Origin of the sequence: Buttiauxella massiliensis, from assembly GCF_902500225.1 — a bacterium.
GTDB classification, from domain to species: domain Bacteria; phylum Pseudomonadota; class Gammaproteobacteria; order Enterobacterales; family Enterobacteriaceae; genus Buttiauxella; species Buttiauxella massiliensis.
Map to the genome: position 1 here is coordinate 1 of NZ_LR722659.1, position 115,343 is coordinate 115,343.

General features: G+C 51.1%; 110 protein-coding genes, 1 tRNA gene and 4 pseudogenes (1 of these 115 running past the window's edge). 99 read left to right on the forward strand and 16 right to left on the reverse strand.

Features of this window, described 5'->3' with window-relative positions:
• From GC128_RS16635 to GC128_RS16790, 31 genes and pseudogenes are all read left to right on the forward strand, one after another.
• Nucleotides 1-111: pseudogene (locus GC128_RS16635) on the forward strand (integrase); the annotation flags it as partial.
• A 266-nt stretch (nucleotides 112-377) separates the two neighbouring features.
• Nucleotides 378-998 (forward strand): hypothetical protein, encoded by a 621-nt coding sequence (locus GC128_RS16640; RefSeq protein ID WP_151995250.1) that lies wholly within the window; start codon nucleotides 378-380, stop codon nucleotides 996-998.
• An 87-nt stretch (nucleotides 999-1,085) separates the two neighbouring features.
• On the forward strand, nucleotides 1,086-1,502 hold the full coding sequence (locus tag GC128_RS16645) for a hypothetical protein (RefSeq protein WP_151995251.1): 417 nt from the start codon (nucleotides 1,086-1,088) through the stop codon (nucleotides 1,500-1,502).
• 154 nt (nucleotides 1,503-1,656) lie between these two features.
• Nucleotides 1,657-1,965 carry a lysozyme inhibitor LprI family protein gene (locus GC128_RS16650; protein WP_226812159.1) on the forward strand — a complete coding sequence of 103 codons (309 nt, stop codon included), beginning with the start codon at nucleotides 1,657-1,659 and terminating at the stop codon, nucleotides 1,963-1,965.
• A gap of 75 nt (nucleotides 1,966-2,040) precedes the next feature.
• Complete coding sequence (locus GC128_RS16655) at nucleotides 2,041-2,304, forward strand: PAAR domain-containing protein (protein ID WP_115631975.1); 264 nt, start codon at nucleotides 2,041-2,043, stop codon at nucleotides 2,302-2,304.
• 2 nt (nucleotides 2,305-2,306) lie between these two features.
• Nucleotides 2,307-3,515 (forward strand): hypothetical protein, encoded by a 1,209-nt coding sequence (locus tag GC128_RS16660; RefSeq protein ID WP_151995252.1) that lies wholly within the window; start codon nucleotides 2,307-2,309, stop codon nucleotides 3,513-3,515.
• Nucleotides 3,508-6,879, forward strand: coding sequence for an ImcF-related family protein (locus GC128_RS16665; protein WP_151995253.1), 3,372 nt, complete (start codon nucleotides 3,508-3,510; stop codon nucleotides 6,877-6,879). The genes GC128_RS16660 and GC128_RS16665 overlap by 8 nt, the downstream gene beginning before the upstream one ends.
• Nucleotides 6,880-7,001: 122 nt before the next feature.
• Nucleotides 7,002-7,898 carry a hypothetical protein gene (locus GC128_RS23140; protein WP_151995254.1) on the forward strand — a complete coding sequence of 299 codons (897 nt, stop codon included), beginning with the start codon at nucleotides 7,002-7,004 and terminating at the stop codon, nucleotides 7,896-7,898.
• The gene (tssA, locus tag GC128_RS16675; RefSeq protein WP_151995255.1) at nucleotides 7,895-9,502 is read left to right on the forward strand and encodes a type VI secretion system protein TssA; all 1,608 of its coding nucleotides are present in this window, start codon (nucleotides 7,895-7,897) and stop codon (nucleotides 9,500-9,502) included. The genes GC128_RS23140 and tssA overlap by 4 nt, the downstream gene beginning before the upstream one ends.
• Nucleotides 9,503-9,536: 34 nt before the next feature.
• Nucleotides 9,537-11,306, forward strand: a complete 1,770-nt coding sequence (gene tssF, locus GC128_RS16680; protein WP_151995256.1) for a type VI secretion system baseplate subunit TssF — start codon at nucleotides 9,537-9,539, stop codon at nucleotides 11,304-11,306.
• Nucleotides 11,270-12,352 carry a type VI secretion system baseplate subunit TssG gene (tssG, locus tag GC128_RS16685; RefSeq protein WP_151995257.1) on the forward strand — a complete coding sequence of 361 codons (1,083 nt, stop codon included), beginning with the start codon at nucleotides 11,270-11,272 and terminating at the stop codon, nucleotides 12,350-12,352. Before tssF ends, tssG begins: the two co-directional genes overlap by 37 nt.
• A 155-nt stretch (nucleotides 12,353-12,507) precedes the next feature.
• The gene (gene tssJ / locus GC128_RS16690) at nucleotides 12,508-13,032 is read left to right on the forward strand and encodes a type VI secretion system lipoprotein TssJ (protein ID WP_151995258.1); all 525 of its coding nucleotides are present in this window, start codon (nucleotides 12,508-12,510) and stop codon (nucleotides 13,030-13,032) included.
• Nucleotides 13,033-13,036: 4 nt separating this feature from the next.
• Entirely contained in the window at nucleotides 13,037-15,358 is a 2,322-nt protein-coding gene (locus GC128_RS16695) for a type VI secretion system Vgr family protein (protein ID WP_151995259.1), read from the forward strand.
• Nucleotides 15,355-15,867, forward strand: a complete 513-nt coding sequence (locus GC128_RS16700) for a DUF4123 domain-containing protein (protein ID WP_226812160.1) — start codon at nucleotides 15,355-15,357, stop codon at nucleotides 15,865-15,867. Before GC128_RS16695 ends, GC128_RS16700 begins: the two co-directional genes overlap by 4 nt.
• A gap of 22 nt (nucleotides 15,868-15,889) precedes the next feature.
• On the forward strand, nucleotides 15,890-16,246 hold the full coding sequence (locus tag GC128_RS16705; protein WP_151995260.1) for a hypothetical protein: 357 nt from the start codon (nucleotides 15,890-15,892) through the stop codon (nucleotides 16,244-16,246).
• Nucleotides 16,239-16,913, forward strand: coding sequence for a restriction endonuclease fold toxin 5 domain-containing protein (locus tag GC128_RS16710; RefSeq protein WP_151995261.1), 675 nt, complete (start codon nucleotides 16,239-16,241; stop codon nucleotides 16,911-16,913). Before GC128_RS16705 ends, GC128_RS16710 begins: the two co-directional genes overlap by 8 nt.
• An 8-nt stretch (nucleotides 16,914-16,921) precedes the next feature.
• Nucleotides 16,922-17,614, forward strand: a complete 693-nt coding sequence (locus GC128_RS16715) for an Imm52 family immunity protein (protein WP_151995262.1) — start codon at nucleotides 16,922-16,924, stop codon at nucleotides 17,612-17,614.
• Between the two features lie 40 nt (nucleotides 17,615-17,654).
• Complete coding sequence (locus GC128_RS16720; RefSeq protein WP_407643522.1) at nucleotides 17,655-19,967, forward strand: type VI secretion system Vgr family protein; 2,313 nt, start codon at nucleotides 17,655-17,657, stop codon at nucleotides 19,965-19,967.
• A complete protein-coding gene (locus tag GC128_RS16725; RefSeq protein ID WP_151995264.1) occupies nucleotides 19,964-20,467 on the forward strand; it encodes a DUF4123 domain-containing protein in 504 nt (167 codons plus the stop codon). Before GC128_RS16720 ends, GC128_RS16725 begins: the two co-directional genes overlap by 4 nt.
• On the forward strand, nucleotides 20,461-20,805 hold the full coding sequence (locus tag GC128_RS16730; protein ID WP_151995265.1) for a hypothetical protein: 345 nt from the start codon (nucleotides 20,461-20,463) through the stop codon (nucleotides 20,803-20,805). Before GC128_RS16725 ends, GC128_RS16730 begins: the two co-directional genes overlap by 7 nt.
• Complete coding sequence (locus tag GC128_RS16735) at nucleotides 20,805-21,554, forward strand: Tox-REase-5 domain-containing protein (protein ID WP_151995266.1); 750 nt, start codon at nucleotides 20,805-20,807, stop codon at nucleotides 21,552-21,554. The genes GC128_RS16730 and GC128_RS16735 overlap by 1 nt, the downstream gene beginning before the upstream one ends.
• Before the next feature lie 2 nt (nucleotides 21,555-21,556).
• Entirely contained in the window at nucleotides 21,557-22,276 is a 720-nt protein-coding gene (locus GC128_RS16740; protein WP_151995267.1) for an Imm52 family immunity protein, read from the forward strand.
• 12 nt (nucleotides 22,277-22,288) lie between these two features.
• A pseudogene (locus GC128_RS16745) lies at nucleotides 22,289-24,154 on the forward strand (type VI secretion system Vgr family protein); the annotation flags it as partial.
• Nucleotides 24,151-24,654: a DUF4123 domain-containing protein gene (locus GC128_RS16750; RefSeq protein WP_151995268.1), complete on the forward strand. Its 504-nt coding sequence runs from the start codon at nucleotides 24,151-24,153 to the stop codon at nucleotides 24,652-24,654. The pseudogene GC128_RS16745 and the gene GC128_RS16750, both read left to right, overlap by 4 nt.
• The gene (locus GC128_RS16755; protein ID WP_151995269.1) at nucleotides 24,648-24,992 is read left to right on the forward strand and encodes a hypothetical protein; all 345 of its coding nucleotides are present in this window, start codon (nucleotides 24,648-24,650) and stop codon (nucleotides 24,990-24,992) included. The genes GC128_RS16750 and GC128_RS16755 overlap by 7 nt, the downstream gene beginning before the upstream one ends.
• Complete coding sequence (locus tag GC128_RS16760) at nucleotides 24,992-25,744, forward strand: Tox-REase-5 domain-containing protein (RefSeq protein ID WP_151995270.1); 753 nt, start codon at nucleotides 24,992-24,994, stop codon at nucleotides 25,742-25,744. The genes GC128_RS16755 and GC128_RS16760 overlap by 1 nt, the downstream gene beginning before the upstream one ends.
• Entirely contained in the window at nucleotides 25,744-26,514 is a 771-nt protein-coding gene (locus GC128_RS16765) for an Imm52 family immunity protein (RefSeq protein ID WP_226812162.1), read from the forward strand. The genes GC128_RS16760 and GC128_RS16765 overlap by 1 nt, the downstream gene beginning before the upstream one ends.
• A gap of 12 nt (nucleotides 26,515-26,526) precedes the next feature.
• Nucleotides 26,527-26,793, forward strand: a pseudogene (locus GC128_RS16770) (contractile injection system protein, VgrG/Pvc8 family); the annotation flags it as partial.
• Nucleotides 26,794-26,930: 137 nt separating this feature from the next.
• On the forward strand, nucleotides 26,931-27,485 hold the full coding sequence (locus GC128_RS16780) for a hypothetical protein (protein WP_151995271.1): 555 nt from the start codon (nucleotides 26,931-26,933) through the stop codon (nucleotides 27,483-27,485).
• A gap of 25 nt (nucleotides 27,486-27,510) precedes the next feature.
• Nucleotides 27,511-27,960 (forward strand): type VI secretion system baseplate subunit TssE, encoded by a 450-nt coding sequence (gene tssE, locus GC128_RS16785; RefSeq protein ID WP_115631965.1) that lies wholly within the window; start codon nucleotides 27,511-27,513, stop codon nucleotides 27,958-27,960.
• A 34-nt stretch (nucleotides 27,961-27,994) separates the two neighbouring features.
• Entirely contained in the window at nucleotides 27,995-29,356 is a 1,362-nt protein-coding gene (locus tag GC128_RS16790) for a VasL domain-containing protein (RefSeq protein ID WP_151995272.1), read from the forward strand.
• A 306-nt stretch (nucleotides 29,357-29,662) separates the two neighbouring features.
• Here the strand turns inward: GC128_RS16790 and GC128_RS16795 are convergent.
• From GC128_RS16795 to GC128_RS16805, 3 genes and pseudogenes are all read right to left on the reverse strand, one after another.
• Nucleotides 29,663-30,872: pseudogene (locus GC128_RS16795) on the reverse strand (tyrosine-type recombinase/integrase).
• Nucleotides 30,873-31,046: 174 nt separating this feature from the next.
• Nucleotides 31,047-31,121: transfer RNA gene (locus tag GC128_RS16800), tRNA-Arg, on the reverse strand.
• Between the two features lie 203 nt (nucleotides 31,122-31,324).
• On the reverse strand, nucleotides 31,325-32,290 hold the full coding sequence (locus tag GC128_RS16805; protein WP_407643524.1) for a formate/nitrite transporter family protein: 966 nt from the start codon (nucleotides 32,288-32,290) through the stop codon (nucleotides 31,325-31,327).
• A 206-nt stretch (nucleotides 32,291-32,496) separates the two neighbouring features.
• On the opposite strand from GC128_RS16805, the gene ccmA reads away from it, so the two are divergent.
• The 9 genes from ccmA to mlaA all read left to right on the forward strand — a co-directional run bounded on the left by ccmA (nucleotide 32,497) and on the right by mlaA (nucleotide 39,619).
• The gene (gene ccmA, locus GC128_RS16810; RefSeq protein ID WP_151995337.1) at nucleotides 32,497-33,105 is read left to right on the forward strand and encodes a cytochrome c biogenesis heme-transporting ATPase CcmA; all 609 of its coding nucleotides are present in this window, start codon (nucleotides 32,497-32,499) and stop codon (nucleotides 33,103-33,105) included.
• The gene (ccmB, locus tag GC128_RS16815; protein WP_151995273.1) at nucleotides 33,102-33,761 is read left to right on the forward strand and encodes a heme exporter protein CcmB; all 660 of its coding nucleotides are present in this window, start codon (nucleotides 33,102-33,104) and stop codon (nucleotides 33,759-33,761) included. Before ccmA ends, ccmB begins: the two co-directional genes overlap by 4 nt.
• Before the next feature lie 81 nt (nucleotides 33,762-33,842).
• The gene (locus GC128_RS16820) at nucleotides 33,843-34,580 is read left to right on the forward strand and encodes a heme ABC transporter permease (protein ID WP_151995274.1); all 738 of its coding nucleotides are present in this window, start codon (nucleotides 33,843-33,845) and stop codon (nucleotides 34,578-34,580) included.
• Entirely contained in the window at nucleotides 34,577-34,789 is a 213-nt protein-coding gene (gene ccmD, locus GC128_RS16825) for a heme exporter protein CcmD (protein WP_151995275.1), read from the forward strand. The genes GC128_RS16820 and ccmD overlap by 4 nt, the downstream gene beginning before the upstream one ends.
• Nucleotides 34,786-35,265, forward strand: coding sequence for a cytochrome c maturation protein CcmE (gene ccmE, locus GC128_RS16830; RefSeq protein WP_064512792.1), 480 nt, complete (start codon nucleotides 34,786-34,788; stop codon nucleotides 35,263-35,265). The genes ccmD and ccmE overlap by 4 nt, the downstream gene beginning before the upstream one ends.
• A complete protein-coding gene (locus GC128_RS16835) occupies nucleotides 35,262-37,214 on the forward strand; it encodes a heme lyase CcmF/NrfE family subunit (protein WP_151995276.1) in 1,953 nt (650 codons plus the stop codon). Before ccmE ends, GC128_RS16835 begins: the two co-directional genes overlap by 4 nt.
• Nucleotides 37,211-37,768, forward strand: coding sequence for a thiol:disulfide interchange protein DsbE (gene dsbE / locus GC128_RS16840; RefSeq protein ID WP_151995277.1), 558 nt, complete (start codon nucleotides 37,211-37,213; stop codon nucleotides 37,766-37,768). Before GC128_RS16835 ends, dsbE begins: the two co-directional genes overlap by 4 nt.
• Nucleotides 37,765-38,844, forward strand: coding sequence for a cytochrome c-type biogenesis protein CcmH (locus GC128_RS16845; protein ID WP_151995278.1), 1,080 nt, complete (start codon nucleotides 37,765-37,767; stop codon nucleotides 38,842-38,844). The genes dsbE and GC128_RS16845 overlap by 4 nt, the downstream gene beginning before the upstream one ends.
• Before the next feature lie 16 nt (nucleotides 38,845-38,860).
• Nucleotides 38,861-39,619 carry a phospholipid-binding lipoprotein MlaA gene (gene mlaA, locus GC128_RS16850; protein ID WP_151995279.1) on the forward strand — a complete coding sequence of 253 codons (759 nt, stop codon included), beginning with the start codon at nucleotides 38,861-38,863 and terminating at the stop codon, nucleotides 39,617-39,619.
• A gap of 68 nt (nucleotides 39,620-39,687) precedes the next feature.
• Here mlaA and fadL read toward each other — a convergent pair whose 3' ends face one another.
• Nucleotides 39,688-40,974: a long-chain fatty acid transporter FadL gene (fadL, locus tag GC128_RS16855; protein ID WP_151995280.1), complete on the reverse strand. Its 1,287-nt coding sequence runs from the start codon at nucleotides 40,972-40,974 to the stop codon at nucleotides 39,688-39,690.
• A 376-nt stretch (nucleotides 40,975-41,350) separates the two neighbouring features.
• Here fadL and GC128_RS16860 point away from each other — a divergent pair, with 376 nt between their 5' ends.
• The 4 genes from GC128_RS16860 (at nucleotide 41,351) to sixA (ending at nucleotide 46,002) form a co-directional block, all read left to right on the forward strand.
• Nucleotides 41,351-41,635 (forward strand): YfcZ/YiiS family protein, encoded by a 285-nt coding sequence (locus tag GC128_RS16860; protein WP_064512780.1) that lies wholly within the window; start codon nucleotides 41,351-41,353, stop codon nucleotides 41,633-41,635.
• A gap of 221 nt (nucleotides 41,636-41,856) precedes the next feature.
• Nucleotides 41,857-43,167 carry an acetyl-CoA C-acyltransferase FadI gene (gene fadI, locus GC128_RS16865; RefSeq protein ID WP_151995281.1) on the forward strand — a complete coding sequence of 437 codons (1,311 nt, stop codon included), beginning with the start codon at nucleotides 41,857-41,859 and terminating at the stop codon, nucleotides 43,165-43,167.
• A complete protein-coding gene (gene fadJ, locus GC128_RS16870; protein WP_151995282.1) occupies nucleotides 43,167-45,326 on the forward strand; it encodes a fatty acid oxidation complex subunit alpha FadJ in 2,160 nt (719 codons plus the stop codon). Before fadI ends, fadJ begins: the two co-directional genes overlap by 1 nt.
• 187 nt (nucleotides 45,327-45,513) lie before the next feature.
• Complete coding sequence (sixA, locus tag GC128_RS16875) at nucleotides 45,514-46,002, forward strand: phosphohistidine phosphatase SixA (protein WP_151995283.1); 489 nt, start codon at nucleotides 45,514-45,516, stop codon at nucleotides 46,000-46,002.
• Between the two features lie 77 nt (nucleotides 46,003-46,079).
• On the opposite strand, the gene smrB is transcribed toward sixA, so the two are convergent.
• Nucleotides 46,080-46,631, reverse strand: coding sequence for an endonuclease SmrB (gene smrB / locus GC128_RS16880; protein WP_151995284.1), 552 nt, complete (start codon nucleotides 46,629-46,631; stop codon nucleotides 46,080-46,082).
• Nucleotides 46,632-46,802: 171 nt separating this feature from the next.
• Between smrB and prmB the strand changes: the two genes are divergently transcribed.
• The 6 genes from prmB to GC128_RS16910 all read left to right on the forward strand — a co-directional run bounded on the left by prmB (nucleotide 46,803) and on the right by GC128_RS16910 (nucleotide 51,471).
• Nucleotides 46,803-47,735: a 50S ribosomal protein L3 N(5)-glutamine methyltransferase gene (prmB, locus tag GC128_RS16885; RefSeq protein ID WP_151995285.1), complete on the forward strand. Its 933-nt coding sequence runs from the start codon at nucleotides 46,803-46,805 to the stop codon at nucleotides 47,733-47,735.
• Between the two features lie 78 nt (nucleotides 47,736-47,813).
• Nucleotides 47,814-48,899, forward strand: a complete 1,086-nt coding sequence (gene aroC / locus GC128_RS16890) for a chorismate synthase (RefSeq protein WP_064512767.1) — start codon at nucleotides 47,814-47,816, stop codon at nucleotides 48,897-48,899.
• A 4-nt stretch (nucleotides 48,900-48,903) separates the two neighbouring features.
• Entirely contained in the window at nucleotides 48,904-49,728 is an 825-nt protein-coding gene (gene mepA, locus GC128_RS16895) for a penicillin-insensitive murein endopeptidase (protein WP_151995286.1), read from the forward strand.
• An 11-nt stretch (nucleotides 49,729-49,739) separates the two neighbouring features.
• Nucleotides 49,740-50,537, forward strand: coding sequence for a sulfite exporter TauE/SafE family protein (locus tag GC128_RS16900; protein WP_151995287.1), 798 nt, complete (start codon nucleotides 49,740-49,742; stop codon nucleotides 50,535-50,537).
• A 22-nt stretch (nucleotides 50,538-50,559) separates the two neighbouring features.
• On the forward strand, nucleotides 50,560-51,105 hold the full coding sequence (locus tag GC128_RS16905) for an elongation factor P hydroxylase (RefSeq protein WP_151995338.1): 546 nt from the start codon (nucleotides 50,560-50,562) through the stop codon (nucleotides 51,103-51,105).
• Between the two features lie 90 nt (nucleotides 51,106-51,195).
• A complete protein-coding gene (locus tag GC128_RS16910) occupies nucleotides 51,196-51,471 on the forward strand; it encodes a YfcL family protein (RefSeq protein WP_151995288.1) in 276 nt (91 codons plus the stop codon).
• 41 nt (nucleotides 51,472-51,512) lie between these two features.
• Here the strand turns inward: GC128_RS16910 and mnmC are convergent, their stop codons facing one another.
• Entirely contained in the window at nucleotides 51,513-53,513 is a 2,001-nt protein-coding gene (mnmC, locus tag GC128_RS16915; RefSeq protein WP_193216274.1) for a bifunctional tRNA (5-methylaminomethyl-2-thiouridine)(34)-methyltransferase MnmD/FAD-dependent 5-carboxymethylaminomethyl-2-thiouridine(34) oxidoreductase MnmC, read from the reverse strand.
• 156 nt (nucleotides 53,514-53,669) lie between these two features.
• Between mnmC and fabB the strand changes: the two genes are divergently transcribed.
• Both fabB and GC128_RS16925 read left to right on the forward strand, forming a co-directional pair.
• The gene (gene fabB / locus GC128_RS16920; RefSeq protein ID WP_151995290.1) at nucleotides 53,670-54,887 is read left to right on the forward strand and encodes a beta-ketoacyl-ACP synthase I; all 1,218 of its coding nucleotides are present in this window, start codon (nucleotides 53,670-53,672) and stop codon (nucleotides 54,885-54,887) included.
• Nucleotides 54,888-54,967: 80 nt separating this feature from the next.
• Complete coding sequence (locus GC128_RS16925; RefSeq protein WP_151995291.1) at nucleotides 54,968-56,146, forward strand: MFS transporter; 1,179 nt, start codon at nucleotides 54,968-54,970, stop codon at nucleotides 56,144-56,146.
• A gap of 31 nt (nucleotides 56,147-56,177) precedes the next feature.
• Here GC128_RS16925 and flk read toward each other — a convergent pair whose 3' ends face one another.
• Nucleotides 56,178-57,182: a flagella biosynthesis regulator Flk gene (gene flk / locus GC128_RS16930; protein WP_151995292.1), complete on the reverse strand. Its 1,005-nt coding sequence runs from the start codon at nucleotides 57,180-57,182 to the stop codon at nucleotides 56,178-56,180.
• Nucleotides 57,183-57,285: 103 nt separating this feature from the next.
• Here flk and pdxB point away from each other — a divergent pair, with 103 nt between their 5' ends.
• The 15 genes from pdxB to hisP all read left to right on the forward strand — a co-directional run bounded on the left by pdxB (nucleotide 57,286) and on the right by hisP (nucleotide 71,486).
• The gene (gene pdxB, locus GC128_RS16935; protein ID WP_151995339.1) at nucleotides 57,286-58,422 is read left to right on the forward strand and encodes a 4-phosphoerythronate dehydrogenase PdxB; all 1,137 of its coding nucleotides are present in this window, start codon (nucleotides 57,286-57,288) and stop codon (nucleotides 58,420-58,422) included.
• Nucleotides 58,423-58,490: 68 nt separating this feature from the next.
• Complete coding sequence (locus tag GC128_RS16940; RefSeq protein ID WP_151995293.1) at nucleotides 58,491-59,504, forward strand: aspartate-semialdehyde dehydrogenase; 1,014 nt, start codon at nucleotides 58,491-58,493, stop codon at nucleotides 59,502-59,504.
• Nucleotides 59,504-60,319: a tRNA pseudouridine(38-40) synthase TruA gene (truA, locus tag GC128_RS16945; RefSeq protein WP_151995294.1), complete on the forward strand. Its 816-nt coding sequence runs from the start codon at nucleotides 59,504-59,506 to the stop codon at nucleotides 60,317-60,319. Before GC128_RS16940 ends, truA begins: the two co-directional genes overlap by 1 nt.
• A 25-nt stretch (nucleotides 60,320-60,344) precedes the next feature.
• The gene (locus GC128_RS16950) at nucleotides 60,345-61,004 is read left to right on the forward strand and encodes a DedA family protein (protein WP_151995295.1); all 660 of its coding nucleotides are present in this window, start codon (nucleotides 60,345-60,347) and stop codon (nucleotides 61,002-61,004) included.
• Between the two features lie 138 nt (nucleotides 61,005-61,142).
• Nucleotides 61,143-62,063, forward strand: coding sequence for an acetyl-CoA carboxylase, carboxyltransferase subunit beta (gene accD, locus GC128_RS16955; protein WP_064512747.1), 921 nt, complete (start codon nucleotides 61,143-61,145; stop codon nucleotides 62,061-62,063).
• Nucleotides 62,064-62,140: 77 nt separating this feature from the next.
• Nucleotides 62,141-63,409 (forward strand): bifunctional tetrahydrofolate synthase/dihydrofolate synthase, encoded by a 1,269-nt coding sequence (folC, locus tag GC128_RS16960; RefSeq protein WP_151995296.1) that lies wholly within the window; start codon nucleotides 62,141-62,143, stop codon nucleotides 63,407-63,409.
• A complete protein-coding gene (dedD, locus tag GC128_RS16965) occupies nucleotides 63,399-64,127 on the forward strand; it encodes a cell division protein DedD (RefSeq protein ID WP_151995297.1) in 729 nt (242 codons plus the stop codon). The genes folC and dedD overlap by 11 nt, the downstream gene beginning before the upstream one ends.
• Nucleotides 64,128-64,292: 165 nt before the next feature.
• Nucleotides 64,293-64,781, forward strand: coding sequence for a colicin V production protein (gene cvpA, locus GC128_RS16970; protein WP_034458856.1), 489 nt, complete (start codon nucleotides 64,293-64,295; stop codon nucleotides 64,779-64,781).
• A 91-nt stretch (nucleotides 64,782-64,872) separates the two neighbouring features.
• Complete coding sequence (gene purF, locus GC128_RS16975) at nucleotides 64,873-66,390, forward strand: amidophosphoribosyltransferase (RefSeq protein ID WP_064512741.1); 1,518 nt, start codon at nucleotides 64,873-64,875, stop codon at nucleotides 66,388-66,390.
• Between the two features lie 110 nt (nucleotides 66,391-66,500).
• Entirely contained in the window at nucleotides 66,501-67,070 is a 570-nt protein-coding gene (locus GC128_RS16980; RefSeq protein WP_151995298.1) for a UbiX family flavin prenyltransferase, read from the forward strand.
• A gap of 295 nt (nucleotides 67,071-67,365) precedes the next feature.
• A complete protein-coding gene (gene argT, locus GC128_RS16985) occupies nucleotides 67,366-68,148 on the forward strand; it encodes a lysine/arginine/ornithine ABC transporter substrate-binding protein ArgT (protein WP_151995299.1) in 783 nt (260 codons plus the stop codon).
• A 297-nt stretch (nucleotides 68,149-68,445) separates the two neighbouring features.
• Nucleotides 68,446-69,228, forward strand: coding sequence for a histidine ABC transporter substrate-binding protein HisJ (gene hisJ / locus GC128_RS16990; protein ID WP_034458847.1), 783 nt, complete (start codon nucleotides 68,446-68,448; stop codon nucleotides 69,226-69,228).
• Between the two features lie 74 nt (nucleotides 69,229-69,302).
• On the forward strand, nucleotides 69,303-69,989 hold the full coding sequence (locus GC128_RS16995) for a histidine ABC transporter permease HisQ (RefSeq protein ID WP_134185133.1): 687 nt from the start codon (nucleotides 69,303-69,305) through the stop codon (nucleotides 69,987-69,989).
• Nucleotides 69,986-70,702, forward strand: coding sequence for an ABC transporter permease (locus GC128_RS17000; RefSeq protein ID WP_151995300.1), 717 nt, complete (start codon nucleotides 69,986-69,988; stop codon nucleotides 70,700-70,702). Before GC128_RS16995 ends, GC128_RS17000 begins: the two co-directional genes overlap by 4 nt.
• Nucleotides 70,703-70,712: 10 nt before the next feature.
• A complete protein-coding gene (gene hisP / locus GC128_RS17005; RefSeq protein WP_151995301.1) occupies nucleotides 70,713-71,486 on the forward strand; it encodes a histidine ABC transporter ATP-binding protein HisP in 774 nt (257 codons plus the stop codon).
• A gap of 36 nt (nucleotides 71,487-71,522) precedes the next feature.
• On the opposite strand, the gene GC128_RS17010 is transcribed toward hisP, so the two are convergent.
• The 3 genes from GC128_RS17010 to yfcG all read right to left on the reverse strand — a co-directional run bounded on the left by GC128_RS17010 (nucleotide 71,523) and on the right by yfcG (nucleotide 73,526).
• The gene (locus GC128_RS17010; RefSeq protein WP_151995302.1) at nucleotides 71,523-72,416 is read right to left on the reverse strand and encodes a TIGR01777 family oxidoreductase; all 894 of its coding nucleotides are present in this window, start codon (nucleotides 72,414-72,416) and stop codon (nucleotides 71,523-71,525) included.
• 22 nt (nucleotides 72,417-72,438) lie between these two features.
• Nucleotides 72,439-72,804: a dihydroneopterin triphosphate 2'-epimerase gene (folX, locus tag GC128_RS17015; protein ID WP_151995303.1), complete on the reverse strand. Its 366-nt coding sequence runs from the start codon at nucleotides 72,802-72,804 to the stop codon at nucleotides 72,439-72,441.
• A gap of 92 nt (nucleotides 72,805-72,896) precedes the next feature.
• Nucleotides 72,897-73,526, reverse strand: coding sequence for a GSH-dependent disulfide bond oxidoreductase (gene yfcG / locus GC128_RS17020; RefSeq protein WP_151995304.1), 630 nt, complete (start codon nucleotides 73,524-73,526; stop codon nucleotides 72,897-72,899).
• Between the two features lie 151 nt (nucleotides 73,527-73,677).
• Between yfcG and yfcF the strand changes: the two genes are divergently transcribed.
• The 3 genes from yfcF to yfcD all read left to right on the forward strand — a co-directional run bounded on the left by yfcF (nucleotide 73,678) and on the right by yfcD (nucleotide 75,659).
• Nucleotides 73,678-74,322: a glutathione transferase gene (gene yfcF, locus GC128_RS17025; protein WP_151995305.1), complete on the forward strand. Its 645-nt coding sequence runs from the start codon at nucleotides 73,678-73,680 to the stop codon at nucleotides 74,320-74,322.
• Between the two features lie 56 nt (nucleotides 74,323-74,378).
• Complete coding sequence (yfcE, locus tag GC128_RS17030; protein ID WP_151995306.1) at nucleotides 74,379-74,930, forward strand: phosphodiesterase; 552 nt, start codon at nucleotides 74,379-74,381, stop codon at nucleotides 74,928-74,930.
• 183 nt (nucleotides 74,931-75,113) lie between these two features.
• Nucleotides 75,114-75,659 (forward strand): NUDIX hydrolase YfcD, encoded by a 546-nt coding sequence (gene yfcD / locus GC128_RS17035; RefSeq protein WP_151995340.1) that lies wholly within the window; start codon nucleotides 75,114-75,116, stop codon nucleotides 75,657-75,659.
• A gap of 74 nt (nucleotides 75,660-75,733) precedes the next feature.
• Here yfcD and pta read toward each other — a convergent pair whose 3' ends face one another.
• Entirely contained in the window at nucleotides 75,734-77,875 is a 2,142-nt protein-coding gene (pta, locus tag GC128_RS17040; protein WP_151995307.1) for a phosphate acetyltransferase, read from the reverse strand.
• 132 nt (nucleotides 77,876-78,007) lie between these two features.
• Nucleotides 78,008-79,210: an acetate kinase gene (gene ackA / locus GC128_RS17045; protein WP_064512697.1), complete on the reverse strand. Its 1,203-nt coding sequence runs from the start codon at nucleotides 79,208-79,210 to the stop codon at nucleotides 78,008-78,010.
• 336 nt (nucleotides 79,211-79,546) lie between these two features.
• Here ackA and yfbV point away from each other — a divergent pair, with 336 nt between their 5' ends.
• The 4 genes from yfbV to GC128_RS17065 all read left to right on the forward strand — a co-directional run bounded on the left by yfbV (nucleotide 79,547) and on the right by GC128_RS17065 (nucleotide 83,155).
• Nucleotides 79,547-80,002 (forward strand): terminus macrodomain insulation protein YfbV, encoded by a 456-nt coding sequence (yfbV, locus tag GC128_RS17050; protein WP_151995308.1) that lies wholly within the window; start codon nucleotides 79,547-79,549, stop codon nucleotides 80,000-80,002.
• Between the two features lie 72 nt (nucleotides 80,003-80,074).
• Nucleotides 80,075-80,569 carry a YfbU family protein gene (locus GC128_RS17055; protein WP_034458818.1) on the forward strand — a complete coding sequence of 165 codons (495 nt, stop codon included), beginning with the start codon at nucleotides 80,075-80,077 and terminating at the stop codon, nucleotides 80,567-80,569.
• A complete protein-coding gene (locus tag GC128_RS17060) occupies nucleotides 80,562-81,242 on the forward strand; it encodes a sugar phosphatase (RefSeq protein WP_151995309.1) in 681 nt (226 codons plus the stop codon). The genes GC128_RS17055 and GC128_RS17060 overlap by 8 nt, the downstream gene beginning before the upstream one ends.
• Nucleotides 81,243-81,322: 80 nt before the next feature.
• Nucleotides 81,323-83,155 (forward strand): SLC13 family permease, encoded by a 1,833-nt coding sequence (locus GC128_RS17065; protein ID WP_151995310.1) that lies wholly within the window; start codon nucleotides 81,323-81,325, stop codon nucleotides 83,153-83,155.
• An 83-nt stretch (nucleotides 83,156-83,238) separates the two neighbouring features.
• Here GC128_RS17065 and yfbR read toward each other — a convergent pair whose 3' ends face one another.
• Nucleotides 83,239-83,838 (reverse strand): 5'-deoxynucleotidase, encoded by a 600-nt coding sequence (gene yfbR / locus GC128_RS17070; RefSeq protein WP_151995311.1) that lies wholly within the window; start codon nucleotides 83,836-83,838, stop codon nucleotides 83,239-83,241.
• A 78-nt stretch (nucleotides 83,839-83,916) separates the two neighbouring features.
• Complete coding sequence (gene alaA / locus GC128_RS17075) at nucleotides 83,917-85,131, reverse strand: alanine transaminase AlaA (protein WP_064554960.1); 1,215 nt, start codon at nucleotides 85,129-85,131, stop codon at nucleotides 83,917-83,919.
• A 1,012-nt stretch (nucleotides 85,132-86,143) separates the two neighbouring features.
• Here alaA and lrhA point away from each other — a divergent pair.
• The 20 genes from lrhA to GC128_RS17175 all read left to right on the forward strand — a co-directional run bounded on the left by lrhA (nucleotide 86,144) and on the right by GC128_RS17175 (nucleotide 108,409).
• Entirely contained in the window at nucleotides 86,144-87,079 is a 936-nt protein-coding gene (gene lrhA / locus GC128_RS17080; RefSeq protein WP_151995312.1) for a transcriptional regulator LrhA, read from the forward strand.
• Between the two features lie 628 nt (nucleotides 87,080-87,707).
• Nucleotides 87,708-88,196, forward strand: coding sequence for an NADH-quinone oxidoreductase subunit NuoA (gene nuoA, locus GC128_RS17085; protein ID WP_064559903.1), 489 nt, complete (start codon nucleotides 87,708-87,710; stop codon nucleotides 88,194-88,196).
• A 96-nt stretch (nucleotides 88,197-88,292) separates the two neighbouring features.
• Nucleotides 88,293-88,967 carry an NADH-quinone oxidoreductase subunit NuoB gene (nuoB, locus tag GC128_RS17090; RefSeq protein ID WP_034458804.1) on the forward strand — a complete coding sequence of 225 codons (675 nt, stop codon included), beginning with the start codon at nucleotides 88,293-88,295 and terminating at the stop codon, nucleotides 88,965-88,967.
• Between the two features lie 90 nt (nucleotides 88,968-89,057).
• Nucleotides 89,058-90,869, forward strand: a complete 1,812-nt coding sequence (nuoC, locus tag GC128_RS17095; RefSeq protein ID WP_151995313.1) for an NADH-quinone oxidoreductase subunit C/D — start codon at nucleotides 89,058-89,060, stop codon at nucleotides 90,867-90,869.
• A gap of 2 nt (nucleotides 90,870-90,871) precedes the next feature.
• Nucleotides 90,872-91,372, forward strand: coding sequence for an NADH-quinone oxidoreductase subunit NuoE (gene nuoE / locus GC128_RS17100; protein ID WP_151995314.1), 501 nt, complete (start codon nucleotides 90,872-90,874; stop codon nucleotides 91,370-91,372).
• Entirely contained in the window at nucleotides 91,369-92,709 is a 1,341-nt protein-coding gene (nuoF, locus tag GC128_RS17105) for an NADH-quinone oxidoreductase subunit NuoF (protein ID WP_120066225.1), read from the forward strand. Before nuoE ends, nuoF begins: the two co-directional genes overlap by 4 nt.
• Before the next feature lie 186 nt (nucleotides 92,710-92,895).
• Nucleotides 92,896-95,619, forward strand: coding sequence for an NADH-quinone oxidoreductase subunit NuoG (gene nuoG / locus GC128_RS17110; protein ID WP_151995315.1), 2,724 nt, complete (start codon nucleotides 92,896-92,898; stop codon nucleotides 95,617-95,619).
• A complete protein-coding gene (nuoH, locus tag GC128_RS17115; protein WP_151995316.1) occupies nucleotides 95,616-96,593 on the forward strand; it encodes an NADH-quinone oxidoreductase subunit NuoH in 978 nt (325 codons plus the stop codon). Before nuoG ends, nuoH begins: the two co-directional genes overlap by 4 nt.
• Before the next feature lie 14 nt (nucleotides 96,594-96,607).
• The gene (gene nuoI, locus GC128_RS17120; protein ID WP_034458795.1) at nucleotides 96,608-97,150 is read left to right on the forward strand and encodes an NADH-quinone oxidoreductase subunit NuoI; all 543 of its coding nucleotides are present in this window, start codon (nucleotides 96,608-96,610) and stop codon (nucleotides 97,148-97,150) included.
• 12 nt (nucleotides 97,151-97,162) lie between these two features.
• Complete coding sequence (gene nuoJ, locus GC128_RS17125; RefSeq protein WP_120066224.1) at nucleotides 97,163-97,720, forward strand: NADH-quinone oxidoreductase subunit J; 558 nt, start codon at nucleotides 97,163-97,165, stop codon at nucleotides 97,718-97,720.
• On the forward strand, nucleotides 97,717-98,019 hold the full coding sequence (gene nuoK / locus GC128_RS17130; RefSeq protein WP_034458791.1) for an NADH-quinone oxidoreductase subunit NuoK: 303 nt from the start codon (nucleotides 97,717-97,719) through the stop codon (nucleotides 98,017-98,019). The genes nuoJ and nuoK overlap by 4 nt, the downstream gene beginning before the upstream one ends.
• Complete coding sequence (gene nuoL, locus GC128_RS17135; protein WP_151995317.1) at nucleotides 98,016-99,857, forward strand: NADH-quinone oxidoreductase subunit L; 1,842 nt, start codon at nucleotides 98,016-98,018, stop codon at nucleotides 99,855-99,857. Before nuoK ends, nuoL begins: the two co-directional genes overlap by 4 nt.
• 78 nt (nucleotides 99,858-99,935) lie before the next feature.
• The gene (nuoM, locus tag GC128_RS17140; RefSeq protein WP_064512657.1) at nucleotides 99,936-101,465 is read left to right on the forward strand and encodes an NADH-quinone oxidoreductase subunit M; all 1,530 of its coding nucleotides are present in this window, start codon (nucleotides 99,936-99,938) and stop codon (nucleotides 101,463-101,465) included.
• A 6-nt stretch (nucleotides 101,466-101,471) separates the two neighbouring features.
• Nucleotides 101,472-102,929: an NADH-quinone oxidoreductase subunit NuoN gene (nuoN, locus tag GC128_RS17145; protein ID WP_064512655.1), complete on the forward strand. Its 1,458-nt coding sequence runs from the start codon at nucleotides 101,472-101,474 to the stop codon at nucleotides 102,927-102,929.
• Between the two features lie 110 nt (nucleotides 102,930-103,039).
• Complete coding sequence (phrB, locus tag GC128_RS17150; protein ID WP_151995318.1) at nucleotides 103,040-104,476, forward strand: deoxyribodipyrimidine photo-lyase; 1,437 nt, start codon at nucleotides 103,040-103,042, stop codon at nucleotides 104,474-104,476.
• On the forward strand, nucleotides 104,466-105,209 hold the full coding sequence (locus GC128_RS17155) for a type 2 GTP cyclohydrolase I (RefSeq protein ID WP_064554954.1): 744 nt from the start codon (nucleotides 104,466-104,468) through the stop codon (nucleotides 105,207-105,209). The genes phrB and GC128_RS17155 overlap by 11 nt, the downstream gene beginning before the upstream one ends.
• A 20-nt stretch (nucleotides 105,210-105,229) precedes the next feature.
• A complete protein-coding gene (gene pxpB, locus GC128_RS17160; RefSeq protein WP_151995319.1) occupies nucleotides 105,230-105,886 on the forward strand; it encodes a 5-oxoprolinase subunit PxpB in 657 nt (218 codons plus the stop codon).
• Nucleotides 105,880-106,812, forward strand: coding sequence for a 5-oxoprolinase subunit PxpC (pxpC, locus tag GC128_RS17165; RefSeq protein WP_151995320.1), 933 nt, complete (start codon nucleotides 105,880-105,882; stop codon nucleotides 106,810-106,812). The genes pxpB and pxpC overlap by 7 nt, the downstream gene beginning before the upstream one ends.
• A gap of 17 nt (nucleotides 106,813-106,829) precedes the next feature.
• A complete protein-coding gene (gene nei, locus GC128_RS17170) occupies nucleotides 106,830-107,621 on the forward strand; it encodes an endonuclease VIII (RefSeq protein ID WP_151995321.1) in 792 nt (263 codons plus the stop codon).
• Nucleotides 107,622-107,713: 92 nt separating this feature from the next.
• Nucleotides 107,714-108,409, forward strand: a complete 696-nt coding sequence (locus tag GC128_RS17175; protein WP_226812164.1) for a hypothetical protein — start codon at nucleotides 107,714-107,716, stop codon at nucleotides 108,407-108,409.
• A 55-nt stretch (nucleotides 108,410-108,464) separates the two neighbouring features.
• On the opposite strand, the gene GC128_RS17180 is transcribed toward GC128_RS17175, so the two are convergent.
• Together GC128_RS17180 and GC128_RS23385 are read right to left on the reverse strand one after the other, a co-directional pair.
• Nucleotides 108,465-109,751: a citrate synthase gene (locus tag GC128_RS17180; RefSeq protein ID WP_064512639.1), complete on the reverse strand. Its 1,287-nt coding sequence runs from the start codon at nucleotides 109,749-109,751 to the stop codon at nucleotides 108,465-108,467.
• A 337-nt stretch (nucleotides 109,752-110,088) separates the two neighbouring features.
• Entirely contained in the window at nucleotides 110,089-110,199 is a 111-nt protein-coding gene (locus GC128_RS23385) for a hypothetical protein (RefSeq protein WP_456061809.1), read from the reverse strand.
• 327 nt (nucleotides 110,200-110,526) lie between these two features.
• On the opposite strand from GC128_RS23385, the gene sdhC reads away from it, so the two are divergent.
• From sdhC to sucA, 5 genes are all read left to right on the forward strand, one after another.
• Entirely contained in the window at nucleotides 110,527-110,931 is a 405-nt protein-coding gene (gene sdhC / locus GC128_RS17185; RefSeq protein WP_193216275.1) for a succinate dehydrogenase cytochrome b556 subunit, read from the forward strand.
• Complete coding sequence (gene sdhD / locus GC128_RS17190) at nucleotides 110,925-111,272, forward strand: succinate dehydrogenase membrane anchor subunit (protein ID WP_034458774.1); 348 nt, start codon at nucleotides 110,925-110,927, stop codon at nucleotides 111,270-111,272. The genes sdhC and sdhD overlap by 7 nt, the downstream gene beginning before the upstream one ends.
• A complete protein-coding gene (gene sdhA, locus GC128_RS17195) occupies nucleotides 111,272-113,038 on the forward strand; it encodes a succinate dehydrogenase flavoprotein subunit (protein ID WP_120066214.1) in 1,767 nt (588 codons plus the stop codon). Before sdhD ends, sdhA begins: the two co-directional genes overlap by 1 nt.
• 15 nt (nucleotides 113,039-113,053) lie before the next feature.
• Nucleotides 113,054-113,770 carry a succinate dehydrogenase iron-sulfur subunit gene (locus tag GC128_RS17200; protein WP_034458770.1) on the forward strand — a complete coding sequence of 239 codons (717 nt, stop codon included), beginning with the start codon at nucleotides 113,054-113,056 and terminating at the stop codon, nucleotides 113,768-113,770.
• Nucleotides 113,771-113,984: 214 nt separating this feature from the next.
• Nucleotides 113,985-115,343, forward strand: the start of a protein-coding gene (gene sucA, locus GC128_RS17205) for a 2-oxoglutarate dehydrogenase E1 component (protein WP_151995323.1). Its footprint extends 1,449 nt past the window's final position; only the first 1,359 of its 2,808 coding nucleotides appear in the window; it begins with the start codon at nucleotides 113,985-113,987; the stop codon falls past the right edge of the window.

Below are 115,343 nucleotides of genomic sequence, written 5' to 3' on the forward strand. Positions count from 1 at the left end.
CTGAATGAATACAACAGTGAGCGGCCCCATGAATCCCTGAATAACCTGACGCCGGAAGAATACCGGCTGATGGCTGAGAAACCGGAAATCTCAAAAAGTGCGTGGAACTAAAGCTGGGATACTTACAGCATCATATATATGGCATGGAAAGGATTCTTTGATGTCAAAAAGAAAGCCTATATTTGGAAGGTAGAGCCGGATTTTATTGTTGCATCCGGTGGGAATGTAAATGTTGAAATGAAAAAATGTGATTTCTAATCAGCTGAATGGGTTGCGTACAAAAGGCCTACAAAAAAACGATATGCAACCAACCCTGACAACGCAAAAAACCTAATTGCAATAATGAAAGGTAGTTATATGAAAAGCAGAGGTTTAAAATGATAAAGATATCCCTAACTTTCGTTGCGTTGATTATATGTGCAAATGCGAGCGCGAACACGCAGTGTGAAATACTTAAAAATAAATCAGAGAAAGAACAAGCATATTTAGACAAATCCAAAAACATATTTGAGGTTGTGTCGAAAGGACGGTTGTATTTTAATAATGCACCAAGTAATGAATGTAAAGTTAAGAGCTTGTTTTTAGTTCCTGGCGACAAAGTAATTGGTTACTCAGAATATAATGGCTTCACGTCTGTTGCATATTTTAAAGAGAATGGTGACTCAGTTGATGGTTGGCTAGAAACATCTCAACTAAAAAATACAGGCTTATCTAATGGACCATCTGGTGAAGAACAAATGGTGTTTAACATGTTACCGGAGATTATAGCCAAAAATAAGTTAACTTCACTTCCGAATAAGTGTCTAAAGTTTAACCTAAACGATAAGGATGAGAAGTATTACACTACAGTTGTTTCAAGGGCCAACGGTAAAGAATGTATAAACAATGATGTACTTCCATTTACCATTCTGGTTAAAAGAAATACATTGGAAGTTTACTCGAACCAAGGTCATGCGAGTGATGAATTCCGTTCATTAGAACCCGCATCATCAAAATAAAAAAAAGATTGCAACTATTTCGACCTCGCATTTAAATGTGTTTAGAACTAATCACGACCAATGAAGTGGGGTAATATGGAGTTGTCATTGAAATATTATACGGCATTACTTTGTTTCTTAGTTATGTCAACCCCAGCATATTGTATCCAAAGCACGGGTGAATTAGTCAACGCTAAAAAACTCAAGAGTTCGGGTTTTATGGATGGACAGTCGGGCAGTGTAAATACTGATTTAAATGGCGATGGAAACCAGGACGTCATTGAATACACCTTTGCGAGTACAACACAGCCAGGGACATGCGACCAATCAGACTGCATGTCAAGTTTGGATAACTCTCCAATTCTAACATTCCAGATAAAAATGCATGATGGCAAGGCTATCGATGGTTCGTATATGTGTACATCCCTGGGTGTGACAAAAAACACTCACCATGGAATGAAAGATATATTATGCGGTCCTAAGTATATACTTCGCTGGAATGGTGAAGATTATGATACTGATTAACTAGTACTATTAGCACCTTCTATTCAGGAGGTGCTAACCTTCTACGTGGAAGACATTCTAAAATGCATTTATATAAAATAATTATAGCTTCACTCTTGATGCTGCCATTGTTTTCCCATGCAGCTCCGAAAGACTATTCGCGAATTGAATCAGATTGCCGCAAAGAAAACCTGGCATAAATAACTCCATCGTTATGGGATGTGCTGATTTAGCATCATCCGCTGCAAAAAAAGATATGAATATCATTTACCAGAAAATATACAAAATCATTGAATCTCGAGATATGCCGGATATTACTAAAAACTTTGAAGTGGCACAAAAAAGCTGGCTGTTGTCGCGTGAGAACTGGTGTGATGTTCAGGGTTTTATGATTGGCTCACCGATGTACAGCGTATGTCGAATGGATATGAATATTGCCAGAGTGCATGAGCTTAATGAAATGCTTGAGCAAATACAGGATTAATTACTCAAAGAGCTCATTTAACTTTGGCTTCTGTCTTAATGACAAATAATCAGGCAATTAAATCAGGGACAAAAAATGCTCCAGATTATCCGTAAAGGCGATAAAACCTCCCATGGTGGTTCGGTAATGACCGCGTCTGAAACAATGAAATTCGGCGGTATCGGTGTGGCCCGGAAAGGCGATGAAGTTTCCTGTCCGGTTGAAGGCCATGGCCCCACAACCATCGTTGAAGGTAATCCTGACTACCTCGACCATGGTATCCCGGTGGCGTTTCACGGACATAAATGCGGTTGTGGTTGCACCCTGATCAGTTCCTTTGCTCCGGCCGGGGTTGCCTGATTATGCCCGTTCTGCTTGATGCCATCCCCGAAAAGGCAACCAGGATAGTCCGGCCCAGCACGCGCCGCTGGCTGCTGTTCCTCGCATTTGTCATGCTGGGTGGCATTGCCCTCACACTCTGGGGATGGACAACGGAGCGCACCGGATTTGTGTTCTGGTTTACGGCTCTGGGTCTGCCGTTCTGCACCTGGGGTCTAATTTTTAGCTTGCGCCGGTCTGCCTATAAAGCCGAACAGGTGGGGGCTGAGTCCCGAAACGTAGAGCGTGAAAAACTCATCGAAAGTGAAATTCAGCGCGGCCAGCGTAGCGCCTGGATTCTGGGAAACCTTGTTCAGACATCATCCGGGAATAAAGCCAGTGACCTGCTGACGGCTATGACCCGTTCGGCACCGGCAGTCGACTTTTCTCAGCCCAGGGGATGCGCTAACCCCGTCCGTTATGCCGCGCTGACTGCATTCCAGCCAAATCTGGCATCAGGGCTTAAAGCGACAGTAACCAAACTGACCTCCCGTGTTGAAGAGGTTGTTGAACCACTCCCGGTGGGCCTTCCTTGCTGGCTGATGCTGGACTGTGACAGTGACCTTTCACCGCTGATAGAAGATCAGATTAAGGCTGAACTTTCACAGAAAACAGGCCGCGTTTTCCGCCTGATGTCGGGTAAAGGGCTGGCCGCACTGGATGCCTGGCTGGATAAGCGCTGGGACAACCCGGGCATTCTGGTCGCGATGACGCTGTCGCTACCCGCTGAACCCACGGAAGGGGATGCTGATGCTATCGCGATGCTGGTCCTCAGCAACCGTAGGGCACTCTCTTACCCGGATGCACTGCGGCTTCATCGCCCCGAAAAAGGCACCGCAAGCACGCTGACTAAAACACTCACACGGGCCCTGCTATGGGCCAACGTGCAGCCTGACCAGCTCCAGGGCAGTTGGTTTTCCGGCCCCGCACTGACACAGGGCAGTGGCTGGAATAATGCCTGCGAAGAAAACGCAGTCAAATTCAGTCTGTCAAAAGACAATTTCAGCATCGATCCGGTTCTGGGTTACACCGGCCATGCTGCGCCATGGCTTGCCATTGCGCTTGCCGACTCAGCCTTTGAACATCGTGGTATGCAGGTTATCGCTGCACAACCTGCTGCTGGCAAAGATGACATCTGGGTCGCCGTCATCACCAAAGAAGAAGTTTGCAAGGGAACGTCCAGGAATGTCTAAGGTAAAAGTTAAAACACTCATTGGCTCCGTTGTGGCTGTCGCGTTTTTTCTGACGGTCATCGCGGCATTTTTGTTTTATGCCTTTCCGGAAAAAGTAGCCTCTACTACCGGGTTCGGTCCATATGACGGACAGCGGATACTCTCTTTTTGTGCCGTCATTGTGGCCGTGCTGTTTTTCCTGGGCTGGCTGGTTGAAAAGGCATTCGACTTCGCAGGTAAATCAGGTTTGTACTTCCACTGGGGGCAGAACAAAAATCAGGTAGTGGCCCCGGTAACGCAAACTATTGTCGGTGAAGACGATGACGATGAGCCCGTTTTCAACGACGAAGCGGTAAAGGAACATCTCCAGCTCCGCTATGGCCGACGCTGGCAACGTAAAGTTCGTATCCTGCTGGTCATGGGCAATCAGGACGAGGTCCAGAAAGTGGCTCCGGGTTTGTGTCATGACCTCTGGCAGGAAGGCGACGGCAATGTGCTGGTCTATGGCGGTGACGCACAGTCTCTTCCGGATGACGTTTTCCTGTCAAAATTAAAACGCCTGCGTTCCGGTCATCCCATTGATGGCATTGTGCAGGTGATGAATACCGCCGCATTGCCAACGGATATTGAGCGTGATGCGTTTTTACGTTGCCGCCAGAAAGCCGATCACCTGCTGGGCTGGCAGGCTCCCGTCTGGTTATGGCTGACGGACAAAGAATCTGGCAATCAGGCAGGGCGAGAGTCCGTGGCAACCGGCGCGATATTCGGTCCGGGGGCCACGCCGCAGGACGCGGTTTCCACCCTGGATGCACTGGTTCCTCGCTTACGTCTGGCCGGGATGTCTCAGATCCTGAAAAACCCGCAACATGACTGGTTCCTGCAACTCTCTTCCCGTTTGCAGAGCGAACTGAAAGCGAGCCTGAATGTTTTGTTTACCGGACTGATGCAGGGCTCCGCCGCGTATCGCCTTCGGGGGGCGATGTTCAGCCCGGAACTGGCTGTCGCCGGTACAGTGCCAAACACCCGAATCGACACGCCGACCTGGACGGCCGTCCTGGATGACTGTGCCGCCGTGCGTTCCAGAAAACTCACTTTCGACTGGCTTAAGGGACTGCGTTTACTGCTGCTTGCCCTGATTGTGCTGTGGGGTGCCGGAACGCTGCTCTCACTTACCGTTAACCGTGCGCAGATTTACCAGGCGCAGAACACCGCTCGTCTTGCCGCCGATACAACACTGCCGCTGACTGAACGACTGCGTAACCAGCTTGTGCTTCAGCAGGCTATTGCCCGTCTGCAAAACCGTGAAGCGACCGGTGCGCCGTGGTACACCCGCTTCGGGCTTAATCAGGACCATGACACGCTGGCGGCACTCTGGCCGTTGTATGCCCGTAACAACGCACTGTTAATGCGTGATGCCACCGCCGATCATCTGAAGCAGCAACTGAACGCTTTTGTGCAGCTCCCCCCGGCCAGTGATGCCAGGGCGCAGGGCACACAACGCGCATACGATGTGTTGAAAAGTTATCTGATGATGACCCGACCGGAGAAAGCGGATGCGGGGTGGCTGGCGAAAAATGTCCTGGCGGTCTGGCCGACGCGTCAGGGCGTGGCGGACGGCACCTGGCAGGCGCTGGCTCCGAAATTGCTGGGCTTTTATGCACAAAACCTTCCGGCACACCCGGAGTGGAAAATTAAGCCTGACGCTGAATTAATCAGTACCGTACGCCAGATCCTGCTCAAACAGATAGGGCAGCGTAACGCCGAATCAGGGCTGTATCAGGACATGCTCAAACGCATTGCCAGCAACTGGCCTGATTTAACGCTGGCCGACCTGACCGGTGATACCGATGCCTCGACGGTATTCAGTACCGAAGAAGTGGTGCCGGGGATGTTCACCCGCCAGGCCTGGGAAGAACAGGTTCAGGATGCGATTGACGAGGTGGTCAAAACCCGCCGCGATGAAATTGACTGGGTACTGACGGATAAAACTCACCAGCCGGGAAGTGACATTGCCCCGGAAGCGCTGAAAGCCCGTCTGACCGAACGCTACTTTACTGATTTCGGGAATGCCTGGCTCAATATGGTCAACAGCATTCAGTGGCAGGAGGCGGGTTCGCTGTCAGAAGCCATTGCCCAGTTGAACCTGATTGGCGATGTCCGTCAGTCTCCTCTGGTGGCGCTGATGAACACGCTGGCCTGGCAGGGAAAAACCGGGCAGCAAGGCGAGGCTCTGGCCGATTCGATTGTGGACTCCGCGAAGAAACTGATCGGCAAAAAGAAGAATGCAAAACAGTTTATCGAACAGGCTCAGGGACCCAAAGGCCCACTTGAGGGCGTCTTTGGTCCACTGATGGGACTGATGGAAGGAAAAGAGGGGACCGGCAGCAACGGCAACCTGAGCTTCCAGTCCTGGCTGGCCCGTGTCACACAGGTCCGTCTGAAGTTGCAACAAGTCACGAGTGCCCCAGATCCGCAGGCGATGTCCCAGATGCTGGCCCAGACCGTGTTTCAGGGCAAAGCTATTGACCTGACCGATACACGTGATTACGGCAGTCTGGTGGCGGCAAGCCTGGGGCAGGAGTGGAGCGGCTTTGGTCAGTCTTTATTTGTGCAACCGCTGGATCTGGCCTGGCGGCAGGTGCTGGCACCGGCTGCGGGAAGCCTGAATACCCGCTGGCAGACAACGATTGTGGATCAGTGGAACAAAGCGTTTGCCGGTCGCTATCCATTCAAAGCAACAGGAAGTGATGCCTCACTACCGCTGCTGGCACAGTTCCTGCGAAGTGACTCCGGTCGTATTACCACATTCCTGAAAACCAACCTTGGCGGCATCCTCCACCAGGAGGGCAATCGCTGGGTGGTCGATGCCGCTGCAAGCCAGGGGATGGAAGTGAACCCCGTTTTCCTCCGGGCGATTAACCAGTTGGCCGAACTGTCAGACATTGTGTTTGCCCAGGGCGATGCGAGTGTTCACTTTGAACTGATGGCCCGTCCTTCCCGGGATGTGGCGCGTATACATCTCTCGCTCAATGAGCAAAAACTGGATTTCTTCAATCAGATGGAAAGCTGGCAAAGCTTCACCTGGCCGGGGAATACCTGGTACCCGGGCGTGAACCTCAGTTGGCGTAGCGTAAACAGTGGTATGCAGCTCTATACCAACAACCAGGGCAACTGGGGGTTCATTCGATTACTGGAGAGGGCGCAGGTCATCCCCCTTGATGGAAGCCGCACTCAACTGGTGTGGATTAGTCAGGATGGCAACCCACTGAAGTTTATCATGCGCAGCGAGCTTGGCGACGGTCCGCTGGCATTACTGAAGCTACAGGGTTTTAAACTGCCGGAGTCCATTTTTAATGTTGAACCGGTCGCTGAGGAGACTGAGTAGCGATGGGCGGGAATATTCACCCGGCACTGGCTTTTGCCCGACAGGTGGAGGGCTGGTCACCGGGCATATTCAGCAAGGTGGACAAGTGGCGGGAAACAGACCCACTTGCCCCCTGGCGGTTTATGCGATTTCGCGAGTGCAAAGCCTGGCTTGCGGACTGGCTGAGACACAACCCGACGCCGAAGGAGGGGTTTCTGTGCCCTGTGCTCATGCAGCGTTTCCCTCCGCACATCGTTTACATGACGCTGGCGGCATGGCGAACCGGCAAAACCTTGCTCCATTGCGATGAATCCCTTTTCCGGATGCTGGGTGAAACAAATCAGTCTGATGCACTCCCGGGTGACATGCTGCGCCGCCTCCCATTCTGGGGGTTCTGGCTCGATTTCCCCGCAGACACGGTCTTTGCGGAAGGTCAGGGGCCTTTGCTGGGAGCCTTTTTCACGCTCACCGATCATGACAACGGGACTGATGCGCTGCTGGCCCTGACGCTTGCCCAGGAGCCGTTGGTGGACGGGAACCTGCCGCTGGGAATGGAGTACCTCCCGTTGACCGCGCCGGTCTCTACCGCGATCAGCCTACAGGATGAAGGAGTGCGGGGATTCTGGCAGGCCGTATTGCCTGTACTGTTCTGGTTATGTTCAGAAAACAGTGAGTGGGGCACACAAGGTAAACCTGTTCGGCCACCACCAAGGCGAGTAGGAAAACATCAGCGATTCATTCCACCAAAGAAACCGGTGCAAATCTACGCCGGGGCTCGTGCAGGGGCTGCACTCCGTCAGCCATCTCGCCCGGAACGTGACAGTCCACTGAAGGAGCCTGGCGGCATGTCGAACCGCCGCCTGCGCCCCCACGTCAGAAAAGCCCACTGGCAAACCTACTGGAAAGGGAAACCCACACAGGGGGAGGAGAAAAGCATGTTACTGAAATGGAAACCACCCCAGATAGTGAACGGCCAGAACGACGATCTGGACGCTGTCGTGAGATTTATCAAAGAGAATAACAAACGGGAAAAAGAATGAGTTCATCGGAAGCCCTGTTATCCGCATGCACGACCCATCAGCAAGATCAGCAAAACCTCATTGCCCGGGCATCCGATGCTCTCCCTCTCTGGGATAACTGGTTGTTGCCACTCAGTCCTGAGCAGGAAACCGGAGATGATCCGGCATATGACGACAGCTTCCAGCTGATGCGCGAAGAGATTAATAAGCTCTCCGGCACAGATCCTGAGCGACTCTGTGAACTGGCGGAAAAGTGTCTTTGCGAAAGTGCCAAAGATATCCGCGTAGTAACCTGGTACATCCAGGCCCGACTGAGCCGCGACGGAGAGAAAGGACTGGCGGAAGGTTTGCTGCTGATGGTGGCGATGTTGTCACGCTACGGCAAACGTTGCCATCCTCAGCGCCCTGTTGCCCGGAAAGCCGCGATGGAGTGGCTCAGCAGTACAAAAATGCTGGATACGCTCTCACTCTGGCCGGAAGTAGACCGGGACGATGCCGCGCTCATTGCTGGAGCGATCAGTCTGCTGGCAAATGCAGTCGCTGACTGGCCTGAGAATGAAAAACCGTCTTTTGCCGGACTCTGCACGGCGCTTGAGAATCGTCTGGCGCGTTCCGGTGGGATGGACGCATTAATTCCCCAGAACAGCAGCGCCCCTGATTCCGGGTACGAATCTGTCCATTCTCAGTCCCCCCAGCTTACGCCCGTCAAGTCCGGTCGCGATTTGCTCGACCAGGCAAAGTTACTTTCCCGTTGGCTGGGTGAGCAACCACAGGGCTGGCTGGCCTCCCACCGGCTGATGAAAACCGTACGCTGGGATACCGTAGATCAAATCCCCCCGCTGGACAGCAGTGGCCGTTCCCGCCTGGTTCCGCCGAAACCAGAGTACCGGGCACAGCTGAAACGGCTGTACCTGCAAAAAAACTGGGCTGAGCTGGTGGAGCAGGCCAGTCAGATGTACTGCGAAGGGGTCAACCATTTCTGGCTCGATCTTCAGTGGTATCTCTGGCAGGGGCTCAGTCATGCGGGTCAACCGTGGGAGAGCTGGTCTGATTCCGTGCTGCTGGATCTGCGCCTGTTCCTGAAGCGTATGCCGGGGCTGGAGGGACTGGCCTGGAATGATGGTACTCCGTTTGCCGATGAGGTCACCACAGGCTGGATAGCCGAAAAGGTGAATGAAGAAACGCGGATGTTCGGAGATGAACCGGCAACGGTGACCAACGGACAGGGTGACGATGTGCTGTTACTCGAATCCGAAGCGATGGAGAAGGGAGACAGTGAAGGGCCCGAGTCAGCACTGGCCTGGCTTCAGTCCCGACCGGGGCTGGACACTCCCCGGCAGCGCTGGCTGGTGCGTCTGCTGATGGCCCGGGTTGCTGAGCAGTACGGCCGTAATGAAATGGCGCTGCATTTGCTGGGTGAACTGACCGCCAGCGCCCCACAACTGACGCTTGGCGACTGGGAGCCGTGCCTGTTATTTGAGGTGCAGGCTCGCCGTCTGAAGCTTCTGCGTATGAAAGCCGGTCGCAGTGAAAGTGATAAAGCCCGACTGATGCCTGAGATGGATACGCTACTGGCAGGTCTGATTGCTATCGACCCGGCCCGTGCCATGGTGCTCTGTGGCTAACTTTTTTGTTTGATTAATTTCAGGATACCCGTGCATGGATGACTTAACCCTGCGCTATTTTGAGGCCGAAATGCGCTACCTGCGTGAGGCCGGTAAAGAATTTGCCCGGGCGCACCCGGACCGGGCGGCAATGCTTAATCTGGATAAACCCGGCGCACGTGACCCTTACGTAGAACGTCTGTTTGAAGGCTTTGCCTTCCTGATGGGGCGACTGCGTGAAAAGCTTGATGATGATTTGCCGGAGCTGACCGAAGGGCTGGTAAGCCTGTTATGGCCGCACTACATGCGGACCATTCCATCCCTGGCAATCGTTGAGTTTTCTCCCGCGTGGCAAAGTCTTCGCCAGGCAGAAATGTTGGCTGAAGGCTTCTCGGTTCTCTCGCGTCCGGTGGGGCCGCATAAAACCGCCTGCCAGTACCGGACCACGCGGGAAGTGCCTTTACAACCACTGCACCTTGCAGATGCGCGTCTTCATACCGAAACCGATGGACGTTCCGCTATTCGTCTGCGCTTTGAATGCCCGGAGAAAGTGGACTGGAGCAAGGCCGGGATCGACAAAGTCGCCATTTTTCTCAATGCCGAAAGCCCTGTCAGCTCCGCCCTGCATCTGGCGATGACCCGTCGCGTTCATGCCATGCATGCCCGTCATGCCGGAACCCGCACCGAACGCCATCAGTTTGATGGCTGGTGCAAACCCATGGGCTTTGATGACCATGATGGCCTGTGGAAGAAAGCGGATTCTGCCTTCAGTGGTTATCAGTTGCTGCTGGAATACTTCAGCTTCCGGCCGAAGTTTATGTTTGTTGAGCTGCGGGGTCTTGAAACCATCGGGCTTAATGCGGCCAGCACCTGGTTTGAAATCGACATGGTGCTCAGTGAAGCCTGGTCATCCGATCTGCCGTTTGAGACCGAGAACTTCCGCCTGCATTGTGCGCCGGTTATCAACCTCTTCACGCTCGAAGCCGACCCGCTGACGCTTAACCCGCTGGATAACGAATACCTGCTGCGGCCGCTGCGTCTTCAGGACGGCCACACCGAGATTTACAGCGTCGATAACATCCACGGTGCGGTGAAACTCGGCAAACATCAGTATGTTCCGTTCACCAGTTTCCGGCACCGGGGCGGCATGATGCGCCACGATGCACCCGAGCGCTATTTCCATACCCGGGTCAAACGCGGGGCATCGGGCCTTTATGACACCTGGCTTATTCTCGGTGGCCGCTCCTTTGAACTGGATCAGCTGTCTGAGAAACCCGAATCACTCTCGATGCGGATCACCGGCACCAACGGCCAGCTCCCGCGTAAGGCACTGGAAAGCACATTGCTGGACAGGGTGGTCAAAGCAGGCAAAGTCCCGGTCCGGGTGCTGAATGTGTCTGCCCCGACAATGCCGCTATATCCACCTGCCAGTGACCGTTTCCACTGGCGGGTCATGAGTCATCTGGGCTCAAACTTCCTCAGCATGATGGACAATCCTGAAGTGCTGCGGGGGACGCTGGCCCTGTATGACTGGACCGACGATGAGATGAACCGCCGTCGCCTTGAAGCCATTGTCGCGGTGAAACATACCCTTATCCGACGCTTCGAGAAGGGCTTTATGCTGCGTGGCGTGGATATCGAGGTCACGCTGAACATGGATAATTTTGCAGGTGAGGGGGATGTGAACCTCTTTGGCGAAATGCTGCATCGCTTCTTCGCGCTGTATGCGGATATTCACCTCTTTAACCAGCTCACGCTGGTGCTGCAACCGACTGGGAAACGACTGAGATGGAAAGAATTTCACAGCCAGCACGTACCGGGCTGACATTCGCCCTCAATAAGGACATCTGGCGAGCCAATTTTTACCGTTTCTGCCAGCTGCTGGAGCAGGAAAGTCCTGACTCACCGAAGCTCGGGGCCACCAGCCACCCCGCCAACGATCCGGTGCGTTTTCGCCCCTGGCCGGGGATGGGATTTCCCGTCAGCACGCTAAAGGCGGTTGAGACTGATGAAGATCATCCCGAACGTCCCCCGACCGTGCGCACGACTTTTCTGGGAATGTACGGCGTGGACTCGCCCCTCCCGGGCATGTATCTGGATGATATCGCGCAGCGCCGGGAAGGGCATGAAGCGGTCACCTCGTTTCTGGATATCTTCAGCCACCGTATCACCACGCAGTATTACCGTATCTGGCGCAAGTACGCCTACCCGGCCACGTTTGAGGCTGGAGGACGAGACGCCACTTCCCAGTGTCTGCTGGGGCTGGTGGGTCTCGGCATTCCGGGTACGGCTGAACATGTGGCAACCCCGGTATCCCGATTCCTGGCGCTGCTGGGCACCATGCGCTTACCGACCCGCAATGCGGAAGGTATCCGGGCACTGGTCAGCCTGCTGGCCCCGCATACCCGGGCGACGATCACCGAACCTGATCCGGTCAAAGTGCATATCGATAACCGCAGTGGGTTAGGGGCTGGAAACCGTGTTCAACTTTCGCAGCGAGCGACACTGGGCAAAACCGGCAAAGAAGCATGCAGCCGGGTGCTGGTGACACTGGTCACGGACGATCCGGAGGAAGCCGAAGGCTGGTTACCTGGCGGTCACATCCATACCGACCTGCTGGTGCTGATGCGCGTGTATCTGGGCTACCGCAGTGATGCACGGTTACGCCTGACCGTACCGGTGCAACTCCTGCCAGAGCCCCGCCTGGGCAAAGGTCGGCGTATTCAACTGGGGCGCACCGGTCTGCTCGGACTGAGAGACGGCAAACTCAGCGATAACCGTGAAACCCTGACCGTCAGTCTGGGTTGCTATGCAGGGCTACAATGCCAGGTGCTGGCACCGGCAGAAGACGGCCACTACCGTTTCGATTAATCGTAACTCATCAACTTTCCCCAAAATAATTCTGGTTGCAGGAAGGCGGCAAACGAATAAGTCCCCGGGAGTATAGTTCACTATGTGACCGGGGCGAATGAGCGCAGCCAACGCATCTGCAACCAGAAGTATGAAGGGGAAAAAGGAACTTCTGAATGGCAACAACAACTCGCTGGTGGGCGCTGACGCTTGTCGCCTGCGGTCTGCTTTCAGGCTGCGGTCTGACCCAGACCGTCACGGATGGCACAGTCAGTCTGACGAAATCCATCTTCTATAAACACATTAAAACCCTTCATCTGGACTTCACGCCGCGTACTGCCGTCAATGCCGATGGCGCACAGACGCCACTGGCGACAATGGTCCGGGTCTATCAGCTCAAGGACCGTAAAGGTGTGGATGCTGCTGATTATCAGACGTTGCTGCGTAACGCCGATACGGTACTCAAAGAGGATGTGCTGGCGTCAAAAGAGCTGCTGGTGATGCCCAACGGCAGCGTGTCGCTCAATATGCCTATGGATGAAAATGCGCAGTTCGTGGCGGTGATTGCCCTGTTCAACCGACCGGATATGAAAGACAACCGCTGGCGGAAGGTCTTGACCCGTGATGACCTCGATCCGGACAAACCGCGCACCCTAGAGCTCGGTGATGGCTGGATCAACCTCGTGCCGGTAAAGGAGTGAAGTGATGGATAACTGGTTAGCTCTTTTTGACGGGCAGACGCGCTATTCTCTGGACATCAACGACAGCACCGTACTGCCGGATGTACTGAATTTTACCGGGCGCGAAGCGTTAAGCGAGACGTTTAGCTGGGACATTGAATTCACCACTCCGCAGGCAAACATTGCCCCGGAGCAGGTGCTGATGAAATATGCCTCCCTGCGGATGCGCAGCGGTAAAAATGTTCATGGCATCATCATCCGTCTCGAATGGTTGTCCACCACCCAGGACCAGTCGCATTACAAAGTGACGCTGAGCTCCCGCCTGGCGTTGCTCTCCTTTACCCGCCAGTGTGCCGTGTTCCAGAACCAGTCCGTGCCGGAAGTGGTGGAGCAGGTCTTGCGTCAGCACGGACTGGAAGGGCCTGATTTTGAGTTCCGCCTGGAGCGGACCTATCCACCGCGTGAACTCATTACCCAGTGGCGGGAAACCGACCTGGAGTTTGTGCAGCGCATTCTGTCGGAAGTGGGGATTTACTGGCGTACGGAGATGGACAGCACCCGGGAAATGGATGTCTGTATCTTTGCCGACAGCCAGCTCAACTATCAGTTTGATGTGCGCCTGCCGTACAGCGAGCCGTCCGGTCTGTACGATGGTGCGGCGGAGTCGGTGTGGGATGTGCGCACCCGGAATAAAGTGGTCACCGGTACGGTTGCCACGCGTGATTACAACTACCGCACCGCCAGTACACCCCTGGATACAGCAGTGAGTGTGCAAACTAACGCCAGCATGACCGGGGAACATTACCGCTACGCCGCCCCTTACCGCGAAGCCGGTGATGACACCGACCCGGAGCCGGAAACCGAGAGCGGGGCGTTTTATGCAAGAATTCATCACGAGCGCGAACTGAATAAATCAGCCCGTGTCAGTCTTGACAGTAATGCCTCGGGCCTGACCCCCGGCCAGGTGCTGGAGCCGCAGGGCGCGGTTATCAGCGCCTTGCAGGAAGGTGTGATTATCACCCTGGTCACTTACCGTGCAGCCCGTGATACCCGCCTGCATGTGTCTGTCGAAGGAATGCCCTACAGCGAGCGCTACAGTTTCCGTCCGGTGGAAATCCCGCGCCCGGAAATCCACGGCACCCTGCCAGCGCGAATTGAAAGCCGGGAAAAAAACGATATTTATGCCCACCTGGATGAACAGGGCCGCTACCGCGTAAAGCTGGACTTTGACCGGGAAGGGACGGAGCAAGGGTACGGCTATCTGTGGCTGCGTATGGCGAAACCCTATTCGGGTGACACCCTCGGCTGGCATACGCCGCTTATCGACGGGACCGAAGTGGCGATTGCGTACGGCAATGGTGATATCGACCTGCCGTATATCTCCCATGCAATGCACGACTCAGAGCACCCCGACCACGTTAACCGCGACAACCACACCCGCAATGTCCTCAGGACCCCGGCGAATAATAAGCTGCGGATGGAGGATAAGCGCGGCGAAGAGCATATCAAGCTCGCGACGGAATACGGCAAAACCCAGCTGAACACCGGCCACATGGTGGATGCGCAAGGCAAACCACGTGGCACCGGCACCGAGCTGCGCACCGACGAACGGGGCACAATACGCGCCGGTAAAGGGATGTTTATCAGTGCGGACGGGCAGGGTAAAGCCCAGGGCAAGGTGCTGGATATGGACGCCGCCTTGAAGGAAATCGACCAGCTGAACCAGCAACTGCAACAGCTGGAGATGGCCGCAGAGCAGGCACTGGCGCTGAAGGCGGATATCGACAGCCAGATACAGATGTTTGAGCAACGTCTGAAACCGCTCAATGAAGCGTTATTGTTCTCTGCACCTGAAGGAATCGCGTTCACCAGTGGCGAACACCTGCAACTGACGGCCACGAAAAACGTCGCCATCAATGCCGGGGGCGATATCAGTGCCGGTGTGATGGGCAATATGACCGCCCTTGCCGGGGAGAAGCTGGGGCTGTTTGCCCGCACCGGGCAACTGAGCCTGAAGGCAGGAGAAGGCCCGATAGACATGCAGGCGCAGAACGCCAGCATGCGGCTGTTTGCAGAGAAGAAACTGACGTTGACCTCAGAAAGTGACATCTCGTTTGCCGGGAAGAAGCGCATCACGCTGATTGGTGGTGGCAGTTACCTGAAGCTGGAGGCAGGGAAGGTGGAGTACGGCACGACTGCGTCGTATATCCGCAAGGTGAAACGGACGATGTTTGCAGGGGCGGCAAACATACCCATCCATGCTGTGACCGGGAGCGGAATTTGCCTCAGTTGCCTGATGAAAGCGGCGATGAATGGAAATGCATTCGTCATTCGGGGGGAGTCATGATTAACAGTCCGTTTGATTTCATTATGAGATCGTTAATGCATCATCCTGATTGTTCACTGTTTGCACTTGTTGATGGTTTGCAATACGAGCGCTATTTCGGGGCCGAGATTCAGATTGAGCAGGGGGTCGCTGAACCATTTTTAAATAGCTGGCCCGACTCACGGCTCGCTTTTGCAGGGCCCTGGTTATTTCGTCTGAATACATCCGTCAGACATCGTGATAACTTGAAAAAACTGGCAGAAGCTCTTCCGGCTGTTTCATGGATTATTTCCTCAGAATCCATTGAAAATTTAATTTTCCATTTCAAACCCTTTCTAAACTTACAGCTACCAGATGGACGGAGTGCTCTTTTCCGATTTTATGACCCAAGGGTTCTAGCTGAAATCGAATTTTTGCTGGACGAAACTCACTATGAACAGCTTGTTAATAGAACGAAGGAGTGGGTCTTTCTGGTTGATGGGGGAATGTGGAATATGAAAGACAAAGCTGACTATTACACTGGTCGATAATTTTAAAAAAATGGAGTAGTAAATGGTAATGAAATTATCGGAGCATCAGATTGAACAACTTTCCAAAAGAGAAAGTAATAATTACATTAAACGCCTACATGAGGTTATTGTCAGGAACTCCCCCTCACTTTACGGAGATGAAGAATTACTTACAAGACTAAAAGATGCTGATGAATTCGTGAATATTCACAACTTTCAGAACCAAAAGGTTAAAACTGATTTTTTGATAACGAATGCTTTTGAGCCTTATTTCTATAAAACCGAAGCAATGCAAGACTGGCTACTTAATGGTAAAGAAAGCACTGAGAGTGAATACATCAAGTATCAGCAAATCCGGGGGAATCTGGTAAAAAGAATGTTCGGAGGAATCAATGAGTGATATCGGAAGTACGCTTCCTGTACCATCTGGCAGGACTGGGACGTTTCCCCGGGCGGGGGGAGGCCGTTTAGGTGGAGTTATCGGGATTATTGAGGGGCTTGATGCAGCCAGGGAGGCGTACCTTGCCCGAATGGAGGAGATGGAGCGGGTTAAAAGTGAAGCTGCAACACTGACAAAAGAACTCAGTGAGGAAGGCTGTGATCAGTGTGTCTATACTCAAGGGCAGGTTACCCTACAGAATATAGAAGGTTGGTCCGATGTCAGTATTGCGTATCAGTTTTATATATGTCAGTTCCCTATACATTTCCCTGTGATGAAAATAATGGAATGGACTTATGGGGTGGCTTTTGATGGATTTGTTCCAAAAGAATGCATACTGAAAGAAAGTAAGGCGAACTATGATCAGTTTTTTAATACGAATGGAGCGCTGAAATTTTTTATTGCGCTAACTAAAGGTGATGATGGCCTTTTTTTGGAGCAAGCTAACAGACAAAATGAGTGTGCAATTAAAGGGATGCCTCCAGGTAAATTAGAGTGGTACTTTATGCAACCAGTGAGCGCAAATTATGCACAAGAGATGTTTGCGATGAGTGGGTTAAGGATTAATGTCATCCACAAACCAATGCCTGCTGAATATATTAAAAATATTTTCCCTGAAAATATGTGAGGTTCCATATGTTTTATAAGTTACAGCTTGTTTTTTATAAAAATAAACAAACTAAAGCGAGTTCAATTTTTGAAGAGCTAGCTGAGTTTATCAGACAATTACCAGATTGGAAGGAGAAACCTAGCACATGGTTTATCGCTCATCCAACAGAAATGATGGTAGCAATAGATAATAATCTTATAACAGAAAAAGCTAATGATTATGTTAGTTCTATGATTGCGAAAAAGAAAAATTTCAATGTAGTATTAGCAGATAAAAATAAAGATGATAGTGTTTTAACAGTATGGCTAATGAATACACCGGCAATTTCCGATAATAGATATTATCTGACATTAACAATTGCATCACTATCTGATGATAATAACAAAATAACATTTATCAATTTAATCAAAAGAATTGTGAAAAACACCCCTTGGGATGTTAGATATATCATGGTCGATACTGAACAATATAAAATGAAACAGAAATCAGTTTTTAACGATAGAGTGCCCGTTGGATGGATGTTATATCTCCCTAAGGTTATTGATGTTAACGATGCAATTAATGCATTTGAAATTATATATTGCAGTGACAATTCAGGTACGATTATTGTATCAAAAGAAATTTTTAATGGTAATAACCAAAATGATATTGCTATTTCTAATAATATTGAAATTGAATTAGCTGCAAATGGTCACTTACCGTTGATGACGGAGCTATAAGTCTACTTGGTACACGATCATTACCCCTAGTCTGAAATTGATGTTAGCCCTGTTTGACGGACAGACGCGCTATGTTCTTGACATCAACGACAGCACCGTACTACCGGATGTACTGAACTTTACCGGGCGCGAAGCATTAAGCGAGCCGTTTAGCTGGGACATTGAATTTACCACTCCGCAGGCAAACATTGCCCCGGAGCAGGTGCTGATGAAATATGCCTCCCTGCGGATGCGCAGCGGTAAAAACGTTCATGGCATCATCACCCGTCTGGAATGGTTGTCCACCACCCAGGACCAGTCGCATTACACAGTGACGCTGAGCTCACGCCTGGCGTTGCTCTCCTTCACCCGCCAGTGTGCGGTGTTCCGGGACCAGTCAGTGCCGGAAGTGGTGGAGCAGGTCTTGCGCCAGCACGGGCTGGAAGGGCCGGATTTTGAGTTTCGGCTGGAGCGGACCTATCCACCGCGTGAACTCATCACCCAGTGGAGGGAAACCGACCTGGAATTTGTGCAGCGCATTCTGTCGGAAGTGGGGATTTACTGGCGCACGGAGATGGACAGCACCCGGGAAATGGATGTCTTTATCCTGGCCGACAGCCAGCTCAACTACCAGTTTGATGTGCGCCTGCCGTACAGCGAGCCGTCCGGTCTTTACGATGGTGCGGCAGAGTCGGTGTGGGATGTGCGCACTAAAAACCAGGTGGTGACCGGCACGGTTGCCACGCGTGATTACAACTACCGCACCGCCAGTACCCCACTGGATACGGCAGTGAGTGTGCGGCAGGACGCCAGCATGACAGGCGAACATTATCGCTACGCTGCCCCTTACCGCGAAGCCGGGGATGACACCGACCCGGAGCCGGAAACCGGGAGCGGGGCGTTTTATGCCCGCATTCACCATGAGCGCGAACTGAATAAATCAGCCCGGGTCAGTCTTGACAGTAATGCCTCCGGCCTGACACCGGGCCAGGTGCTGGAGCCGCAGGGCGCGGTTATCAGCGCCCTGCAGGAAGGTGTGATTATCACCGTGGTCACTTACCGCGCGGCCCGTGATACCCGTCTGCATGTGTCGGTCGACGGGATGCCGTACAGCGAGCGCTACAGCTTCCGCCCGGTTGAAATCCCGCGCCCGGAAATTCACGGCACCCTGCCTGCGCGAATAGAAAGCCGGGAGAAGAACGATATTTATGCCCACCTGGATGACCAGGGCCGCTACCGGGTAAAACTCGATTTTGACCGGGAAGGGACGGAGCCGGGTTACGGCTATCTGTGGTTGCGGATGGCGAAACCGTATTCGGGTGACACGCTCGGCTGGCATACACCGCTGATTGACGGGACAGAAGTGGCGATTGCGTACAGCAACGGCGATATCGACCTGCCGTATATCTCCCACGCCATGCACGACTCCGAACATCCGGACCACGTGAACCGCGACAACCACACCCGCAACGTCCTCAGAACGCCTGCCAACAACAAACTGCGAATGGAGGACCAGCGCGGCGAGGAGCATATCAAGCTCGCGACGGAATACGGAAAAACCCAGCTGAACACCGGCCACCTGGTGGATGAGAAGGCGCGGCCCCGTGGCACCGGCACCGAGTTACGCACCGACGAACGGGGCACCATACGCGCCGGTAAAGGGCTGTTTGTCAGTGCGGACGGGCAGAGTAAAGCCCGGGGCGAGGTGCTGGATATGGACGCCGCACTGAAGGAAATCGACCAGCTGAACCAGCAACTGCAACAGCTGGAAATGGCCGCAGAGCAGGCCCAGGCGCTGAAGGCGGATATCGACAGCCAGATACAGATGTTTGAGCAGCGGCTGAAACCCCTTAATGAAGCCATGCTGTTCTCAGCCCCGGAAGGAATAGCGCTCACCAGTGGCGAGCACCTGCAACTGACGGCCACGAAAAACGTCGCCCTCAATGCCGGGGGCGATATCAGTGCCGGTGTAATGGGCAATATGACCGCCCTTGCCGGGGAGAAGCTGGGACTTTTTGCCCGGACCGGGCAGCTAAGCCTGAAAGCAGGGGAAGGCCCGGTGGACATGCAGGCACAGAACAGCAATATGCGGCTGTTTGCAGAAAAGAAACTGACGTTTACCTCAGAAAGCGACATTACCTTTGCCGGTAAAAAGCGCATCACGCTAATGGGTGGTGGCAGCTACCTGAAGCTGGAGGCAGGGAAGGTGGAGTACGGCACGACAGCGTCGTATATCCGTAAAGTGAAAAAGACGATGTTTGCGGGGGCTGCAAACATACCCATCCAGGCTGTGACCGGGAGCGGAATTTGCCTCAGTTGCCTGATGAAAGCGGCGATGAATGGTGACACTTTTGTCGTAAGGGGAGAGTCATGAGCAGTCTCAGCTTCAGCCATGCGGTGCAGAGCTTGATACACACGACAGAAGTCACTTTATTTGCTCTCGTCGATGGTCTGCAATATGAACGCTTTACGGGGGAGGAACTGGTATTTAAACGGGAAGAAGTTTTGCCTCTGTTCAATACCTGGCCGGATTCACGTATTGCTTTTGCTGGCCCCTGGATTATTGGCATAAACGAAGCGATGGGTATTCGAGAAAAACTGTGCGAACTGGAGGCCACATTACCCTCTGTATCATGGATTTTATCTTCTGCTACGCCAGCAGATCTGGTTGAGCATTTTCAGAAAAACATCAATATCGGACTTCCTGACGGTCGGGCGGCTTTATTGCGTATTCAGGACCCACGCGTACAGGTTCGCCTTGGGGCAATGCTGGATAGCCTGCAACACCAGAAGTTAACCCATCTTACGCGAGAGTGGGTCACAACTATTGACGGAAAAGCCTGGTCACTTAAACAAAGGGAGTTCATATGCTAAAGCTGTCTGAAGAACAGTGCGCCAGCGCAGGTCAAATGGAAGACGATGATTTTGTCCGTGATACCGCGCAAAAACTGAAGAAGAAATATCCGGTCATAAACGAACCAGATGACACCTTCTTCAGCAGGCTGAGGAAAGCGCTGGACTATGCAAACACCTTACCACTGAAAGAAAAAAATGTGAGGCGGGATTTTTTGCGACTGGAGACATTCTATCCGGGATTTTACCTCAAGCCGGAAATAGATAAATGGCTGAAAACGCCTAATGGCTATTCAGCAGACCAGCGTCTGGAAGATTTTAAGCACATAGTGATTAACAGGGAAAGGAGAGGACTCTGATGGTTGGCATTGTTCTTGGTGGTGCGACAGCAGGAAGCGCCGGGGCGGCAGGTGGGGGGGTTGGTTCATCGACATATCCCGGGACGCAAAGTCACGGTGGCTGGGAAGATGATGATATGTCTTTTCCCGACCCAGGAAATGCACAGTCCCGGAGTAACGGGGGATTTGACTACCAGGGAAAGCCTTATGATCCAATCCTGAACGAACCGATGGTTGTCAGTGCCGAAACCCATGCGGATTTCTGGGAGGATGACATAGATTACTCAGAAACGGTGAGTTACGAGGGTGTTGATACCAAAGCCGGAGCGCAGGCAAAAACGGATGAAAAAACCTGTGAAAACTGCCCACCGGAAGGCAAGGTTTTACCCATGGTCAGGCGTTGTTCTCGGTGGAGTGTGAGTACCATAAGCTACCAGACTCGCATTTGCGGCACGTTTTATAATCCTGAAACGCAGCAGATCCAGGAGTTTAAGTACTGCGGTGTTTCATTTGATGGCTGGAAGGATAAGCTTTGTCAGTTCTGGGAAGCCAAGGCGCGATATGATCAGTTTTTCAGAGCTGATGGACGAAAAAAAGAATGGTGGACTGGCGATAGTAGTGCGATTAAACAAGCTGGTCGGCATCAGGCTGTTGCAACCGTTAATCAACCTTTAAAAGTCGTGTGGATTTTCATGCAACCTATCAGTGCTAAATATTTTGGAATCATTTTCCAAGGCATGCATGATATTCTCGTTCGTTGGGAGCCATAATTATGAACATTGATGTATCAGTTAATTTTACGTTTACAACTGGTTTAGAAAATATCGCCTTTGAGAAAATCATTGAACAATTTTCGTTTTTGGTTTCCGAGTCAAATAAGTTGCTTGGACAACACTATAAATGGTATGAGACTGGATATTCAAAAAAACAAGCATTGTCACACTTGGCGTTTGATAATAATAAAATTACTGAAAGTACATTTATAAAATGGGATAAGCGATATAAGAAAGATACACCTCTTTTTGTTGAAAGCGTTTGGGATGGCAAAGGTGATTACAGTAGCTCCATTAATTATCGAAAAATGTTTTTCGACCAAGCTAATCGAGCTAATGTTGAATTGCATATGGTGTCGCAAAATGAAAATCTAGACTTAGAGAGCTTCATTGTTCTGTTCTCAAACATTGCCTGCTATTTTGAGTGTTCATATATAAATGCTGATACCAAAGGTTATCGTTTTTTTGATAATAATGTTTTTCCTGATAGGTTAAGCGTGGGTTGGATGTTATATATACCCGCAATCCTCCTTCCTGAACTAATCCCGGAAGCAGCCAGAGTAATACCTGTAATGGATGGCGAAAAACAAAAAGGAACAATTGTTGTTTCGACCGAAGAGATATTCGATGGAGAAAACAAAGAACATGTTGGTAAAGCAAATGACATAGAAATAAAGCTTTTGGACCTTGGGTTTTTGCCATTGATTACAGAGCTTTAATTATATCCGTAGCGGGAAACCGACCTGGAATTTGTTCAGCGCATTCTGTCGGAAGTGGGGATTTACTGGCGCACGGAGATGGACAGCACCCGTGAGCTGGAGGTGTATATTTTTGCCGACAGCCAGCTCAATTATCAGTTTGATGTGCGCCTGCCGTACAGCGAGCCGTCCGGTCTGTACGATGGTGCGGCAGAGTCGGTGTGGGATGTGCGCACCCGGAACAAAGTGGTCACCGGCACGGTTGCCACGCGTGATTACAACTACCGCACCGCCAGTACCCCACTCGATACAGCAGTGAGTGTACGGCAGGACGCCAGCATGACAGGCGAACATTACCGCTACGCTGCCCCTTACCGCGAAGCCGGGGATGACACCGAGCCGGAGTCGGAAACCGAAAGCGGGGCGTTTTATGCCCGACTCCACCATGAGCGCGAACTGAACAAATCTGCCCGTGTTAGCCTTGACAGCAACGCCGCCTGCCTGACCCCCGGCCAGGTGCTGGAGCCGCAGGGTGCGGTTATCAGCGCCCTGAAAGAGGGGGTGATTATCACCCTTATCACTTACCGTGCCGCCCGCGATACCCGCCTGCATGTGTCGGTCGAAGGGATGCCCTACAGCGAGCGCTACAGTTTCCGCCCGGTTGAAATCCCGCGCCCGGAAATCCACGGCACCCTGCCAGCGCGCATTGAAAGCCGGGAAAAGAATGATATTTATGCCCACCTGGATGAGCAGGGCCGCTACCGCGTAAAGCTGGACTTTGACCGGGAAGGGACGGAGCAAGGGTACGGCTATCTGTGGCTGCGTATGGCAAAGCCCTATTCGGGTGACACCCTTGGCTGGCATACGCCGCTGATTGACGGGACAGAAGTGGCGATTGCGTACGGTAATGGTGATATCGACCTGCCGTATATCTCGCATGCGATGCATGACTCAGAGCACCCCGACCACGTTAACCGTGACAATCACACCCGCAATGTCCTCAGGACCCCGGCCAACAACAAGCTGCGGATGGAGGACCAGCGCGGCGAAGAGCATATCAAGCTCGCGACGGAGTACGGAAAAACCCAGCTGAACACCGGCCATCTGGTGGATGAGAAGGCGCAGCCCCGTGGCAAAGGCACGGAGCTGCGTACTGACGAACGGGGCACGATACGCGCCGGTAAAGGACTGTTTATCAGCGCGGATGCACAGGCCAAAGCCCGGGGCGAGGTGCTGGATATGGACGCGGCCCTGAAAGAAATCGACCAGCTGAACCAGCAACTGCAACAGCTGGAGATGGCCGCAGAGCAGGCAGAAGCCCTGAAGGCGGACATCGACAGCCAGATACAGATGTTTGCGCAGCGGCTGAAACCGCTCAATGAAGCCATTCTTTTCTCAGCCCCTGAAGGGATAGCCTTCACCAGTGGCGAACACCTGCAACTGACGGCCACAAAAAACGTTGCCATCAATGCCGGGGGCGATATCAGTGCCGGTGTGATGGGCAATATGACCGCCCTTGCCGGGGAGAAGCTGGGGCTGTTTGCCCGCACCGGGCAGCTAAGTCTGAAAGCGGGAGAAGGCCCGATAGACATGCAGGCCCAGAACGCCAGCATGCGGCTGTTTGCAGAGAAGAAACTGACGTTTACTTCAGAAAGTGACATCTCGTTTGCCGGGAAGAAGCGCATCACGCTGATTGGCGGCGGCAGTTATCTGAAGCTGGAGGCGGGGAAGGTGGAGTACGGCACGACAGCGTCGTATATCCGCAAGGTGAAAAGAACGATGTTTGCAGGGGCGGCAAACATACCCATCCAGGCTGTGACCGGGAGCGGAATTTGCCTCAGTTGCCTGATGAAAGCGGCGATGAATGGTGACACTTTTGTCGTAAGGGGAGAGTCATGAGCAGTCTCAGCTTCAGCCATGCGGTGCAGAGCTTGATACACACGACAGAAGTCACTTTATTTGCTCTCGTCGATGGTCTGCAATATGAACGCTTTACGGGGGAGGAACTGGTATTTAAACGGGAAGAAGTTTTGCCTCTGTTCAATACCTGGCCGGATTCACGTATTGCTTTTGCTGGCCCCTGGATTATTGGCATAAACGAAGCGATGGGTATTCGAGAAAAACTGTGCGAACTGGAGGCCACATTACCCTCTGTATCATGGATTTTATCTTCTGCTACGCCAGCAGATCTGGTTGAGCATTTTCAGAAAAACATCAATATCGGACTTCCTGACGGTCGGGCGGCTTTATTGCGTCTTCAGGACCCACGCGTACAGGTTCGCCTTGGGGCAATGCTGGATAGCCTGCAACACCAGAAGTTGACCCATCTTACGCAAGAGTGGGTCACAACTTTTGACGGAAAAGCCTGGTCAATTAAACACAGGGAGTTCATATGTTGAAGCTGTCTGAAGAACAGTGTGCCAGCGCAGGTCAGATGGAAGACGATGATTTTGTCCGTGATACCGTGCAAAAACTGAAGAAGAAATATCCGGTCATAAACGAACCGGATGACACCTTCCTCGCACGACTGAGGAAAGCGCTGGACTATGCAAACACCTTACCACTTAAAGAAAAAAATGTGAGGCGGGATTTTTTGCGACTGGAGACATTCTATCCGGGATTTTACCTTAAGCCGGAAATAGATAAATGGCTGAAAACGCCTAATGGCTATTCAGCGGATCAGCGTTTGGAAGATTTTAAGCACGTGGTGATAAACAGGGAAAGGAGAGGACTCTGATGGTCTGGATTGGTATTGGTACCGGAGCTGCGACAGGAAGCGTCGGGGCCGCAGGTGGTGGTGTTGGTTCATCGACATATCCCGGGACGCAAAGTCACGGAGGCTGGGAAGATGATGATATGTCTTTTCCCGACTCAGGAAATGCTCAGTCCCGGAGTAACGGTGGATTTGACTATCAGGGAAAGCCTTATGATCCAATCCTGAACGAACCGATGGTTGTCAGTGCCGAAACCCATGCGGATTTCTGGGAGGATGACATGGACTACTCAGAAACAGTGAGTTACGAAGGCGTTGACACTAAAGCTGGAGCACAGGCTAAAACGGATGAAAAGACCTGTGAAAACTGCCCACCAGAAGGGAAGGTTTCACCTATGGTCAGGCGGTGTTCGCGCTGGAGTGAGGTGACGATTAATTACCAGACGCGTATCTGTGGCACATTCTATAATCCTGAAACAAAACAAATTCAGGAGTTTAAGTATTGTGGTGTGTCATTTGATGGCTGGAAAGATAAGCTGTGTCAGTTCTGGGAGGCCAAGGCGCGGTATGATCAATTTTTTAGACCAGATGGGTCTCGGAAATCATGGTGGACGGGGGATATAAGTGCTAAAAATCAAGCGTCACGACATCAGGCTGTCGCATCAGTAAATAAACCATTAAAAGTAGTTTGGATATTTATGCAACCAATAAGTTACAGGTATTTCCAGAAAATATTTATGAAGCACCAAGATATTATCACAAGGTGGCAACCATAATGTTAACAATAAGAGTTGAGCAGGAATTTGGCCTTAGCACCCCAATTGATGTATCCCGCGCATTAATAATATTTGATGAGGTGTGCAATAATTTAAATTTGATGCTGGACACCAAAAAAATATGGTATGAGAAAGGATTTTCAAGAAAGCAAGCAAGTCAACATCGGTTGTTCACTGATTCAGATGTTTCTGAGGCAGTGCAGTCAAGATGGGAAAAGAGGTATAAAAAAAACTATCCATTTTTTGGTGAGGGTATTTGGGATGGTGAATCTGATGAAGATAGTGCAGGGATCGATTTAACATCATCTATATCCAGTGCTAATCGACGTACTAATCCTATGTCGCTGACAGTTGAGTTCCCAATCAACATTACTAAAACAAAACTTACATTTGATCGGATGGTGGTCTTTCTAAAGCATCTTTTAGAACTCAACGAATATTGTACATATCTTTCTGTAGAGTCTGGTGGTTATAGTTTTTCCGAAATAATCCCCAAAGAAAATGGATATGACGAAGTATATAAGAAAGTGTTTCCCGACAGGATTTCATGTGGGTGGATGTTGTATATTCCTGCTGTCCTTATTCCTGAGTTAATTCCTGAAGCAGCCAGGATTATTCCTGTCATGAATGGTGAAAAGCAAAATGGAACAATTGTTGTTTCAACCGAAGAAATATTTGATGGAAACAACAAAGAACACATCGGCAAAGCTAATGACATAGAAATAAAGCTTTTGGACCTTGGTTTTTTGCCATTGATTACAGAGCTTTAATTATATCCGTAGCGGGAAACCGACTTGGAGTTTGTTCAGCGCATTCTGTCGGAAGTGGGGATTTACTGGCGTACTGAGATGGACAGCATCCGGGAAATGGATGTCTTTATCCTGGCCGACAGCCAGCTCAACTATCAGTTTGATGTGCGCCTGCCGTACAGCGAGCCGTCCGGTCTGTACGATGGTGCGGCGGAGTCAGTGTGGGATGTGCGCACTAAAAACCAGGTGGTCACCGGCACGGTTGCCAGCATAACAGGTGAACATTACCGCTACGCCGCCCTTTTGTGGCGGAAGTTAAAATAGGGACTGTTGCTGGTGCGGCAGTAGGACCAGGTACAGTTATTACTGGGCTTGTGGGGGGATAGTATTTGGCGCGACCGGATATTATGGTGCAGACTGGATTGCGGACTACATAGATGAAAATTAATTTATTTAATCTTTTTAGAAAAGAAAACAACCTTCAAAAATTTTATCCACGGTCATCATTTGAAAAGCTATTAGAATCAAAAAAATCATACCCTTTTTTTTCATCACTAGAAAACAATAAAATACACGCATATTCAACAAGATTCATGATTAACTTAATTGATGTAAAAAAAATAGAAAATGAGATTGAGGTTTTCTTTCATAAAAAAATAAAAGAAAACAAAGAAAGCTTGTCATTTAACGGCAAGGCACTTCATTTTTTCAAATTTGAGGAATTTAATCAGACAGTAATAGCTATAATTACCAACAATAACAAGTTTATTAAGAATCTTTATGATATGAACCTTGAGCCGCCAGCTCCTCATATTGTTTTTCCAGAACGTGATTTTGAGGCTCTAGGCAGTTTGCAGGGTGATGTAGAGCTATGGTGGAATGTTTACTGGTCTCCATTTTGGTCCTCTCTGACTGAAGAAGAGAAAGGGAAATATTTAGTTCGTAGTGAACTATCGAGTGAGCTGAGTGAGTTTTTGATACTTCACAGTTAATTAAAAGAATGAGTTAAAGAAAACTATGGATAGAAAATCCCCCTCCTTATATGAAATTCTCACTGGCAATTTCACGGGTGACCTTCCCCTTGAACTGGCAAATGAAGAGGACCAGGTTATTTTATCCGTACTGGATAATATCCAACGGATACTGAACTCACGTGCGGGTGCCATCTCTCATTTACCCGATTTCGGTTTACCGGATATGACTAAAATCCTGCAAGGCATGCCTGGAACCGCCCATGAACTGATAGATACACTTTCCGGCGTTTTACTGAAGTATGAGCCTCGTTTGCAGACGCTCAATGTCACACTGCTTGAACAGGAAGTACCTGGAGAGCTGCGTTACGCCATCGATGCCGAACTGAAAGGTATTGGGCTTGTACGGTACGGCACTGAATTCATGCCTGAAGGTAAGGTGATGCTCAGGCATCTGAAACAACAGCAGTATCTGGAAAAACACCAGTTTATTTAACTCCCCCAACCCCTCATTCGATACGGACTTCACAATGTTCCATTCAGCCGAACGCCACCTTAAAACAGGAAGCGATCCCCGCACACTGCCAGATTTCTCCGCATTACGTGATGAACTCTCAAAACTATCCCATCCCGCTCGTCCAGACGTGAAATGGCAGTATGTTGAAAAACTGGCATTAAATCTGTTCGATACCAATGGTGTCGAACTCCAGACGGCGGCATGGTATACCCTGGCAAGAACAAACCTGGCTGGTATACAGGGTTTCAATGAAGGCATGGCGATTCTTGATGCCCTGATACGTTATCAGTGGTCAACGATGTGGCCTGCATCGGCACATGCCCGTATTGAAATACTCAGCAGCCTGAGTAAACGTCTCCAGCAGCAATTCAGGACACTGTCATTTCACAGAGTCGATTTACCAGCCCTGTACCAGAGCGAAAAATTGCTGAGCTCCACAGGTGAAACCTTGCAACGTCTGGAGCTTCACAATGCAGCCGGAACTGACATGCTGCGACAAATATTGAAAAATGCCGTAGTCAGGCTCGAAAATAGCGATGCTTCCTCAGACCAGTTAGAAAGCCATCGTACTGACGTCACGCTGCCAGTACGGGTAGAGGATCTTGCGGCAGAAGTGAACAACAGTCCACGTTGGGTATATGTTGTAGATACTCAGCCAACGGTTAATGTCGAAGTCAGGCAGAAACCAACCCCCCGAATCGCACCCGGTCTGGCATTCCTCAGTGGATTGCTGACGGCGGGGGTATTGAGCCTCGTCGCGTTTAAATTCATACCGACATTGTTTAGCCATCCAGAGGAAGAGGCGGTGATGTCATCTCTCACAGCGTTACCAACCAGTTTGCCACTTCCCGTTGCTGATCAACTACGGCATGATTCACCTTCATGGTTAGCAAACAGTGATAGCTATGCGAAGACATTAAAAACCCGACTGGATGAACTCATCACCATACCTCCATACTGGCCGTTACAATATGGCTCTCAACTGGTCGAGCAAACTCGTCATCTTTACCCCGATACCGAACTGTCAAAAACAGTTTCAAAAGACTGGCAGTCCAAGTTAGTGGCGAATTCTTTGCCTGCTGCCAGTATTAGTGGGTGGTATCAGGGATTGACTGAGCTTCAGAAACTCCAGGACAGACTGAACCAACTGGACGAAAAGAAGGGCAAGTACATGACGGTGAGTGAGCTCAAAACGGCGGTGTTCTCTATATCGAAGTCATTCAATGACAGCATCCCGGCCGAAGAGCTGATACGGCAATTGCAAACATCCCCTGTAAACCAGCCAGTGTCTCGGGACTTACAAAACCGGGCAGATTTACAGCTCAGGCAGTTGAACAATTCCTACATGCTGGTCACACCCGGGAGCGGGGAATAGGTGAAGTCATACCTTTAAGACCTGGTATTGCGATTTCGATTGTGCATTGGGATACTAAAGCTTCAGATTAAGCAAAGGGATAGACGATTTGACTCCACAATATCAAACGCAGATCACCGAGGAACAGGTTCATTTGTCCTGGTGCCTTCTGGTCCATATAGCCATGGAAGAAAAACGGTCAGGCTCCAGTAGTGAGCCAGCAGTACACATAACTAATAAGTAAAGTAACCACCCATGACGATTCATGTGAAAAATGACAAAAAAAGACATCTGACCACTTTGATGGCTAGATGTCTGTTATGTTCATTACCCACTTTTACCTAGCGAATGATGTGAAACCATTTTGTTATCAGCTAGATCGTCAATGTAATCCGCATACCACTGCATCATCTCTTGTCTTCCTTCCAGATACTGCGCATGGTTGTATGTACCCCGAATGCTGTTTTTATCCACATGTGCAAGCTGCATCTCGATCCATGCGGTGTTATAGCCTTGTTCATGCAGGATAGTACTCATCGTGTGGCGGAAACCGTGGCCAGTTGCTCGACCATCATAACCTATACGCTTGATTACCATGTTAATACTGGCTTCGCTCATCGGTTTGTTTACGTCATTCCGCCCTGAGAAAATCAGTTTGTAGTTACCTGTTAGCTGTTCAAGGCGGCGAAGGGCATGTATAGCTTGAGTAGATAGCGGAACCAGATGGGGCCGTCTCATCTTCATTCTGGATTTTGGTATTTCCCAAACGTTGTTATCAAAATCAATTTCATTCAGCCATGCGTAACTCCACTGTTCTCAAGCCTGTTAGCATGAGTAAACGGGTTGCTAGCTGAGTTATTACACTCCCGGTGTACAAACCCAGTTTGCTAAGAAATTCTGGAAGTTCAGTTACGGATAGAAAAGGGTAGTGTTGTTTTTGGTGCCCTTGCAATGCGCTGGCAAGATCTGGCGCTGGGTTGTGCTCTGCTCGGCCCGTCACAATTGCGTACCGAAAAACTTCACCGCATCGTTGCCGCACTTTGCTGGCTAACTCTGGCGCGCCACGTTTTTCAATGCGTTGTAGCGCCGACAGAAGTTCAAGAGGTTTGATCCCATCGATTGGACGAGAACCAATATAAGGAAAGACATTATTTTTAAATGCCCTGATCACGTAACTTGTATAGTTTTCGGACCAGTTAGGCATTTTAGCGGTATACCATTCAGTCGCGATAGCTTCAAAGGTATTATCGATAGAATTCTTCTTAGCAAGTTGTTCTGCTTTTTTAACTTCACCAGGATCATTATTCGCAGCCAAAATTTTTCTGGCTTCTTCCCTTCTAGCACGAGCATTAGCAAGAGAAACATCTGGGTAGGTCCCGAAGGATAATTTTTTCTCTTTACCAGCAAATCGATATTTCATGCGCCAGTATTTAGAGCCGTTAACATTGACCTGAAGATAGAGCCCGCCGCCATCAGCGAGTTTATAGATCTTTTCTTTGGGCTTTGCTGTGTCCATCTGACGTGCATTGAGCGGCATTTGGGGGCATCACTTTTTATTGAACACGGTAAGCCCCCATATAGGCCCCCAGCCAGTGATTGATTCTGGTGGAGTTGAGCTGACATTGGTTGATGTCAATATGCCGAAATGGTGGGTTATTATTGATTGTACGGGGTTTATGTTGAGTTCGGAAGACGTCAGAAGAAGTGTATATGGTGTCCCCTGCAGGAATCGAACCTGCAACTAGCCCTTAGGAGGGGCTTGTTATATCCATTTAACTAAGAGGACCTAATGCCCGTCATACTTCAAATTGTGGGGGTGTTGGCTGCATTCACAAATTCCAGTCACTTACTCAAGTAAGCTCCTGGAGATTTGTTCTTTTGCCGCCTACCCACAATTCGAACTATTTAGGGCATTGCGCGGCGTAGTATACCCGCTTTTAGGTCTGAGTTAAGGGGCAGGTCTGCTGATTGCCTGAAACGTAACCAGTTTTATGTGCGTCGCGACTGTTTTTCGTCTTGAGGCTCTTCCTTGCCGTCCTCCACTTCCTGTTTACGCTTCGCTTTTGCTTTCGCTTCGGCTTTTTTCTTGTTGCTCATATCGTTACGGATTTGCGCATGGCTGATCAGTGCGAAGATAAACGTGCCGCCGCAGATGTTGCCTGCGAGCGTTGGCAAGGCGAACGGCCAGAAGAATTCACTCCAGTGGATGGTACCGTTAAATACCAGGTAGAGAATTTCCACGGAGCCGACCACGATGTGGGTTAAATCCCCAAGCGCGACCAGCCAGGTCATGATGATGATGACAAATATTTTAGCCGAACCCGCAGAAGGGAACATCCACACCATGGTGGCGATTATCCAGCCGGAAATGATGGCGTTGGCAAACATTTCCCCCGGCGTGTTGTGCATCACGTCCATGCCGATAGAAACAAAAGCGTCGCGGGTTTGCTCGTCAAATATCGGCATATATTCAAACGCATATGCCGCAAGGCCGGTGCCGATAATATTGCCGAGTAAAACCATGCCCCATAAGCGCATCAACAGCAGAAAGTTGCTGCCGCTCGGTTTTTGCATCACGGGCAGGACGGCGGTGACGGTGTTTTCAGTAAACAGTTGTTGGCGCGCCATGATCACGATGATAAAGCCAAAGGTGTAACCGAGGTTTTCGAGTAAGAAACTGCCGGGCACGCCTTCGAGATTGACGTGAAATATCCCCTTTGCCAGCAGCGATGCGCCCATCGATAATCCGGCGGCAACGGCTGACCAAAACAACGCCATTGCGTCGCGTTCCAGTTCTTTTTCACCGTCCTGGCGAATGTGCTCGTGAATCGCCATCGCCCGCGATGGCAGTTGTTCCTCGTCTACTTCAATTTTTTCCCCGTGTTCTTTTTCGTCACTTTCGACCTCAATTTCATTGGTGGATTTGTTGATTTTCTCTTCTTTAATTTCACCCATTTTTAAGGTCACTCACTCATTATTGACTCCTCTAAGCGTAGCGGCTTTTAGCTCACTTCCACGAGATACAGACTAATTCGACTTAATTTTGATCTTGTGTCCGATGATTACCTCTTTTGGAGTACCGCAGCGGCGTGAGCCCAACTGGAGCAAAGCCTATGATGTGTTATGATTTTGCATCCCGAGACAAGGAGTGGCTCCTCAAAATGCTTGATGCGATTAACCTGACCTGCGTACGTGACGACCGCACGTTATTTAGCGAGCTGTCGTTTAGCGTTTTGCCGGGTGAAATGGTGCAAATTGCCGGCAAAAATGGCGCAGGGAAAACGTCGCTGCTACGGATTTTGGCAGGGCTTGCGCAAGCAGAAGAAGGCGAAGTTAAATGGCAGGGCGAAGCGTTATCCCGCATTCGTTATCAATATCATCAGGATCTGCTGTGGCTTGGTCATCAGCCTGGAGTTAAAACGGTTCTTACTGCATTCGAAAATCTGAGCTTCTATCACGCGCAAAGTGCGGAATCACTACGTTGGCAAGCGCTTACTGAAGTGGGGTTGCTGGGCTTTGAAGATGTGCCAGTCAATCAACTTTCCGCCGGGCAGCAACGTCGTGTGGCGCTCGCGCGTTTGTGGCTAAGCTCGCAAAAAATCTGGATTTTGGATGAGCCATTTACCGCCATCGATGTGACGGGTGTAGCAAAACTCACACGAAAGCTTGAACAACATGCCGAAAATGGCGGAATGGTGATCCTCACAACCCATCAGCCGCTGGCAACCAATAATGTTCGTCAAATTCATTTGCAGGAGAAACTGGCATGATGCGCCGAATTTTTCTGCATGAACTGCGCGTGGTGTTCCGCAAAGGGGCGGAAATCGCCAACCCTTTATGGTTTTTCCTTATTGTTATCACGCTGTTTCCACTGGGAATTGGCCCTGAGCCGCAACTTCTGGCACGTATTGCGCCGGGTGTGATTTGGGTGGCTGCATTATTGGCATCACTGTTGGCGATGGACAGATTGTTTCGCGATGATTTTCAGGATGGCTTTCTTGAACAACTGATGTTGCTGCCAATCCCTTTGCCGATGGTGGTGTTAGCGAAAGTGACCGCTCACTGGGTGGTCACTGGCTTGCCGCTACTAATCCTTTCCCCGCTCGCTGCTTTGCTGCTAGGGATGGATTTTTACGGTTGGCAGGTGATGGCACTCACGCTGCTAATCGGGACTCCGACATTGAGTTTTTTGGGAGCACCGGGCGTGGGGTTAACGGTGGGTTTACGGCGTAGCGGCGTGCTGCTGAGTTTGCTGGTTTTGCCGTTGACTATCCCGCTGCTAATTTTTGCCACCGCTGCGATGGACGCCGCATCAATGCATCTTCCGGTGGATGGTTATATGGCGATTCTTGGCGCGTTGCTTGCGGGCAGCGCAACACTAAGCCCGTTCGCTACGGCAGCGGCGCTGCGAGTGAGCATTCAATAATTAAAAAATGTCGGATGGCGCGTTGCTTATCCGACCTACAAATTCAAACCCGATTTGGTTGATATTTTGTGAGCAACGATTATGTGGAAATGGTTACATCAGCTCGCTAAACCCGAGCGACTTTACTTGCTATGCGGGCGTTTGGTTCCGTGGTTTGCCATCATCAGCGCGATACTTCTGGTGGTCGGTTGTGTCTGGGGCTTTGGTTTCGCTCCTGCGGATTATCAACAAGGCCAGAGCTATCGCATTATGTATCTTCACGTGCCTGCGGCAATTTGGTCGATGGGTATCTATGGCTCGATGGCAGTGGCTGCGTTTATCGGCCTGGTGTGGCAGATGAAAATGTCAGACCTTGCCGTTGCGGCAATGGCTCCTGTGGGGGCGGTGTTTACATTTATTGCGCTGGTGACCGGATCCGCATGGGGCAAACCGATGTGGGGAACTTGGTGGGTGTGGGATGCACGTCTGACTTCCGAGTTGGTGCTGCTGTTTCTCTATATAGGCGTGATTGCGCTGTATAACGCCTTTGACGACCGGCGCCTTGCCGGGCGTGCTGCGGGTATTCTGGTGCTGGTGGGCGTGGTGAACTTACCGATTATCCACTTCTCGGTGGAGTGGTGGAACACGCTGCACCAGGGTTCGACTAATATGCAGCAAAGTATTGACCCATCAATGCGCACTCCGTTACGCCTGACTATCTTCGGTTTTCTGATGCTGTTTGCCACGCTGACGTTAATGCGCCTGCGCAACCTCATCTTGCTTCAGGAGCAGCGTCGCCCGTGGGTAATGGAACTGGCGAATAAAGGGAGAAGCGCATGAGCAGCGCATTTTTAAACTGGACAGATTTTTTTGCCATGGGTGGCTATGCGTTTTACGTCTGGCTTGCTGTCGCGCTAACCTTCATCCCATTGCTGGTGTTGGTGGTGCATACCCGTTTGCAGCATCGCACTATTTTAAATTCAGTCACGCGCCAACAGGCACGAGAAAAACGGATTCAGGCAGCACGTCAGGCAGAGGGAACTGAATGAACACGCGTCGCAAAAATCGATTATATCTGGCGCTTTCTGTGTTGGTGGGGTTGGGGCTTACTATCACGCTTGTGCTGTATGCGTTACGTAGCAATATCGATCTCTTCTATACCCCGAGTGAAATTCTGTATGGCAAAGGTGAAAGCCACCAGTTGCCAGAAGTGGGGCAGCGTTTGCGCGTTGGCGGCATGGTTCAGCCTGGCAGTGTGAAGCGTGATAACCAGACGCTGAAAGTCACATTCAAACTCTACGATGCCAGCGGGGTGGTGGATGTCAGCTATGTTGGCATTTTGCCGGACCTGTTCCGCGAAGGGCAAGGCGTAGTCGCACAAGGTGTGTTTGAAGCCGGTAACAGGGTTGAAGCGAAAGAAGTGCTGGCGAAGCATGACGAAAATTACACCCCGCCGGAAGTAAAAGAAGCGATGGAAAAAAATCACCAACGCGCTCCACAGGCCTACAAGGATAACGCCTCATGATGCCTGAAATTGGCAGTTTTTTGCTTTGCCTGGCACTCGGCTGGTCATTGTTACTCAGTGTTTACCCGCTGTGGGGCGTGAAGCGTAATGACTCACGGTTGATGGCTTCTGCCCGCCCGTTAGCATGGGCGCTGTTTATCACACTGTGTGCTTGCTTCCTGGTGTTGGTGAACGCGTTTGTGGTGAACGATTTTACCGTGCTGTACGTCGCGAATAACTCCAACAGCGAGTTACCAGTGTGGTATCGCGTCGCTGCCACCTGGGGCGCGCATGAAGGCTCATTGCTGCTTTGGGTATTGTTGCTAAGTGCCTGGACATTTGCCGTGGCGCTGTTTAGCCGCAGCATGCCGAAAGATGCCGTCGCACGCGTGCTGGCGGTGATGGGGATGATTAATTTCGGCTTCCTGCTGTTTATTATTTTCACCTCTAATCCATTCACCCGCACGCTGCCTGACTTCCCTATTGAAGGGCGTGACCTTAACCCGCTGTTGCAGGATATCGGGCTGATCTTCCATCCTCCGTTGTTGTACATGGGGTATGTCGGTTTCTCCGTGGCGTTTGCGTTTTCTATTGCCGCACTGATGGCCGGGAAACTCGATTCTGCTTGGGCGCGTTGGACGCGTCCGTGGACGTTAGCCGCCTGGTCATTTTTAACCATCGGCATTGTTTTAGGTTCGGCCTGGGCTTATTACGAGCTGGGCTGGGGCGGCTGGTGGTTCTGGGACCCGGTAGAAAACGCCTCGTTTATGCCGTGGCTTGCAGGCACGGCGTTAATCCACTCGCTTTCGGTAACCGAAAAGCGTGGCAGTTTTAAAGCCTGGACGGTGCTGCTCGCGATTACCGCATTCTCGCTGTGCTTGCTGGGCACGTTCCTGGTGCGCTCAGGCGTGCTGGTTTCGGTGCACTCATTTGCCTCTGACCCGGCGCGCGGCATGTTTATCCTCGCTTTCCTGGTGATTGTGATTGGCGGTTCGCTGCTGCTGTATGCGGTTCAGGGCGGTAAAGTCCGCTCACGTGTCGGCAACAGTTTGTGGTCGCGGGAATCCTTTTTGCTCGGCAATAACGTGCTTTTAATCGCTGCGATGCTGGTGGTGTTGTTAGGAACGCTGCTGCCACTAGTGCACAAGCAACTCGGGCTGGGCAGTATTTCTATTGGCGAGCCGTTCTTCAACACGATGTTTACCGCCTTGATGGCCCCGTTTGCACTGTTGCTCGGCATTGGCCCGTTGGTGCGCTGGCGTCGCGATGAACCACAAAAGCTGGTTAAACGCCTGGTGGTTGCCGTGGTGGTGACCGTCGCGCTGGCTTTGATTTTGCCATGGCTGATGCAAGACCGCGTTGAAGCCATGACGGTGGTTGGTTTACTGATGGCGGTGTGGGTGTTTGTGCTGGCCTTAACCGAAGTCTATGAGCGCGCCACGCATCGCCATGGTTTGCTGAAAGGGTTATGGAAATTGCCGCGCAGCCATTGGGGTATGGTGTTCGGGCATCTGGGGCTGGCGGTAACTGTCGTCGGTATCGCCTTTAGTCAGAATTACAGTATTGAGCGTGATGTGCGCATGAAAGCAGGCGACAGCATCGACATTCACCAGTACCACTTTGTGTTCCGCGATGTGCATGAACTGACGGGGCCGAACTACCGTGGCGGCGTTGGTATTATCGACGTGACGCGTAATGGCAAACCTGAAGCCACGCTGCATGCTGAAAAACGTTTCTACAACAGCAACCGCGCCATGATGACCGAAGCGGCAATTGATGGCGGTGTGACGCGCGATCTCTACGCTGCTCTCGGTGAAGAGTTAGATGACGGTAGTTGGGCGGTTCGCCTCTATTACAAACCTTTTGTGCGTTGGATTTGGATGGGTGGAATATTGATGACGCTCGGCGGCCTGTTCTGTTTATTTGACCCACGTTACCGCCAGCGTAAAAACATGCCGGAGGCTGCATGAAGCGCAAAGTTTTATTTATCCCACTCGTTTTGTTTTTGTTGTTGGCCGCGATGTTACTGTGGCAATTGGCACGTAATGCGCAGGGCGATGACCCGACCAATCTCGAATCTGCATTAGTTGGGAAAGCGGTACCGGTGTTCCGTCTTGAGTCTTTAGAAAACCCAGGCAAGATTTATGACCAGTCAGTTCTGACTGATGGAAAACCGTTATTACTCAACGTGTGGGCAACCTGGTGCCCGACCTGTCGTGCTGAGCATCAGTATCTCAATGGGCTCAAAGCACAAGGCGTACGGGTGGTCGGCATGAACTATAAAGATGAGCGCCGCAAAGCGATTACCTGGCTGAATGAATTAGGTAACCCTTACGCGCTGAGCCTGTTTGATGGCAACGGCATGCTGGGGTTAGATCTGGGCGTTTACGGTGCACCCGAAACCTTCCTGATCGATGGGAAAGGGATCATTCGTTATCGCCACGCAGGGGATCTTAACGATCGTGTCTGGCAGCAAGAATTAAAACCGCTGTGGGATAAATACAACAAGGAGGCAGGTGCATGAAACGCGTATGGCTATTTCTCATCGCATTCTTGTTCTCGTTCAATGTGCTCGCGGCAATAGACACTTTCCAGTTCAAAGACGAAGCGCAAGAACAGCAGTTCCGCCAGCTCACTGAGCAATTGCGCTGCCCGAAATGCCAGAACAACAGCATCGCTGATTCCAATGCGATGATTGCCTCTGACATGCGTCTGAAAGTTTATGAACTGATGCAGCAGGGCAAAACGAAGCAGCAGATTATTGATTACATGGTTGAGCGCTACGGCAATTTCGTGACATACGAACCGCCGTTGACGCCTGCCACTATCATTTTATGGGTGCTGCCAGGTCTGTTTATTCTCGGCGGCGCAGGCGTGATTGTCATGCGTAGCCGTAAACGGCGGGTCCATTTTAGTGATGAGCCTGAAAGTGAAACCCAACCAGCGATTACACGAAAAGCCCATTTCTGGTTTTTCGCACCCGGTGCTGTGGTGTTAATTGTAGTGAGTGTTGGCGTTTATCTGAAAACGTCTGACTGGAAGCAGGTGCGAGCCTGGCAGAATGTCACAAATCAGACGCCGCAATTGTTACAGCGCGCATTAGACCCAGAAGCCGAGCCGCTGAACATGGCTGAAATGTCTGATCTTGGTCTTGGGTTACGCACCCGCTTGCAGCACGAACCTGACAATATTGAGGGGTGGATGATGCTCGGGCGAATTGGTATGGTTCTGAATAACGCAAGTACCGCTACACAAGCTTTTGCACATGCGTATAAACTGTCGCCCACTAACAGTAATGTAAAGCTGGGCTATGCTGAAGTATTGACCCGTAGTGGCTCGCCGCAAGATAACCAACTGGGTGGGAATCTGCTGCGAGAGCTCCTTAAAACGGACCATACAAATGTTCGCGTGCTCAGCCTGCTGGCATTTAGCGCTTTCGAACAACAAAATTACCGCGAGGCAATTGGTGCGTGGCAAGTCATGCTTAAAGTATTACCGGCAAATGACCAGCGCCGGTCTGTGGTGCAAAGAAGCATCGAGCAGGCGCAGGTTGCACAAGCTGGTATGGACAGCACCAAACCTGAGAGCGCAGACAAATAATAACAGGGAGACACATATGAATTTCCGCCTGACCGGACTGGCGCTGGCCACGACACTTTTAGTCGGGTGCGCCAGCTCTGCCGATCAAGAGCCGCAGGGGCGCTCGGACCCATTTGAAGGGTTCAACCGTACAATGTACAACTTCAACTTTAATGTGTTGGACCCGTATGTTGTGCGCCCGGTGGCTGTGGTGTGGCGTGATTATGTGCCGCAGCCGGCTCGAAATGGAATAAGTAACTTCACCAGCAACCTGGAAGAACCCGCCATAATGGTGAACTACATCGTTCAGGGTAATCCGTATCAGGGGATGGTGCACTTTACGCGCTTCTTCTTGAACTCATTGCTGGGTATGGGTGGTTTCATTGACGTTGCTGGCATGGCGAACCCGAAACTGCAGCGTGAAGAGCCGCACCGCTTTGGTTCTACGCTGGGTCATTATGGCGTGGGTTATGGCCCTTACGTGCAGTTGCCGTTCTATGGCAGTTTCACGCTACGTGAGGACGGCGGCGATTATGTCGATACACTCTATCCGCTGCTGTCCTGGCTGACCTGGCCGATGTCTATCGGTAAATGGACGATTGAAGGCATCGAAACACGTGCTCAGTTGCTGGATTCTGATGGTTTGCTCAAGCAGTCATCCGATCCGTACATTTTGGTTCGTGAAGCTTACTTCCAGAGCCACGACTTTATTGCTAACGGTGGGAAGCTTTCACCATCAGCAAATCCGAATGCTGCAGCAATTGAAGATGACTTGAAAGATATCGACTCTCAGTAAGCATTGAGTGGGTAATAAACATAAAAAAGGCGAAACCTCGGTTTCGCCTTTTTTGTCACTATTAACTATTAGAATGCGTAGTTAAAGTTCATACCGTACAGCCACGCTTTGCCTTCAGACTGGAAGGTATATGGGCCTTCTTTGATCTCAACGTGCTGACCGTGCATGTAGGAAACGCCAAGGTCTACAGAAGCATCGTCGTTAAATGCGTAGGTAGTACCAGCACTGAGCCAGAAGCGATCCTGGTCAGGAATGGAGATGGAGCGTTTGTCTGCCGGAACCGGGCTATCATCAAATGCGATACCGGTACGGAAGGTCCAGTTTTTATCCATAAAGTAGGTGGTACCTAAAGCGATACGGTACGCATCTTTGAAGCTTTCATCTTTATAGAACAGAGTCTGTCCGTTGGTGCCTGTGGCTTTCAGCTCCTGGAACTGGCTCCAACTGGTGTAAGCCACGCTGTAGTGGATAGCCCACTGCGGCGCTACTTTGTTATAACCAGACAACTCCCACATTTCAGGTAAGTTCAGTGTCAGAGAACCTGGAACCGTTTGGCCGCTGGTACCCCATGGGAAAGCTGTACCTGCGCCAGGGAAAGCATTCGCTTGGGCAGGAATATTACTTTTGTAATCACCATCGAAGTCAATTTTGACTTCGGAACGGTAGGTGAAGCCGTAGCGGTTATCTTTATCGATTTCATAAAGAATACCTGCGTTCCAGCCATAACCCCACTCGTCACCTTTCATGTGCGATATTTGGGTTCCTGGAGTGGCAAGGCCAGCACCCGCGGTTTGTTCACCTGCGTAACGCTCAATTTTTGCTTTAGCGTAAACAGCATCAAAGCCAAGACCAAAGCTCCAGTTGTCATTTAAACGATAAGCACCGCTAAGATTCAGGTTTAGGGTGGTTAGATCGGTTTTCCCACCATATTCACCAGCGATATAATTATTGTTAAATTCTGTAGCAAGACCGTAGTTTGAGGTAACTGAAGCCCCCCAACCAAACTGTTCATTGATTGGCGCAACAAAGTGCAGGTTCGGTACCCACGCAGTTGGCGCGATGTTATCGGCAGAGGTGCTACGTCCGGTATAGGGTGAGCTACCAGAAATATTAACGTCTGGATCTATAAACACTGCACCGCCGGAGAAGGAAGGGCGGTCAAACATCATGATAGTTGCAGGGTTACGGCTGGCGGAGCCCGCGTTATCCGCAACTGCACCTTCCCCTGAATAAGCTCGGCCTAGGCCTGAGGAAGAGAACTCGTTTAATTGAAAGCCGGCTGAGTAGGCCTGCGATGAGACAATTGCCACTGCAACCGCTAGGGCTGACTTTGTAAACAGGTTTTTCTGGCTCATGACCAAAACCTCATAATGGATTTATTTTTATACAAACAATGTTACATACCGTAACAGGAGCGCGAATAGTAGGGTCTGTTCTGTTACAGAGAAAGCAGACCAGTGGCGAGAGTATAGGTCTGACCAGATGGGATGTTGCAAGTTTGTATCTAAGAATTTTCAAATTTGATCGTCGAAACGAGATCTGACTGGCAAAATCGGGTTCTTCGTCACTTAGCAAAATGGGTGAATCTTGTTTTAGATCATTTTTAAGTGTGATTTGGGTCACTTACGGATTTTGACAAGATTAACGACTGGAGTCGCTTCAACAGGGAGCGTAAAATAGACAAGATTCGTTGAAAACATTTTGCCTTTTAAATACAGAGGAAATCATAAAATGAGTAAAAACACTGCTGATGAAACCCCGGTTTGCTGCTGTATTGATGTCGGCTCTATCATCGACAACACCGACTGCACAGCAACATACAGCCGCGTGTTCGCGACCCGCGCTGAAGCTGACGAAACTCTGGCTGCGCTGACTGAGAAAGCACGTGCCGCAGAATCTGAACCTTGCCAGATCGTTCCGCGTTATACCGAAGAAGCAGATGGCGTTCGTCTGGATATCGATTTCACTTTCAGCTGCCAGGCTGAAACCATGATCTTCCAGCTCGGCCTGCGTTAATATTTCCTGACGCTCTCGTCCCCGAGAGCGTCATTTTCCTCTCTTAAAGCGTGTTCCCCCTCCCAATTTTTTAGTCCCCCGGTTGGCTGATTGTAACTTTTTGGTTAAAACTGTGATCAGGTCAGACCACTATTGGTCATTTACAATTTTATTCCCAAGAATATGCAGTTACAGCAGCATCTCTGTAGATTCATACACAATGGGAAGAATAGGGGAGCGTTATGAGTCAGGCACTTCCGCTGGTAACCCGTCAGGGCGACCGTATTGCTATTGTCAGTGGGTTACGCACCCCGTTTGCCCGTCAGGCTACGGCATTTCACGGCATACCTGCTGTCGACCTCGGCAATATGGTGGTCAGCGAACTGTTGGCACGTAGCGAAATTCCCCCAAAAATTATCGAACAACTGGTTTTCGGCCAGGTCGTCCAGATGCCGGAAGCGCCAAACATTGCCCGCGAAATTGTCCTTGGTACAGGCATGAGTGTTCATACAGACGCTTATAGCGTGAGTCGTGCCTGTGCGACCAGTTTCCAGGCCGTAGCGAATGTGGCTGAAAGCCTAATGGCTGGCACGATCCGAGCAGGTATTGCTGGTGGTGCTGACTCCTCATCTGTACTGCCGATTGGCGTTAGTAAGAAGTTAGGCCGCACATTAGTGGATGTGAACAAGGCGCGTACTTTGGGCCAACGTCTGAAATTATTCGCGCGTTTGCGCCCACGTGATTTATTACCGGTACCTCCTGCGGTTGCTGAATATTCAACGGGTTTGCGTATGGGCGACACCGCCGAACAAATGGCAAAAACTCACGGGATTACGCGTGAGCAACAAGATGCTCTCGCGCATCGCTCTCATACCAAAGCGGCCAACGCCTGGAGAGAAGGGAAACTGGCTGATGAGGTGATGACAGCCTTTATCCCGCCATATCGCCAGCCTTTCAGCGAAGATAACAACGTTCGCCAAAACTCCTCAATTGCTGATTACGCAAAGCTACGTCCAGCCTTCGACCGCAAACACGGCACGGTCACCGCCGCCAATAGCACGCCATTAACCGATGGCGCGGCAGCGATTATTTTAATGACGGAATCGCGTGCCAAAGAGTTGGGTTTGAAGCCTTTGGGCTATTTACGCAGCTATGCGTTCACCGCCGTTGATGTCTGGAAAGATATGCTGCTGGGCCCGGCTTGGGCTACCCCACTGGCGCTTGAGCGAGCGGGCATCACTTTGAATGACCTGACGCTTTTCGATATGCATGAAGCCTTTGCCGCACAAACGCTAGCTAACCTGAAAATGCTTGCTAGTGAGCGTTTTGCACGTGATGTATTGGGCCGCGCCCATGCTACGGGGGAAGTGGACGATACCAAGTTTAACGTACTGGGTGGTTCGATTGCTTATGGGCATCCATTTGCCGCAACCGGTGCTCGAATGATCACGCAAACGCTGCATGAACTGCGCCGTCGTGGCGGAGGTTTTGGCCTGGTGACCGCATGCGCCGCAGGTGGCCTGGGTGCTGCAATGGTTCTGGAGGCCGAATAATGGAACAGACTTCTGCTTTCCACTTACATATCCGTCTCGACAATATCGCGATAGTGACTATCGATGTGCCGAACGAAAAGATGAACACTCTGAAAGCCTCTTTCGGGCCCGAAGTGCATAACATTATCAAACAGGTTCGCGATAACACTGCATTGCAGGGGCTGATATTTATCTCTGGCAAGCCGGATAACTTTATTGCCGGTGCTGACATAAACATGATTGCAAGCTGCCAGAGTGCGCATGAAGCACAGGCACTGGCACATCAGGGGCAGCAAATTATGGCTGAAATTGCTGCCTTGCCGATTCCTGTAGTTGCGGCGATTCATGGTGCGTGTCTCGGCGGTGGGCTGGAGTTGGCACTGGCCTGCCATTCCCGTATTTGTACTGATGACGAGAAAACAAAACTGGGGCTGCCGGAAGTACAGCTCGGCCTGCTGCCGGGCTCGGGTGGTACACAGCGTTTACCGCGTTTGATTGGCGTCAGCAATGCACTTGATATGATTCTGACCGGCAAACAATTACGTCCACGCCAGGCGCTGAAATTGGGGCTGGTGGATGAAGTTGTGCCACAGTCAATTCTGCTGACGGCAGCAGTTGAGCTGGTGGGCAAAGGCCGTCAGGCATCGCGCACATTGCCGGTTCGTGAGCGTATTTTAGCCGGTCCGCTTGGGCGTTCTGTATTGTTCAGCATGGTGAGTAAGAAAACTGAGCAAAAAACTCGCGGTAATTATCCTGCCACGCAGCGCATTATCGATGTGATAAAAGTTGGTCTTGGGCAGGGGAGTTTTAGCGGTTACGAGTCGGAAGCGAAAGCCTTTGGCGAGTTGGCTATGACTCCGCAATCGGTGGCTCTGCGCGGGTTATTCTTTGCCAGTACCGAGCTTAAAAAAGAACATGGAGCTGATGCACAACCACGAGCTATAAATGCAGTAGGTGTGCTCGGTGGCGGTTTGATGGGCGGTGGGATTGCGTTTGTCACCGCCACTAAAGGCAAGTTGCCGGTGCGCATCAAAGACATTAGCAACGATGGTATCAACCATGCATTGAAATACAGCTGGGATCTGCTGGATAAAAAGGTACGTCGTCGCCACATGAAAGCGGCAGAACGCCAGCGCGAAATGGCGCGTATTTCCGGTGGCACCGATTATCATGGTTTCCATAACCGTGACATTGTTGTGGAAGCTGTTTTTGAAGATCTCGCACTCAAGCAGAAGATGGTTGCGGATATTGAACACAATGCCGCACCGCATACCATTTTCGCCTCAAACACTTCTTCATTGCCGATTGCTGATATTGCGGCAAATGCCGCTCGTCCGGAGCAAGTGATTGGCCTGCATTACTTCAGCCCTGTAGATAAAATGCCGCTGGTCGAAGTGATCCCGCATGCCCGAACCAGTGCGGAAACCATTTCCACTACCGTTGCACTTGCCAAAAAACAGGGCAAAACGCCGATTGTTGTTGGCGACAGCGCCGGCTTCTACGTCAACCGTATTCTGGCACCTTACGTTAACGAAGCGATGCGTTGCCTCGTGGAAGGGGAGCCTGTCGATAAGATTGATAATGCGCTGGTGGCGTTTGGTTTTCCCGTCGGCCCAATCCAACTTTTGGATGAGGTGGGAATTGATGTGGGGACTAAAATTAGTCCTATACTTCAGCAAGCTTACGGAGATCGTTTTGCAGCGCCGTCAGAAATTGCAGCAATATTGAATGACGATCGCAAAGGTAGAAAAAACGGGCGTGGTTTCTATCTTTATCCGGGGAAAGGGAGTAGAAGCAAAAAGCAGGTCGACCCTGCAATCTATACCCTGCTCGGTGTTTCATCCAAAGGGCAACTGACAGAAAAAGAAATCACACAACGCTGCGTGATGATGATGCTTAATGAAGCGGCTCGATGCCTCGATGAAGGTGTTGTTCGCAATGCCCGCGATGGTGATATCGGTGGCGTGTTTGGTATTGGTTTTCCACCGTTCCTTGGTGGCCCGTTCCGCTATATGGATACCCTGGGGGCGGGTGAAGTCGTCGCACAACTGCAACGCCTGGCCAGTCAGTACGGGGAGCGTTTTACTCCTTGTGAAAGACTTTTACAAATGGTGGAAGAGCAACGAATTTTCTGGGGGAAAGTGAACCCCGGTGAAGGAAATGTAGTCAAAGAATCATGATTATATGGTTCGGTGAATGGATGCTGGTCGCTCACTTAATAAACAGTGATTGACTATACTTGCACCATTGAGGTAAAAAACAGCGTTTCATTCGATGTACGGATAAGGCACAATGCCCGGCTGCTGAATTTCTCCTCGTAGGTTTCAGGGGAATTCAAGCATTCCTGGTTAACAAAAGCGGTGCAATATGCAAGTTTTTATCATGCGTCACGGCGACGCAGCTCTCGATGCCGCCAGTGACTCGGTACGTCCACTCACCCAGTGTGGTTGTGATGAATCCCGAGTAATGGCGACCTGGTTGAAAGGTCAGGTTGTGGATATCGAACGTGTTCTGGTGAGCCCTTATCTGCGAGCCGAACAAACCCTGGATGTTGTGCGGGAAGCACTGACTCTTCCAGGTAAAGAAGACATTCTGCCGGAATTGACGCCGTGCGGCGATGTGGGCTTGGTGAGCTGCTATTTGCAAGCCCTGGCCAATGAAGGGGTTGAGTCGGCGCTGGTGATTTCTCACCTACCGCTAGTCGGTTATTTGGTGTCTGAGCTGTGCCCAGAGGAAACACCACCGATGTTCAGTACCTCGGCCATTGCTAATGTCACTCTTGAGCCTGAAACAGGGAAAGGGGTGTTCAACTGGCAGATGAGTCCGTGTAATTTGAAGGTAGCTAAAGCTATCTGATAGCCGTAAGCATGAAAAAAGAGCCGCTATATATAGCGGCTCTTTGTATTTCTGGGCCCCGGGATGCGGACTCAGGATTATGGCAACTCAGGCGGCAGCCATTCTTCGATTTCAATCAACACCAACAATGCGGCATCACCACCGTACTCTTTCGGTGCCTGATGAAATGCCATTATGTGTGGGTGTTGAGCCAGCCACAGTGGCGTTTGCTGCTTCAGCACATGCTTACCATGCCCATGCATCACGCAGGCACAAAACACGTGCTCACGCCGACAGGCCGCAATCAACGCGCCTAATTCCTGTTTTGCCTGCATCTGTGTCAGGCCATGCAAATCCAGGAACAACTCTGGCGAATAATCACCTCGGCGAATTTTTTTCAACTCGAAATGACTGACGTCTTCGCGCACGTAACGCGTGGGGCCTTCTGTTGCCAGGCGCGGCTGGAATTCATCAGAAAAATAGTGGCTGGCATCAGCCTGCTCTTGCAACAGTCGTTTCACCGGAACTTCCTGCACTTTCTTGCGTATTGGGCGATGAACAATCGTGTCCTGAGTCAATTTTTTTGTGCCGCTCATCAGATCACGGAAAAGGTTCTGATCGTCAGCGCTGAGCGGAGTTTTCTTCTTCATTGGTATCTCGTCTCGCATCTGCTATTGCGTCAGTTTACCTGGTTTGCCGTTCATCGCTAAATAAAACGTTATTTTCCCCACGCTGAGCGCGATTGAAATGCTGATTTGTCGCGGCCTTCATGGCAAACTAATCGATTATTGAATTAGCGCGAACGGCCTGCGGAGGGCAACGTGGATAAAATTTTCGTCGATGAGGCAGTTAATGAGCTGCACACCATTCAGGATATGCTGCGCTGGGCAGTCAGTCGTTTTAGCGCCGCCAATGTCTGGTATGGCCACGGCACGGATAATCCGTGGGACGAAGCCGTTCAGTTAGTGCTGCCAAGTCTCTATCTGCCGCTGGATATTCCTGAAGATATGCGCACCGCACGTCTGACACCAAGCGAGCGTCATCGCATCGTTGAGCGTGTAATTCGTCGCGTTAATGAGCGTATTCCGGTGGCCTATCTGACAAACAAAGCCTGGTTCTGCGGCCATGAGTTTTATGTTGATGAGCGTGTGCTGGTGCCGCGTTCCCCGATTGGTGAGCTGATCACCAACCGTTTCGCGGGTCTTTTCGACCAGGAACCACACCATATTCTTGATATGTGTACTGGCAGCGGCTGTATCGCTATCGCCTGTGCTTACGAATTCCAGAATGCGGAAGTGGATGCGGTCGATATTTCTCTTGATGCGCTGGCAGTTGCTGAGCAAAACATCGCTGAGCACGGCCTGGAAAGCCAGGTAACGCCAATGCGTTCCGACCTGTTCCGTGACCTGCCAAAAGTGCAGTACGACATTATCGTCACTAATCCACCATATGTGGATGCGGAAGATATGTCTGACCTGCCGGGTGAGTTCAAATTCGAGCCGGAATTAGGTCTGGCTGCGGGGACAGATGGGCTGAAACTGGCGCGTCGTATTCTGGCATGTGCACCGGACTACCTCGCAGATGGCGGTATCCTGATTTGTGAAGTCGGGAACAGCATGGTGCATTTGATGGATCAGTATCCTGATGTGCCGTTCACCTGGCTTGAGTTCGATAACGGCGGTGACGGCGTATTTATGCTGACTAAATCGCAGCTTATCGATGCGCGTGAACATTTCAGTATTTACAAAGACTAATCGTGTAGACGGGCCTTCTGGCCCGTCTTCTTTTGCTGACAACACAACAAAAATGACAACGGTAAGGAGCCGTGAAAAATGGCAGGAAACTCTATCGGACAAGTATTTCGCGTAACGACATTTGGTGAATCCCATGGTGTCGCGCTGGGTTGTATCGTTGATGGTGTGCCGCCAGGCATCCCGCTTACCGAAGCCGATTTACAACACGATCTCGACCGTCGCCGCCCGGGGACCTCACGCTACACCACGCAACGCCGCGAACCCGATCAGGTGAAGATCCTTTCCGGTGTATTTGAAGGCGTCACCACGGGCACCAGTATCGGCCTGTTGATTGAAAATACCGATCAGCGCTCGCAAGATTACAGCGCTATCAAAGACGTGTTCCGTCCGGGCCACGCAGATTACACCTACGAACAAAAATACGGCCTGCGCGATTATCGTGGCGGTGGCCGTTCTTCAGCACGTGAAACCGCGATGCGTGTGGCGGCTGGGGCGATTGCTAAAAAATATCTGGCGCATAAATACGGCATCATTATTCGTGGTTGCCTGACGCAAATGGGCGACGTGCCGTTGGAAATCAAAGACTGGGATCAGGTTGAACAGAACCCGTTCTTCTGCCCGGATCCGGACAAAATCGAAACGCTCGACGAACTGATGCGCGCGTTGAAAAAAGAAGGCGACTCCATTGGTGCGAAAGTTACCGTGGTCGCGGATAACGTGCCGCCAGGTCTTGGCGAACCTGTATTTGACCGCTTAGATGCTGATATCGCCCATGCACTGATGAGCATTAATGCCGTGAAAGGCGTGGAAATTGGCGAAGGTTTTGGCGTGGTTAATCTACGTGGTAGCCAGAATCGCGACGAAATTACCAAAGAAGGTTTCCAGAGCAACCACGCTGGCGGCATTCTGGGTGGTATCAGCAGCGGCCAACAAATTGTGGCCAATATGGCGCTGAAACCGACTTCCAGCATTATGGTCCCAGGCCGCACTATTAACCGCGAAGGCGAAGAAGTTGAGATGGTCACGCGTGGCCGCCATGACCCTTGCGTGGGTATTCGTGCGGTTCCGATTGCCGAAGCCATGGTAGCGATTGTACTGATGGATCATATGCTGCGTCAGCGTGCTCAAAACGGTGACGTGACTTTCCCTTTGCCGCGTTGGTAATGCGATGAAAAAAACACTCGTGGGGCTACTGGCATTGCTTGCCAGTACCGCTACTTTTGCCGCGACGCCGTGGCAGAAAATTAGTCATCCGATTGCGGGAAGCCCGCAATCTATTGGTGCATTCTCTAACGGCTGCATTGTGGGTGCCCACGAGTTGCCGCTCAACGATCCTCGCTATCAGGTGATGAGACAGGACCAACGTCGCTATTTCGGTCATCCCGATTTAGTGATGTTTATTCAACGTCTCAGTAACCAGTCGACGCAACTTGGCCTTGGCACGTTATTGATTGGTGATATGGGAATGGCTGCTGGTGGGCGTTTTAGCTCTGGCCATGCCAGCCACCAAAGCGGTCTGGATGTTGATATTTTTTTGCAACTCCCGAAAGCACGTTGGACGTCCGCTCAGCTTCTCAAACCGCAGGCGCTGGATTTAGTCGCCAGCGATAATCAGCATGTGGTGCCGCGTTTGTGGCAGCCAGAAATCAGTAGCCTGATTAAGCTTGCGGCGAAAGATAACGACGTGACACGCATTTTCGTCAATCCGGCCATCAAGCAACAATTGTGTCTTGATGCGGGTGCCGATCGCGACTGGCTGCGTAAAGTGCGCCCGTGGTTTGCTCACCGTGCGCATATGCATGTTCGCCTGCGTTGCCCGGCAGATAGCCTCGAGTGTGAAGATCAGCCATTACCGCCGCCAGGTGATGGTTGTGGTGCTGAGCTGCAAAGCTGGTTTGCGCCGCCACCTCCAGGCAGCAGTGTGCCGAAAAAGAAAACTCCGCCCCCTTTACCCGCCTCTTGTCAGGCTTTGCTGGATGAGCACGTTCTCTAACGGATAAGTTCATGGAATGGTTTATGGTTTCCCCTCTGATGCTGGTGGTGCTGTTTTTTGTCGCCGTGCTTGCAGGGTTTATTGATTCACTGGCGGGCGGTGGTGGTTTGATCACCGTCCCCGTGTTGTTAGCCACGGGAATGTCACCCGCACATGCTTTGGCGACCAACAAACTCCAGGCCTGTGGGGGTTCGGTTTCTTCCTCGCTCTATTTTATTCGCCGCAAAGTGGTCGATCTTAAAGAGCAGAAACTGAATATTCTGATGACGTTTATCGGCTCCACCACTGGTGCGTTGCTGGTTCAGTATGTGAAATCTGACGTGCTACGCCAAATCCTTCCGCTACTGGTCATTTGCATCGGTTTGTACTTTTTACTGATGCCAAAACTGGGTGAAGAAGACCGTCAGCGCCGTTTATACGGCCTGCCATTTGCGCTGGTTGCAGGTGGTTGCGTCGGTTTCTACGATGGTTTCTTTGGCCCTGGTGCGGGCTCTTTTTATGCGTTGGCGTTCGTCACGCTGTGCGGCTTTAACCTCGCAAAATCTACGGCTCACGCCAAAGTATTAAACGCTACATCAAACCTCGGCGGCCTGCTGCTGTTTATCATCGGTGGGAAAGTGATTTGGGGAACCGGCTTTGTAATGATGGCCGGGCAGTTCTTAGGGGCGCGAATGGGATCACGCCTCGTGTTGAGTAAAGGGCAAAAACTGATCCGTCCGATGATAGTTATTGTGTCGGCTGTGATGAGCGCCAAACTCTTATTTGATAGCCACGGAACGGAGATCCTCCATTGGTTGGGGGTAGCTTAAGATGACGACAGCAAATATGACAATAACGACAGAACACCATTATCAGGAACTTATCGACATTTTCGATAACTGCTTTAAAGACGAATTTAATACACGTCTGATTAAAGGCGACGACGAACCGATCTATCTTCCAGCAGATGAAGAAATTCCTTATCACCGCGTGGTGTTTGCTCACGGCTATTACGCCAGCGGAATGCATGAGATTTCTCACTGGCTCATTGCGGGTGCTGCGCGCCGTGAACTGGTGGATTTCGGTTATTGGTATTGCCCGGATGGGCGTGATGCCGAAACACAAAGCAAATTTGAGGATGTGGAAGTGAAGCCGCAGGCGCAGGAATGGTTACTGTGCGTGGCCGCGAATTTCCCGTTCAATGTGAGCTGCGACAACCTGAGCGGCGATGTTGACCCGGACAGAATCGCGTTCCAGCGCCGTGTGCATGCGCAGGTGATGATCTACCTGCAAGAAGGCATCCCGGCTCGTACGGCAAAACTGATTGAAGCGCTGCGGGAATACTATAAAACCCCGCCGCTGGCCGCAGAGCATTTTCCGTGGCCGGAAGACCTTTAGACATCCCCTAAATAATTCGAGTTGCAGTCAACGCGTCTGCGACTTGAAGTATGACGGGGATAAAAACCTGCAAAATGATGAGGAAGTACGATGATCGCTGAATTTGAGACACGCATTCTGGCGCTAATTGATGAAATGGTTGAAACGGCCAGTGATGACGAGCTGTTTGCCAGCGGTTATCTGCGTGGCCATCTGACTCTGGCGGTAGCTGATCTGGAGCATGGTGAAGACCACAGCCCTGAAGCGCTTAATACTGCGGTATCAGGTAGCCTGGAAAAAGCGATTCATGCAGGTGAGCTTTCGCCGCGCGACCAGTCTTTAGTGCTGGGGATGTGGGATAATTTGTACCAGAAAGCAAAGTTTTAAGTCTTTTGCCCTCTCCTTTGGGAGAGGGCTCAATCTCAAATCTATTTAACTTCTCTTCCTTTCAGTAACTTGCGCACCCAAAATCGATTTGGATTGAGCGCCGCAAGCGTTTCAGCATCCATCGGAACCGGTTCATCGCTCATTTGAGCCGCCAGAATTTCTGCCGCCAGTGGCGCACTACATAATCCCCTTGAACCCAGAGCCGCCAACATAAAAAGATTTTCATAAACCGGAGCGGCTTCGGCGTTGTCATGGTTTTCAACAAGTGTTGCGTAGGTTTCAAGCGTGTCATCATAGCGAGGGACACTTCCTACAAGCGGCATATGGTCGCGCGTCGCACAGCGCACGCCACAGCGTGCTTCAGTGGCGCTAACATCCACTTCGCACGGCCACTCCACATCCGGCAAACAGTTCAGCAAACGCTGGCGATTATGCTGCTGATCTTCTTCGTTGTACTGCATCTCTTCTACGCCACGGTGGTAGCTGGCACCGATACAATGCTGCTGATTGTTCGGATTTTGCGGCGTTAAATAGCCGTCGTAGCACAACACCTGGCGCAATTCTGAAAGTGCCGGGGTCGTTGGGATGTGGCTGACCTGGCCGCCTACCGCTGAGAACGGCAGTTTTTCAGTTTGCGCGAATTTACTGACCCTGAAGCCGTTTGCCAGCACTACAGCCGCATGTTGTTTTGCGTCCTGTTCGGCAAATGTTAATTCCCAACCCTCAGGCGTTTGAGTCAAATCTTCTACTTGATGCTGGTAATACGTTTTTAGCCCCAGGGTTTCTGCCAGCGCCAGCGCGCCTGCGGTGAGTTGTGCCGGACATAGCCAACCACCGAGAGGGTAGGTTGCTCCACCATGGCCGGTTTCTAAGCCGCAAAGTTTTGTCGCCGTTTCTGCGTCGACGGCATGAACGAGGGCATCGGGAAATTCGAGGCTCAGCATCTGGTCGATTTTATGCTGACTCTTTTCGTCCCAGCCAAGTTGCGTTACGCCACACCAGGCATGATCAAAATCGACGGGCAATGAGTCATACACGCGGCGGGCAAAGGTAAATGCGGCACTGAAAAAGTTTGTCAGTGTTGCGCTGTGGGTATTGAGCAATGGGTAAAGTGCACCCTGGCGGTTGCCGGAGGCACCAAGCGCCGGAGCGGTATCTTCGCAGTAGAGCGTGACCTGCCAGCCGCGACGCAGCAAAGCGAGTGACAGCAGGGCGCTGGCAACGCCACCGCCAATAATGGCAACCTCTTTTGCTTGTGACGAAGGGCGTGCGTACCACGGCGTGCGTGCTGGCGTTTCGATCGCACGTTCCATTACCCCAACCAGCATTTCGCGTTTGCGGCCAAAACCCTTGGTTTTGGTCATCGCGAAACCGGCATCAATTAAGCCACGGCGTACAAACCCGGCGCAGGTAAATGTCGCCAGCGTGCTGCCCGTGCGCGCAAATTTCGCCATCGCGTTGAACAACTGTGGTGTCCACATATCCGGATTTTTTGAAGGGGCGAAACCATCAAGGAACCAGGCATCTACCTGATTATTTAAAGTGTCATCTAATTGCGGTATCAGTTCGTTGATATCACCGAACCAAAGGTCGAGAGTAATGCGGCCTTCCGCCAGCAAAATGCGGTGACAACCTGCGATTGGCAGCGGCCATTGTTGTTGTAATTGCTGCGCGAAATCGGCAAGTTCAGGCCAATGGGCATGAGCGGCATGTAAATCTTTTACGGTCAGAGGGAATTTTTCAAAACTAATAAAGTGCAGGCGTTTGAGAGTGGCTTGAGGCTGATTTTTGCAAAAATCTTCAAAAGCTTGCCATAAAGTCAAAAAGTTAAGACCGGTGCCGAAACCACTTTCACCGACTACAAACAGCGAACGTTCATGGGTAGCGAAACGCTCATTTAGACGGTTTCCTCCCAGAAATACATAACGAGTTTCCTCCAGTCCATTATCATTAGAGAAGTACACGTCGTCGAACTCTCGGGATACAGGTGTACCCTCTTCATTAAAGTCCAGGTTTGCAGATTGTATTGGGGAGTGTTTCACGTAAGTTACTCGTCTGGCAGGCAGTGTAACGATCATAACGATGTGTGCGAAGCGGCGCAAATTTCAGACTGATTTGGCTGATCGGACTTGTTCGGCGTACAAGTGTACGCTATTGTGCCTGTCGAAATCCTAATAGTGCAGTAGAAGAGGTATTGAATGAAACGTGCAGTGATTACTGGTCTGGGCATTGTTTCCAGCATCGGTAACAACCAGCAGGAAGTCCTGGCATCTCTGCGTGAAGGTCGCCCGGGGATCACTTTCTCTCAAGAATTCAAAGATTCTGGAATGCGCAGCCACGTGTGGGGTAACGTTAAACTGGACACCACCGGCCTGATTGACCGTAAAGTCGTCCGTTTCATGAACGATGCCTCTGTCTATGCTTACCTTTCAATGCAGCAAGCTATTGAAGATGCTGGTTTGAAAGAAGAAGTTTATCAAAGCAACCCTCGTGTGGGCCTGATTGCAGGTTCCGGTGGTTCTTCTAAATCTCAGGTGTTCGGTGCAGACGCAATGCGTAGCCCGCGCGGCCTGAAAGCGGTTGGTCCTTATGTTGTGACCAAAGCGATGGGTTCTGCGGTTTCCGCATGTCTCGCTACTCCGTTCAAAATTCACGGTGTGAACTACTCAATCAGCTCCGCATGTGCGACTTCTGCGCACTGTATCGGTAATGCTGTTGAGCAAATTCAACTGGGCAAACAGGACATCGTATTTGCTGGCGGCGGCGAAGAGCTGTGCTGGGAAATGGCCTGTGAGTTCGATGCAATGGGCGCACTGTCTACCAAATATAACGAAACGCCAGACAAAGCGTCCCGTACCTATGATGCGAGCCGTGACGGTTTCGTTATCGCAGGCGGCGGCGGTATGGTTGTGGTTGAAGAACTGGAGCACGCTCTGGCTCGTGGCGCACACATCTACGCTGAAATCGTTGGCTACGGCGCAACGTCTGATGGCGCAGATATGGTTGCTCCATCTGGTGAAGGTGCAGTGCGTTGCATGAAGATGGCAATGCACGGTGTTGATACCCCGATTGACTACCTGAACACCCACGGGACTTCTACGCCGGTTGGCGATGTGAAAGAACTGGGCGCAATCAAAGAAGTCTTCGGTAACAACTCACCAGCAATGTCTGCGACCAAAGCAATGACCGGTCACTCTCTTGGTGCCGCAGGCGTTCAGGAAGCTATCTACTCTCTGCTGATGCTGGAGCACGGTTTCATCGCGCCAAGCATTAACATTGAACAGCTGGATGAGCAGGCTGCTGGCCTGAACATCGTGACTGAAACTACCGAGCGTCAACTGAACACTGTAATGTCTAACAGCTTCGGTTTCGGTGGTACGAATGCCACGCTGGTTATGCGTAAAGTTAACGCTTAATCCCAGGTGATGTTAATAAGCGGGGTGCCTTGTGCACCCCGTTTTTTTTTGCATAATGGCTGCTGCCAAGGAGCCGTGAAATGTCCTCAATAAAAAATTCTCAGCTAAACAACAAATCCGAAAATAAGTCCTTATTCAGCATTACCTTTGCGGTGTTTCTCACCTATATGACGGTTGGCTTGCCGTTGCCTGTTATCCCACTTTTTGTTCACCATGAGCTTGGGTTTGGCAACACCATGGTGGGGATTGCCGTAGGCATTCAGTTCCTGGCAACAGTTTTAACCCGCGGTTATGCCGGGCGCCTGGCCGATCAGCAAGGAGCGAAACGTTCTACGTTACAGGGCATGTGCGCCTGCGCTTTTGCTGGCGTCGCTTATCTGCTGGCGGCGCTATTGCCCGTTGATCCGATGGCGAAATTCGGCCTGTTAGTTGTTGGCCGTTTGATTCTTGGTTTTGGTGAAAGCCAATTGTTGACCGGAAATCTCACATGGGGTTTAGGCCTGGTTGGCCCGGCGCGCTCCGGCAAAGTCATGTCCTGGACCGGAATGGCGATTTATGGCGCTTTAGCAGCGGGTGCACCGATTGGCTTGCTGTTAAACAGCCATTGGGGATTCGTGGCACTTGGCGTGTCAACAATCGCATTGCCGTTAGTTGCGTGGACGTTTAATTGCCGTGTTCGTGCCGTACCTGCGCATAAAGGCGAGCGCCCTTCTTTGTTTGCGGTGATTGGTCTTATCTGGAAACCTGGGTTAGGACTTGCGTTACAGGGCGTAGGTTTTGCCGTGATCGGCACTTTTGTCTCACTTTACTTTGCATCGAACGGCTGGGCTTGGGCAGGCTTTACGCTGACCGCTTTTGGTGGCGCTTTTGTGCTGATGCGTGTGCTGTTTGGCTGGATGCCAGACAGATTTGGTGGTGTGAGAGTGGCACTGGTCTCGTTGGCGATTGAAACCGCCGGGTTGGTTTTACTCTGGCAGGCACCCGGAGCGGGCGTTGCGCTAATCGGTGCTGCGTTGACGGGTTGTGGCTGCTCGTTAATCTTCCCGGCACTGGGTGTTGAAGTGGTGAAACGTGTACCGGCTCAGGTACGCGGTACGGCGCTTGGTGGCTATGCGGCGTTTCAGGATATCTCGTACGGTGTCGCAGGGCCGCTGACCGGATTGTTGGCAACCTCGATGGGTTATCCGTCAGTGTTTTTAGCTGGAGCAATTTCTGCGGTAGTCGGGATTGTGGTTACACTCATCGCCTTTCGCAAGTAACATTAGCCACCCAAGGCTGGGTGGCTAATGTTTAAATCACTATCCAGAACAAAACCATCACCACAATCAGTGCGATAAGTGCCAGGCCTGGGCGGGCACTTATTACCTTCATCGGTTCAATAAATGGCGCCCAAATTGGGCTGGCGATGGGCTGAATATTTTGCACTTCAGGCGAGGCCGGTTGGCGTTCTGCTCGCTTCAAAAAGATCTGGTTCAAAATATCCTGCACTTGCGCAGTGGTCAGTAACGACTGCGGCGCTGCCTGAAAACGTTGCTGGGAATAATCGGTAATCTCTTTCCATTCTGCGGGTTCCAGAGGCTGCTTTAGCGCGGCCTGGATGGTATGCAGCGTAGGAGTTTGCTGTTGGCTCAGGGTTTGCCTTGCCTGTAACCAGGTGCTCAGCAGCGTGAAATGTTTTGCAGGAATCAACTCACCTGTTTTCACCCCTGAAAGCTCAAGCATTGATTGCCAGATAAGTTTTCCTGACTCACCCGTTGCCGCTGTGAGTTTGGCGACTTGTTTATTTAAAGTGTTATGTTCTGCGGGCAACAGCGGGCGATCTGTCGCCTGGCGCTGCTGTGGCTGCGGGATAGCCAACTGGTTATTTTGCAATAACGTCAGTACGCTTTTTAATTGTTCTGGCGTGAGCTGGCTAAGGGCTGTCTGCCCAAACTGTTGGCGAATGTAATCACTCACAGCCTGGCGATTATTGCCCTGTGATAGCAATTCGCTGAGCTGTTGTACAACCTGACGCGTGGCATGGGTTGTTTGAGCATTATTGAGACGCTGATTCAGATTTTGTTCAGCCGCGGGGAAGTGACGCGATAACAATGGCGTTTCACCTTTTAGCCCGAGGTCATGTTTTAATCCCGCCCACACTTCGGCACTTTGTTGCTGGTTAAGCGCAACAATACGTGTAATCAAACGCTCCAGAACGGTACGTTGCTGTGTAGAAAGCGGAAACTCACCTGCCGCTGAAGTTGGGGAGGGTGGTTCCCCCGGAGGACGTGCTGTCGCCCCCTGAATGGGTTGCATAGGCTTAAATCCTTTGTCGATCCCTGGCTCAAGTATGCCAGGACGCCAGATTATGGCACACTATCGGGCTTATTCTCGACGATTAACCGAACAGGTAACTAACGTGAAAATCCTCGTTGACGAAAACATGCCCTATGCACGTGAATTGTTCAGTCGCCTTGGCGACGTAACCGCCGTCCCTGGCCGCCCAATTCCCGTATCCGAACTGGCTGATGCCGATGCGTTAATGGTGCGTTCAGTCACCAAAGTGAATGCTGATTTACTTGATGACAAAGGGATAAAGTTTGTCGGTACGGCAACGGCTGGCACTGACCACGTTGACGAAAAATACCTTGAGCGCGCGGGTATCGCATTTTCGGCAGCCCCCGGGTGTAACGCCATTGCCGTAGTTGAGTATGTCTTCTCCTCACTGTTAATACTTGCTGAACGCGACGGATTCCAACTTACCGACCGTACCGTGGGTATTGTTGGTGTCGGTAATGTAGGCTCACGTTTGCAGGCGCGTCTCGAAGCTTTTGGCGTTCGTACGCTGCTTTGCGATCCACCTCGTGCCGACCGCGGTGATAAAGGTGATTTTGTTTCACTGGAACAATTGGTGCGCGAAGCGGATGTTCTGACGTTCCATACGCCATTGTTTAAAGACGGTGCGTACAAATCGCTGCATCTTGCTGACGAGAAACTGATTTCATGCCTCAAACCAGGCTCCATTCTGATCAACGCCTGCCGTGGCCCTGTTGTGGATAACGTGGCGTTGCTTAAATGCCTGGAGAAGGGGCAGGATCTGAGTGTGGTACTTGATGTCTGGGAGCCGGAGCCTGAACTCAATGTAGCTCTGCTTGAGAAAGTTGATATCGGTACCGCTCACATCGCGGGTTATACGCTCGAAGGTAAAGCGCGTGGCACCACGCAAGTGTTTGAAGCATTTAGCGAGTTTATTGGTCAGAAACAACAAGTGGCTTTAGACACTCTGCTTCCTGCCCCAGAATTTGCTCGTATTACCCTTCATGGCCCGCTTGATCAGGCAACACTCAAAAGACTGGTTCATCTGGTGTATGATGTGCGCCGCGATGATGCTCCTCTGCGTAAAGTGGCGGGAATTCCTGGTGAGTTTGACAAGTTGCGCAAAAATTATCAGGAACGCCGTGAATGGTCATCGCTGTATATCCAGTGTGATGATGAAGCGGCAGCGACAATGCTGCAAAAGCTAGGCTTTAGCGCCACCTATCACACTGCGCGTTAAAAAATCCTTCTCATTTCCCCGGTGTTACACCGGGGAAATACTGCTATTTAAGTCTGGAGTAAACCAACATGTCTGAAGGCTGGAATATTGCCGTTTTAGGTGCCACGGGTGCCGTAGGCGCAGCTGTGATCGAACTGCTTGCCGAACGCCAGTTCCCGGTTGGTGAATTGTATGCCCTGGCGCGTAATGAAAGCGCCGGTGAAAATATTCGTTATGAAGGCAAAACCGTGATGGTTCAGGATGCTGAATCATTTGACTGGACTCAGGTTCAATTGGCGTTCTTCGTTGCGGGTGTTGAAGCTTCTGCGCGTTATGTTGAAGAAGCCACGAATGCCGGTTGCCTGGTTATCGACTCCAGTGGCCTGTTCGCCATGGAACACGATGTCCCGCTGGTAGTACCTGACGTGAATCCATTTGTGTTGGGTGAATACCGTAATCGCAACCTGGTTGCTGTTGCTGATAGCCTGACCAGCCAACTCCTGACAGCCCTGAAACCGCTTATCGAACAAGGTGGTTTATCACGTATTCAGGTCACCAATTTACTGGCAGCCTCTGGGCGTGGGAAAAGTGCCGTCGATGCGCTGGCCGGGCAGAGCGCTCGTCTGCTGAACGGTTTGCCAATTGAAGATGCCGATTTGTTTGGTCGCCAGTTAGCTTTCAACATGCTGCCGTTAGTGCCTGACGCAGAAGGCAGCATTCCTGTCGAGCGCCGCTTAGTGAACGAAGTGCGTAAAGTCTTGCAGGATGAAGGTGTGATCATTTCGGCCAGCTTCGTCCAGGCCCCGGTGTTTTATGGCCATGCGCAAATGGTGAACTTTGAAGCCATGCGCCCGCTTGCCTCTGAAGAAGCGCGTGACGCGTATATCCAGTTTGAAGATATCGAACTTTCTGAAGAGGGCGATTTCCCTACTCAGGTTTCCGATGCTTCCGGCAGTTCGCACCTTTCAATCGGCTGTATCCACAACGATTACGGTATGCCTGAGCAGATTCAATTCTGGTCAGTTGCCGATAACGTTCGTTTCGGCGGTGCGTTGATGGCGGTGAAAACGGCTGAGAAATTAGTGCAGGAGTATATGTACTAATGTCCGACGAGTTGCACCAAACACCACTCAACAAGATTGCACTCGGCATTGAATACGACGGTAGCAAATATTACGGCTGGCAGCGCCAGAATGAAGTGCGCAGCGTGCAAGAGAAGCTCGAAAAAGCGCTCTCTAAAGTGGCTGATGAGCCAATAAATGTATTCTGCGCCGGACGTACCGACGCTGGCGTACACGCCACCGGCCAGGTGGTGCACTTTGAAACGCGTGTGCAGCGTAAAGATGCGGCATGGACGCTTGGTGCAAATGCGAATTTACCTGGTGACATTGCGGTGCGTTGGGTTAAAGCTGTGCCCGATGATTTTCACGCGCGCTTCAGCGCCACGGCGCGCCGTTATCGTTATGTCATCTATAACGAGCGGCTACGTCCTGCAGTGATGGGGCAGGGGGTGACGCATTTTTATCATCCGCTGGATGCTGAACGTATGCACCGTGCAGCGCAATGTTTGCTGGGTGAGAACGATTTTACGTCGTTCCGTGCCGTGCAATGCCAGTCGCGCACACCCTGGCGCAATCTGATGCACATCAACGTCACACGTTATGGTTCATACGTGGTGGTGGATATCAAAGCCAATGCGTTTGTGCATCACATGGTGCGAAACATTGTCGGCAGCCTGATGGAAATTGGTTGTGGCAATCAAGAAGAGAACTGGATGGCCGAATTGCTGGCGGCGAAAGATCGTAAGCTTGCAGCGGCGACCGGAAAAGCAGAAGGCTTGTACTTAGTTTCTGTTGATTACCCTGACTACTTTGCATTACCTAAACCCCCGATGGGGCCTCTTTTTTTGGCAGACTGACGCCAGTCGAGAAAGGTAGATAACGATGGAATTTATCCGCTTTATTATTGATTTTATTTTGCACATTGATGTGCACTTAGCGGAGTTGGTTGCACAGTATGGTGTCTGGGTTTATGCCATTCTGTTTTTGATTCTGTTTTGCGAGACAGGTCTGGTGGTGACGCCATTCCTTCCCGGTGATTCGCTGCTGTTTGTTGCCGGTGCGCTGGCGGCATTGCCGACCAACGATCTGAACGTTCATACCATGGTGATTTTAATGATCATCGCAGCTATTGTTGGGGATGCGGTGAACTACACTATTGGGCGGCTGTTTGGTGAAAAGCTGTTCAGTAATCCGAATTCAAAAATCTTCCGCCGTAGTTATCTTGATAAAACACACGCTTTTTACGAGCGTCATGGTGGAAAAACGATTATCCTCGCGCGCTTCGTACCGATTGTGCGAACTTTTGCACCGTTTGTCGCCGGGATGGGGCATATGTCCTATCGCCATTTTGCGATGTATAACGTTGCCGGTGCGTTGCTGTGGGTATTGTTATTCACCTACGCAGGCTACCTGTTCGGCGATTTGCCAATTGTGCAGGAAAACCTGAAATTACTGATTGTGGCGATTATCGTGTTGTCGGTCCTGCCTGGTGTGGTTGAAATTATTCGCCACAAACGCGCGACCAAACGCCTGCAAAAGTAACCCCATCGCGCGGTTCGACCACTTTTTTATCCAAAGTCGCGGGCCGTTATGTTTTAATGAGCACCATTTATGGTCTGGGGCAGCTAGTTCTGCCACAGAAAAACTGGCATCGACCAGGTTCAAGCAGAAAGGTCATCAATGAGCTGGATTGAACGAATTCTCAATAAGAGCAATATCACCCCTACCCGTAAGGCGAGTATCCCTGAAGGGGTGTGGACAAAGTGCGACAGCTGTGGCCAGGTTTTGTACCGTGCCGAACTGGAACGCAATCTCGAAGTCTGCCCAAAATGCGATCACCACATGCGTATGTCTGCGCGCGATCGCTTGCACAGCCTGTTAGATGAAGGCTCGATGTTTGAATTGGGTAGTGAACTTGAGCCAAAAGATATCCTCAAGTTTAAAGACTCTAAAAAATATAAAGACCGTCTGGCATCAGCTCAGAAAGAAACTGGCGAGAAAGACGCGCTGGTGGTCATGAAAGGTACGCTCTATAACATGCCAGTTGTCGCTGTGGCGTTTGAGTTTGCCTTTATGGGCGGTTCTATGGGCTCTGTTGTCGGCGCGCGTTTTGTTCGTGCTGTGGAACAGGCTCTGGAAGATAACTGCCCGATGATCTGCTTCTCTGCTTCCGGTGGTGCACGTATGCAAGAGGCGCTGATGTCGCTGATGCAGATGGCGAAAACCAGTGCAGCGTTGGCAAAAATGCAGGAACGCGGTCTGCCGTATATTTCGGTTTTGACTGACCCGACTATGGGCGGCGTCTCTGCAAGCTTCGCAATGTTAGGCGATCTGAACATTGCTGAACCAAAAGCACTGATCGGCTTTGCGGGTCCTCGTGTTATCGAGCAGACCGTTCGTGAAAAACTGCCGCCGGGCTTCCAGCGCAGTGAGTTCCTGATCGAAAAAGGGGCGATCGACATGATCGTCCGCCGTCCAGAAATGCGCCTCAAACTGGCAAGCGTTCTGGCAAAGCTGACAAATCAGCCTGCGCCAAATCCGGAAGCGCCGCGTGAACCGATTGTGGTTCCGGCAGCGCCGGAAGAAGGTCACGAGGCCTGATAGTCAATAAAGGCAGGGCCGCTCGCGGAACTGCCTTTTTTCTTGAACCGATCCTCTCGGTAAGTAGAACGGGCATCATGGAAAAAATTCAAACTCCTCAAGCCACGTCGCCTCTGGCCACGTGGCTTTGTTATCTGGAAAATCTCCACTCAAAAACTATCGAGCTTGGTCTTGACCGCGTAAAAAAAGTTGCAGCGACACTTGATGTCTTAAAACCTGCACCGACGGTGTTTACCGTGGCTGGAACCAATGGCAAAGGCACGACTTGCCGCACCCTGGAAAAGGTGTTGATGGCGGCGGGATATAGTGTTGGTGTCTACAGCTCACCGCATCTGGTGCGTTACACCGAGCGTGTCCGCGTGCAAAGCGAAGAGTTGGACGAGGTTTACCACACGGCGGCATTTGCTCAGATTGAAGCGGCACGCGGTGAGACATCGCTGACCTATTTTGAATACAGCACCTTGTCAGCGCTATTGTTGTTTAAGCAACTGGCTGTGGACGTGGTGATTCTTGAAGTCGGCCTGGGTGGTCGCCTGGATGCGACCAATATTGTCGATGCCGATGTAGCGGTCGTGACCAGTATCGCGCTGGACCACACCGACTGGCTGGGGCCAGACCGTGAAAGTATCGGACGTGAAAAAGCAGGAGTCTTCCGTGGTGGTAAACCTGCTGTGGTGGGCGAGCCAGATATGCCACACACTATTGCTGATGTGGCGGCTGAAAAGGGCGCTCATCTGCTGCGCCGTGATGTCGACTGGTCTTATGAGGTTGGTGAGAACAGCTGGAGCTTTAAAGATGCTCAGGGTGAACTCAACGGCTTGCCGTTGCCACTAGTCCCGCAGCCTAATGCTGCAACCGCGCTGGCTGCATTGCGCGCAAGCCAGCTAAATGTCAGTAATGAAGTTATTATTCAAGGGATTAAAGAGGCGACGTTACCGGGCCGTTTCCAGATTATTTCGCAGTCACCGTTGGTTATTCTCGATGTGGCGCATAATCCCCACGCGGCGGCCTATCTTGCCGGGCGCCTTGCACAGCTACCCAAGCGTGGGCGCGTGTTGGCGGTAATTGGCATGCTGCACGACAAAGACATCGCCGGTACGCTGGCAAATTTGTCTCCTCAAGTTGATAGCTGGTATTGTGCTCCTCTGGAAGGGCCGCGAGGTGCGAGTGCTGAACAGTTGATTGAGCATCTGGGCCAGGGTGAAGTCTACGGCACAGTGGCGCAAGCCTGGAATGCTGCGATGAGTTCAGCAACAGGGGATGATACCGTGCTGGTGTGTGGTTCATTTCATACAGTAGCCCACGTAATGGAAGCGCTGGACGCGGAGAAAACAGGTGGCGAGTAAGTTTCAAAATCGATTAGTAGGGACCATCATTTTGGTCGCACTGGGGGTCATTATCCTGCCAGGGCTACTCGATGGTCAGAAAAAACATTATCAGGATGAATTTGCAGCCATTCCTCTGGTTCCAAAACCTGGGGATACCGCTGAGCCGGATATGTTGCCTGTTGCAACTCAGGCACTCCCTTCTCAGCCACCTGAAGGTGCCGCCGAAGAGGTGAGAGCGGGTACGGCAGCAGCACCAGGATTAGATATCGCCTCACTGCCGAGTGATGGTGGTGCGGGTATTGATGAAGTTCCGGTCGCCCGTGCTCAACCAAAACCGCAACCTGTCGTTGAGAAACCGAAACCTAAGCAGGTCGAAAAACCGCAGAGTAGGGCTGAGATTGATCAAACGGCAGAACGTCTGGCGATGATGAACGAAGAACCACCTGCGCCTGCAAAACCTGTGAAGCAAGAAGCGACCGAACAAGCGCCAACCGGCAAAGCTTACGTCGTGCAACTAGGTGCATTAAAGAATGCCGACAAAGTGAATGAAATTGTTGGTAAACTACGCGGCGCTGGGTTCCGTGCTTACACGTCACCGTCTACACCAGTGCAGGGGAAAGTTACCCGTATTTTGGTGGGGCCGGACGCTTCGAAAGACAAACTTAAGTCGTCTTTGGGCGAGCTGAATTCGCTTTCCGGGCTGAACGGTGTGGTGATGACTTACACGGCCAGATAAACCCGCAGAGGCGGGATTTAGGGCAAATTCTTAATGGCGTTGAGCATTTTTTCAACGCCATTATTTATTTACGCGAGGGAAGGAAATCCCTACGCAAACGTTTTCTTTTTCTGTTAGAATGCGCCCCGAACTGGACGTCAGGGCGATTTGTCGTGAGATTTGTTCATGGTCTGGATAGATTACGCCATTATTGCAGTCATCGGTTTTTCGGCTCTGATTAGTGTTATTCGTGGGTTTGTGCGTGAAGCGTTATCGCTGGTGACCTGGGGTTGTGCTTTCTTTGTCGCCAGTCATTACTACACTTACCTGTCAGTCTGGTTCACAGGCTTTGAAGACGAACTGGTACGTAATGGAATAGCTATCGCGATACTCTTTATCGCGACACTCATTGTCGGTGCGATAGTCAATTATGTGATTAGCGCACTGGTTGAGAAAACCGGCCTGTCGGGTACAGACAGGGTGTTGGGGATCTGTTTCGGTGCTTTACGTGGAGCATTGATCGTCGCCGCCATTCTGTTCTTTCTTGATACGTTTACTGGTTTTTCGAAGAGTGACGACTGGCAAAAGTCGCAGCTTATCCCGCAATTCAGTTTCATCATCAGATGGTTCTTTGACTATCTGCAAAGCTCGTCAAGTTTCTTGCCTCGGCCTTAGGGCGGGGGTTATGGCTTAGAGTCTGATTTTTCTGGCTATTTTATTTTCAAATAACACCAGAAGAACAGACTCACGATGAGGAAAAGACAACATGTGCGGTATTGTCGGTATCGCCGGTTTCATGCCGGTAAACCAGTCTATCTATGATGCGTTAACGGTGCTTCAGCATCGTGGACAAGATGCCGCAGGCATCGTCACCATTGATGCTTTAAACTGTTTTCGTCTGCGTAAAGCTAATGGACTGGTGAGTGATGTATTTGGTGCCATTCACATGCAACGCCTACAAGGAAACATGGGCATTGGTCATGTGCGATACCCTACAGCGGGTAGTTCCAGCGCTTCTGAAGCCCAGCCTTTCTATGTTAACTCTCCGTACGGCATTACCCTTGCACACAACGGTAACCTGACTAACGCCCACGAACTGCGCCAGAAGCTGTTCGAAGAAAAGCGTCGTCACATTAACACCACTTCCGATTCTGAAATCCTGCTGAATATTTTTGCCAGTGAGTTGGATAATTTCCGTAACTATCCGCTGGAAGCAGACAATATTTTTGCCGCCATTGCCGCGACTAACCGCCAGATTCGTGGTGCTTATGCTTGCGTTGCGATGATCATCGGCCACGGTATGGTTGCGTTCCGCGATCCAAACGGCATCCGCCCACTCGTAATGGGCAAGCGTGATTTGAACGACGGTCGCACTGAATATATGGTGGCTTCCGAAAGCGTTGCGCTTGATACCCTGGGCTTCGAATTCCTGCGTGATATCGCACCAGGTGAAGCGGTGTACATCACTGAGAAAGGGCAGTTGTTCACCCGCCAGTGTGCCGATAATCCAACCAGCAACCCTTGCCTATTCGAATACGTCTACTTCGCGCGTCCGGACTCCTTTATCGACAAGATTTCCGTTTACAGCGCACGCGTTGAGATGGGCAAAAAACTCGGTGAGAAAATTGCCCGCGAGTGGGAAGATCTGGATATCGATGTGGTTATCCCGATTCCAGAAACCTCCTGCGACATCGCGCTGGAAATCGCCCGTATTCTCGACAAGCCATATCGCCAGGGCTTCGTGAAGAACCGTTACGTTGGCCGTACATTTATCATGCCGGGCCAGCAACTGCGTCGTAAGTCTGTACGTCGTAAACTCAACGCCAACCGTGCAGAGTTCCGCGATAAGAATGTTCTGCTGGTGGATGACTCTATCGTTCGCGGCACTACTTCTGAGCAGATTATCGAGATGGCACGTGAAGCAGGTGCGAAAAAAGTGTATCTCGCTTCCGCAGCACCAGAGATTCGCTTCCCGAACGTATACGGCATCGACATGCCAAGTGCTAACGAACTGATTGCTCACGGCCGTGAAGTTGACGAGATCCGTCAGCTGATTGGTGCCGATGGTCTGATTTTCCAGGATCTGAACGATCTGATTGAGGCTGTACGTGTTGAGAATCCCGATATTACGCAGTTTGAATGCTCGGTGTTCAACGGTATCTACGTGACCAAAGATGTGGATCACGAATACCTTGAATATCTTGAGTCGCTGCGTAATGACGATTCACAAGCGATTGCCCGTCAGAACGAAGTGGAAAACTTAGAGATGCACAACGAGGGTTAAAGCCATCCTCACCTTAACCCTCTCCCGGAAGGAGAGGGTTACCATTTCTTGCATCCCTGCCCATCTTGCGGCAAAGTCAGCCCAGATAAACTCCTCGGGCGAACTAAAATATGAAACGGTTAATTGTTGGGATTTCAGGGGCCAGTGGTGCAATCTACGGTGTGCGACTGCTTCAGGTGCTGCAACAATTACCCGATATCGAAACTCATCTCATTCTGAGTAACGCGGCTCGCCAGACCCTTGCATTAGAAACCGATATTTCCCTGCGCGAAGTTCAGGCTCTCGCCGATGTGGTTCACGACGCCCGTGATATCGCCGCCAGCCTCTCTTCAGGCTCTTTTAAGACGCACGGCATGGTGATATTGCCTTGTTCTATTAAAACCCTTTCTGGCATTGTCCACAGCTATACCGATGGCCTGCTGACGCGTGCGGCGGATGTGGTGCTAAAAGAGCGTCGTCCATTGGTGCTTTGCGTGCGTGAAACGCCGCTGCATCTTGGCCATTTGCGTTTAATGACCCAGGCCGCCGAATTGGGTGCGGTGATTATGCCGCCAATGCCGGCGTTTTATCATCGTCCGCAAAGCGTGCAGGACATCATCGACCAGACGGTCAACCGGGTACTCGACCAGTTTGATATTGAGCTCCCGCAGGACTTGTTCACACGCTGGAAAGGCGCATAAATATTGCGCCAGTGTGGTGCATCACAAAACGCTTCGCCTCAAAATGGGGCGATTTTGTAACCCCGATCACTTCCAGAACATTTATCCGCTATTTTCCACCGTTAATGCTTTTCCCTCATACCAGACCTGCTATCTTTCATTCTCGTGACAGAGTTGTAACTTTTATTTAACACAAAACCGCGCACTTTCTTTCACGCAAGAAAAAGTGGCATGGGAACTGCAACTCTGGTCTGCAACACAAAACAAACACAACACGACGTTACACATAATAAGATCAGCCACCTGAGGGTTATGTATGAAAAAGCAAGTTCTCGCTCTGTCATTACTGCTTGGCCTGAGTGCCACCGCAAGCGTCTTCGCAGCCATTCCGCAGAGCATTCGTCTTGGTACGGACACCACATATGCACCGTTCTCATCTAAAGACGCGAAAGGGGATTTTGTTGGTTTCGATATCGATCTCGGCAATGAGCTGTGTAAACGCATCAATACTAAATGTACGTGGGTAGGAAGCGACTTTGATGCGCTGATCCCATCGCTTAAAGCGAAGAAAATCGACGGTATCATCTCCTCGCTTTCCATTACTGAAAAACGCCAGAAAGAGATTGCCTTCTCAGACAAACTTTACGCTGCTGATTCACGCCTGATTGCTGTTAAAGGCTCTCCGGTTCAGCCAACTCTTGAGTCACTCAAAGGCAAGCACATCGGTGTGTTGCAAGGCTCTACCCAAGAAGCATATGCCAACGCTGAATGGCGTAGCAAAGGTATCGATGTGGTGCCTTACGCAAACCAGGATCTGATCTATTCCGACCTGGCTGCTGGCCGCCTTGATGCGGCATTCCAGGATGAAACCGCTGCAAGCGAAGGCTTCCTGAAACTGCCTGCGGGTAAAGACTATCAGTTTGCTGGCCCATCTGTGAAAAACAAACTGTACTTTGGTGACGGCACCGGCATTGGCTTGCGTAAAGACGACGTAGAGCTGAAAGCGGCGTTCGATAAAGCGCTGGCAGAAATGCGTAAAGACGGTACTTACGACAAATTTGCTAAGAAGTACTTCGATTTTAATGTTTACGGTGAATAACCTTATCCCGTAGTCTGTAGCCCGGTTATGGCTTTCATGGCCGGGCTGAATAGAATTGCAATCTAACCTGATTCTACTTGCACTCCCTTAGTGCAAATTATTGCTGATGCACCAAAATGGTGTTTTACTTGCATCCTATTGGTGTGACGTGCTTTTCAAGTGAAAGTGCTCCTGAAACAGGGCGCGCCATCCGCTTGAAAAAACACTATATTGGTATGCATAAATTGGCATGAAACATGCAATTTTATCCGGTTAAAAAGCAATCGCGCAAAATATACGGTCTACTCGAGGATAATTATGAACAAGCAGATCATCGCTCTTTCTTTGGTACTGGCATTTTCCAGTGTTTCCACAGCTTTCGCCGCAATTCCAAAAAATGTACGTATTGGTACTGACCCAACTTACGCGCCGTTTGAGTCGAAAAACGCTCAAGGGGAATTAGTCGGTTTTGATATCGATTTGGCAAAAGAACTCTGCAAACGCATCGAAACTAATTGTACCTTCGTGGAAAACCCACTGGATGCGCTGATCCCCTCGTTGAAAGCGAAAAAAATCGACGCGATTATGTCGTCGCTTTCTATTACTGAAAAACGCCAGCAAGAAATCGCCTTCACCGACAAACTGTACGCTGCAGACTCGCGTTTAGTGGTTGCGAAAGGCTCGCCGATTCAACCCACTCTTCAGTCTCTGAAAGGTAAGCGTGTCGGTGTGCTGCAAGGCACTACGCAAGAAACCTACGGTAATGAGCATTGGGCCCCGAAAGGCATCGAAATTGTCTCTTATCAAGGCCAGGACTCTATTTACGCTGACCTGACGGCAGGCCGTATTGACGCCGCATTCCAGGACGAAGTGGCTGCGAGCGAAGGCTTCCTGAAACAACCTGTTGGCGCAAATTACCAGTTCGGTGGCCCATCAGTTAAAGACGACAAACTGTTTGGTGTTGGCACCGGTATGGGTCTGCGTAAAGACGATACCGAACTGCGTGAAGCACTGAACAAAGCATTTGCTGAAATGCGCAAAGACGGAACTTACGAGAAGTTAGCGAAGAAATACTTCGACTTCGATGTTTACGGTGGTTAACAGTCACCAGTGGTTCAACCTGCCCGCTGCGGGCAGGTTAGGTTTGTGCAAACACTGACGACAGGATACGCACCATGTTGTACGGTTTTTCAGAAGTCATTTTTAAAGGGGCTGTCGTCACGCTGGAACTGGCACTAAGCTCCGTTATCCTCGCCGTTATTATTGGCCTGGCGGGAGCTGGTGCTAAGTTATCCAAAAATCGCCCGTTAGCCATGCTGTTTGAAGGTTACACCACGCTGATTCGTGGCGTGCCCGATCTGGTGCTGATGCTGCTGATTTTCTATGGCCTGCAAATGGCGCTTAATGTGTTAACCGACTCGCTTGGCGTTGCCCAGTTTGATATCGACCCAATGGTTGCCGGTATCATTACGCTTGGTTTTATCTACGGTGCCTATTTTACCGAAACGTTCCGCGGTGCTTTTATGGCTGTTCCAAGAGGACACATTGAAGCGGCAACCGCCTTTGGTTTTACAGGTTCGCAAACTTTCCGCCGCATTCTCTTCCCGGCCATGATGCGCTACGCGCTACCGGGCATAGGTAACAACTGGCAGGTCATTTTAAAAGCCACCGCACTGGTCTCGTTGTTGGGGCTTGAAGATGTGGTGAAAGCGACACAGCTTGCCGGGAAAAGCACCTGGCAGCCATTCTACTTTGCGATTGTCGCCGGGATCATTTATCTGTTCTTTACCACGGTATCGAATGGTGTGTTGCTCTGGCTTGAACGCCGTTACTCGGTTGGCGTGAAGAGGGCTGAGCTATGATGGATATTTTCCACGAATATTGGAAGGCGCTGCTGTGGACTGATGGCTATCGGTTTACCGGGGTTGCCATTACGCTGTGGTTGCTGATTTCATCGGTGGTGATGGGCGGGATTCTGGCACTGTTTTTGGCCATCGGCCGCGTATCCAGCAACAAATTTATCGCGTTCCCTATCTGGCTGTTTACCTACATTTTCCGTGGCACACCGCTGTATGTGCAGTTGCTGGTGTTTTACTCCGGCATGTATACGCTGGAAGTGGTGAAAGGCACGGTATTGCTCAATGAGTTTTTCCGCAGTGGCCTGAACTGTACGGTCCTCGCGCTGACACTCAATACTTGTGCGTACACCACCGAAATCTTTGCCGGGGCTATCCGTGCTGTACCGCATGGTGAAATTGAAGCCGGGCGCGCATATGGTTTCTCGCCATTCAAAATGTATCGCTGCATTATTCTGCCTTCAGCGCTGCGTATCGCACTGCCTGCGTACAGCAACGAAGTGATTTTGATGCTGCACTCCACCGCACTGGCGTTTACCGCCACGGTGCCGGATCTCCTGAAGATCGCCCGCGATATCAACTCCGCAACTTACCAGCCGTTTACCGCTTTTGGGATTGCTGCGGTTCTGTACCTGTGCATTTCTTATGTGCTGATTAGATTGTTCCGCAAGGCGGAGCAACGCTGGTTGCAGCATATTAAACCAAGCTCAACACATTGAGTGTTCAACGATGACTGATAAAAAATTAAGCGTTACCGACCTGCACAAGCGCTACGGCCAACATGAAGTGCTCAAAGGTGTCTCTTTACAGGCTAATGCTGGTGATGTGATAAGCATCATTGGTTCATCGGGCTCAGGTAAAAGTACCTTTTTACGCTGCATTAACTTCCTCGAAAAACCGAGTGAAGGGACGATTGTTGTCAATAACCAGAACATTAATCTGGTGCGTGATACCGACGGACAGTTAAAAGTTGCCGATAAAAATCAGCTTCGTTTACTACGCACGCGTCTGACGATGGTATTCCAGCATTTCAACTTGTGGAGCCACATGACGGTGCTGGAAAACGTCATGGAAGCGCCGATTCAGGTGCTTGGCCTGAGCAAGCAAGAAGCGAAAGAGCGTGCAGTGAAGTATCTGGCGAAAGTTGGCATTGACGAGCGCCAGCAGATTAAGTACCCGGTACATCTTTCCGGCGGCCAGCAGCAGCGTGTCTCTATCGCCCGTGCACTGGCGATGGAACCTGAAGTATTGCTGTTCGATGAACCGACCTCCGCGCTTGATCCTGAACTGGTAGGCGAAGTGTTACGTATCATGCAGAAACTGGCCGAAGAGGGGAAAACGATGGTAGTGGTAACGCATGAGATGGATTTTGCGCGCCACGTTTCAAACCATGTGATTTTCCTGCATCAGGGATTAATCGAAGAAGAGGGGACGCCAGAAGAGTTATTTGGAAACCCGAAAAGCGCCCGTTTGCAGCAGTTCTTGTCGGGATCGTTGAAGTAATATTGAAAGTCCCGCCGTTGCGGCGGGACTTGAATATTAACGCACTACATCCCCCAGCGCCTCTTCCAGATCATACCAACGGAAGCCAAACCCGGACTCTTCAAGCCGCTTTGGCAACGCGCGTTGCCCGCCTAAAACTAACACCGAAGATTCACCCATCATCATCCTGACTGCGGTTGCCGGTGCGCGTATAAATGCCGGGCGATTCAGTACATGGCCGAGAGCATGAGAGAACTGTTCATTGCGCACCGGATAGGGTGAAACCATGTTAAATGGCCCACGCAGGTCGTTATCCAACAGCCACAAAATACCGTTCACCATATCGTCGATATGAATCCACGCCAGATATTGCCGCCCATCACCCATTGGCCCACCCAGACCTAAACGGAATATCGGCAGCAGTTTTGCCAGAATCCCGCCTTTGGGGGCTAACACTACGCCGGTACGCAGCAGGCAGACGCGCGTGTGCTCGCTCTGTGCCCCACAAGCAATTTGCTCCCAACGGGCGCACAGCTTATGGGTAAATTCATTGTGTGGCGGTTCATCTTCGTTGACGACCACTTCACCGAGGTCACCATAATATCCGGCGGCAGAACCAGAGATAAACACTGCAGGCGGCGTCTGGCTTGCTTTAAACATCTCAACCAGGCGTTCGGTGATTTGCCAGCGGCTTTGACACAAGCGCTGTTTTTGCGACTCGGTCCAGCGTTTGTCGGCAATCGGTTCACCTGCAAGATTGATCACCGCATCGAACCCATCAAGATTTTGATGGTCGTTCAACCCTTTCCAGAATGTGACTTTGGGGTCAAAAAGCGTACGCGCTTTGTCGGGGTTTCTGGTGACGATCGTGACACCGTGCCCTAATTCCAGCAAGCGCGGTACCAGATGGCTGCCAATCAGGCCGGTTCCGCCGGTAATCAGTATCTGCATGCTCATCTCCAGTTGTTTGCGCTTACTTTCGCCAACTCATGGTCATTGATACTGAGTCGGCATAGCGCAGCGCGTGAAGTTTATCGATCTCTACTTCAGCATAAGATACCCACGGATGATCGCATGCGATGTCGAGCACATCCTGAGTTAATTTTTCCAATAATGAGAAGCGATGGTTCTCTACCAACTGAATGATTTGTTTAGTGATAGTGCGGTAATTCAGTGCGTCGTTGATATCTTCGCTGGCGCGGGCTTTGTCCGCCGGGTAATGAATGGCGACGTTAATGACTATATCCTGGCGATTGGCAATTTCTTCTTCCTTGATACCAATGAAGGTGCGCAGGCGTAAATTTTTGATTCGAATAATTGCGTCTGGTTGTGGGGACATTGCAGGTGTGCTCCATGTAGTTATTTTCCATCGCAGACTATACCCAAATTAGATGAGGAAAAAAATTGCGCGCCTTGTCGGGCGCGCAGGGTTCAGTTTTGCTGCGCTTTCTCATAGGCGCGTTCGGTTGCCGGGCGTGAGCGGATTCGCTCAAACCAGTTTTGAACGGCAGGGAAGTGCGCCAGATTGATGCGCTGGCGCTCATGGGAAACCGTCCACGGATAAGTGGCAATATCAGCGATGCTGTATTCGTTACCGCCCAGCCATGGAGTTTTCTCAAGCTGCTTATTCAGAACGCCGTACAAGCGTTGGGTTTCAACCTGGTAACGCTCAATGGCATAGGGTACGGGCTGCGGTGCGAAGTGATTGAAGTGATGATTCTGACCAAGCATTGGGCCAAAGCCCCCCACTTGCCAGAATAGCCACTGCAATGTGTGGGTGCGTTCGCGCAAGTCTTTGCTTAATAGTTCGTTGGTTTTTTCTGCTAAATACAGCAGGATTTCACCGGATTCAAACAAGCTCAGTGGGCCGCCGCCGTCCAAAGGGTGGTTGTCGATAATCGCCGGAATTTTATTGTTCGGAGAAATCGCTAAAAAGGCAGGCTGAAACTGATCTCCCTTGCCAATATCAATACGATGAATGGCGTAGTCCAGGCCCGTCTCTTCCAGAAACAGCGTGATTTTGTGGCCGTTTGGTGTCGGTGCGTAGTAGAGGTCAATCATGTCATTCCCATCCTGATATCAGTATTTTTCTTAAACCTATGGAGTATAGACTTTTTGAAAAAAGTGCTTCGTAGATGATTTTTGCTCAAGTGACAGTTGCCATTTTCCGCTATATGTTCAATAGCCTGGGAAACGAAATCATGGGGATATTATGAGCCAGCCGACAATAACACTTTGGTCCGATGCGAATTTTTTTAGCCCGTACGTGATGTCTGTCTACGTTGCACTCAAAGAGAAAGGCCTGAACTTTAAGCTGCAAACGATTGATCTGAATAGCGGGCAAAACCTGCAACCTGGCTGGAAAGGCTATGATTTGACGCGCCGCGTTCCCGCTTTAGAAGTCGATGATTTTCTACTGAGTGAATCCTCCGCCATTACTGAATATCTTGAAGAGCGTTTTGCTCCGCCAACCTGGGAGCGTATTTATCCGCATGACTTGGAAAAACGCGCCCGGGCAAGACAAATCCAGGCCTGGATCCGCAGTGATTTAATGCCAATTCGTGAAGAGCGTTCAACCGACGTGATTTTCGCAGGCGTGAAGAAACCGCCGCTGACGGAGAAAGGTCAGATAGCCGCTCAAAAACTAATAACGATGGTAGAAAAGTTGTTGCCTGTCGGCCAACAAAATATTCTTGGTGAGTGGTCGATTGCCGATACCGACCTGGCATTGATGCTTAATCGTTTGATTCTCAATGGCGATGAAGTCCCTGATCGGCTGGAAGAGTATGCAGCCTTCCAGTGGCAGCGTGCTTCTGTGCAGCGTTTTCTGGCACTTTCCGCAAAGCATTCTGGCTGATTAGCCCCATAATTCGCTATGATAATTCCGCTTACCATTAACAGGAATAGGGCTTTATGAAGCTGATGTTTGCCTCGGATATTCACGGATCGTTACCCGCAACAGAGCAGGTGCTGGCACATTTTGAGCGCAGTTGTGCTAAATGGTTAATATTGCTGGGTGATGTGCTGAATCATGGGCCGCGAAATGCGCTACCGGTGGGCTACAATCCTGGCGCTGTTGCTGAGCGTTTCAACAGCATTGCGGACAGAATTATCGCGGTTCGTGGTAACTGTGACAGTGAAGTTGACCAGATGCTGCTTCATTTTCCGATTACTGCACCCTGGCAACAAATATTGATGGAGGACCAGCGTTTATTTGTGACGCATGGTCATCTGTATAACCCTGATAAATTGCCACCACTGGCAGAAAACGATGTTTTGGTTTTTGGTCATACTCATCTTCCACTGGCTGAGAAGCAAGACACGGTCTATCTCTTTAATCCGGGCTCGGTGAGTATCCCTAAAGGCGGCTTTGAAGCGAGTTACGGCATGCTAAACGACGGTGTTCTGAGCGTTCACGCACTGAATAACGCTGGGGTTATTGCACAGGTCGAGATTACCCCGTAACTTACTTCAAAATTTAGACCTGTTAGCATTCGAGTTGCAGCCAGGCGGTAAGGGAACTTATCCCAATGAGCTTACTTGAGTAAGTGATTTGGGTAAGTGAGCGCAGCCAACGCCCCTGCGGCTTGAAGGATGACAGGTATAACCGATTACGCGCCAAAGAGCGCCCTGAATAAGGTTTCCCCAATGGCGGAACAGAGTCATTTTGTTGGCATGGAATGGGTAGATATTGTCAATGAAGACAATGAAGTAATCGCGCAAGCAAGCCGCGAGCAAATGCGCGCGCAGCGTTTGCGCCATCGCGCGACTTATATCGTTGTGCATGATGGTATGGGGAAGATTTTGGTGCAGCGTCGTACCGAAACCAAAGATTTTATGCCGGGCATGCTGGATGCTACCGCTGGTGGCGTAGTCCAGGCTGATGAACAACTGCTGGACTCAGCACGTCGTGAAGCTGAGGAGGAGTTGGGTATTGCCGGTGTGCCATTTGCCGAGCATGGTCAGTTCTACTTTGAGGACACCAACTGCCGCGTATGGGGAAGCCTGTTTAGCTGTGTTTCTCATGGCCCGTTTGCGTTGCAGGAAGAAGAAGTCAGCGAAGTACGCTGGATGTCGCCGGAAGAGATTACAGCCCGCTGTGACGACTTTACGCCGGACTCTCTTAAAGCACTGGCGTTGTGGATGACCCGCAATGCGAAAAATGAATCCCAGCACACGGCTGCTGCGGAGTAATTTATTTAGTTTTACCTGGACATGCCAATAAAAAAGGCCGCTAAATTAGCGGCCTTTTTGCTTCTCAGAAGAACTTAGTCTTGTTGAGAAGACTGAATCGCAGTCAGAGCGATGGTGTAAACGATATCGTCTACCAGTGCGCCACGAGACAGGTCGTTGACTGGTTTACGCATACCTTGCAGCATTGGCCCGATGGAGATCAGGTCTGCTGAGCGCTGTACCGCTTTATAGGTGGTGTTACCGGTGTTCAGGTCTGGGAAGATGAACACGGTAGCGCGACCCGCAACCGGTGAGTTTGGCGCTTTGGATTTAGCAACGTCAGCCATAACTGCGGCGTCGTACTGCAACGGACCATCGATGACCAGGTCAGGACGTTTTTCTTGAGCAATACGTGTAGCTTCACGTACTTTCTCAACGTCGCTACCTGCACCAGAAGTGCCGGTGGAGTAGGACAGCATTGCAACGCGTGGATCGATACCGAATGCAGCAGCGGAATCCGCAGACTGAATAGCGATTTCTGCCAGTTGCTCAGCAGTTGGGTCCGGGTTGATCGCGCAGTCGCCGTAAACGTAAACCTGTTCTGGCAGCAGCATGAAGAACACAGAAGAAACCAAAGAGCTGCCTGGTGCAGTTTTGATCAGCTGCAACGGTGGACGAATGGTGTTCGCGGTAGTGTGAACAGCACCGGAAACCAGACCGTCAACTTCGTCTTGCTCAAGCATCAAAGTACCCAGCACAACGTTGTCTTCCAGTTGCTCACGCGCAACGGCTTCGGTCATGCCTTTGCTCTTACGCAGCTCAACCAGACGTGCAACGTAGCTCTCGCGAACCACTTCCGGGTCAACGATTTCGATACCAGCACTCAGTTCAACGCCTTGCGCAGCAGCAACACGGGTGATTTCATCCGGGTTACCCAACAGTACGCAAGTTGCGATACCACGTTCAGCACAGATAGATGCCGCTTTCACGGTACGTGGCTCTTCGCCTTCTGGCAGAACAACACGTTTGCCGGCTTTACGCGCCAGCTCAGTCAGTTGGTAACGGAAGGCTGGAGGAGACAGACGACGGCTACGCTCAGACGTTGCAGTCAGAGATTCGATCCAGTTTGCATCAATGTGGCTTGCCACATATTCCTGCACTTTCTCGATACGCTGATGGTCGTCAGTTGGGACTTCCAGGTTGAAGCTTTGCAGGCTCAGGGAAGTCTGCCAGGTGTTAGTGTCAACCATGAACAGCGGCAGGCCGGTAGCGAATGCACGCTCACACAGTTTGGTGACGCGTGGGTCCATTTCGTAACCGCCGGTCAGCAGAACTGCACCGATGTCTACACCGTTCATTGCAGCCAGGCACGCGGCAACCAGCACGTCTGGACGGTCTGCTGAAGTCACCAACAAAGAACCTGGACGGAAGTGTTCCAGCATGTGCGGAATGCTACGCGCACAGAAGGTCACAGACTTCACGCGACGAGTTTTGATGTCGCCTTCGTTGATGATGGTTGCGTTCAGGTGACGCGCCATATCAATTGCACGAGTGGCGATCAGATCAAAGCTCCATGGCACACAGCCCAGAACTGGCAGCGGGCTGTCAGCGAACAGCGCTTTAGGATCGATGTTAGCGATGCTCGCTTTAGTGGAGTCATCAAAAATTTCGGACAGATCAGGACGGGTACGACCCTGCTCATCAACTGGGGCATTCAGTTTGTTAATGATAACGCCAGTGATGTTGGTATTTTTGCTGCCGCCAAAGCTGCTACGTGCCAGTTCAATACGCTCTTTCATCTGCTCTGGGGAGTTGTTACCCAAAGACATAACGAAGACGATCTCAGCGTTCAGCGTTTTTGCGATTTCGTAGTTCAGAGATTGCGCAAACTGATGTTTACGAGTTGGAACCAGACCTTCAACCAGAACCACTTCAGCATCTTTGCTGCTGGCGTGGAAGTTGGCGATGATCTCTTCCATCAGCACGTCTTGTTGGTTGCTGGACAGCAGCGACTCAACGTGATTCATGTGCAGCGGTTCAGCCGTTGGGATGCTGGAGTTAGCACGCACAATGCTGGTGGTTTGATCTGGAGTATCGTCACCGGTACGCGGTTGGGCGATAGGTTTGAAAACGCTAAGGCGAACGCCTTTTTGTTCCATAGCACGGATAACACCTAGGCTGACGCTGGTCAGGCCGACGCTGGTTCCGGTAGGGATCAACATAATAGTACGGGACACGGTATAACCTCTTTGTATATACCCGGCATATTTCGGGTCGCAGAGGATTGCAGCAACTCGAATTATTTTGGGTATTGCCCTTTACAGGACTCAGAAAACAACACCGCCAGCGAAGGCTGGCGGTAAGGAGAATCAAGCGGTCAGGCGAGACGCATCCTGAGCGATAACCAGTTCTTCGTTGGTCGGAATGACCATCGCAGGAACGGTACCCTCTTTGTTGATGTAGCCTGATTTGCCGAAACGAGCAGCCAGGTTGCGTTCGTGGTCAACTTCAAAGCCCAGAACACCCAGTTTGCCCAGAGACAGCTCACGTACCATTGCAGCGTTTTCACCGATACCACCAGTGAACACAACGCCGTCCAGACGACCTTCCATCAGTGCAGTGTAAGAACCGATGTATTTCGCCAGACGATGGCAGAACACGTCCATTGCACGTTTAGCATCTTCTTTAGTGGTGTAGTTGTCTTCAACATAACGGCAGTCGCTAGTGACTTCAGTCAGACCCAACAGGCCAGACTCTTTAGTCAGCATTTTGTTGATATCGTCAACGCTCATGCCCAGGGAATCGTGCAGGTGGAAGATGATAGCTGGATCGATGTCACCAGAACGGGTGCCCATTACCAGACCTTCCAGCGGAGTCAGACCCATAGAGGTGTCAACACACTTGCCGTTACGGATAGCAGAAACAGAACCGCCGTTGCCCAGGTGGCAAGTGATCAGGTTCACTTCTTCCACTGGCTTGTTCAGCATTTTCGCGGCTTCTTGAGTCACATAGAAGTGGCTGGTGCCGTGTGCGCCGTAACGACGAACGCCATGCTCTCTGTACAGGTTGTACGGCAGAGCATAGAGGTAAGATTCTTCTGGCATGGTCTGATGGAACGCGGTGTCAAACACAGCAACGTTTTTATCAGCCAGTTTAGGGAAAGATTTCAGTGCTTCAGCAATACCGATCAGGTGTGCCGGGTTATGCAGTGGTGCAAAAGAAGCAGTATCTTTGATACCCTGAATCACGGTCTCGTCGATAACGACGGAGCTGGTGTACTTCTCGCCGCCGTGAACAACACGGTGGCCGATAGCAGTCAGCTGCTCGGACAATTCAGGTTTTTGTGCCAGAATGGTATTAACCATAAAGTTAAGAGCTTCGCTGTGAGCGGCGCCTGCACCCAAAGCCGCTTCTTGTTTACCGCCATCCATTTTCCACTTGATACGTGCTTCAGGAAGATGGAAACATTCGGCTAAACCAGAAAGGTACTCATCACCGTTTACTGCATCAATGATTGCAAATTTCAGTGAAGAGCTACCGCAGTTCAGAACCAGTACTAACTTACTCGACATGGAAGTACCTACTATTAATATGTGGCTAAAAAAACGTCAGTTAGTCTCTCAGCGTAGCGCATGATGAGCCTGACATTTATGATTAACGTCATGCCAGAAGCGTTTTTTTGGCATGAAGATTAAATACTCTAGAGTTTACGCCATGTTGCGCGATTTTTCGGCAACGGCTGACTGAGCAAAAAATTGACAACCTGCGGTTTCCCTTCTACGGCCATCAAGGCCGGCACAGGATACCCGATTGCAGCAGCTAAAGACAAAAGATTTTGAACCATGTAATTTAGAGTTGTTGTTTTGCACAAAAATTTTATTTTTTATATGTGAAGTTGAGGTAATGCCATGTCGACACCCCTAAATAGCCACGCCAGCTGGTTTAGCATGTTCAGCCGTGGGCAACACTATTCTAAGACCTGGCCTGTCGATAAACGCCTCGCGCCAGTCTTTGTAGAAAATCGTGTTATCCGCGCCACACGTTTTGCCATCCGCTTTATGCCCCCACTTGCTGTGTTTACGCTGACCTGGCAGATTGCCCTTGGCGGCCAACTTGGCCCCGCAGTCGCAACCGCATTATTCGCCTGTAGCTTACCAATGCAGGGTTTATGGTGGCTAGGTAAGCGCTCAGTTACGCCACTACCGCCGACCATTTTGAGCTGGTTCTACGAAGTGCGTGGCAAATTACAGGAAGCAGGGCAGGCGCTAACACCGATTGAAGGCAAGCCAGATTACCAGGCGCTCGCTGAAGTACTGAAACGTGCGTTTAAGCAGTTGGATAAAACTTTTCTTGATGATTTGTAAAATCCCTGCCGTTACGCATATATAGAAGGATATTTTTTCGCAGGAGTAATTCTGCGCAACAGGAGCTAAGAAATGGAAATGACTAACGCCCAGCGTCTGATTTTATCTAATCAGTACAAAATGATGACCATGCTCGATCCAGACAACGCCGAGCGTTATCGTCGCCTGCAAACGATCATTGAGCGCGGTTACGGCCTGCAAATGCGCGAGCTGGATCGTGAATTCGGTGAGTTGACGGAAGAAACTTGCCGCACTGTCATCGACATTATGGAGATGTACCACGCGCTGCACGTCTCCTGGACGAACCTGAAGGATAACCAGGAAATTGACGAACGCCGTGTCACCTTCCTCGGCTTCGATGCAGCAACTGAAGCTCGGTTCCTGGGATATGTTCGATTCATGGTCAATATTGAAGGCCGTTACGCGCACTTTGACGCAGGTACTCATGGCTTTAACGCGCAGACCCCAATGTGGGAAAAATATCAGCGTATGTTGAAAGTGTGGCAGTCCTGCCCACGTCAGTATCATTTAAGTGTGAATGAGATCGCGCAGATTATTAATGCCTGAGGGGAGACGCGTCGTGAAGTGCAAAGGTTTCTTGTTTGATTTGGATGGGACCCTGGTTGACTCCCTGCCAGCGGTTGAGCGTGCATGGATTAACTGGGCTAAACGTTTCGATATTTCGCCGCAAGAAGTATTAGGCTTCATTCATGGTAAGCAGGCGATAACTTCGCTGCGTCATTTTATGGCGGGTGCGTCTGAAGAAGAGATCCAGCAGGAGTTTTTCCGTCTTGAGAAAATCGAGTCTGAAGATACCGACGGTATTGTGGCATTGCCAGGAGCTGTTGAGTTATTGACTCATCTGAGCGAAGCGGGCATTCCATGGGCTATCGTGACCTCTGGTTCATTACCTGTGGCTTCAGCTCGTCGTGCGGCTGGTGGACTGCCAGAGCCTGAAGTGCTTGTTACTGCTGAACGTGTTGCTCGAGGCAAACCTGAGCCGGATGCCTACTTACTCGGTGCGCAATTATTAGGTTTAGAGCCTGAAGAATGCGCTGTCGTAGAAGATGCGCCAGCAGGTGTACTTTCTGGCCTGGCTGCAGGTTGCCATGTTATTGCGGTCAATGCACCGGCCGATACGCCACGGCTTGAGCATGTCGACTATGCTTTGCATTCGTTGACTGAGCTTCTGGTTCAGAAGCTGCCAGATGGCACAGTCGAAGTGTTGAGAAAACACTAAACACATGATTTAGCCCCGCGATAGCGGGGCTTTTTTATGGCATGATTTTTACCCTCAGAGACAACTCATAAGGACTTGTTTTGAACTCCGAACTCATTTGGGTTTTATCGCTGTTAGCGATAGCGGTGGTGCTTTTTGCCACTGGCAAAGTACGTATGGATGCGGTTGCACTTCTTGTCATTATTGCGTTTGTCCTCAGCGGCACACTCACTCTCAGCGAGGCCTTCTCAGGCTTTAGCGATCCCAACGTTATCCTGATTGCAGCACTCTTTATCATTGGCGACGGCCTGGTACGAACCGGCGTTGCTACCAAAATGGGTGCCTGGCTTGTGGATGTTGCAGGCAGTAGTGAAACCAAAATGCTGGTTTTGCTGATGCTCACCGTTGCGGGGCTTGGCGCATTTATGAGTTCAACGGGTGTGGTCGCAATATTTATCCCCGTGGTACTCAGTGTTTCAATGCGCATGAAAACCTCGCCATCGCGCTTAATGATGCCGCTCAGTTTTGCCGGGTTGATTAGCGGCATGATGACGCTGGTCGCAACACCACCCAATCTGGTTGTAAACAGCGAATTGCTGCGCGAAGGGTTGCAGGGGTTCCACTTCTTTAGCGTTACGCCTATTGGTTTGGTCATTTTATTGCTGGGTATCGGCTATATGCTGATTGCGCGTTTTGCACTGAAAGGGCAGAACAAAGACGATGGCAAGCAGGACTGGCGTCGCCGTACTTTTCGTGACCTGATTAAAGATTACCGCCTGACTGGCCGTGCGCGTCGTCTCGCAATTCGCCTGGGTTCACCGATGGTGGGCCGACGTTTGGATGATTTAAAACTGCGTGAGCGTTATGGCGCCAATGTCATCGGCCTTGAGCGCTGGCGCAAATTCCGCCGGGTTATCGTCAATGTCACTGGCGTCACTGAATTTCGCGCGCGCGACGTGCTGTTGATTGATATGTCTGCTTCTGAAGTCGATCTGCGTGAGTTTTGTAGCGAGCAGATGCTTGAGCCAATGGTTCTGCGCGGCGAGTATTTCTCGGACCAGGCGCTGGATGTTGGCATGGCCGAAGTGTCGTTGATCCCTGAGTCCGAACTGATAGGGCAGACACTGCGCGAGATAGGCTTCCGTACTCGCTACGGCCTGAACGTTGTTGGGTTACGTCGCAATGGCGATGCAATGGAAGGGCTGTTGGTCGATGAGGCGTTACAGCTTGGTGATATCTTGCTGGTTGTCGGTGACTGGAAACTGATTAGTCAGTTGCAGCAAAAAGGCCGCGATTTCCTGGTACTCAATTTGCCGGTGGAAGAGGGCGAGGCGTCTCCAGCGCATAGCCAGGCACCCCATGCGATTTTCTGCCTGGCGTTGATGGTCGCCCTGATGCTCACGGACGAAATTCCTAACCCAATTGCTGCAATTATTGCCTGTTTGTTGATGGGTAAGTTCCGTTGTATCGACATGGAAAGTGCCTATAAAGCGGTGCACTGGCCAAGTATTATTTTGATTGTCGGTATGATGCCATTCGCGCTTGCACTGCAAAAAACGGGCGGTGTGGATTTGATTGTAAACGGGTTGATGAGTCTCGGCGGTGGCTATGGTCCACACATGATGTTGATTTGCCTGTTCGTGATGTGTGCCGCGATTGGCTTGTTTATTTCAAATACGGCGACTGCGGTGTTAATGGCACCTATTGCGTTAGCTGCGGCAAAATCGATGGGCGTTTCCCCTTATCCATTTGCCATGATTGTGGCACTTGCTGCCTCTGCTGCGTTTATGACTCCTGTATCTTCACCTGTTAATACGCTCGTTCTGGGGCCAGGAAATTATAAGTTCAGCGATTTTGTGAAGATGGGCGTGCCATTTACGGTGATTGTGATGGTGGTGAGTGTAGTGATGGTGCCGATGTTATTTCCGTTTTAACATCAGAGTGCCGGATGACGCTTCGCTTATCCGGCCTACGAAAGAGGGGGTAGGGCGGATAAGCGAAGCGTCATCGGCCAGAGTCAGAGCGGCGAGTCCTGGCTAATCTCATCGAGCGACAGCTGGAAGCTCGCTACAAAGACATTCATAAAATAGTCCATCTCTTCGCTGTGGCGGTCAGCCAGCGTTTTCTCGAGCCTGCCTTTTGCCAGTAAAAATTCATTGTTACCGGCAGAGAGCTCTTCCAGACATTTTAGATAGGCACATAACGCATCGGCTTGCTTGACGATGGCTCGCTCCTCGTCGCTACTGCGATGTTCATCAATCAGTGGTGCCCAGATATCACGTAACTCTTCTGGTACCATATCAATCAGTTTCTGTTGGGCGATTTTCTCGATAGCTTTGTATTCATGAGCAATTTGCGTGTTGAAATACTTCACCGGTGTTGGTAAATCCCCCGTAAGCACCTCACTGACATCGTGATACATCGCAAGCAGGGCGACATGTTCGGCGTTAATTTGGCCGTTGAATTTACGATTTTTAATCACGGCTAATGCATGAGCGACCATTGCAACTTGCAGGCTATGCTCCGACACATTTTCGGTACGCACATTACGCATCAGCGGCCAACGATTGATTAATTTCAGGCGTGAAAGGTGGGCAAAGAAATGGCTTTGGCTCATAGATACACTCGGTACGTAAGCAAAGAAAACCATTGTGCGGGGAGTCGGGGGAAGATGCAAACATCTCCCCCGAGAGAATTATTGGTGGTAATGGCCGAGGAAACGACCAAATTTATTGATAGCCATTTCCAGTTCATCAACACGCGGTAAAGTCACGATACGTACGTGATCCGGCCACGGCCAGTTAAATGCCGTTCCTTGAACCAAAAGCACTTTTTCTTGTAATAAGAAATCCAGCACCATTTTTTGGTCGTCGTGGATATTAAAGCGTTTAGCGTCGATTTTAGGGAACATATAGAGCGCGCCCTGCGGCTTCACACAGGAAACACCAGGAATATCGTTAATCAGTTCCCACGCACGGTTACGCTGTTCATACAGACGCCCGCCTGGTGCAATAAATTCGCTAATACTCTGATAACCGCCTAAAGCCGTCTGAATCGCATGCTGAGCAGGTACGTTCGCGCACAAACGCATCGACGCGAGCATCTCCAGCCCTTCGATGTAACCTTTTGCGTGTTTCTTCGGCCCATTCAGAACCATCCAACCCTGGCGGAACCCGGCAACACGATAAGTTTTGGACAGCCCATTAAAGGTCACTGTCAGCAGGTCCGGAGCCAGTGCCGCAATTGAATGGTGTTGTGCCGCGTCGTACAGAATCTTGTCGTAGATTTCATCAGCAAAAATAATCAAATTATGCTGACGCGCAATTTCTACAACTTCCAGCAGCAGTTCTTTAGAGTAAACCGCACCGGTTGGGTTGTTCGGGTTAATAATCACAATGCCGCGAGTACGAGGTGTGATTTTAGCCCGAATATCGTCAAGGTCCGGGAACCAGCCTGCCGACTCATCACATAAATAGTGAACGGCTTTGCCACTAGAAAGCGAAACTGCTGCAGTCCACAAAGGGTAATCAGGCGCTGGTACCAGCATCTCATCACCACTGTTCAACAATGCTTGCATCGATTGAACAATTAGCTCAGAAACACCGTTGCCGATGTAAATATCTTCAACTGTCACGTCCCGCATTTCACGAGCCTGATAATGCTGCATGATGGCTTTACGTGCGGAGTAGAGTCCTTTCGAGTCGCAGTAACCCTGAGCAGTAGGCATATTACGAATCACATCGACAAGAATTTCATCCGGGGCATCAAAGCCAAATGGCGCAGGGTTGCCAATATTCAACTTGAGGACTTTATTCCCTTCTTCTTCAAGACGCTTAGCCTCCTTGAGCACTGGGCCACGGATGTCATAACAGACGTTATCAAGTTTGCTGGATTTTTCGATAGGGGACATGAACCTGACCTTTAATGTTAACGCCACTTCCTGCCGTGGAAGCGACCAGGCAACAAATGTACTCCTGCCACGCCCAGATTTGAAGGCAGTCGAGGCGCCAGACTGCAATTTATCTTTCAAGTTAGGCACAAGCAGAAAAACCAATTGAATATCTAATGATTGGTATAAAATACTGATTACTTTACATAAGATAGATGTATGTATAAATATTAAGCCATTTGGTGATTTCATCAACTGGTGTGGCGCTGGTGTTGTAGTGGGTAATGCTGAGTGGTTTGAAAATTAAATTGAGTGATAGTTAAGGAAAATTGAATGTTTATGCTTGAGGTTAAAAGAAGTTCACTAATGTGAGTTAATAATATGTATATAAAAATAACTCTGAGTGTCATTAATATAACCGAAGAATAGAGTTAAGTTACTTCTCTTTTGCCTCGTATAGCTTCAGGGGTTTTTATGAATAACCTATTGAAGAGTGAAATGAAAAAGGAGAATGAGATCAGATAATTCGCAACAAAACTTATGGAATGGCATGATTTGCGGTAAGATATGTCACGGAAAATGACGAGTGTCTATTTTTGGACATAATGAAACTCTATGTTTTACTGTGGGTTAGTATATAACCATAGTACTTTGGTAATTGCTCGTGCAGCAAAAATGACATAGAGAAACTTTCATCCCACTTACCCTCGTAGCCGCAAAAAGTTGAATAAATAAAACTCAGTACTGAAGTAGGCTTACAATAATTACTCAGTTTTAATTTAAGTGACTAGAACAATAAGACGAATGTTTGTATGTTGGTTATGGCGGTATAATATTTACTGGAATATGTGAGCTACATTATTGGCCCGCATACACCGGAATGCATGAAAAATAAAAAGTCAGAACGACTGTCAGGATGACGGTATGGCCCCTCGGGAGACGTTCTGTAAAAGGGAATTGCTTTATCTTTTTGATAAATCACAGCAATAAAACTAAGGCAGACTCGTAAGAGCAACCTACTAGTGAAAAAATTATGATTAACGCAAATCGTCCGATACTCAATCTCGACCTCGATCTGCTAAGGACTTTTGTTGCCGTAGCGGATTTGAATACTTTTGCTGCGGCGGCAGTTGCGGTTTGCCGTACGCAATCGGCTGTAAGCCAGCAGATGCAGCGTCTTGAACAGTTAGTAGGAAAAGAGCTCTTTGCCCGCCATGGTCGTAATAAGCTGCTGACCGAGCATGGTATTCAGCTTCTGGGTTATGCGCGAAAAATTCTACGTTTTAATGATGAAGCATGTACATCACTGATGTTTAGTAATTTGCAGGGTGTGCTCACGATTGGTGCATCTGATGAAACCGCGGATACCATTCTGCCTTTCTTGCTTAACCGAATAAGCTCGGTTTACCCAAAGCTGGCGTTGGATGTCCGAGTTAAACGTAATCCATTTATGGTTGAAATGCTTAATCAGCAGGAAGTTGATTTGGTTGTCACCACATCAAAACCCGCGCATTTTGAATCCATTGTGTTACGTACCTCACCAACTTTATGGTATTGCGCATCGGATTACGTCTTCCAGAAAGGTGAAACCGTACCTTTAGTCATGCTCGACGATCCGAGTCCTTACCGGGATATGATGCTTGAGCATTTGAATGCAGCGCGCATTCCCTGGCGTATTGCGTATGTTGCTTCCACTCTTTCGGCTGTGCGTGCCGCGGTGAAAGCCGGCCTGGGTGTGACTGCGCGACCTGTTGAAATGATGAGCCCTGAATTACGTGTACTGGGTAATGCTGATGGCTTACCAGTTATGCCAGATACTCAATATTTGTTGTGCCGTAATTTGCAAACCAGTAATGATTTGGCTCAGGCTATCTTTAGTGCTCTGGAATCAAACCCTAACCCATACCGCTACATGGCTTCGTCAGATGAAGATGATGATACCGTGCTGATGGAACGTGATTTCGAGTAACACCTGCGGTTTGTTAGTAACAAAATATGAAATTCGAAAACAGGTCATTGAGGTCATTTATTGACTCAGTGGCCTATTTTTTAATCACTGCAAGATGTCTTTATTACTAATTTGTAAAAACATGTTTTAAAACAATCTGCTTCATAGCGCCCTAGAAACCTACCTTCTACGTACTTCCTTCGACTCAACACTCGTTTAAATGTTAAAAAATACGCTGCAATGTTGTTGGTTTCTGAGATGGATTAACAGAAGCGTGTCTCAGATCAAGAAAATACTCCCTATAGGGGGGATGAATAGTTGAGAATTCCTGCCAAAATAGAACAGTAGTTATTTTTTCCCACCTTAACGGACACGATTCACCTTCACTAATACCGAGTTAATCACTCGGCGGAACTAACGTTTAGGGCACTAAATGTTAATGAAAGTGGAGTCATGTAAATTAATGTGTGGATACTTTTGTTAAAGTTGACAAAAGGTTATAGAAAGGAGTAAAAAACCCCATCAATTTGCAGGAAAAGTTTTGATTCCGGCAGAAATTGTAAGGTTAATTGTTCCTCCCCATGAATCGATGTGGTGTTCATCTGCCAGCAAGAGCAGAGACTTTGACGCCACTTTTGATGAGTAAGCAATGAGTATGTCAACATCCACTGAAGTTATCGCTCACCATTGGGCGTTCGCAGTTTTTCTTATTGTTGCCATAGGCCTGTGTTGCGTAATGCTTCTCGGGGCCTGGTTCCTTGGCGGGAGAGCTAAGGGTCGGCACAAAAACACTCCCTTCGAGTCAGGTATCGACTCAGTTGGTACAGCGCGCTTACGTCTATCCGCCAAGTTTTACCTGGTTGCCATGTTCTTCGTTATCTTCGACGTGGAAGCCTTGTATCTCTATGCGTGGTCAGTTTCCATCCGTGAAAGTGGATGGGTAGGCTTCGTCGAGGCCGCAATTTTCATTTTAGTGCTACTGGCAGGCCTGGTGTATCTGGTGCGTATTGGCGCGCTTGACTGGACACCTGCGCGTTCGCGCCGTGCCCAAATCAACCCGGAAACCGACAGTATCACTAACCGTCATACGCAAGATGCTCTAAAGAATTCGGATTACAGCAAGGCGGCAAGCGAGTAAATCCCATGAGCTTACTTAGGTAAGTGATTGGGGTTTATGAACGCAGCCAACACCGCTGTAAATTGAATTATAACGAGCATAAAATGAGGCAATAAGATGGACTATACGCTCACCCGCATAGACCCCGACGGTGAGAACGACCGTTACCCCCTGCAAAAACAGGAGATCGTGACCGATCCTCTTGACCAAGAAATCAACCGTAGCGTGTACATGGGCAAGCTCGAACATGCCATGCACGATATGGTGAACTGGGGTCGTAAAAACTCAATTTGGCCTTATAACTTTGGCCTTTCTTGCTGCTACGTTGAGATGGTGACCTCGTTTACCGCCGTGCACGACGTGGCACGTTTTGGTGCCGAAGTATTGCGTGCTTCTCCGCGTCAGGCTGACTTAATGGTAATTGCAGGAACCTGCTTTACCAAAATGGCTCCGGTCATTCAGCGTCTGTATGACCAAATGCTCGAGCCAAAATGGGTTATTTCGATGGGTGCTTGCGCCAACTCCGGCGGCATGTACGACATCTATTCCGTGGTGCAGGGCGTGGATAAATTCCTGCCGGTTGATGTTTACATCCCAGGCTGCCCGCCGCGTCCGGAAGCTTACATGCAGGCTCTGATGCTGCTGCAAGAATCTATCGGTAAAGAACGTCGTCCGCTCTCGTGGGTAGTTGGCGATCAAGGTGTGTATCGCGCCAATATGCAATCCGAGCGCGAGCGTAAACGTGGTGAGCGTATTGCTGTCACCAACTTGCGCACACCAGACGAGATTTAATTTGCGCCTGTGGTCGGCGTGAGTTTACTTCGCATATCAATAATATTAGCGCGAAGCCGCTGACCAACAGTCACCACAGTACCATTTGCAATGGTGAGAATTATGACCGATTTAACTGCGCATGATGCCAACCAGCCAGCCTGGCAAACCCGTGACCATCTTGATGATCCGGTTATTGGCGAACTGCGTAACCGTTTTGGGCCGGATGCCTTTACCGTTCAGCCAACCCGCACTGGTGTTCCAGTGGCCTGGGTTAAGCGTGAACAATTACTGGAAGTTGTCGATTTCCTGAAAAGACTGCCAAAACCTTACGTCATGCTATTTGATCTGCATGGTATGGATGAGCGTCTTCGTACCCACCGCGACGGTTTACCGGCCGCGGATTTTTCCGTTTTCTACCACCTGATTTCTATCGATCGCAACCGCGATGTCATGCTCAAGGTGGCGCTGTCCGAAAACGACCTGAACGTACCAACGATCACCAAACTGTTCCCGAACGCAAACTGGTATGAGCGTGAAACCTGGGAAATGTTCGGCATCACCTTTAATGGTCACCCGCACCTGACGCGCATCATGATGCCGCCAACGTGGGAAGGCCACCCGCTACGTAAAGATTATCCGGCGCGTGCCACCGAGTTCGATCCGTTTGAATTGACCAAACAGAAAGAAGACCTCGAGATGGAAGCGCTGACCTTCAAGCCTGAAGATTGGGGCATGAAGCGCAGCAGCGAGCATGAAGATTTCATGTTCCTGAACCTCGGTCCAAACCACCCATCCGCGCACGGTGCATTCCGTATTGTTCTGCAACTCGACGGTGAAGAAATTGTCGATTGCGTACCGGACATCGGTTACCACCACCGTGGCGCTGAGAAAATGGGCGAGCGTCAGTCCTGGCACAGCTACATTCCGTATACCGACCGTATCGAGTACCTCGGCGGCTGCGTGAACGAAATGCCATACGTGCTAGCGGTTGAAAAACTGGCGGGTATCAAGGTTCCTGAACGCGTTGACGTGATTCGCGTCATGCTCTCTGAACTGTTCCGTATCAACAGCCACTTGCTGTACATCTCCACGTTTATTCAGGACGTGGGTGCCATGACTCCGGTGTTCTTCGCCTTTACCGACCGTCAGAAAATCTATGACCTCGTCGAAGCGATTACCGGTTTCCGTATGCACCCGGCTTGGTTCCGTATCGGCGGTGTGGCGCACGACCTGCCAAACGGTTGGGAACGTCTGCTTAAAGAATTCCTCGACTGGATGCCGAAACGTCTGGATTCCTACGAGAAAGCGGCACTGCGCAACACCATCCTGAAAGGTCGTTCTCAGGGTGTTGCCGCTTACGGTAAGAAAGAAGCGCTGGAGTGGGGCACGACCGGTGCTGGCTTGCGTGCTACCGGTGTTGATTTCGATATCCGTAAAGCTCGCCCTTACTCTGGTTATGAAAACTTTGACTTCGAAATCCCGGTTGGCGGTGGCATCAGTGACTGCTACACCCGCGTGATGCTGAAAGTTGAAGAGCTTCGCCAGAGCTTGCGCATTCTTGATCAGTGCCTGAAAAACATGCCTGCTGGCCCGTTCAAAGCTGACCACCCGCTGACAACGCCGCCGCCGAAAGAGCGCACGCTGCAACATATCGAAACCCTGATCACTCACTTCCTGCAAGTTTCGTGGGGCCCGGTGATGCCGGCTAACGAATCCTTCCAGATGATTGAAGCGACGAAAGGGATTAACAGTTACTACCTGACCAGCGACGGCAGCACCATGAGCTACCGTACCCGTATTCGTACTCCCAGCTTTGCGCACTTGCAGCAAATCCCGGCAGCGATTCGTGGCAGCCTGGTTTCTGACCTGATTGTCTATCTGGGTAGTATCGATTTTGTAATGTCTGATGTGGATCGCTAACTATGCACGATAAACAACAACCCCAGGCAGAAGCCTTTGAGCTGAGTCAATTCGAGCGTGATGCGATTGAGCACGAAAAACATCATTACGAAGATGCTCGCGCAGCGTCTATCGAAGCGCTGAAAATCGTACAGAAACAGCGTGGCTGGGTGCCAGACGGCGCTATTTACGCCATCTCTGAGGTGCTGGGTATTCCGGCCAGTGACGTCGAAGGCGTTGCCACATTCTATAGCCAGATTTTCCGCCAGCCGGTTGGCCGCCACGTAATTCGCTACTGCGATAGCGTGGTTTGCCACATTACAGGCTACCAGGGCATTCAATCGGCTATCGAAGCAAAACTGAACATCAAACCGGGTCAAACCACGTTTGATGGTCGCTTTACCCTGCTGCCAACTTGCTGTCTGGGCAACTGCGACAAAGGGCCGACCATGATGATTGATGAGGACACTCACAGCCATCTGACGCCGGAAGCGATCCCTGATTTGCTGGAGCAGTACAAATGAAAACCATTATTCGTACTGCCGAAACTCATCCGCTGACCTGGCGGTTGCGTGATGACAAACAGCCGGTCTGGCTGGATGAATATCGCAGCAAAAACGGCTACGAAGGTGCACGTCTGGCGTTGACTGGCCTTGCACCAGATGAAGTCGTTAACCGTGTTAAAGACGCTGGCCTGAAAGGGCGCGGCGGTGCGGGCTTCTCCACGGGTTTGAAGTGGAGCCTGATGCCAAAAGACGAGTCCATGAACATCCGTTACCTGCTGTGTAACGCTGATGAAATGGAACCGGGTACCTATAAAGACCGTTTGCTGATGGAGCAACTGCCGCACCTTTTGGTGGAAGGCATGTTGATTTCTGCGTTCGCGCTCAAAGCGTATCGCGGCTACATCTTCCTGCGTGGCGAGTACATCGAAGCGGCTGTGCATCTGCGTCGTGCGATTGCTGAAGCCACCGAAGCGGGGCTGCTTGGCAAAAACATTCTCGGTTCTGGTTTTGATTTTGAACTGATCGTGCACACCGGTGCCGGGCGTTATATCTGTGGTGAAGAAACCGCGCTGATTAACTCCCTCGAAGGCCGCCGTGCGAACCCACGTTCAAAACCGCCATTCCCTGCATCAAGCGGTGTCTGGGGTAAACCGACCTGCGTTAACAACGTCGAAACGCTGTGTAACGTCCCGGCGATTCTGGCCGATGGCGTGGAGTGGTATCAAGGCATTTCTACCAGCAAAGATGCCGGTACTAAGCTGATGGGCTTCTCCGGTCGTGTGAAAAACCCTGGCGTTTGGGAATTACCGTTCGGCACCACCGCACGCGAAATTCTCGAAGATTACGCGGGCGGTATGCGCGATGGCCTGAAATTCAAAGCCTGGCAGCCGGGTGGGGCAGGGACTGACTTCCTGACCGAATCGCACCTCGATTTACCGATGGAATTTGAAAGCATCGGCAAAGCAGGCAGCCGTTTAGGCACCGCACTGGCGATGGCCGTAGACCACGAGATTGGTATGGTCCCGCTAGTTCGCAACCTGGAAGAGTTCTTTGCCCGTGAATCTTGCGGCTGGTGTACACCGTGCCGTGATGGTTTGCCGTGGAGCGTGAAAATTCTGCGTGCGCTGGAACGTGGCGAAGGCCAACCTGGGGATATCGAGACACTTGAGCAACTGTGTCGTTTCCTCGGTCCAGGTAAAACCTTCTGTGCGCATGCGCCAGGTGCGGTTGAGCCATTGCAGAGTGCGATTAAGTATTTCCGCGAAGAATTCGAAGCAGGCATTGCCAAACAAGATTTCGGTAACACCCGCGCGATTAGCGGTATTCAGCCGAACTTGTTAAAAGCACGCTGGTGATTTGACTCCCTCACCCCGGCCCTCTCCCCAAGGAGAGGGGGAAAAACTGACGGTCCCCTCACCAAGGAGAGGGAAAACCTGAAGGTCCCCTCTCCCTCAGGGAGAGGGTTAGGGTGAGGGTAGTTTCGCACAAGAATTTTTGATTAATGCCTGGGATAACTCAGGCCAACTGGAAGCATGCTGACTATGGCTACGATTCATGTAGACGGCAAAGAATATGAGGTAAACGGGTCAGACAACCTGCTGCAAGCATGTCTGTCACTCGGCCTCGATATTCCTTATTTTTGCTGGCACCCGGCGCTAGGCAGCGTCGGTGCTTGCCGCCAGTGCGCGGTGAAGCAATATCAAAACGCAGAAGATCTTCGTGGCCGCCTGGTGATGTCTTGTATGACACCGGCCGCTGACGGCACGTTCATCTCTATTGATGACGGTGAAGCAAAAGAATTCCGCGAAAGCGTTGTGGAATGGTTAATGACTAACCACCCGCACGACTGCCCGGTGTGTGAAGAAGGTGGCAACTGCCACCTGCAGGATATGACTGTTATGACCGGTCATAGCTTCCGCCGTTACCGCTTCACAAAACGTACCCACCGTAATCAGGATCTCGGCCCGTTCATCTCTCACGAAATGAACCGCTGTATCGCCTGTTACCGCTGCGTGCGTTACTACAAAGATTATGCCGATGGCACCGATCTGGGCGTCTATGGCGCTCATGACAACGTCTACTTCGGCCGTCCTGAAGACGGTACGCTTGAGAGCGAATTCTCCGGTAACCTGGTAGAGATCTGCCCGACCGGTGTATTCACTGATAAAACTCACTCCGAGCGTTATAACCGTAAGTGGGACATGCAGTTTGCACCAAGCATTTGCCAGCAGTGCAGCATCGGCTGTAACACCAGCCCAGGCGAGCGCTACGGCGAATTGCGTCGTATCGAAAACCGCTACAACGGCACCGTGAACCACTACTTCTTGTGTGACCGTGGCCGCTTCGGTTATGGCTACGTGAACCTGAAGGATCGTCCACGCCAGCCGGTCCAACGCCGTGGCGACGATCTGATCACACTGAACGCTGAACAAGCGATGCAGGGCGCGGCAGATATTCTGCGCCAGTCGAAGAAAGTGATCGGCATCGGCTCCCCACGCGCCAGCGTTGAAAGCAACTTCGCGCTGCGTGAACTGGTGGGTGCGGATAACTTCTACACTGGTATCGCAACCGGTGAGCAAGCACGTCTGCAACTGATGCTCAAAGTGCTGCAAGAAAGCGGCGTTCACACTCCGGCGCTGCGTGAAATCGAATCTTACGATGCGGTTCTGGTGCTCGGCGAAGACATTACTCAGACCGGCGCGCGCGTTGCGCTGTCTGTGCGTCAGGCCGTGAAAGGTAAAGCACGTGAAATGGCAGCAGCGCAGAAAGTGGCTGACTGGCAGATTGCGGCCATCCTGAACATCGGCCAGCACGCTAAACATCCGCTGTTTGTCACTAACATCGACAGCACTCGTCTGGACGACATCGCCGCATGGACTTACCGTGCGCCGGTTGAAGATCAGGCGCGTCTGGGCTTCGCGATTGCCAATGCGCTGGACAGCAATTCCCCAGCCGTTGAATTAGATCGCGACCTGAAAAACAAAGTCGACGTGATCGTTCAAGCCCTGGCGGGTGCGAAAAAACCATTGATCGTTTCCGGGACTAACGCCGGTAGCGAAGCGGTGATTCAGGCGGCTGCCAACGTGGCGAAAGCGCTGAAAGGCCGTGGTGCCGATGTCGGTATCACGATGGTGGCTCGCGCCGTTAACAGCGTTGGCCTCGGCCTGATTGGCGGCGGCTCGCTGGAAGAAGCGTTAAGTGAACTGGAAAGCGGTGCTGCCGATGCGGTAGTGGTGCTGGAAAACGATCTGCATCGTCATGCCTCCGCAGCGCGCGTTGACGCGGCACTTTCTAAAGCTCCGCTGGTGATGGTGATTGACCATCAGCGCACCGCGATTATGGACAAAGCCCATCTGGTGCTGTCCACCGCAAGCTTTGCTGAAAGCGACGGTACGGTTATTAACAACGAAGGCCGCGCACAGCGTTTCTTCCAGGTTTATGACCCGGCGTATTACGACCATTCCGTTGTGATGCTCGAAAGCTGGCGCTGGTTGCATTCCCTGCACAGCACGGTTCAAAGCCGTGAAGTGGACTGGACGCAGCTTGACCATGTTATCGACGCGTGTGTGAAAGCGCTGCCACAACTGGCCGGAATTAAAGATGCGGCACCTGATGCCAGCTTCCGTATTCGTGGTCAGAAACTGTCGCGTTCTCCAATCCGCTCCAGTGGTCGTACGGCAATGCGTGCCAACATCAGCGTGCACGAACCGCGTCAGCCGCAGGATAAAGACACCATGTTCGCCTTCTCTATGGAAGGGAACAACAGCCCGTCGGCAAACCGTCAGCAAATTCCATTTGCATGGGCGCCAGGTTGGAACTCACCGCAGGCATGGAACAAATTCCAGGCTGAAGTGGGTGGCAAACTGCGTCACGGCGACCCTGGCGTGCGTCTGATTGAAGCCTCCGAAACGGGTATTGATTACTTCACCGAGGTGCCGGAAATCTTCCATGCCGAAGAAGGGAAATGGCGTATTGCGCCTTACTACCATCTGTTTGGCAGCGATGAAATGTCCCAGCGTTCACCAATCTTCCAGAGCCGCATGGCAGAACCGTATATCAAGCTGAATCCGGCAGACGCTGCAAAACTGGGCGTGAATGCAGGAAGCCTGATTTCGTTTAGTTACGAAGGCCAGACGCTGAGTTTGCCACTGCAACTTTCTGAAGGTCTGGCAGCAGGGCAGGTCGGTTTACCTATGGGTATGCCTGGCATTGCTCCGGTGCTGGCGGGTGCGCGTCTTGAAAATCTCCAGGAGGCTGGCCAATGAGTTGGTTAACACCGGATGTTATCGACATTCTGCTGAGCATTCTCAAAGCGGTCGTGATCCTGTTGGTCGTGGTGACTTGCGGCGCGTTCATGAGTTTTGGTGAGCGCCGTTTGCTGGGCCTGTTCCAGAACCGTTACGGGCCTAACCGTGTTGGCTGGGGCGGTTCGCTCCAGTTAGTCGCGGACATGATCAAGATGTTCTTTAAAGAAGACTGGACGCCGCGCTTTGCGGACCGCGTCATCTTTACCCTGGCACCGATGATTGCCTTCACCTCGATGCTGCTGGCCTTTGCGATTGTGCCAGTCAGTCCGAGCTGGGTGGTTGCTGATCTGAACATTGGTATCTTGTTCTTCCTGATGCTGGCGGGTCTGGCGGTGTACGCCGTGCTGTTCGCTGGCTGGTCAAGTAACAACAAATACTCACTGTTGGGCGCAATGCGTGCTTCGGCACAAACGCTGAGCTATGAAGTGTTCCTCGGTCTGTCGCTGATGGGCGTTGTGGCGCAAGCAGGTTCGTTCAACATGGGCGATATCGTCGATAACCAGGCGAACCTGTGGAACGTGATTCCGCAGTTCTTTGGCTTTGTGACCTTCGCTATCGCAGGCGTTGCGGTTTGTCACCGTCACCCGTTTGACCAACCGGAAGCAGAGCAAGAACTGGCCGATGGTTACCACATCGAATACTCAGGCATGAAATTCGGCCTGTTCTTCGTCGGTGAATACATCGGTATCGTCACCGTTTCAGCGATGATCGTGACCCTGTTCTTTGGTGGCTGGCATGGCCCGTGGTTACCGCCGTTCATCTGGTTCGCACTGAAAACTGCGTTCTTCATGATGATGTTCATTTTGATTCGTGCTTCATTGCCTCGTCCGCGTTATGACCAGGTGATGTCCTTCGGCTGGAAAATTTGCCTGCCGTTGACACTGGTCAATCTGCTGGTGACCGCCGCGGTCATTCTGTATCAGGCACCATAAGGGGTGAAAAAACCATGACATTGAAAGAGTTAGCGGTTGGTTTCGGCACCCAGGTACGCAGTATCTGGATGATCGGTCTGCATGCGTTTGCCAAACGCGAAACGCAGATGTATCCGGAAGAGCCAGTCTATTTACCGCCGCGCTACCGTGGCCGCATCGTGTTAACGCGCGATCCGGACGGCTCCGAGCGCTGCGTAGCCTGTAACCTGTGTGCGGTAGCCTGCCCGGTGGCCTGTATCTCTTTGCAAAAAGCAGAAACAAAAGATGGCCGCTGGTATCCAGAATTCTTCCGCATTAACTTCTCGCGCTGCATCTTCTGTGGCCTGTGCGAAGAAGCGTGCCCAACCACGGCAATTCAGCTGACTCCAGACTTCGAGCTGGGTGAGTTTAAGCGCCAGGATTTGGTGTACGAAAAAGAGGACCTGTTGATCTCCGGTCCGGGCAAATACCCGGAATATAACTTCTACCGGATGGCAGGTATGGCAATCGACGGCAAAGATAAGGGCGAAGCGGAAAACGAAGCCAAGCCTATCGACGTCAAAGGCCTATTACCTTAAAGGAGCAAGGCAATGGAATTCGCTTTTTATATTTGCGCAATCATCGCGGTCGGGACCACTCTTCGAGTGATCACCCATACCAATCCGGTGCATGCCTTGCTGTATCTGATCATCTCGCTGCTGGCAATTTCCGGGGTGTTCTTCTCCCTGGGGGCGTACTTCGCCGCAGCGCTTGAGATTATCGTTTACGCCGGTGCCATCATGGTGCTGTTCGTCTTCGTGGTCATGATGCTTAACCTTGGTGGCTCGGTTGTTGAACAAGAGCGCCAATGGCTGAAACCACAACTGTGGATTGGCCCTGGCGTTCTGTCTGCTGTCCTGCTGGCGGTGCTGGTTTACGCGATTCTGGGTCTGAATGACCAGGGAATCGACGGCACTTCCGTCAGTGCTAAACAAGTGGGTATCGCGCTGTTCGGACCGTACGTTCTGGCAGTGGAATTAGCCTCAATGCTGCTGTTGGCGGGTCTGGTTGTGGCCTTCCACCTGGGCCGTGAAGACCGTCCGGGTGAAGTGCTGAGCAATCGCCAGGCTGACCAGGCTGCGAAAAGAAAAACGGAGGAGCACGTATGATTCCGCTGCAACATGGACTAATCCTTGCTGCCATTTTGTTCGTCCTCGGGCTGACCGGGCTGGTGATTCGTCGCAACCTGCTTTTCATGCTGATTAGCCTGGAAGTGATGATCAACGCCGCGGCGCTCGCGTTCGTGGTCGCCGGGAGTTATTGGGGCCAGGCTGACGGCCAGGTGATGTATATTCTCGCGATTAGCTTAGCTGCCGCCGAAGCCAGTATTGGCCTCGCGCTGTTATTGCAGCTCCATCGTCGTCGCCAGAGCCTGAATATCGATTCAGTAAGTGAGATGCGTGGATGAACCTTCTCTGGTTAACCATTCTTTTGCCGTTTATTGGCTTTTTATTGTTGGCGTTCTCTCGTGGCCGTTGGTCAGAAAACCTTTCTGCCACGGTTGGCGTGGGCTCGATTGGCCTTACCGCGTTAGTGACGGCGATTGTCGGCGTTGATTTCTTCAACAACGGGCAACAAGCGTTCACTCAACCGCTGTGGACGTGGATGTCGGTTGGCGATTTTAATATCGGCTTCAACCTGATCCTCGACGGCTTGTCACTGACCATGCTGTCAGTGGTGACCGGCGTTGGCTTCTTGATCCACATGTACGCGTCCTGGTATATGCGTGGGGAAGAGGGCTATTCGCGCTTCTTTGCCTACACCAACCTGTTTATCGCCAGCATGGTGGTTCTGGTGCTCGGCGACAACTTGTTGCTGATGTATCTCGGTTGGGAAGGCGTAGGTCTGTGCTCGTATCTGCTGATTGGTTTCTACTACACCGATCCGAAGAACGGCGCGGCTGCCATGAAAGCCTTCGTGGTAACCCGCGTGGGCGACGTGTTCCTCGCTTTCGCACTGTTCATTCTTTACAACGAACTGGGCACGCTGAACTTCCGCGAAATGGTTGAACTGGCTCCGCAGCACTTTGCGGCGGGCAACCAGATGCTGATGTGGGCAACTCTGATGCTGTTGGGCGGTGCGGTCGGTAAATCTGCGCAGTTGCCTTTGCAGACCTGGCTTGCAGATGCGATGGCAGGCCCAACGCCAGTTTCAGCACTGATCCACGCAGCCACCATGGTTACTGCGGGTGTCTACCTGATTGCTCGTACTCACGGTCTGTTCCTGTTAACGCCGGAAGTGCTGCATTTAGTCGGCATCGTGGGTGCGGTTACGCTGGTGATGGCAGGCTTTGCGGCACTGGTGCAAACCGATATCAAACGTGTACTCGCGTACTCGACCATGAGCCAGATTGGCTACATGTTCCTGGCACTCGGCGTGCAAGCGTGGGATGCGGCAATCTTCCACCTGATGACACACGCGTTCTTCAAAGCGCTGCTGTTCCTGTCGTCCGGTTCGGTGATTCTTGCCTGCCACCACGAACAAAACATCTTCAAAATGGGTGGCCTGCGTAAGTCCATACCGCTGGTGTACATCTGCTTCCTGGTCGGCGGTGCCGCGTTGTCTGCACTGCCACTCATTACTGCGGGCTTCTTCAGTAAGGATGAGATTCTGGCCGGTGCGATGGCGAATGGTCATGTGAACTTGATGGTTGCAGGTCTGGTTGGTGCGTTTATGACCTCGCTGTATACCTTCCGTATGATCTTCATCGTCTTCCACGGTAAAGAGCAGATTCACGCCCATGCGCTGAAAGGCATTACTCACCACTTACCGTTGATTGTGCTGCTGGTGCTGTCCACCTTCGTGGGCGCAATGATTGTTCCGCCATTAGCGGGCGTTCTGCCAGCCACCACTGAGCTTGCGTACGGTAGCGTGTTGGCACTTGAGATTACCTCTGGTGTTGTCGCCATCGCCGGTATCCTGATTGCCGCATGGCTGTGGCTGGGTAAACGTACTCTGGTAACAGCGATTGCCAACAGCGCACCGGGTCGCTTCTTCGGTACCTGGTGGTTCCATGCCTGGGGCTTCGATTGGCTTTACGACAAAGTCTTCGTTAAGCCATTCCTGGGTATCGCCTGGCTTATCAAGAGCGATCCGCTGAATTCACTGATGAACATTCCGGCAGTGCTTTCCCGCTTCGCAGGTCGCGGCCTGTTGGTGAGCGAGAACGGTTATCTGCGCTGGTATGTGGCATCAATGAGCATCGGTGCGGTGGTGGTTCTGGGCTTGCTGCTGGTCTTGCGCTAATTCAACGTTCCCTCCTCTGAAAAGGGGAGGGAAAGTGAGTGATGTTTTGGTTTATTTTGACTTAGGGACACAAATGCCATGCTATTACCCTGGCTGATACTTATCCCCTTTATTGGCGGCTTCTTCTGCTGGCAGACTGAACGCTTCGGCGTAAAAGTGCCACGTTGGATTGCGCTGGTAACGATGGGACTGACACTGGCTCTCTCGCTGCAACTGTGGTTAGCCGGTGGCTATTCACTGACGCAATCCGCCGGTTTGCCGCAGTGGCAGTCTGAATTTATCCTGCCGTGGATCCCACGCTTTGGGATAACCATCCACCTTGCGCTGGACGGCTTATCTTTACTGATGGTAGTGCTCACCGGTCTGCTCGGTGTGCTGGCGGTACTCTGTTCCTGGAATGAAATCGAAAAATATCAGGGCTTCTTCCACCTCAACCTGATGTGGATCCTCGGTGGCGTTATCGGCGTGTTCCTTGCCATCGACATGTTCCTGTTCTTCTTCTTCTGGGAAATGATGTTGGTGCCGATGTACTTCCTGATCGCACTGTGGGGCCATAAAGCCTCCGACGGGAAGACACGTATCACCGCTGCCACCAAGTTCTTCATCTACACCCAGGCAAGCGGCCTGGTGATGTTGATTGCGATTCTTGGCCTGGTGTTCGTGCATTACAACTCAACCGGCGTCTGGACGTTTAACTACGAGCAACTGCTGCACACTGAAATGTCGAGCAGCGTTCAATGGCTGTTGATGCTGGGCTTCTTCATTGCGTTTGCGGTGAAAATGCCAGTGGTTCCATTGCATGGTTGGTTGCCAGATGCGCACTCCCAGGCGCCAACGGCAGGTTCTGTTGACCTCGCAGGTATCTTGCTGAAAACCGCAGCCTACGGTCTGTTGCGTTTTGCACTGCCGCTGTTCCCGGAAGCGTCCGCTGAATTTGCACCAATCGCCATGTGGCTGGGTGTCATCGGTATCTTCTACGGTGCGTGGATGGCCTTCGCACAAACCGATATCAAACGTCTGATTGCTTACACTTCCGTTTCCCACATGGGCTTCGTGTTGATTGCCATTTATACCGGCAGCCAGTTGGCTTACCAGGGCGCGGTGATTCAGATGATTGCTCACGGCCTTTCTGCTGCCGGTATGTTCATCATCTGTGGTCAGATTTACGAGCGTTTGCACACTCGTGATATGCGCCTGATGGGCGGTCTGTGGAATAAAATCAAATGGCTGCCAGGTCTGTCGTTATTCTTTGCAGTGGCAACGCTGGGTATGCCAGGCACCGGTAACTTCGTTGGCGAATTCATGATTCTGTTCGGCAGCTACCATGTCGTGCCAATGATTACCATTATCTCGACCTTCGGTCTGGTCTTTGCCTCAGTTTATTCTCTGGCGATGATTCATCGTGCTTACTTCGGGAAAGCGAAAAGCGAAATCAGTGATAAACAACTGGCAGGCATGTCGCTGCGTGAGTTCTTTATCATCCTGTTGCTGGTGGTGTTGTTAGTCCTGTTGGGCTTCTACCCGCAGCCAATTCTGGATACTTCGCATGCCGCGATGAGCAATATTCAGCAGTGGTTTACCAGTTCAATTCCAACTACAAGGCCGTAATTCGCCATGACTATAACTCCTCAACAATTGATCGCGCTGCTACCGCTGCTCGTCGTCGGATTGACGGTGGTGGTTGTGATGCTCTCCATAGCGTGGCGACGCGACCATTTTGTCAATGCAACACTAGCAGTAATTGGCCTTAACGCCGCACTCGTTTCACTGTGGTTTGTGGGTCAGGCTGGCGCGATGGATGTCACGCCGCTGATGCGCGTTGATGGCTATGCGATGCTCTACACAGGACTGGTTCTGCTAGCGAGCCTTGCCACTTGTACGTTTGCTTACCCGTGGCTTCAGGGTTACACCGACAACCGCGAAGAGTTTTACCTGCTGGTGTTGATTGCAGCACTGGGCGGTATTCTGCTGGCAAACGCCAATCACCTGGCAGCATTGTTCCTGGGTATTGAGCTGATCTCGCTGCCGTTATTCGGTTTGATTGGCTACGCTTTCCGCCAGAAAAGGTCGCTTGAAGCGAGTATCAAATACACTATTTTGTCTGCTGCAGCGTCTTCATTCCTGCTGTTCGGTATGGCGCTGGTGTATGCGGAATCTGGCGACCTGTCGTTTGTTAGCCTCGGTAAGAGCCTGGCAGACAACATGCTGCATGAGCCTCTGCTGCTTGCGGGTCTGGGGCTGATGATTGTTGGCCTTGGCTTTAAACTGTCACTGGTTCCATTCCACTTGTGGACACCTGATGTTTACCAGGGCGCACCGGCCCCTGTTTCCACTTTCCTGGCTACCGCCAGCAAAATCGCCATCTTTGGTGTGGTGATGCGTCTGTTCCTCTACGCGCCAGTTGGCGATAGCGAAGCAGTTCGTGTGGTACTGGGGATTATCGCCTTTATCTCCATCATCTTCGGTAACCTGATGGCATTGAGCCAGACCAATATCAAGCGTCTGCTGGGTTACTCGTCTATCTCACACCTTGGTTATTTGATGGTGGCGTTGATTGCACTGCAAAGCGGTAACATGTCGATGGAAGCGGTCGGCGTCTATCTTGCAGGTTATCTGTTCAGCAGCCTCGGCGCATTCGGCGTGGTGAGCCTGATGTCCAGCCCGTACCGTGGCCCGGATGCAGACTCGCTGTACTCCTACCGTGGCCTATTCTGGCACAAGCCAATTTTGTCTGCGGTCATGACGGTGATGATGTTGTCGCTGGCGGGTATCCCAATGACCCTGGGCTTCATCGGTAAGTTCTACATCATTGCGGTAGGTGTGCAGTCTCACCTGTGGTGGCTGACCGGTGCTGTGGTGCTGGGTAGTGCGATTGGTTTGTACTACTACCTGCGTGTAACGGTGAGTTTGTACCTGAACGCACCGCAACAGCCAGGCCGTGATGCGCCAACTAACTGGGCGTTTACAGCTGGCGGTGTAGTGGTTCTGATCTCCGCCGTGCTGGTGCTGTTGCTGGGTGTTTACCCGCAGCCGCTGATTACGCTGGTGCGCATGGCAACACCGATGATGTAAGCCGTATTGGCATGAAATGAAAAGGCTACCTTTCGCGGTAGCCTTTTTTATTTCAATGAATTGCTACACTTAAGTACACTTTTAGCTTCGGCAAATAAAAATGGAGTTGTATGACCACGCATCTGGTCTGGTTTCGTAATGATCTACGTATCAATGACAATCTGGCGCTGGCGGCAGCCTGCCGTGACCCTAACGCTCGCGTGGTGGGGCTGTTTATTGCCACACCTGAACAATGGCGACAACATGGTATGTCGCCACGCCAGGCGCAGTTTCTTCATGGTCATTTAAATGCGTTACAAGCGTCACTTGCGGAGCGTGGCATCGAACTTTGTATCAGGCAAGTGCCTGATTTTGCCGCTTCGATAGAGTGCCTTGCACAGTTTTGTGAAAGCGAAAATATCGACGCGCTGTTTTACAATTATCAATACGAACTGAATGAGCGCCAGCGCGATCTGGCGGTTGAACGTGGCCTCGGTAAAAAAGTGATTTGCCAGGGTTTTGATGACAGCGTTTTGCTGGCGCCCGGAAGCCTCATGACCGGCAATCACGAGATGTACAAAGTGTTCACCCCGTTCAGCAAAGCGTTTATTAAAAGGCTGCGCGAAGGGTTGCCCGAATGCGTTGTGGCTCCGCGACCACGTGGTGAGGCGCTTTCAGTGACGCCAACAGAGCCGTTTGATTATCCATGTGCGGAAATCGACTCCTCACTGTTTCCCATCGGCGAACGGGCCGCTATCGCGAAATTACGTGAGTTTTGTCAGCATCCTGCGGCACATTATCCCGAACAGCGTGATTTCCCGGCTATCGAAGGTACCAGCCGCTTGTCGCCGTATCTGGCGCTTGGCGTGCTTTCGCCGCGCCAGTGTTTGCACCGATTATTGAAAGAACATCCGCAGGTACTGGACGGTGGGAGCGGGAGCATGTGGTTAAACGAGCTGATCTGGCGCGAGTTCTATCGTCATTTGCTGGTGGCGTATCCGAAACTTTGCCGCCATCAGCCGTTTATCCTATGGACAGACAACGTGCGCTGGCAACAAGATGAAGCGTTATTGGCTGCATGGCAGCAAGGCAAAACGGGGTTCCCGATTGTCGATGCCGCAATGCGCCAACTGAATACCACGGGCTGGATGCACAACCGCTTGCGTATGGTTGTCGCCAGTTTTCTGGTAAAAGATCTGCTTATCGACTGGCGATGCGGCGAACGCTACTTTATGTCACAACTGATTGATGGTGACCTGGCTGCTAACAATGGCGGCTGGCAATGGGCGGCCTCAACCGGCACTGATGCAGCACCTTATTTTAGAATCTTTAACCCAACCACCCAGGGCGAGCGATTTGATGGAAAAGGTGAATTTATCCACCAGTGGCTGCCTGAATTGAGTGATATACCGGATAAATATATCCACACCCCTTGGGTCTGGGCGGACAAACAACAACTGAAACTGGACTATCCGCGCCCAATTGTTGACCATAAACAAGCACGTATCGTGACACTCGCCGCTTATGAAGCGGCCCGTAAATCTGAAGAGAAAGATAATGAAAAATAGCGAACTGGAACGCCTGATTAACGAAAAACTCAACAGCGCTGCTATCAGCGATTACGCGCCGAATGGTTTACAGGTCGAAGGGCGTGAAGAAGTCCGCAAAATCGTTACCGGTGTGACAGCAAGCCAGGCGCTGATTGACGAAGCGGTGCGCCAACAGGCCGATGCGGTGATTGTTCACCACGGGTATTTCTGGAAAGGTGAGTCTCCAGTGATTCGTGGTATGAAACGCAATCGCCTGAAAGCGCTGCTCAGCAATGACATCAATTTATACGGCTGGCATTTGCCACTCGATGCGCATCCGCAGCTTGGTAATAATGCGCAATTAGGCGCGTTGCTGGGGATAGAAACCAAAGGTGAGATTGAACCTCTGGTGCCGTGGGGGGAGTTTCCAACTCCGCTTTCGGGGGTAGAGCTGGCTTCATGGATTGAGATGCGTCTTGGTCGTACACCGCTGTGGAGCGGTGATACTGGTCCTGAACAAATTCGCCGTGTCGCCTGGTGTACTGGCGGTGGGCAAAGTTTTATTGATAGCGCGGCACGTTTTGGCGTTGATGCGTTTATTACAGGCGAAGTTTCAGAGCAAACGATCCATTCTGCACGTGAACAAGGTCTACATTTCTATGCGGCCGGGCATCACGCCACCGAGCGCGGCGGTATTCAGGCATTGAGTGATTGGCTGAATAGTGAGACAGATTTGGAAGTCACCTTTATCGATATCCCGAACCCGGCATAACGTCAGACCGAGGAGTAAAAGTGCAAAGAGCGCGGTGTTATCTGTTAGGCGAAAGTGCAGTAGTTCTTGAATTGGAACCACCTTTATCGCTGGAAAGCCAGCAACGAATCTGGGGATTAACCCAGCGTCTACTGGAATCTCCCGCTGTTTCAGAAGTCATTCCGGGGATGAACAACATCACTGTGGTGCTACGTGAACCGCAAAGCCTGGCGCTGGATGGTATTGAGCGGCTCCAGCGCTGGTGGGAAGAGAGCGAGGCAATGGTGGTTGAATCCCGCTGCATTGATATTCCGGTAATTTATGGTGGCAGTTTTGGCCCTGATTTAGCCGAAGTCGCAGGGCATTGCGGTTTATCGGCAAGCCAGGTTGTGGAGCTGCACTCATCCGTTGATTACATTGTCTATTTTCTCGGTTTTCAACCAGGCTTTGCCTATCTAGCAGGCCTTGCTCCCACTCTTTCTATGCCGCGTCGGGCTGAGCCACGCCTGATGGTTCCTGCAGGCTCGGTAGGTATTGGCGGCAGTCAGACGGGTATTTATCCGCTGGCAACGCCTGGTGGCTGGCAGCTTATCGGCCAGACGCCCGTGAGGCTCTTTAATCCGGCTGATGACGTGCCAACACTACTGGCGCCGGGAGATACCGTCCGCTTTGTGCCTCAAAAGGAGGGCGTGTGCTGAAAATAATTCGTGCTGGAATGCATATGTCGATACAAGACGCAGGGCGTTTTGGTTATCGGCAGTTGGGCGTTAGCCGCTGCGGTGCTCTTGATACTCCAGCGTTGAAAATTGCTAATTTGCTGGTGGGTAATGCCCCAGATAGTGCCGCGCTGGAAATCACGCTTGGCCATTGTGTTGTTGAATTCACCAGCGATGGCTGGTTTGCGTTAACTGGCGCAGGGAGTCACGCTGAACTGGATGGGCACGCAGTCTGGACTGGCTGGCGGCTACCGGTGAAAGCGGGCCAGCAATTAAGGCTAAAAGTGCCTGAGCGCGGGATGCGTAGCTATCTTGCTGTTGCCGGCGGGTTGGATGTCCCAGAAATCCTGGGTTCTTATAGTACCGATCTCAAAGCGCAAATTGGCGGCATCGAAGGGCGTTTGCTCAAAGATGGCGATGAAATACCGCTATTACCGGCAACTCGACGGTTCCGGGAGTCGCGCGGTGTAAAGCAGCTCTTGTGGGGGAACCGCATTCGTGCGCTGGCGGGCCCGGAATATCAGGAGTTTACACATACTTCGCAAGATGCATTCTGGCGTTTACCATGGCAGTTAAGCCCGCAAAGTAACCGCATGGGTTATCGCATGCAGGGGCAACGGCTTGAGCGCACTACCGATCGCGAGTTGTTGTCGCATGGGCTACTGCCGGGAGTAGTACAGGTGCCACATAATGGGCAACCTATTGTGCTTATGAACGATGCGCAGACAACCGGTGGGTATCCAAGGATTGCCTGCATTATCGAAGCGGACATGTTTAACCTTGCGCAATTACGCTTAGGGGAGCCGGTTCATTTCGTGCAATGCACGTTGGAAGAAGCCCTGAAAGCACGTCGTGAGCAGCAAATTTATCTTGAGCAACTGGCCTGGCGGCTGAATAACGAAGACTAATTTTCAAGGGCAAAGAGATGCCAGAAGGTCCGGAAATAAGGCGAGCGGCGGATAAACTTGAAGCCGCCGTTTTAAATAAAGCGCTAACCGAAGTCTGGTTTGCATTTCCCGAGTTGAAGCCGTTTGAGCAAGCATTAGTCGGTCAAAACATTGAGCGTATCGAAACGCGTGGAAAAGCATTGCTGTTGCATTTTTCTAATGCGTTAACCTTGTACAGCCACAACCAACTTTATGGTGTGTGGCGTGTGGTTAATGCAGGTGAGATGCCAGACACGACACGTGTTTTACGCGTCAAATTGCAGACTGCTGATAAAGCCATTTTGCTCTACAGCGCTTCAGATATCGAAATACTCAATGGCGATCAACTGTTGAAGCACCCGTTTTTATTACGTGTCGGGCCGGATGTCCTTGATATAACGCTAACGGCAGAACAGGTGAAAGCGCGCTTGTTGTCGGCAAGGTTTCGCAGGCGCCAGTTCAGCAGTTTGCTGCTGGATCAGGCTTTCCTGGCGGGATTGGGAAATTATCTGCGCGTTGAGATTCTCTGGGCAGTTGGGCTATTAGCGCACCATAAAGCACAGAGCTTAACTCCCGAGCAACTCGATAAACTGTCTCATGCACTGCTGGATATCCCACGTTTTTCATACAATACGCGTGGCACTGTGGATGAAAACAAACACCATGGGGCTATTTTTAGCTTTAAGGTGTTTCATCGTGCAGGGGAGAAATGCGAACGCTGCGGTGCCATTATTGAGAAAACAATGCTTTCATCCAGGCCATTTTATTGGTGCTCTGGTTGCCAGCATTAAATAATCCTGAAGATAGCGTTTATCGCATGGCGCGGAGATCGGGTATATTGGGACGTAGATCACAAAAAAAATTTAAAGGAAGACGTTGCACTATGAGTTCTCGTTTCGCCCTGGCTGCCATAGCAGCCGTTTTAGCCCTGACAGGATGCACAAAATCGAAAACCGCTGATCCGACATCGGCTTTCGATTTCGGCTCCTCGCGCGTGACCGTGACGCATATCCCAACGAAAACCGACGACGGCACCACAATATACGTGACCGTGGATAGCAAGGATGCCGGTGCGCTGGGGACGGGTAAGAGTCTTGAGCTACAACTGCCAGAGGGCAAACATACAGTCGGCGGCTATGCCCGTACGTTAATTGGTCGCGTAACCATATCGCCTGTCGAAGTGTCGACATCGAGCGATGTTGTCAGCCACGTGACATATACCATTGCGAATAGTAAACCGACATTTACCGTCCGCGCGTCAACTCCGGTTCCGAAACCTAAGTCAGAAACGATTCCGGTAGAATCTGTTCCGGTTATACAACAGCAAATTGAAGCGCCTGCCGCGACTGAACAAACGCAGGTTACACCACCTGCCACGGTCGAACAGACGCAGGTTACACCACCTGCCACGACCGAACAGACGCAAGTGACAACACCTGCCGCGCCAGCAACGACGCAGGAAACTCAGTCGCCGAAAGTCACCGTACTGACGCCAACAACCCAGTCGCAGACCGAAACGCAAACATCGGCACCGCAGGGCGTGGACATCACCAATCTGACGGATAACCCGCAGGCATAACGCTGACCAAAAAAAACGCGCCTTTCGGCGCGTTCTTTAATTTCCAGAAACGAACTTATTTTTTCAAATCAGATTTGAAATCACGCTGTTCGTAGCCAGTATACAACTGACGTGGACGGGCAATTTTAATGCCGTCGTCGTGCATTTCATTCCAGTGTGCAATCCAGCCAACAGTACGCGCCATCGCGAAGATAACGGTAAACATGGAAGATGGAATACCCATTGCTTTCAGGATGATGCCTGAGTAGAAGTCCACGTTCGGGTAGAGTTTTTTCTCGATGAAGTACGGGTCGTTAAGCGCGATATGCTCAAGTTCCATCGCCACTTCAAGCAGGTTGTTATCTTTCAGATTCAGCTCTTTGAGAACTTCATGGCAGGTTTCACGCATTACTGTGGCACGCGGGTCGTAGTTTTTGTACACACGGTGGCCAAAGCCCATCAGGCGGAAAGAGTCATTCTTATCTTTCGCACGACGAACGAATTCAGGAATGTGTTCAACACTGCTGATCTCTTCAAGCATCTTCAGTGCTGCTTCGTTAGCACCACCGTGTGCAGGTCCCCACAGGGATGCGATACCGGCTGCGATACACGCGAATGGGTTAGCGCCACTTGAGCCAGCAGTACGAACGGTTGATGTGGAAGCGTTTTGCTCGTGGTCTGCGTGCAGGATCAGAATTCGGTCCATTGCGCGTTCCAGAATTGGGTTAACTTCGTATTTCTCGCACGGCGTGGAGAACATCATGTTCAGGAAGTTACCGGCATAAGACAGGTCGTTGCGTGGATATACGAACGGTTGCCCTATTGAATATTTGTAGCACATTGCTGCCATGGTTGGCATTTTGGACAACAGGCGGAACGCGGCAATCTCACGGTGGCGTGGGTTATTCACGTCCATGGAGTCATGATAAAACGCCGCCAGTGCGCCGGTCACACCACACATCACAGCCATCGGGTGGGAGTCACGACGGAAACCGTGGAACAAACGTGTAATTTGTTCGTGGATCATGGTGTGACGGGTGACGGTGGTTTTAAATTCTTCGTATTGTTCCTGGGTCGGTTTTTCGCCGTTCAGCAGGATATAGCAGACTTCAAGATAATTGGAGTGTGTTGCCAGTTGATCTATCGGGAAACCACGGTGCAGCAAGATGCCTTCATCACCGTCGATAAAGGTGATTTTTGATTCGCATGATGCGGTAGAGGTAAAACCCGGGTCAAAAGTAAATACACCTTTAGAACCAAGACTACGGATATCAATTACATCCTGACCGAGAGTGCCTTTTAGCACATTCAGTTCCAGAGCATCATCACCGTTATAGGTGAGAGTTGCTTTTTTATCAGACATTTACGGTCTCCTTAGCGCCTTATTCATCAGACTGCGGGATGCCCGACTTGCCTATTCCCGTCATACTTCAAGTTGCATCTTTGTTGGCTTTCCGCGCTCACCCCAGTCACTTACTTATGTAAGCTCCTGTGGATTCGCTGCGTTGCCGCCTCGATGCCACTCGAATTATTTAGGAAATACATTCAAACCAACCGTGACGCATACCAGTTTTTTATTTGGCTCTCAGCTCTGTTTTGATATCAGTGTAACGCAGGGTACAGAGCAATGGGCGCTTGCAGGTAACACGAGCCACGCAGGCGAAAAAACAGCAAATCAGGGTGTTAGCAGTCCATATCATTCAAATCTGTGTACCACTAATAACGGTCCTGATTGATTGGGTCAATACCGATACACTGTTACATAACTTATTCTCAGGTGAAAGGCTGACCCTATAACTTTTGCGAATTATACGGCTTTTCTGGCATCATTTGTAACAAGAATGTTTAACTTTTGTCAAATCAGATGATTAAAATTTAAAATAATGTTGTTATCGTGATCCTGCTCACTGTTCAGACCAAAAGCCCTTCAAACTATATGTAGGTTAATTGTAATGAATTTGTGAAGCGCCTATACTGCCGCCAGGTCTCCGGAATACCCTGCCACCGGGCGCCACCCAGCGTTGTAGCCAGCTTTTTGGCATCTGGATGTAGCTGTTTTTGCATGACGCACAGTTATAGAAAGTTCACGCTGTCTGACCCCGCCTGCAGATCCGGAGGAAGGAAACTATAAGAACAGCATGTGGGCGCTATTCATGATAAAAAATGCGAAAAAACAAAGACCTGTAAATCTCGATCTCACAACGATGAGGTTCCCCGTCACTGCAATCGCTTCCATCCTCCATCGTGTATCCGGCGTGATCACCTTTGTGGCTGTAGGCATCCTACTGTGGTTGTTAGGCCAGTCACTCTCGTCTCCAGAAGGCTTCCTTGTTGCGTCAGCAATAATGAGTAGCTTCTTTGTTAAATTCATTATGTGGGGCATCCTCACAGCACTGGCTTATCACGTTGTTGTGGGCATCCGCCACATCATGATGGACGCCGGTTTGCTGGAAGAAACCCTGATAGCGGGCAAACGATCCGCGATGATTTCATTTGTTATTACTGTCGTGCTTTCAATTCTCGCAGGAGTCCTCGTATGGTAAGCAATGCCTCCGCATTAGGTCGCAATGGTGTGCATGACTATATATTGGTCCGTGCCTCCGCCATCGTCATCACCCTGTACATCATTTATATGATCGGGTTCTTCGCTGTTACTGGCGATTTAACCTACGAGGTCTGGAGTGGTTTCTTCGGCTCCGCCTTCACCAAAGTCTTCACCCTGCTGACATTGTTCTCAATTTTGATCCATGCCTGGATTGGCATGTGGCAGGTGTTGACCGACTACGTTAAACCAGTGGCGATTCGTCTTGGCCTGCAACTTGTTATTGTTGTTGCACTGCTGGTTTACGTCATTTATGGATTCGTTGTGGTGTGGGGTGTGTAATGAGTTTACCAGTCAGAGAGTTTGATGCAGTCGTGATCGGTGCTGGTGGTGCAGGTATGCGCGCCGCACTGCAAATTTCACAAGGCGGCCAGACTTGTGCCTTGTTATCTAAAGTTTTCCCAACCCGTTCCCATACCGTGTCTGCGCAAGGTGGTATCACCGTTGCGCTGGGTAATACCCACGAAGACAACTGGGAATGGCATATGTATGACACGGTAAAAGGTTCCGACTACATTGGTGACCAGGACGCCATTGAATATATGTGCAAAACTGGCCCGGAAGCGATTCTGGAACTGGAGCACATGGGGTTGCCGTTCTCCCGTCTTGAAGATGGCACTATTTATCAGCGTCCATTTGGCGGCCAGTCGAAGAACTTCGGCGGCGAGCAAGCGGCACGTACTGCGGCAGCGGCTGACCGTACCGGTCACGCATTACTGCACACGCTTTATCAGCAAAACCTGAAAAACAAAACCACGATCTTCTCCGAATGGTATGCGCTTGATCTGGTGAAAAATGCCGATGGTGCCGTAGTCGGTACCACCGCGCTGTGTATCGAAACCGGCGAAGTGGTTTACTTCAAAGCGAAAGCCACCATTCTGGCAACCGGCGGTGCAGGCCGTATTTATCAGTCCACCACTAACGCGCACATTAATACCGGCGACGGTGTAGGCATGGCGTTGCGTGCAGGTGTGCCAGTACAAGATATGGAAATGTGGCAGTTCCACCCAACCGGCATTGCTGGCGCGGGTGTACTGGTCACTGAAGGTTGTCGTGGTGAAGGCGGCTATCTGCTGAACAAACATGGCGAGCGTTTCATGGAGCGCTATGCGCCAAACGCTAAAGACCTTGCTGGACGCGATGTTGTTGCTCGCTCCATCATGATTGAAATCCGTGAAGGTCGCGGTTGCGATGGCCCATGGGGTCCACACGCCAAACTGAAACTTGATCACTTAGGTAAAGAAGTTCTGGAATCCCGTCTGCCGGGTATTCTTGAGCTGTCTCGTACCTTTGCCCATGTTGACCCGATTAAAGAGCCAATTCCGGTTATCCCAACTTGCCACTACATGATGGGCGGTATTCCGACCAAAGTGACCGGGCAAGCGCTGACAGTGAATGAGCAGGGCGAAGACGTTCTGATTCCTGGCCTGTTTGCCGTCGGTGAAATCGCCTGTGTATCTGTTCACGGAGCCAACCGCCTGGGCGGCAACTCACTTTTGGATTTGGTGGTGTTTGGCCGTGCTGCGGGCATGCATTTGCTGGAGTCTATCCAGGAACAAGGCGAGCTGCGTGACGCAACTGAAGACGAAATTAATGCCGCTCTGGAGCGCCTGAACCGTTGGAATGGCAACCGCAACGGCGAAGATCCGGTGCAAATCCGTAAAGCGCTTCAGGAATGTATGCAGCACAACTTCTCGGTATTCCGTGAAGGTGATGCGATGGCGAAAGGCCTTGAGCAGCTGAAGCAAATCCGCGAACGCCTGAAAAACGCCCGGCTGGATGACACTTCAAGCGAGTTCAACACCCAGCGTGTTGAGTGCCTGGAGCTTGATAACCTGATGGAAACTGCTTACGCAACTGCTGTATCCGCTAACTTCCGCACCGAAAGCCGTGGCGCGCATAGCCGCTTCGACTATCCGGAACGTGACGATGCAAACTGGCTGTGCCATAGCCTGTATCTGCCTGAGTCGGAAAGCATGACGCGCCGTGAGGTGAACATGCAGCCGAAACTGCGTCCGGCATTCCCGCCGAAAGTGCGTTCTTATTAATAGCGGAGCAAAGTGATGAAACTCGAATTCTCTATTTATCGCTACAACCCGGACGTTGACGATGCTCCGCGTATGCAGGAGTACACCCTGGAAGGGGAAGAAGGGCGCGACATGATGTTGCTTGACGCGCTGATGCAACTGAAAGAAAAAGACCCGACGCTGTCGTTCCGTCGTTCTTGCCGTGAAGGGGTTTGTGGCTCCGACGGTGTGAACATGAATGGCAAGAACGGCCTGGCTTGCATCACGCCAATCTCCGCGTTGGGTAACGGAAAGCAGAAGATTGTGATCCGTCCACTGCCTGGATTGCCGGTTGTGCGGGATCTGGTGGTAGACATGGGACAATTCTATGCCCAATATGAGAAGATTAAGCCTTACCTGTTGAATAATGGGCAAAATCCACCGGCTCGCGAGCATTTACAATCTCCTGAGCAGCGTGAGAAATTGGATGGTCTGTACGAGTGCATTCTTTGTGCGTGTTGCTCGACCTCCTGCCCGTCGTTCTGGTGGAACCCGGACAAATTCATCGGCCCGGCAGGTTTACTGGCGGCGTATCGCTTCCTGATTGACAGCCGTGATACCGAAACGGCAAGTCGTCTGGATGGTATGAGTGACGCTTTCAGCGTATTCCGCTGCCATAGCATCATGAATTGCGTCAGTGTTTGTCCTAAGGGATTGAACCCGACGAAAGCCATCGGCCACATTAAGTCGATGCTGCTGCAAAAGAGTGCCTAGCTTTTCGTTCCCTCTCCCGATGGGAGAGGGGAATAAATTGCAGGAAACCTTTAAAAACTGCCCTGTTGCGACAGTTTTTAAAGGTTCCTTCTCGAGTCGCCTGGAAAGGAAAAAGGCTCGTAGTTGTGAACCCCGGTAATGCGTACAACTTCTGTATTTTGTACGTAATAGTTATTCACGGCGAAATAAGCATAAAAATGCTTAAGGGATCACGATGCAGAACGGCGAAATGAAAGCCTGGCTGGATTCCTCTTACCTGGCAGGTGCAAACCAGTCCTGGATAGAGCAGCTCTATGAAGACTTCTTAACCGATCCTGACTCTGTTGATGCGCACTGGCGCTCAATGTTCCAGCAATTACCTGGAACCGGGGCCAGACCGGATCAATTCCATTCCAAAACACGTGATTATTTCCGTCGTCTGGCGAAGGATGCCTCACGTTATTCCACCGCAATCACCGACCCTGACACCGACGTCAAGCAAGTCAAAGTGTTGCAGCTGATCAACGCCTGGCGTTTCCGTGGGCATCAGGCTGCAAACCTTGATCCACTTGGTTTGTGGAAACAGGACGCGGTTCCAGATCTTGACCCAGCATTCCACAATCTGACTGATGCCGATCTTCAGGAAACCTTCAATGTAGGTTCTTTTGCCAGCGGCAAAGAGACCATGAAGCTTGCTGACTTGATTGATGCGCTCAAGCAGACGTATGGCGGTTCGATCGGTGCGGAATATATGCACATCACCAACACTGAAGAGAAACGCTGGATTCAGCAGCGCATTGAATCTGTGGTTGGGCACTCAACGTTTACCGTTGAAGAAAAGAAACGCTTCTTGAGCGAGCTGACCGCAGCAGAAGGCCTTGAGCGTTACCTGGGTGCGAAATTCCCAGGCGCGAAACGCTTCTCGCTGGAAGGTGGTGACGCACTGGTGCCAATGCTCAAAGAGATGATCCGCCATGCGGGCAAGAGCGGCACACGTGAAGTGGTTCTGGGCATGGCACACCGTGGACGCCTGAACGTACTGATCAACGTACTGGGTAAAAAGCCGCAGGAGTTGTTCGACGAATTTGCTGGTAAACATAAAGAGCACCTCGGCACTGGCGATGTGAAGTACCACATGGGCTTCTCATCTGACGTTGAAACCGAAGGCGGCCTGGTTCACCTGGCGCTGGCGTTTAACCCATCGCACCTTGAAATCGTCAGCCCGGTGGTTATCGGTTCTGTGCGTGCACGTCTGGATCGTTTAGATAAACCAGGCAGCAACCAGGTTCTGCCAATCACCATTCACGGTGACGCAGCGGTTGCCGGGCAGGGTGTGGTTCAGGAAACTCTGAACATGTCCAAAGCGCGTGGTTACGAAGTGGGCGGTACCGTTCGCATCGTTATCAACAACCAGATTGGTTTCACCACCTCCAACCCACTGGATGCGCGCTCCACGCCGTACTGTACCGATATCGGTAAGATGGTGATGGCACCGATTTTCCACGTGAATGCGGATGACCCGGAAGCAGTGGCGTTTGTCACTCGTCTGGCGCTGGATTTCCGTAATACCTTTAAGCGCGACGTGTTTATCGAC

Coding starts and splice junctions, on each gene's coding strand:
- GC128_RS16640 (WP_151995250.1), top strand. CDS start 378: ATGATAAAGATATCCCTAACTTTCGTTGCGTTGATTATATGTGCAAAT.
- GC128_RS16655 (WP_115631975.1), top strand. CDS start 2,041: ATGCTCCAGATTATCCGTAAAGGCGATAAAACCTCCCATGGTGGTTCG.
- GC128_RS16660 (WP_151995252.1), top strand. CDS start 2,307: ATGCCCGTTCTGCTTGATGCCATCCCCGAAAAGGCAACCAGGATAGTC.
- GC128_RS16665 (WP_151995253.1), top strand. CDS start 3,508: ATGTCTAAGGTAAAAGTTAAAACACTCATTGGCTCCGTTGTGGCTGTC.
- GC128_RS23140 (WP_151995254.1), top strand. CDS start 7,002: ATGCGATTTCGCGAGTGCAAAGCCTGGCTTGCGGACTGGCTGAGACAC.
- tssA (WP_151995255.1), top strand. CDS start 7,895: ATGAGTTCATCGGAAGCCCTGTTATCCGCATGCACGACCCATCAGCAA.
- tssF (WP_151995256.1), top strand. CDS start 9,537: ATGGATGACTTAACCCTGCGCTATTTTGAGGCCGAAATGCGCTACCTG.
- tssG (WP_151995257.1), top strand. CDS start 11,270: ATGGAAAGAATTTCACAGCCAGCACGTACCGGGCTGACATTCGCCCTC.
- tssJ (WP_151995258.1), top strand. CDS start 12,508: ATGGCAACAACAACTCGCTGGTGGGCGCTGACGCTTGTCGCCTGCGGT.
- GC128_RS16695 (WP_151995259.1), top strand. CDS start 13,037: ATGGATAACTGGTTAGCTCTTTTTGACGGGCAGACGCGCTATTCTCTG.
- GC128_RS16700 (WP_226812160.1), top strand. CDS start 15,355: ATGATTAACAGTCCGTTTGATTTCATTATGAGATCGTTAATGCATCAT.
- GC128_RS16705 (WP_151995260.1), top strand. CDS start 15,890: ATGGTAATGAAATTATCGGAGCATCAGATTGAACAACTTTCCAAAAGA.
- GC128_RS16710 (WP_151995261.1), top strand. CDS start 16,239: ATGAGTGATATCGGAAGTACGCTTCCTGTACCATCTGGCAGGACTGGG.
- GC128_RS16715 (WP_151995262.1), top strand. CDS start 16,922: ATGTTTTATAAGTTACAGCTTGTTTTTTATAAAAATAAACAAACTAAA.
- GC128_RS16720 (WP_407643522.1), top strand. CDS start 17,655: ATGTTAGCCCTGTTTGACGGACAGACGCGCTATGTTCTTGACATCAAC.
- GC128_RS16725 (WP_151995264.1), top strand. CDS start 19,964: ATGAGCAGTCTCAGCTTCAGCCATGCGGTGCAGAGCTTGATACACACG.
- GC128_RS16730 (WP_151995265.1), top strand. CDS start 20,461: ATGCTAAAGCTGTCTGAAGAACAGTGCGCCAGCGCAGGTCAAATGGAA.
- GC128_RS16735 (WP_151995266.1), top strand. CDS start 20,805: ATGGTTGGCATTGTTCTTGGTGGTGCGACAGCAGGAAGCGCCGGGGCG.
- GC128_RS16740 (WP_151995267.1), top strand. CDS start 21,557: ATGAACATTGATGTATCAGTTAATTTTACGTTTACAACTGGTTTAGAA.
- GC128_RS16750 (WP_151995268.1), top strand. CDS start 24,151: ATGAGCAGTCTCAGCTTCAGCCATGCGGTGCAGAGCTTGATACACACG.
- GC128_RS16755 (WP_151995269.1), top strand. CDS start 24,648: ATGTTGAAGCTGTCTGAAGAACAGTGTGCCAGCGCAGGTCAGATGGAA.
- GC128_RS16760 (WP_151995270.1), top strand. CDS start 24,992: ATGGTCTGGATTGGTATTGGTACCGGAGCTGCGACAGGAAGCGTCGGG.
- GC128_RS16765 (WP_226812162.1), top strand. CDS start 25,744: ATGTTAACAATAAGAGTTGAGCAGGAATTTGGCCTTAGCACCCCAATT.
- GC128_RS16780 (WP_151995271.1), top strand. CDS start 26,931: ATGAAAATTAATTTATTTAATCTTTTTAGAAAAGAAAACAACCTTCAA.
- tssE (WP_115631965.1), top strand. CDS start 27,511: ATGGATAGAAAATCCCCCTCCTTATATGAAATTCTCACTGGCAATTTC.
- GC128_RS16790 (WP_151995272.1), top strand. CDS start 27,995: ATGTTCCATTCAGCCGAACGCCACCTTAAAACAGGAAGCGATCCCCGC.
- GC128_RS16805 (WP_407643524.1), bottom strand. CDS start 32,290: ATGGGTGAAATTAAAGAAGAGAAAATCAACAAATCCACCAATGAAATT.
- ccmA (WP_151995337.1), top strand. CDS start 32,497: ATGCTTGATGCGATTAACCTGACCTGCGTACGTGACGACCGCACGTTA.
- ccmB (WP_151995273.1), top strand. CDS start 33,102: ATGATGCGCCGAATTTTTCTGCATGAACTGCGCGTGGTGTTCCGCAAA.
- GC128_RS16820 (WP_151995274.1), top strand. CDS start 33,843: ATGTGGAAATGGTTACATCAGCTCGCTAAACCCGAGCGACTTTACTTG.
- ccmD (WP_151995275.1), top strand. CDS start 34,577: ATGAGCAGCGCATTTTTAAACTGGACAGATTTTTTTGCCATGGGTGGC.
- ccmE (WP_064512792.1), top strand. CDS start 34,786: ATGAACACGCGTCGCAAAAATCGATTATATCTGGCGCTTTCTGTGTTG.
- GC128_RS16835 (WP_151995276.1), top strand. CDS start 35,262: ATGATGCCTGAAATTGGCAGTTTTTTGCTTTGCCTGGCACTCGGCTGG.
- dsbE (WP_151995277.1), top strand. CDS start 37,211: ATGAAGCGCAAAGTTTTATTTATCCCACTCGTTTTGTTTTTGTTGTTG.
- GC128_RS16845 (WP_151995278.1), top strand. CDS start 37,765: ATGAAACGCGTATGGCTATTTCTCATCGCATTCTTGTTCTCGTTCAAT.
- mlaA (WP_151995279.1), top strand. CDS start 38,861: ATGAATTTCCGCCTGACCGGACTGGCGCTGGCCACGACACTTTTAGTC.
- fadL (WP_151995280.1), bottom strand. CDS start 40,974: ATGAGCCAGAAAAACCTGTTTACAAAGTCAGCCCTAGCGGTTGCAGTG.
- GC128_RS16860 (WP_064512780.1), top strand. CDS start 41,351: ATGAGTAAAAACACTGCTGATGAAACCCCGGTTTGCTGCTGTATTGAT.
- fadI (WP_151995281.1), top strand. CDS start 41,857: ATGAGTCAGGCACTTCCGCTGGTAACCCGTCAGGGCGACCGTATTGCT.
- fadJ (WP_151995282.1), top strand. CDS start 43,167: ATGGAACAGACTTCTGCTTTCCACTTACATATCCGTCTCGACAATATC.
- sixA (WP_151995283.1), top strand. CDS start 45,514: ATGCAAGTTTTTATCATGCGTCACGGCGACGCAGCTCTCGATGCCGCC.
- smrB (WP_151995284.1), bottom strand. CDS start 46,631: ATGAAGAAGAAAACTCCGCTCAGCGCTGACGATCAGAACCTTTTCCGT.
- aroC (WP_064512767.1), top strand. CDS start 47,814: ATGGCAGGAAACTCTATCGGACAAGTATTTCGCGTAACGACATTTGGT.
- mepA (WP_151995286.1), top strand. CDS start 48,904: ATGAAAAAAACACTCGTGGGGCTACTGGCATTGCTTGCCAGTACCGCT.
- GC128_RS16900 (WP_151995287.1), top strand. CDS start 49,740: ATGGAATGGTTTATGGTTTCCCCTCTGATGCTGGTGGTGCTGTTTTTT.
- GC128_RS16910 (WP_151995288.1), top strand. CDS start 51,196: ATGATCGCTGAATTTGAGACACGCATTCTGGCGCTAATTGATGAAATG.
- fabB (WP_151995290.1), top strand. CDS start 53,670: ATGAAACGTGCAGTGATTACTGGTCTGGGCATTGTTTCCAGCATCGGT.
- GC128_RS16925 (WP_151995291.1), top strand. CDS start 54,968: ATGTCCTCAATAAAAAATTCTCAGCTAAACAACAAATCCGAAAATAAG.
- flk (WP_151995292.1), bottom strand. CDS start 57,182: ATGCAACCCATTCAGGGGGCGACAGCACGTCCTCCGGGGGAACCACCC.
- GC128_RS16940 (WP_151995293.1), top strand. CDS start 58,491: ATGTCTGAAGGCTGGAATATTGCCGTTTTAGGTGCCACGGGTGCCGTA.
- truA (WP_151995294.1), top strand. CDS start 59,504: ATGTCCGACGAGTTGCACCAAACACCACTCAACAAGATTGCACTCGGC.
- GC128_RS16950 (WP_151995295.1), top strand. CDS start 60,345: ATGGAATTTATCCGCTTTATTATTGATTTTATTTTGCACATTGATGTG.
- accD (WP_064512747.1), top strand. CDS start 61,143: ATGAGCTGGATTGAACGAATTCTCAATAAGAGCAATATCACCCCTACC.
- folC (WP_151995296.1), top strand. CDS start 62,141: ATGGAAAAAATTCAAACTCCTCAAGCCACGTCGCCTCTGGCCACGTGG.
- cvpA (WP_034458856.1), top strand. CDS start 64,293: ATGGTCTGGATAGATTACGCCATTATTGCAGTCATCGGTTTTTCGGCT.
- purF (WP_064512741.1), top strand. CDS start 64,873: ATGTGCGGTATTGTCGGTATCGCCGGTTTCATGCCGGTAAACCAGTCT.
- GC128_RS16980 (WP_151995298.1), top strand. CDS start 66,501: ATGAAACGGTTAATTGTTGGGATTTCAGGGGCCAGTGGTGCAATCTAC.
- argT (WP_151995299.1), top strand. CDS start 67,366: ATGAAAAAGCAAGTTCTCGCTCTGTCATTACTGCTTGGCCTGAGTGCC.
- hisJ (WP_034458847.1), top strand. CDS start 68,446: ATGAACAAGCAGATCATCGCTCTTTCTTTGGTACTGGCATTTTCCAGT.
- GC128_RS16995 (WP_134185133.1), top strand. CDS start 69,303: ATGTTGTACGGTTTTTCAGAAGTCATTTTTAAAGGGGCTGTCGTCACG.
- GC128_RS17000 (WP_151995300.1), top strand. CDS start 69,986: ATGATGGATATTTTCCACGAATATTGGAAGGCGCTGCTGTGGACTGAT.
- hisP (WP_151995301.1), top strand. CDS start 70,713: ATGACTGATAAAAAATTAAGCGTTACCGACCTGCACAAGCGCTACGGC.
- GC128_RS17010 (WP_151995302.1), bottom strand. CDS start 72,416: ATGCAGATACTGATTACCGGCGGAACCGGCCTGATTGGCAGCCATCTG.
- folX (WP_151995303.1), bottom strand. CDS start 72,804: ATGTCCCCACAACCAGACGCAATTATTCGAATCAAAAATTTACGCCTG.
- yfcG (WP_151995304.1), bottom strand. CDS start 73,526: ATGATTGACCTCTACTACGCACCGACACCAAACGGCCACAAAATCACG.
- yfcF (WP_151995305.1), top strand. CDS start 73,678: ATGAGCCAGCCGACAATAACACTTTGGTCCGATGCGAATTTTTTTAGC.
- yfcE (WP_151995306.1), top strand. CDS start 74,379: ATGAAGCTGATGTTTGCCTCGGATATTCACGGATCGTTACCCGCAACA.
- yfcD (WP_151995340.1), top strand. CDS start 75,114: ATGGCGGAACAGAGTCATTTTGTTGGCATGGAATGGGTAGATATTGTC.
- ackA (WP_064512697.1), bottom strand. CDS start 79,210: ATGTCGAGTAAGTTAGTACTGGTTCTGAACTGCGGTAGCTCTTCACTG.
- yfbV (WP_151995308.1), top strand. CDS start 79,547: ATGTCGACACCCCTAAATAGCCACGCCAGCTGGTTTAGCATGTTCAGC.
- GC128_RS17055 (WP_034458818.1), top strand. CDS start 80,075: ATGGAAATGACTAACGCCCAGCGTCTGATTTTATCTAATCAGTACAAA.
- GC128_RS17060 (WP_151995309.1), top strand. CDS start 80,562: ATGCCTGAGGGGAGACGCGTCGTGAAGTGCAAAGGTTTCTTGTTTGAT.
- yfbR (WP_151995311.1), bottom strand. CDS start 83,838: ATGAGCCAAAGCCATTTCTTTGCCCACCTTTCACGCCTGAAATTAATC.
- alaA (WP_064554960.1), bottom strand. CDS start 85,131: ATGTCCCCTATCGAAAAATCCAGCAAACTTGATAACGTCTGTTATGAC.
- lrhA (WP_151995312.1), top strand. CDS start 86,144: ATGATTAACGCAAATCGTCCGATACTCAATCTCGACCTCGATCTGCTA.
- nuoA (WP_064559903.1), top strand. CDS start 87,708: ATGAGTATGTCAACATCCACTGAAGTTATCGCTCACCATTGGGCGTTC.
- nuoB (WP_034458804.1), top strand. CDS start 88,293: ATGGACTATACGCTCACCCGCATAGACCCCGACGGTGAGAACGACCGT.
- nuoC (WP_151995313.1), top strand. CDS start 89,058: ATGGTGAGAATTATGACCGATTTAACTGCGCATGATGCCAACCAGCCA.
- nuoE (WP_151995314.1), top strand. CDS start 90,872: ATGCACGATAAACAACAACCCCAGGCAGAAGCCTTTGAGCTGAGTCAA.
- nuoF (WP_120066225.1), top strand. CDS start 91,369: ATGAAAACCATTATTCGTACTGCCGAAACTCATCCGCTGACCTGGCGG.
- nuoG (WP_151995315.1), top strand. CDS start 92,896: ATGGCTACGATTCATGTAGACGGCAAAGAATATGAGGTAAACGGGTCA.
- nuoH (WP_151995316.1), top strand. CDS start 95,616: ATGAGTTGGTTAACACCGGATGTTATCGACATTCTGCTGAGCATTCTC.
- nuoI (WP_034458795.1), top strand. CDS start 96,608: ATGACATTGAAAGAGTTAGCGGTTGGTTTCGGCACCCAGGTACGCAGT.
- nuoJ (WP_120066224.1), top strand. CDS start 97,163: ATGGAATTCGCTTTTTATATTTGCGCAATCATCGCGGTCGGGACCACT.
- nuoK (WP_034458791.1), top strand. CDS start 97,717: ATGATTCCGCTGCAACATGGACTAATCCTTGCTGCCATTTTGTTCGTC.
- nuoL (WP_151995317.1), top strand. CDS start 98,016: ATGAACCTTCTCTGGTTAACCATTCTTTTGCCGTTTATTGGCTTTTTA.
- nuoM (WP_064512657.1), top strand. CDS start 99,936: ATGCTATTACCCTGGCTGATACTTATCCCCTTTATTGGCGGCTTCTTC.
- nuoN (WP_064512655.1), top strand. CDS start 101,472: ATGACTATAACTCCTCAACAATTGATCGCGCTGCTACCGCTGCTCGTC.
- phrB (WP_151995318.1), top strand. CDS start 103,040: ATGACCACGCATCTGGTCTGGTTTCGTAATGATCTACGTATCAATGAC.
- GC128_RS17155 (WP_064554954.1), top strand. CDS start 104,466: ATGAAAAATAGCGAACTGGAACGCCTGATTAACGAAAAACTCAACAGC.
- nei (WP_151995321.1), top strand. CDS start 106,830: ATGCCAGAAGGTCCGGAAATAAGGCGAGCGGCGGATAAACTTGAAGCC.
- GC128_RS17175 (WP_226812164.1), top strand. CDS start 107,714: ATGAGTTCTCGTTTCGCCCTGGCTGCCATAGCAGCCGTTTTAGCCCTG.
- GC128_RS17180 (WP_064512639.1), bottom strand. CDS start 109,751: ATGTCTGATAAAAAAGCAACTCTCACCTATAACGGTGATGATGCTCTG.
- sdhC (WP_193216275.1), top strand. CDS start 110,527: ATGTGGGCGCTATTCATGATAAAAAATGCGAAAAAACAAAGACCTGTA.
- sdhD (WP_034458774.1), top strand. CDS start 110,925: ATGGTAAGCAATGCCTCCGCATTAGGTCGCAATGGTGTGCATGACTAT.
- sdhA (WP_120066214.1), top strand. CDS start 111,272: ATGAGTTTACCAGTCAGAGAGTTTGATGCAGTCGTGATCGGTGCTGGT.
- GC128_RS17200 (WP_034458770.1), top strand. CDS start 113,054: ATGAAACTCGAATTCTCTATTTATCGCTACAACCCGGACGTTGACGAT.